General features: G+C 74.8%; 94 protein-coding genes (2 of these 94 running past the window's edge). 54 read left to right on the top strand and 40 right to left on the bottom strand.

Annotated features, from left to right (window positions below):
- The 3 genes in view from CLV70_RS06480 to CLV70_RS06470 are tightly spaced (each overlapping or abutting the next) and all read right to left on the bottom strand, a layout consistent with a single transcriptional unit that may run on beyond the window.
- Positions 1-256: the start of a DUF3618 domain-containing protein gene (locus tag CLV70_RS06480; RefSeq protein WP_106125424.1), read on the bottom strand. Its footprint begins 437 nt before the window's first position; the window shows 256 of its 693 coding nt (coding positions 1-256); it begins with the start codon at positions 254-256; its stop codon lies beyond the left edge, outside the window.
- Positions 232-654, bottom strand: a complete 423-nt coding sequence (locus tag CLV70_RS06475) for a phage holin family protein (RefSeq protein ID WP_106125423.1) — start codon at positions 652-654, stop codon at positions 232-234. Before CLV70_RS06475 ends, CLV70_RS06480 begins: the two co-directional genes overlap by 25 nt.
- Positions 651-1577 (bottom strand): hypothetical protein, encoded by a 927-nt coding sequence (locus tag CLV70_RS06470; protein WP_106125422.1) that lies wholly within the window; start codon positions 1575-1577, stop codon positions 651-653. The genes CLV70_RS06475 and CLV70_RS06470 overlap by 4 nt, the downstream gene beginning before the upstream one ends.
- 215 nt (positions 1578-1792) lie before the next feature.
- Between CLV70_RS06470 and CLV70_RS06465 the strand changes: the two genes are divergently transcribed.
- Positions 1793-3040 (top strand): sulfite oxidase, encoded by a 1248-nt coding sequence (locus CLV70_RS06465; protein WP_106125421.1) that lies wholly within the window; start codon positions 1793-1795, stop codon positions 3038-3040.
- On the opposite strand, the gene CLV70_RS06460 is transcribed toward CLV70_RS06465, so the two are convergent.
- Positions 2995-4779, bottom strand: coding sequence for an ABC transporter ATP-binding protein (locus CLV70_RS06460; RefSeq protein ID WP_106125420.1), 1785 nt, complete (start codon positions 4777-4779; stop codon positions 2995-2997). The two genes, CLV70_RS06465 and CLV70_RS06460, sit on opposite strands and share 46 nt — an antisense overlap.
- Positions 4776-6395 carry an ABC transporter transmembrane domain-containing protein gene (locus tag CLV70_RS06455; protein ID WP_211303672.1) on the bottom strand — a complete coding sequence of 540 codons (1620 nt, stop codon included), beginning with the start codon at positions 6393-6395 and terminating at the stop codon, positions 4776-4778. Before CLV70_RS06455 ends, CLV70_RS06460 begins: the two co-directional genes overlap by 4 nt.
- Positions 6396-6558: 163 nt before the next feature.
- Here CLV70_RS06455 and folP point away from each other — a divergent pair, with 163 nt between their 5' ends.
- Positions 6559-7452, top strand: coding sequence for a dihydropteroate synthase (folP, locus tag CLV70_RS06450; protein WP_245908063.1), 894 nt, complete (start codon positions 6559-6561; stop codon positions 7450-7452).
- Between the two features lie 9 nt (positions 7453-7461).
- On the opposite strand, the gene CLV70_RS06445 is transcribed toward folP, so the two are convergent.
- Positions 7462-8082: a TetR/AcrR family transcriptional regulator gene (locus CLV70_RS06445; RefSeq protein ID WP_106125419.1), complete on the bottom strand. Its 621-nt coding sequence runs from the start codon at positions 8080-8082 to the stop codon at positions 7462-7464.
- Between the two features lie 57 nt (positions 8083-8139).
- Here CLV70_RS06445 and CLV70_RS06440 point away from each other — a divergent pair, with 57 nt between their 5' ends.
- On the top strand, positions 8140-8622 hold the full coding sequence (locus CLV70_RS06440; protein ID WP_106125418.1) for an ester cyclase: 483 nt from the start codon (positions 8140-8142) through the stop codon (positions 8620-8622).
- On the opposite strand, the gene CLV70_RS41675 is transcribed toward CLV70_RS06440, so the two are convergent.
- Positions 8606-9232, bottom strand: a complete 627-nt coding sequence (locus CLV70_RS41675; RefSeq protein ID WP_211303654.1) for a TetR/AcrR family transcriptional regulator — start codon at positions 9230-9232, stop codon at positions 8606-8608. The two genes, CLV70_RS06440 and CLV70_RS41675, sit on opposite strands and share 17 nt — an antisense overlap.
- 50 nt (positions 9233-9282) lie before the next feature.
- Between CLV70_RS41675 and CLV70_RS06430 the strand changes: the two genes are divergently transcribed.
- A complete protein-coding gene (locus CLV70_RS06430) occupies positions 9283-10215 on the top strand; it encodes an NADP-dependent oxidoreductase (protein WP_106125416.1) in 933 nt (310 codons plus the stop codon).
- Between the two features lie 70 nt (positions 10216-10285).
- Here the strand turns inward: CLV70_RS06430 and CLV70_RS40075 are convergent, their stop codons facing one another.
- Positions 10286-10489 (bottom strand): hypothetical protein, encoded by a 204-nt coding sequence (locus CLV70_RS40075; protein WP_170148572.1) that lies wholly within the window; start codon positions 10487-10489, stop codon positions 10286-10288.
- 38 nt (positions 10490-10527) lie between these two features.
- On the opposite strand from CLV70_RS40075, the gene CLV70_RS06420 reads away from it, so the two are divergent.
- The 4 genes from CLV70_RS06420 to CLV70_RS06405 all read left to right on the top strand — a co-directional run bounded on the left by CLV70_RS06420 (position 10528) and on the right by CLV70_RS06405 (position 15003).
- Positions 10528-10872, top strand: a complete 345-nt coding sequence (locus CLV70_RS06420) for a TetR family transcriptional regulator C-terminal domain-containing protein (protein WP_245908062.1) — start codon at positions 10528-10530, stop codon at positions 10870-10872.
- A gap of 30 nt (positions 10873-10902) precedes the next feature.
- A complete protein-coding gene (locus CLV70_RS06415; RefSeq protein WP_106125413.1) occupies positions 10903-12870 on the top strand; it encodes a putative bifunctional diguanylate cyclase/phosphodiesterase in 1968 nt (655 codons plus the stop codon).
- Positions 12871-12882: 12 nt separating this feature from the next.
- Entirely contained in the window at positions 12883-13797 is a 915-nt protein-coding gene (locus tag CLV70_RS06410) for an ABC transporter substrate-binding protein (protein ID WP_106125412.1), read from the top strand.
- Between the two features lie 174 nt (positions 13798-13971).
- A complete protein-coding gene (locus CLV70_RS06405; protein WP_106125411.1) occupies positions 13972-15003 on the top strand; it encodes a 5'-3' exonuclease in 1032 nt (343 codons plus the stop codon).
- Here the strand turns inward: CLV70_RS06405 and CLV70_RS06400 are convergent.
- On the bottom strand, positions 15000-16076 hold the full coding sequence (locus CLV70_RS06400; protein ID WP_245908061.1) for a hypothetical protein: 1077 nt from the start codon (positions 16074-16076) through the stop codon (positions 15000-15002). The two genes, CLV70_RS06405 and CLV70_RS06400, sit on opposite strands and share 4 nt — an antisense overlap.
- Before the next feature lie 80 nt (positions 16077-16156).
- On the opposite strand from CLV70_RS06400, the gene CLV70_RS06395 reads away from it, so the two are divergent.
- From CLV70_RS06395 to CLV70_RS06355, 6 genes are all read left to right on the top strand, one after another.
- Entirely contained in the window at positions 16157-16639 is a 483-nt protein-coding gene (locus tag CLV70_RS06395) for a hypothetical protein (protein ID WP_106125409.1), read from the top strand.
- A gap of 186 nt (positions 16640-16825) precedes the next feature.
- Positions 16826-18445, top strand: coding sequence for a DUF4331 domain-containing protein (locus tag CLV70_RS06390; RefSeq protein WP_106125408.1), 1620 nt, complete (start codon positions 16826-16828; stop codon positions 18443-18445).
- Between the two features lie 15 nt (positions 18446-18460).
- Positions 18461-19966, top strand: a complete 1506-nt coding sequence (locus tag CLV70_RS06385; RefSeq protein WP_106125407.1) for a tetratricopeptide repeat protein — start codon at positions 18461-18463, stop codon at positions 19964-19966.
- Positions 19963-21822, top strand: coding sequence for a nickel/cobalt transporter (locus tag CLV70_RS40325; RefSeq protein WP_146163978.1), 1860 nt, complete (start codon positions 19963-19965; stop codon positions 21820-21822). The genes CLV70_RS06385 and CLV70_RS40325 overlap by 4 nt, the downstream gene beginning before the upstream one ends.
- 1178 nt (positions 21823-23000) lie before the next feature.
- Positions 23001-24020 (top strand): LLM class flavin-dependent oxidoreductase, encoded by a 1020-nt coding sequence (locus tag CLV70_RS06360; protein WP_106125625.1) that lies wholly within the window; start codon positions 23001-23003, stop codon positions 24018-24020.
- A gap of 479 nt (positions 24021-24499) precedes the next feature.
- Positions 24500-25519: an LLM class flavin-dependent oxidoreductase gene (locus tag CLV70_RS06355; RefSeq protein WP_106125403.1), complete on the top strand. Its 1020-nt coding sequence runs from the start codon at positions 24500-24502 to the stop codon at positions 25517-25519.
- A gap of 287 nt (positions 25520-25806) precedes the next feature.
- On the opposite strand, the gene CLV70_RS06350 is transcribed toward CLV70_RS06355, so the two are convergent.
- From CLV70_RS06350 to CLV70_RS06340, 3 genes are all read right to left on the bottom strand, one after another.
- Positions 25807-26754 carry a CU044_5270 family protein gene (locus CLV70_RS06350; protein WP_106125402.1) on the bottom strand — a complete coding sequence of 316 codons (948 nt, stop codon included), beginning with the start codon at positions 26752-26754 and terminating at the stop codon, positions 25807-25809.
- A 69-nt stretch (positions 26755-26823) separates the two neighbouring features.
- Positions 26824-28020: a sensor histidine kinase gene (locus CLV70_RS06345; RefSeq protein WP_106125401.1), complete on the bottom strand. Its 1197-nt coding sequence runs from the start codon at positions 28018-28020 to the stop codon at positions 26824-26826.
- Positions 28017-28673, bottom strand: a complete 657-nt coding sequence (locus CLV70_RS06340; protein ID WP_106125400.1) for a response regulator transcription factor — start codon at positions 28671-28673, stop codon at positions 28017-28019. The genes CLV70_RS06345 and CLV70_RS06340 overlap by 4 nt, the downstream gene beginning before the upstream one ends.
- Positions 28674-28778: 105 nt before the next feature.
- Between CLV70_RS06340 and CLV70_RS06335 the strand changes: the two genes are divergently transcribed.
- The 7 genes from CLV70_RS06335 (at position 28779) to CLV70_RS06305 (ending at position 34786) form a co-directional block, all read left to right on the top strand.
- The gene (locus CLV70_RS06335) at positions 28779-29315 is read left to right on the top strand and encodes a hypothetical protein (protein ID WP_106125399.1); all 537 of its coding nucleotides are present in this window, start codon (positions 28779-28781) and stop codon (positions 29313-29315) included.
- Entirely contained in the window at positions 29312-30346 is a 1035-nt protein-coding gene (locus CLV70_RS06330; protein WP_106125398.1) for a peptidoglycan-binding protein, read from the top strand. Before CLV70_RS06335 ends, CLV70_RS06330 begins: the two co-directional genes overlap by 4 nt.
- Complete coding sequence (locus CLV70_RS06325) at positions 30343-30996, top strand: ABC transporter ATP-binding protein (RefSeq protein WP_106125397.1); 654 nt, start codon at positions 30343-30345, stop codon at positions 30994-30996. Before CLV70_RS06330 ends, CLV70_RS06325 begins: the two co-directional genes overlap by 4 nt.
- The gene (locus CLV70_RS06320; RefSeq protein ID WP_106125396.1) at positions 30993-32294 is read left to right on the top strand and encodes an ABC transporter permease; all 1302 of its coding nucleotides are present in this window, start codon (positions 30993-30995) and stop codon (positions 32292-32294) included. The genes CLV70_RS06325 and CLV70_RS06320 overlap by 4 nt, the downstream gene beginning before the upstream one ends.
- A 65-nt stretch (positions 32295-32359) precedes the next feature.
- Entirely contained in the window at positions 32360-33007 is a 648-nt protein-coding gene (locus CLV70_RS06315) for a TetR/AcrR family transcriptional regulator (RefSeq protein ID WP_106125395.1), read from the top strand.
- A gap of 76 nt (positions 33008-33083) precedes the next feature.
- Positions 33084-34133, top strand: coding sequence for an LLM class flavin-dependent oxidoreductase (locus CLV70_RS06310; RefSeq protein WP_106125394.1), 1050 nt, complete (start codon positions 33084-33086; stop codon positions 34131-34133).
- Positions 34133-34786 (top strand): NADPH-dependent F420 reductase, encoded by a 654-nt coding sequence (locus CLV70_RS06305; RefSeq protein ID WP_106125393.1) that lies wholly within the window; start codon positions 34133-34135, stop codon positions 34784-34786. The genes CLV70_RS06310 and CLV70_RS06305 overlap by 1 nt, the downstream gene beginning before the upstream one ends.
- A 184-nt stretch (positions 34787-34970) precedes the next feature.
- On the opposite strand, the gene CLV70_RS06300 is transcribed toward CLV70_RS06305, so the two are convergent.
- The gene (locus CLV70_RS06300) at positions 34971-36572 is read right to left on the bottom strand and encodes a methyl-accepting chemotaxis protein (RefSeq protein WP_106125392.1); all 1602 of its coding nucleotides are present in this window, start codon (positions 36570-36572) and stop codon (positions 34971-34973) included.
- Between the two features lie 118 nt (positions 36573-36690).
- On the opposite strand from CLV70_RS06300, the gene CLV70_RS06295 reads away from it, so the two are divergent.
- Positions 36691-37890: an HD domain-containing phosphohydrolase gene (locus CLV70_RS06295; protein ID WP_146163976.1), complete on the top strand. Its 1200-nt coding sequence runs from the start codon at positions 36691-36693 to the stop codon at positions 37888-37890.
- On the opposite strand, the gene CLV70_RS06290 is transcribed toward CLV70_RS06295, so the two are convergent.
- Together CLV70_RS06290 and CLV70_RS06285 are read right to left on the bottom strand one after the other, a co-directional pair.
- Complete coding sequence (locus CLV70_RS06290; RefSeq protein ID WP_106125390.1) at positions 37856-39049, bottom strand: response regulator; 1194 nt, start codon at positions 39047-39049, stop codon at positions 37856-37858. The genes CLV70_RS06295 and CLV70_RS06290 overlap by 35 nt on opposite strands.
- On the bottom strand, positions 39046-41217 hold the full coding sequence (locus tag CLV70_RS06285; protein WP_158277722.1) for a two-component system sensor histidine kinase NtrB: 2172 nt from the start codon (positions 41215-41217) through the stop codon (positions 39046-39048). The genes CLV70_RS06290 and CLV70_RS06285 overlap by 4 nt, the downstream gene beginning before the upstream one ends.
- A 211-nt stretch (positions 41218-41428) precedes the next feature.
- Here CLV70_RS06285 and CLV70_RS06280 point away from each other — a divergent pair, with 211 nt between their 5' ends.
- From CLV70_RS06280 to CLV70_RS06245, 8 genes are all read left to right on the top strand, one after another.
- Positions 41429-42904 (top strand): ATP-binding protein, encoded by a 1476-nt coding sequence (locus CLV70_RS06280; protein ID WP_158277721.1) that lies wholly within the window; start codon positions 41429-41431, stop codon positions 42902-42904.
- The gene (locus CLV70_RS06275; protein WP_106125387.1) at positions 42901-44124 is read left to right on the top strand and encodes a response regulator; all 1224 of its coding nucleotides are present in this window, start codon (positions 42901-42903) and stop codon (positions 44122-44124) included. The genes CLV70_RS06280 and CLV70_RS06275 overlap by 4 nt, the downstream gene beginning before the upstream one ends.
- A 5-nt stretch (positions 44125-44129) precedes the next feature.
- A complete protein-coding gene (locus CLV70_RS39610) occupies positions 44130-44513 on the top strand; it encodes a response regulator transcription factor (RefSeq protein WP_158277720.1) in 384 nt (127 codons plus the stop codon).
- Positions 44514-44649: 136 nt separating this feature from the next.
- A complete protein-coding gene (locus CLV70_RS41670; protein ID WP_106125385.1) occupies positions 44650-46320 on the top strand; it encodes a S8 family peptidase in 1671 nt (556 codons plus the stop codon).
- Entirely contained in the window at positions 46281-48563 is a 2283-nt protein-coding gene (locus tag CLV70_RS41665; protein WP_106125384.1) for a sensor histidine kinase, read from the top strand. Before CLV70_RS41670 ends, CLV70_RS41665 begins: the two co-directional genes overlap by 40 nt.
- 129 nt (positions 48564-48692) lie before the next feature.
- A complete protein-coding gene (locus CLV70_RS06255) occupies positions 48693-49742 on the top strand; it encodes a hypothetical protein (RefSeq protein WP_106125383.1) in 1050 nt (349 codons plus the stop codon).
- Positions 49743-49761: 19 nt separating this feature from the next.
- Positions 49762-50100 carry an ArsR/SmtB family transcription factor gene (locus CLV70_RS06250; RefSeq protein WP_106125382.1) on the top strand — a complete coding sequence of 113 codons (339 nt, stop codon included), beginning with the start codon at positions 49762-49764 and terminating at the stop codon, positions 50098-50100.
- Complete coding sequence (locus CLV70_RS06245; protein ID WP_106125381.1) at positions 50097-51749, top strand: SulP family inorganic anion transporter; 1653 nt, start codon at positions 50097-50099, stop codon at positions 51747-51749. Before CLV70_RS06250 ends, CLV70_RS06245 begins: the two co-directional genes overlap by 4 nt.
- 3 nt (positions 51750-51752) lie before the next feature.
- Here CLV70_RS06245 and CLV70_RS06240 read toward each other — a convergent pair whose 3' ends face one another.
- On the bottom strand, positions 51753-52700 hold the full coding sequence (locus tag CLV70_RS06240; protein ID WP_245908060.1) for an AraC family transcriptional regulator: 948 nt from the start codon (positions 52698-52700) through the stop codon (positions 51753-51755).
- Positions 52701-52833: 133 nt separating this feature from the next.
- On the opposite strand from CLV70_RS06240, the gene CLV70_RS06235 reads away from it, so the two are divergent.
- The 4 genes from CLV70_RS06235 to CLV70_RS06220 all read left to right on the top strand — a co-directional run bounded on the left by CLV70_RS06235 (position 52834) and on the right by CLV70_RS06220 (position 55616).
- Positions 52834-53265, top strand: coding sequence for a glycosyltransferase (locus tag CLV70_RS06235; RefSeq protein WP_106125380.1), 432 nt, complete (start codon positions 52834-52836; stop codon positions 53263-53265).
- Between the two features lie 121 nt (positions 53266-53386).
- Positions 53387-54166 carry an EAL domain-containing protein gene (locus CLV70_RS06230; protein ID WP_245908059.1) on the top strand — a complete coding sequence of 260 codons (780 nt, stop codon included), beginning with the start codon at positions 53387-53389 and terminating at the stop codon, positions 54164-54166.
- 106 nt (positions 54167-54272) lie between these two features.
- On the top strand, positions 54273-54962 hold the full coding sequence (locus CLV70_RS06225; protein ID WP_106125379.1) for a response regulator transcription factor: 690 nt from the start codon (positions 54273-54275) through the stop codon (positions 54960-54962).
- Positions 54963-55049: 87 nt separating this feature from the next.
- The gene (locus CLV70_RS06220) at positions 55050-55616 is read left to right on the top strand and encodes an antibiotic biosynthesis monooxygenase (protein WP_106125378.1); all 567 of its coding nucleotides are present in this window, start codon (positions 55050-55052) and stop codon (positions 55614-55616) included.
- 27 nt (positions 55617-55643) lie between these two features.
- Here the strand turns inward: CLV70_RS06220 and CLV70_RS06215 are convergent, their stop codons facing one another.
- Positions 55644-56240 carry a hypothetical protein gene (locus CLV70_RS06215; RefSeq protein ID WP_146163974.1) on the bottom strand — a complete coding sequence of 199 codons (597 nt, stop codon included), beginning with the start codon at positions 56238-56240 and terminating at the stop codon, positions 55644-55646.
- Positions 56241-56337: 97 nt separating this feature from the next.
- Here CLV70_RS06215 and CLV70_RS06210 point away from each other — a divergent pair, with 97 nt between their 5' ends.
- The gene (locus CLV70_RS06210) at positions 56338-57210 is read left to right on the top strand and encodes a glycosyltransferase family 2 protein (RefSeq protein WP_106125376.1); all 873 of its coding nucleotides are present in this window, start codon (positions 56338-56340) and stop codon (positions 57208-57210) included.
- Here CLV70_RS06210 and CLV70_RS06205 read toward each other — a convergent pair.
- Both CLV70_RS06205 and CLV70_RS06200 read right to left on the bottom strand, forming a co-directional pair.
- A complete protein-coding gene (locus tag CLV70_RS06205) occupies positions 57110-59350 on the bottom strand; it encodes a hypothetical protein (RefSeq protein WP_211303653.1) in 2241 nt (746 codons plus the stop codon). The two genes, CLV70_RS06210 and CLV70_RS06205, sit on opposite strands and share 101 nt — an antisense overlap.
- Positions 59347-60804 carry a thymidylate kinase gene (locus CLV70_RS06200; RefSeq protein ID WP_245908058.1) on the bottom strand — a complete coding sequence of 486 codons (1458 nt, stop codon included), beginning with the start codon at positions 60802-60804 and terminating at the stop codon, positions 59347-59349. Before CLV70_RS06200 ends, CLV70_RS06205 begins: the two co-directional genes overlap by 4 nt.
- A 105-nt stretch (positions 60805-60909) precedes the next feature.
- Between CLV70_RS06200 and CLV70_RS06195 the strand changes: the two genes are divergently transcribed.
- The 6 genes from CLV70_RS06195 to CLV70_RS06170 are packed head-to-tail and all read left to right on the top strand — an operon-like array spanning position 60910 to position 68030.
- Complete coding sequence (locus CLV70_RS06195; protein ID WP_211303652.1) at positions 60910-62187, top strand: polysaccharide biosynthesis protein; 1278 nt, start codon at positions 60910-60912, stop codon at positions 62185-62187.
- 15 nt (positions 62188-62202) lie between these two features.
- On the top strand, positions 62203-63363 hold the full coding sequence (locus tag CLV70_RS06190) for a glycosyltransferase family 4 protein (protein WP_106125374.1): 1161 nt from the start codon (positions 62203-62205) through the stop codon (positions 63361-63363).
- Positions 63290-64105 (top strand): glycosyltransferase family 2 protein, encoded by an 816-nt coding sequence (locus CLV70_RS06185; protein WP_106125373.1) that lies wholly within the window; start codon positions 63290-63292, stop codon positions 64103-64105. The genes CLV70_RS06190 and CLV70_RS06185 overlap by 74 nt, the downstream gene beginning before the upstream one ends.
- Positions 64102-65253, top strand: a complete 1152-nt coding sequence (locus CLV70_RS06180) for a glycosyltransferase family 4 protein (protein WP_245908057.1) — start codon at positions 64102-64104, stop codon at positions 65251-65253. Before CLV70_RS06185 ends, CLV70_RS06180 begins: the two co-directional genes overlap by 4 nt.
- Positions 65254-65276: 23 nt before the next feature.
- On the top strand, positions 65277-66482 hold the full coding sequence (locus CLV70_RS06175; RefSeq protein ID WP_245908056.1) for an amidohydrolase family protein: 1206 nt from the start codon (positions 65277-65279) through the stop codon (positions 66480-66482).
- A 51-nt stretch (positions 66483-66533) separates the two neighbouring features.
- Positions 66534-68030 (top strand): hypothetical protein, encoded by a 1497-nt coding sequence (locus CLV70_RS06170; RefSeq protein WP_106125372.1) that lies wholly within the window; start codon positions 66534-66536, stop codon positions 68028-68030.
- Here CLV70_RS06170 and CLV70_RS06165 read toward each other — a convergent pair.
- Complete coding sequence (locus tag CLV70_RS06165) at positions 68020-68757, bottom strand: TetR/AcrR family transcriptional regulator (RefSeq protein ID WP_245908055.1); 738 nt, start codon at positions 68755-68757, stop codon at positions 68020-68022. The two genes, CLV70_RS06170 and CLV70_RS06165, sit on opposite strands and share 11 nt — an antisense overlap.
- A 29-nt stretch (positions 68758-68786) precedes the next feature.
- Between CLV70_RS06165 and CLV70_RS06160 the strand changes: the two genes are divergently transcribed.
- The gene (locus CLV70_RS06160) at positions 68787-69896 is read left to right on the top strand and encodes an FAD-dependent oxidoreductase (RefSeq protein WP_106125370.1); all 1110 of its coding nucleotides are present in this window, start codon (positions 68787-68789) and stop codon (positions 69894-69896) included.
- Here CLV70_RS06160 and CLV70_RS06155 read toward each other — a convergent pair.
- The 3 genes from CLV70_RS06155 to CLV70_RS06145 are packed head-to-tail and all read right to left on the bottom strand — an operon-like array spanning position 69865 to position 72783.
- A complete protein-coding gene (locus CLV70_RS06155; protein WP_158277719.1) occupies positions 69865-70455 on the bottom strand; it encodes a DUF4232 domain-containing protein in 591 nt (196 codons plus the stop codon). The genes CLV70_RS06160 and CLV70_RS06155 overlap by 32 nt on opposite strands.
- Before the next feature lie 37 nt (positions 70456-70492).
- Positions 70493-71536, bottom strand: coding sequence for a TolB-like translocation protein (locus CLV70_RS06150; protein WP_106125368.1), 1044 nt, complete (start codon positions 71534-71536; stop codon positions 70493-70495).
- Entirely contained in the window at positions 71533-72783 is a 1251-nt protein-coding gene (locus CLV70_RS06145) for an MFS transporter (protein ID WP_245908054.1), read from the bottom strand. The genes CLV70_RS06150 and CLV70_RS06145 overlap by 4 nt, the downstream gene beginning before the upstream one ends.
- A 93-nt stretch (positions 72784-72876) precedes the next feature.
- On the opposite strand from CLV70_RS06145, the gene CLV70_RS06140 reads away from it, so the two are divergent.
- Positions 72877-73962: a metallophosphoesterase family protein gene (locus CLV70_RS06140; RefSeq protein ID WP_106125367.1), complete on the top strand. Its 1086-nt coding sequence runs from the start codon at positions 72877-72879 to the stop codon at positions 73960-73962.
- Positions 73953-77960, top strand: coding sequence for a hypothetical protein (locus tag CLV70_RS06135; protein WP_106125366.1), 4008 nt, complete (start codon positions 73953-73955; stop codon positions 77958-77960). Before CLV70_RS06140 ends, CLV70_RS06135 begins: the two co-directional genes overlap by 10 nt.
- Here the strand turns inward: CLV70_RS06135 and CLV70_RS06130 are convergent, their stop codons facing one another.
- The gene (locus tag CLV70_RS06130) at positions 77961-78419 is read right to left on the bottom strand and encodes a hypothetical protein (protein ID WP_106125365.1); all 459 of its coding nucleotides are present in this window, start codon (positions 78417-78419) and stop codon (positions 77961-77963) included.
- Positions 78420-78421: 2 nt separating this feature from the next.
- Complete coding sequence (locus tag CLV70_RS06125; protein WP_106125619.1) at positions 78422-80752, bottom strand: molybdopterin oxidoreductase family protein; 2331 nt, start codon at positions 80750-80752, stop codon at positions 78422-78424.
- Between the two features lie 102 nt (positions 80753-80854).
- Here CLV70_RS06125 and CLV70_RS06120 point away from each other — a divergent pair, with 102 nt between their 5' ends.
- Entirely contained in the window at positions 80855-81460 is a 606-nt protein-coding gene (locus tag CLV70_RS06120) for a thiamine pyrophosphate-binding protein (RefSeq protein WP_245908053.1), read from the top strand.
- Here the strand turns inward: CLV70_RS06120 and CLV70_RS06115 are convergent.
- From CLV70_RS06115 to CLV70_RS40865, 4 genes are read right to left on the bottom strand one after another with little or no spacing between them, the layout of a single operon-like run.
- Positions 81388-82371 carry a hypothetical protein gene (locus CLV70_RS06115; protein ID WP_245908052.1) on the bottom strand — a complete coding sequence of 328 codons (984 nt, stop codon included), beginning with the start codon at positions 82369-82371 and terminating at the stop codon, positions 81388-81390. The two genes, CLV70_RS06120 and CLV70_RS06115, sit on opposite strands and share 73 nt — an antisense overlap.
- 49 nt (positions 82372-82420) lie before the next feature.
- On the bottom strand, positions 82421-83410 hold the full coding sequence (locus tag CLV70_RS06110) for a metallophosphoesterase family protein (protein ID WP_245908051.1): 990 nt from the start codon (positions 83408-83410) through the stop codon (positions 82421-82423).
- Positions 83407-87120 (bottom strand): hypothetical protein, encoded by a 3714-nt coding sequence (locus CLV70_RS06105; protein ID WP_245908050.1) that lies wholly within the window; start codon positions 87118-87120, stop codon positions 83407-83409. The genes CLV70_RS06110 and CLV70_RS06105 overlap by 4 nt, the downstream gene beginning before the upstream one ends.
- Positions 87113-87475 (bottom strand): hypothetical protein, encoded by a 363-nt coding sequence (locus tag CLV70_RS40865; RefSeq protein ID WP_158277718.1) that lies wholly within the window; start codon positions 87473-87475, stop codon positions 87113-87115. Before CLV70_RS40865 ends, CLV70_RS06105 begins: the two co-directional genes overlap by 8 nt.
- 155 nt (positions 87476-87630) lie before the next feature.
- Here CLV70_RS40865 and CLV70_RS06095 point away from each other — a divergent pair, with 155 nt between their 5' ends.
- The 6 genes from CLV70_RS06095 (at position 87631) to CLV70_RS06070 (ending at position 95875) form a co-directional block, all read left to right on the top strand.
- Positions 87631-88179, top strand: a complete 549-nt coding sequence (locus CLV70_RS06095; RefSeq protein ID WP_106125362.1) for a hypothetical protein — start codon at positions 87631-87633, stop codon at positions 88177-88179.
- 119 nt (positions 88180-88298) lie between these two features.
- Positions 88299-90527 (top strand): ATP-binding protein, encoded by a 2229-nt coding sequence (locus tag CLV70_RS06090; protein WP_106125361.1) that lies wholly within the window; start codon positions 88299-88301, stop codon positions 90525-90527.
- Between the two features lie 46 nt (positions 90528-90573).
- Positions 90574-91494, top strand: coding sequence for a sensor histidine kinase (locus tag CLV70_RS06085; RefSeq protein ID WP_106125360.1), 921 nt, complete (start codon positions 90574-90576; stop codon positions 91492-91494).
- A gap of 113 nt (positions 91495-91607) precedes the next feature.
- The gene (locus CLV70_RS06080; RefSeq protein WP_146163973.1) at positions 91608-94973 is read left to right on the top strand and encodes a fibronectin type III domain-containing protein; all 3366 of its coding nucleotides are present in this window, start codon (positions 91608-91610) and stop codon (positions 94971-94973) included.
- Positions 94974-95092: 119 nt separating this feature from the next.
- Positions 95093-95332 (top strand): hypothetical protein, encoded by a 240-nt coding sequence (locus CLV70_RS40860; RefSeq protein ID WP_245908049.1) that lies wholly within the window; start codon positions 95093-95095, stop codon positions 95330-95332.
- A gap of 63 nt (positions 95333-95395) precedes the next feature.
- Positions 95396-95875, top strand: coding sequence for a hypothetical protein (locus CLV70_RS06070; RefSeq protein ID WP_106125358.1), 480 nt, complete (start codon positions 95396-95398; stop codon positions 95873-95875).
- Positions 95876-96139: 264 nt separating this feature from the next.
- Here the strand turns inward: CLV70_RS06070 and CLV70_RS06065 are convergent, their stop codons facing one another.
- Together CLV70_RS06065 and CLV70_RS06060 are read right to left on the bottom strand one after the other, a co-directional pair.
- Complete coding sequence (locus tag CLV70_RS06065) at positions 96140-98119, bottom strand: hybrid sensor histidine kinase/response regulator (RefSeq protein WP_106125357.1); 1980 nt, start codon at positions 98117-98119, stop codon at positions 96140-96142.
- Positions 98120-98155: 36 nt separating this feature from the next.
- The gene (locus CLV70_RS06060; protein WP_106125356.1) at positions 98156-99139 is read right to left on the bottom strand and encodes a Ppx/GppA family phosphatase; all 984 of its coding nucleotides are present in this window, start codon (positions 99137-99139) and stop codon (positions 98156-98158) included.
- Between the two features lie 89 nt (positions 99140-99228).
- Between CLV70_RS06060 and CLV70_RS06055 the strand changes: the two genes are divergently transcribed.
- Both CLV70_RS06055 and CLV70_RS06050 read left to right on the top strand, forming a co-directional pair.
- Positions 99229-100647 (top strand): glycoside hydrolase family 5 protein, encoded by a 1419-nt coding sequence (locus tag CLV70_RS06055; RefSeq protein WP_106125355.1) that lies wholly within the window; start codon positions 99229-99231, stop codon positions 100645-100647.
- An 86-nt stretch (positions 100648-100733) separates the two neighbouring features.
- Entirely contained in the window at positions 100734-101891 is a 1158-nt protein-coding gene (locus tag CLV70_RS06050; protein ID WP_211303651.1) for an ROK family transcriptional regulator, read from the top strand.
- 27 nt (positions 101892-101918) lie between these two features.
- Here the strand turns inward: CLV70_RS06050 and CLV70_RS06045 are convergent, their stop codons facing one another.
- From CLV70_RS06045 to CLV70_RS06035, 3 genes are all read right to left on the bottom strand, one after another.
- Positions 101919-103409, bottom strand: a complete 1491-nt coding sequence (locus CLV70_RS06045; protein ID WP_106125353.1) for an FAD-dependent oxidoreductase — start codon at positions 103407-103409, stop codon at positions 101919-101921.
- 180 nt (positions 103410-103589) lie between these two features.
- Positions 103590-105959, bottom strand: coding sequence for a diguanylate cyclase domain-containing protein (locus tag CLV70_RS06040; RefSeq protein WP_106125352.1), 2370 nt, complete (start codon positions 105957-105959; stop codon positions 103590-103592).
- Positions 105956-106444, bottom strand: coding sequence for a hypothetical protein (locus CLV70_RS06035; RefSeq protein WP_106125351.1), 489 nt, complete (start codon positions 106442-106444; stop codon positions 105956-105958). The genes CLV70_RS06040 and CLV70_RS06035 overlap by 4 nt, the downstream gene beginning before the upstream one ends.
- A 116-nt stretch (positions 106445-106560) precedes the next feature.
- On the opposite strand from CLV70_RS06035, the gene CLV70_RS06030 reads away from it, so the two are divergent.
- Positions 106561-107301 carry an SDR family oxidoreductase gene (locus tag CLV70_RS06030; protein ID WP_106125350.1) on the top strand — a complete coding sequence of 247 codons (741 nt, stop codon included), beginning with the start codon at positions 106561-106563 and terminating at the stop codon, positions 107299-107301.
- Between the two features lie 6 nt (positions 107302-107307).
- On the opposite strand, the gene narI is transcribed toward CLV70_RS06030, so the two are convergent.
- From narI to CLV70_RS06000, 6 genes are all read right to left on the bottom strand, one after another.
- Positions 107308-108027, bottom strand: a complete 720-nt coding sequence (narI, locus tag CLV70_RS06025) for a respiratory nitrate reductase subunit gamma (RefSeq protein WP_106125349.1) — start codon at positions 108025-108027, stop codon at positions 107308-107310.
- Positions 108024-108653, bottom strand: a complete 630-nt coding sequence (narJ, locus tag CLV70_RS06020; protein WP_106125348.1) for a nitrate reductase molybdenum cofactor assembly chaperone — start codon at positions 108651-108653, stop codon at positions 108024-108026. The genes narI and narJ overlap by 4 nt, the downstream gene beginning before the upstream one ends.
- Positions 108650-110320 carry a nitrate reductase subunit beta gene (gene narH / locus CLV70_RS06015; RefSeq protein WP_106125347.1) on the bottom strand — a complete coding sequence of 557 codons (1671 nt, stop codon included), beginning with the start codon at positions 110318-110320 and terminating at the stop codon, positions 108650-108652. The genes narJ and narH overlap by 4 nt, the downstream gene beginning before the upstream one ends.
- Positions 110320-113958, bottom strand: coding sequence for a nitrate reductase subunit alpha (locus tag CLV70_RS06010; RefSeq protein WP_245908088.1), 3639 nt, complete (start codon positions 113956-113958; stop codon positions 110320-110322). Before CLV70_RS06010 ends, narH begins: the two co-directional genes overlap by 1 nt.
- Before the next feature lie 150 nt (positions 113959-114108).
- Complete coding sequence (locus CLV70_RS06005) at positions 114109-114573, bottom strand: hemerythrin domain-containing protein (protein ID WP_106125346.1); 465 nt, start codon at positions 114571-114573, stop codon at positions 114109-114111.
- A protein-coding gene (locus CLV70_RS06000) for an MFS transporter (RefSeq protein ID WP_106125345.1) crosses the window boundary here: on the bottom strand, positions 114566-115343 show its 3' portion. The gene runs 437 nt beyond the window's last position; only the last 778 of its 1215 coding nucleotides appear in the window; its start codon lies beyond the right edge, outside the window; the stop codon is at positions 114566-114568. The genes CLV70_RS06005 and CLV70_RS06000 overlap by 8 nt, the downstream gene beginning before the upstream one ends.

Here is a 115343-nt window from a genome sequence, read left to right as displayed (position 1 = left end):
TGTCCTGGACCGTGCCGGCGGCGGACTGCACCGAGCCGGCCGCGGAATGCATCGTGCCGGCCGCCGAGTGCGCGGCGCCCGAGGTGGCGTGCCGGGCGTGTTCGGAGGATCCCATGACCTTCTCCTTCACCGAGGTCCAGCGGCGCTTGGCCACCTGCCTCGGGCTCGTCTTCTCGGCGAGCAGGTCCACGTCCCGCGTGAGCGAGGCCCGCGTCTGCTCGATCTCCTGCCTCAGCCGGTCGGGTTCTTCAGCCATTGGGCGTCCTCCTTGAGCGTGTCGACGGTGCGGTGCGGCACGGGGTCGACGGTCTTGAGCTTCTTGCGCCCGTTGGCGAAGAGAACGGCGCCGGCGATGCCCCAGATGACCGCGACGATGAGCGCGGCCCAGCCGAGATCCATCACGTTGCCCAGCGCGAACACCAGGGCGAAACTGAGCAGCACGGTCGCCAGGTAGCCGGCGAAGGCGGCGACGCCGAGGAACCCGGCGGCCTTGCCGGCCTTCGTGGCCTCCTGCTTCATCTCGACCTTGGCCAGCTCCACCTCCTGGCGGAACAGCTGGGAGAGGTCGTTGCTGATGTTGCCGATCAGCTCGCCGACGGAGGTCGCCGACACCTCCTCGGCGTGGTCCGGACCGGCCCGGTACGGCGCGGTCACCGGATACCGCCCGGATACTCCTCTTCCACGACGAGGGGGGTGCCCGTACCGGTGGAGGCGTACTCGGTGCCGTTCGTGGTGTACCCGGTCGACGGCTCGGCGTAGGTGCCCCCGGTGGTGGTCGCCGCGGTGGTGTCGTAGCCGGCGGCATAGGTGCCGCCGGTGCCGTACGCGGCGCCGGAGTCGGCGCCCGAGACGAACGAGTCGGTCTGCGGCTTGCCGGCCGTGTCGTCGGCCTTCATCACGCCCTTGCCGAGGCGCCCGACGACGAAGCCGGCGGCCAGCGCGGTGGCGAGGAAGGCGCCGGGGCGGCGGCGGGCGAAGTCCTGCACCTCGCGCAGGACGCCGTCGGGGCCGTTGCGGTCGAGGTAGTCGGCCATCTGCCGGCCGCCGTCGGCGATCCGGGAGACGACGGCCGCGGCGGGCGAGTCCTGCCGGTCGCCGCGCATCTCGTCGAGCTGGTCCGCGACCTGGCGGATGTTGCCGACGAGCTTGTCGTTCTGGCTCCGGGCCTGGCCGCCGACCCTGTCGCGGACCTCGGAGGCGACGGTGCGCGCCTGGGCCTTCGCCTCGGCGCCGACCCGCTGGGCCTGCTCCTTGGCGGTGTCCTTCACCTCGCCGGCGGCCTGGCCGGCGGCGTGCGCGCTCTCCCCCGCGACCTGCTTGGCCTGCTCCTTGGCACCGGCCGCGGACGACGAGCCGCCCGGCGCGGACGACGTGCCGCCCGAAGCCGACGACGTGCCGCCCGAAGCGGACGAGCCGCCCGCAGCGATCGACGAGTCCGTCGTGCTGCCGAAGGCGCGGTCGTCCCCGGTGGTCACACCGGTCGGGGCCGGGTAGGTCTCCGTCACCGGCTGCACCGGCACCTCGCCGTATCCCGTCGTGCCGTCCGGTGCGCGGGCGCCCGTGTAGGGGTCACTCATCGCTACCTCCATCGTGGTTCGTCCGTTGGTGCGTCCCCCATCGCCTACCCGCTGGAGGGGGTGACCGAACACGATCCGGCCCGGACAAAAAATCGAATTCTCCCTGCATAGATCACCTTTCGCAGGGTACGCACGAGGGCCGGCACTTCTCCTACAGCGCCCATCGGTTTACCATATTGACCGCCGTCACCGAGCGGAACCGAGGAGCCTCGCCGATGGACGATCTGCTGCACGAGAGCACCTACGACGGCCTCCGGTTGCGCCAGTGGCTGGCCGGGAGGGCGCGCGGCTTCTCCCGGCGTGATCTCCTCAAGCTGACCGCGGCGGCGGGCATCGCCGCGGCACCCGCACCCGCGGCATCGGCATCGGCATCGGCCGCAGCCGCCGCGGCCGGGCCGATCCTCAAGCCGCTGCCGCCCGAGCTCTTCACCGTTCTCGGCACCAACGCCGAGATGCGCTGGCCGGCCATGGCGGGCCAGGACTACCTCGTGCCGGTCGACCGCTTCTTCGTCCGCAACCACACCCGCACCCCGGTCATCGACGCGGCCGCGTGGCGGCTGCACCTCACCGGCGCCGGCCTGCGGCACGGGCCGGTCGCACTCTCGTACGCGGAGCTGGTCGACCTGCCCTCGCACACCGTGACCACCCCCGTCGAGTGCGCGGGCAACGGCCGCAGCTTCTTCACCACGCAGCAGGGCCAGCCGGTGTCCGGCACCGCCTGGCAGCTCGGCGCGATCGGCGTGGCCCGCTGGCGCGGCGTCCGGCTGTCCACCGTCCTGCGCCGCGCCGGCCTCACCCGGCACGCCGTCGACGTGCTGCCCAGCGGCCTGGACGACCACTTCGTCAGCGGCGGCGCCGACCTCGGTCCGGTGCGCCGGCCCCTGCCCGTCCGCAAGGCCCTGCACGACGTGCTGCTCGCGTACGAGATGAACGGGGAACCGCTGCCGCCCGACCACGGCTTCCCGGTGCGGCTGATCGTGCCGCACTGGATCGGCATCGCCTCGATCAAGTGGGTGGGCAGCATCGAGGTGGCCGACGAGCCGCTGTTCTCGCCGTGGAACACGCAGTTCTACCGGCTCTTCGGGCCGGGCTACCCGGCGGACGGGCAGCCGTTCGACCGGCAGGTGATCAAGAGCGCGTTCGAGCTGGACCGCGAGGCGTCGCTGCCGGCCGGGCGGCCGGTGCGCCTGCGGGGGCGGTCGTGGTCGGCGGCGGGCCGGATCCGGCACGTCGAGGTCAGCACCGACGGCGGGGGTCACTGGCGGCGGGCGCGGCCGGTCGGCGGCAGCGAGGGCGGCGCCTGGCAGCGCTGGGAGCTCGACTGGCGGCCGGCGGCGGGGCGCCACGAGCTGCTGGCGCGGGCCACGGACGTGCACGGCAACACCCAGCCGGACGTGACCGCGCCGAACGACCTCGGCTACCTCTTCGACGCGGTGGTGCGCCACCCGGTGGTGGTCGCCTGACGGTCCTGGCCGTGCCAGGTCCGCCAGAGGGACGCGTACGCGCCCCCCGCGGCGACCAGTTCGTCGTGGGTGCCCAGCTCCACCAGCCGCCCCGCCTCCAGCACCGCGACCCGGTCGGCGTCGTGCGCGGTCTGCAGCCGGTGCGCGACGGCGATGACCGTACGGTCGTGCAGCACCGCCGCCAGCGCCCGTTCCGCGTTCCGGGCGGTCGCCGGGTCGAGAAGCGCCGTCGCCTCGTCCAGCACCACCGTGTGCGGGTCCGCCAGCACCACCCGGGCGAGGGCGAGCTGCTGGGCCCGGGCGCCGTCGAGGGCCACGCCCGCGCCGCCCAGCGGGGTGTCCAGGCCCAGCGGCAGCTCGTCCACCCAGTCCGCGCCGACCACCGCCAGCGCCGCCCGCAGCTGCTCGTCGGTCGCGTCCGGCGCGGCCAGGGTCAGGTTGTCGCGGACCGCGTCGCGGAAGACGTGGTGCTCCTGGCTCACCAGCACCACCTGGCGGCGCAGCAGGTCCGGGGGCAGGTCGGCGATCGGCACCCCGCCCACCGTCACCGTGCCGCCGCGCGGCCGGTCCACCCCGGCGAGCAACCGGCCCAGCGTCGACTTGCCCGCGCCGGAACGGCCGACCACGGCGAGCCGCTCCCCCGGGCGTACGGTCAGGTCCACGCCCCGCAGCACGTCGCGGCCGCCGTCGTAGGCGTACCGGACGCCCCGCACCTCGATCCGGTCGTTCGCCGGCGGCGGACCCGGCACGGTGACCGCCGCCGGGATCGCCGCCAGTCCCTCGACCCGGGCGAACGACGCGCCGCTGCTCTGCAGCTGCTCCAGCCAGATCAGGATGGCGTCCAGCGGCACCGCGAGCTGCCGCAGGTAGAGCGCCGACGCGGCGACCGCGCCGAGGCTCAGCCGCCCGTCGACGTAGAGGGCGCCGCCGATCAGCAGCACCGCCACCACCGGCACGACGTAGGAGACGTCGACCGCCGGGAAGAGCACGCTGCGCAGGAACAACGTCCGCAGGCGGGTGCGGCGGGCCCGGGTGGTCGCGTCCCGCACGACCGCCACGCGGCGTTCGCGCAACCCGAACGCCTCCACCGTACGGGCACCCGCGATCGTCGAGGCCAGCTCGTCGGCGAGGGCCGAGCCGGCGGCACCCTCCCGCAGGTACGCCTGGCGGGCCCGGCGCAGGTACCAGCGCGTCGCGACCGGGATGCCCGCGAGGCAGAGCACCGCCACCGCGCCCAGCAGCGGGTCCAGCACGAACACCGCGACCAGCACGAACAGGGCCTGACCGGCGGCGATCAGCACCTCCGGCACCGCGTCGCGCAGGGTGGTGGCGACCGTGCCGACGTCCGCCGTGCCCCGGGTGGCGAGGTCGCCGGCCGGCACCCGTTCCACCACGGCGGCCGGCAGGGCGAGGGTGCGGTCGAGGAACCGCTCCCGGACGCGGGCCGCCGTCCGCTCCCCGAACCGGTAGCCGACCGCGAGCGCCGTACGCGCCAGCACGATCTGCGCGACCGTGCACACCAGGATGCCGCCGGCGAGCCGGTCCACCGTGGCCGGCGAGGCGTCGCCCGCGGCGACCGTGTCGACGATCCGGCCCAGCAGCCACGGGCCGCCCAGTCCCGCGACCGCCGCGAGGGCGTTGAGCAGCACCATCGCCGCGACGGTCCGCTTCTCGGCGCGCAGCAGGCCGGCGGCGGCCCGGCGGACGTGCGCGGTCCCGGCGACCGGCAGCGTCGTCATCGCAGCGCTCCGGCCGGCGCGTCCTCGCCGACGGCGCGGGTGACCAGCGCCCGGTAGCCCGGCTGGGTGGCGAGCAGTTCCCGGTGCGTGCCGGTGGCCGCGACCCGGCCGCCGACCAGGTAGTGCACGACGTCGGCGCGTTCCAGCAGCGCGGGCGACGTGGTGGTGACGAGGGTGGCGCGGCCGGCCCGGGCGGCGCGGAGGCGCTGGGCGACGGCCGCCTCGGTGTGCGCGTCGACGGCCGACGTCGGCTCGACGGCGAGCAGGATCTCCGGGTCGGCGTGCAGCGCCCGGGCGAGGCGGATGCGCTGGCGCTGGCCGCCGGAGAGGTTGCCGCCCTGGGTGTCGAGGACCGCGGCGGTGCCGCCGGGCAGGCCGTCCACGATGTCGCCGGCCGCGGCGGCGGCCAGGGCGCGGGCCACGGCGGCGTCGTCGACCGCGGCCCGGCCCGCGACGATCTCCCCGAGGGTGCCCGTGAACAGGTACGCGTCGTTGTCGGCGACCAGGATGCGGTCCCGGACGGCGATCCCGGCGACCGGCGTGCCGCCCCAGACGGCGGCGGTCGGCCCGTAGCGGCCGAGCCGGTCGACCACGGCGGCCGCGTCGACGGGGCGGGCGGTGGCGAGCGCCGTGAACAGGCCGGGCGCGACGACCACACCGGACTCCGGATCGCACAGCGGCGCCGGCCCGTCCGGTCCCCGGCCGGGCGGCACCGGGTCGGCGGGCAGCCGCAGGAACTCGAGGATGCGCCGGCCGGCGACCAGGGCTCGGCCGACGTCGAAGCCGCCCTCGATGACGAACGCCACGGGCACGACGAGCATGGCCGCGTACCCCCAGACCGCGACCAGCTCGCCGACGGTGATCGTGCCCTGGGCGGCCATCCGGGCGGCCAGCCACGTGACGACCGCGAGGAACAGGGCGGGCAGTCCGACGCCGAGGGCCTGGATCCAGCTCGTCACCGCGCCGACCCGGTAGCCCTCGTCGACCACCAGGCGCGAGTCGCGGCGGTAGCGGCCGGCGTACGCCTGCTTGCCGCCGAGGCCGTTGAGGATGCGCAGCCCCGCGACGATGTCGACGAGCCGGTCGGCCAGGGCACCCTGATGCGCCCGGTACCGGGCCCCGGCGCGTTGCAGCCGGCGCAGCATCGGCCCGACGACCAGCGCCAGCACGGGCACGCCGGCCAGCACCACCACGGCCAGCAGCGGCGAGATCCGCAGCAGGAGGACGGCGACCACCCCGTACGCGACCGCGGCGCCCAGCCCGGGGCCGGTGACGGTGAGGGCCTGGGCGAGCACCCACACGTCGGCGACGCCGATGGTGACGACCTCACCCGCGCCGATCCGCCGGGGCAGGGCGGCGCCGAGCCGGGTGGCGTGGGCGATCACCGCGCGGATCGTGCGGAAGCCGCCGTCCAGCCGGATCTTGGTCATGGTGCGGTGCCGCAGGATCGCCAGCAACGCGTTGACCAGGCCCACCGCGAGCAGCGCGGCGACCCACCCGGCGAGCACGTCCAGGTCGCGGCGGCGCAGGCCCAGATCAACGGCCTGGGAGAGCAGGTACGGCGGGAGCGTCAGCCCGACCATCCACGACGACCCGAGCAGCGCCCCGGCCGCGATCCGGCGCTTCTGCCGGCACAGCAGCCACCACAGGTAGCGCAGCGGACCCCGCACGTCGTTGACCGCGAGTCCCGCTTCCGTCACCCCTTGCACCCTAGGGCTCCGCGATCATCTCCGGGAGCCCCTAATTCCCGCACCTCAGGTGCCGGGTTAGTCTCCGGGCGTGAACCACTACACGCCGCCGTTGATCAGCGCCGAACGGGTCGTCGGCGGTCGCCCGTACGACTTCTCGCGGCGGGTGGCGATCATGGCGATCGTGAACCGCACCCCCGACTCGTTCCACGACCGGGGCCGCACCTTCGCCCTCGACCGGGCCACCGAGGCGGTACGCGCGGCCGCCGACGCCGGCGCCGACTGGATCGACATCGGCGGCGTGCCGTTCGCCCCGGGGCCGGAGGTGACCGCCGCCGAGGAGCTCGACCGGGTGCTGCCGGTGGTCGAGGCGGCCCAGGGCCGGGCGGTGGTGTCGGTGGACACGTACCGGCCCGAGGTGGCGAGCGAGGTGATCAAGGCGGGCGCGGGTGTCATCAACGACACGTCGGGGCTGCGTGACCCGGCGATGGCCGACGTGGTGGCGGGCACGGACGCCGCCCTGGTGATCACGCACAGCCTGGCGGCGCCGCGGACGCCGTACCCGGCCCCCGCCTACGGCGACGTGACGGCGGAGGTGACGGACTTCCTGCGCCGGCGCGTGCGGCTCGCCCTGGACCGCGGCGTACGGCCGGAGCAGCTCATCATCGATCCCGGCCACGACCTGAACAAGAACACCCGGCACACCCTCGAGGTGACCCGGCGGCTGCGCGAGGTCGCGGAGCTCGGCCACCCGTTGCTGGCGGCGGTGAGCAACAAGGACTTCATCGGCGAGACCCTGGACGTGCCGCAGCGCGAGCGCCTGGCCGGCACCCTGGCGGCGGTGGTCTTCTGCGTCCTCCAGGGCGCCCGCATCGTCCGCGTGCACGACGTGCGGCCCGCCGTGGAGGCCGTCCGCATGACCGAGGCGATGCTGGGCTGGCGCGAGCCGGCGTACACCCGCCACAACATGCCGGCACCGGGCTAGCGGGCCCGGTCACGCCGGCGGGTGGTCGCCGGCGTCCGCCATCCGCTCGCCGTCGAGGGCGCGGAGCGAGTCGAGGGCGACCGCGGTGAGAACGCCGCGGCCGACACCGGCGCGGCCGAGCAGCTCCATCCCGCGGGTGACGGCGACGAAGTACATCGCCAGGGACTGCACGTTCGCGTCGTCCGGGAGGTCGCCGTTCTCCCGGGCATGCTCCAGGCATCCGGCGTAGACCTCGGCGAGCTGTTCGATGCCGGCCCTCGTGACCGTCGACAGGGGATCCTGCTCGCCGGTCGATTCGACCAGCGCCCGCGTGGTGAGCGAGACCCGCCGGTCGCTGCCGCTGAACTCGATCGCCAGCAGGAGCATGTGGCCCCGGATCCGCTCCAGCGGCGAGGCGTCGTCGTGCCCGAGCGCTTCCGAGACGGCACGCGTCGCCTCCTCCCGGTCCTCCGAGAGCGCCCGGAGGAACAACTCCCGCTTGCCGCCGAACGCGTTGTACAGGCTCTGTTTCCCCAGGCCGGTCGCCCGCACCAGGTCGTCCAGGGTCGCGGCGGCGAGACCGTGCACGGCGAACACCTCGCCGGCGCTGCTGACGACATCACTCTCGAGGAACTTCCGGGGACGGGCCACGTCAGTGAGAATACGTTATTGTCCATCCAGTCAATAACCGATCGGGAGGGGCACGACGTGAAGAGCAACGAAGAGATCGTCCGCGAGGCGTACCGGCTGGCGGAGGGATCGGTCCTGGACGGGCCCGGCTTCCGGGCCCTGTTCACCGAGGACGGATCGTTCCACGACATGCCGAACGCGCAGAGCTTCCGCGGCGACGAGATCCCCCTGGCGCTGACGGGCCTGGCCGGCGTCTTCCCCGACATCCACCGCGAGCTGCTCGAGCTGCACGCGATCGGTGAGGTCGTCGCCGTCGAGCTGCGCATTCAGGGAACGCATCTCGGCGCGTTCCCGACCCCGATCGGCGCCATCCCGCCGACCGGCAACCGGATCGACGTACCGACGGCGGATCTCTGGTACCTGCGGGACGGGAAGATCGAGCGGTTCCACTGCTACAACTCGGCGAACGTGCTGCTGGCCCAGATCGGGGCCGGCCCCGACTTCAGGTCCGCCATCGAGGCCGCGGCGGGCGGGCCAGCGGCCCCTACCGGACGGGGATGAGCGGCAGCCGGACGGCGGGAGGCAGGGGCGTCACGTCGCCGCTCGCGCGGAAGCCCTCGATGGCCAGCGCGGCGAAGCGCCGGGCCGCCGCCACCGCGCCCGCCTCGGAGGGGGCCCGGATGCCGTTGACCGCCATGAGGACGAGGACGAGGTCCTCCAGGACGAAGTCGCGGCGCAGGGCCCCGGCCTCCCGGGCGCGGCGGGCGAGGCCGCCGAGGGCGGTCAGGGCCCGCTCCCGGGTCGCGGTGAAGTCGATGGCGCCCGGGTAGGCCGTCAGGAACGCCACGGTGAAGCCGCGGTCGCGGACGTGCAGGTCGCAGAGGCGCTCGACCACCGTGCGGAAGCCCCGCCACGGGTCCGGGTCCGCCGCGCCCTCCGCGACGATCGCGCCGCAGGTGCCCATCTGCTCGGCGAAGGCGGCGACGACCAGCGACTCCTTGGTCGGGAACCGCCGGTACAGGGTCGCCGGGCCGACGCCGGCCCGGCGGGCGATCTCCCGCAGGGGCACGTCGAGCCCCTCGGCGGCGAACACCGCCCGGGCCACCGCGAGGATGCGGTCGCGGTTGTCGCGGGCGTCGGAGCGCAGCGGCTGAGGCAAAGGGGCGGTCACCGCTCTCACTTTAGCCAAGTGGACGGGGGCGTCCCGTTAGCGTCCGGGGCATGAGAGCACTGCAATTCTCCGAGTACGGCCCCAGCGACGTGCTGCGGGTCGCGGACGCGCCGGAACCGCACGCCGGACCGGGACAGATCCGCGTGAAGGTCCTCGCCTCGGGCGTCACGCCCGGCGACTGGTACCTGCGCTCCGGCCGGTTCCGCGACCGGCTCCCGATCCCCCTGCCGCACATCCCGGGGGTCGACGCCGCGGGCGTGGTGGACGAGGCCGGTGCGGGCGTGACCGGCGTACGGCCGGGCGACGAGGTCTTCGGGATGACCGACCTCGCCCGCCTCGGCGGCGCCAACGCCGGCTACGCCGTGCTGACCCTGTGGGCACCGAAGCCGGCCGCGTGGTCCTGGACGACGGCCGGGGGCGCGGCCGCGAACATCGAGACCGCCACCCGGGTCCTGGACCTGCTCGGCGTGCGGGAGGGCACCACGCTGCTGCTCGAGGGCGCGGCCGGCGGCGTGGGCACGATGGCGGTCCAGCTCGCGGCGGCCCGCGGGGCGACGGTGATCGGCACGGCGAGCACCCGCAACCACGACTTCCTGGCCGGGCTGGGCGCCACGCCGACCACGTACGGCCCGGGCCTGGCCGGGCGGGTCGCGGACCTGGCGCCCGGCGGGGTGGACGCCGTGTTCGACTGCGCCGGCTCGGGCTCCCTGCCGGACCTGGTGGCGCTGGCCGGCGGCCCCGCCCGGGTGGTCACCATCGCCGACCTGGACGCCGCGGCGCACGGAGTGCACCAGTCCCGTACCGGCGGCGGGCAGGGCGCCGATCCGCAGTCGGCCGGGGCCCTCGACGCGGCCGTGCGACTCGCCGGGCAGGGGCGGCTCACCGTCCCGGTCGCGGCGGTGTTCCCGCTGGCCGAGGCGGCGGCCGCGCACGAGCTCAGCGAGTCGGGCCACGCCCGCGGCAAGATCGTCCTCACTCCGTAGAGGCCGGCCCCTCCCCGTGGCAGCGTCGCGTCCTCGTCGAGCAGCGAGGTTTTACGTTGCAGTCGCATTGTCAAACGGTACGGTCGCGGCTCGGCGAGCTGCGCGAGGTGGGCGAGCGGCTGCAGGAGCACTTCGGCCCGCGGGCGCAGGCGGCCATGGAGTACGTGCTGGCCGACCCGCGGTTCGCGCCGGTCGCCGGATCGTCGCGCACCGGGGCGGCGAATGCGGCGGCGCTGCGGACCGCCGCCCGGGCCGCCACGCTGCTGCGGGGCATCGCCGGGCAGGACGAGATCCACGCGGGCCGCGGCGGCGGTGGCCCGGCTCGGCGACACCCCCGCGCCGCGCGACCTGCTGCGGACGATCATCACCGCCGTCCTGCCGCTGGACGCGGAGAGCCGCGACGACGGGCGGGTGGCGCTGGCGTTCCTCGCGTACACCGCGGTGCGGCCGGAGGCGGGGGCGTTGCGGGCGGACACCGCGGAGCTGAGCGGGTTCTTCGCGGGGCTGCTGCCCGTACGCGATCCGGAAGCCGCCGCCGCGGGCCTGCTGGCGCTGATGGAGGGTCTCGGGGTCTACCTGCTCGGTGGGCAGTACACCCCCGAGCGGGCGCCGGCCGCCCTCGACGCCCACCTCGACCTGCTGTTCAGTTCTCCTTGAGCGGAGCACCCGCGCGCCGATAGACCCGGCGTGCGGCTGCGGAGCAGGGGTGCCAGGGGCGGGTCACGGCTGTTCGTGGCGTATGCCGCCGCGAGCCTCGTGCCGGTCGCCGTGCTGGGCGTGGTGCTGGTCAACGGCTACCGCGACGACGCCGCGCGACAGGGCGAGGAGCAGGGCCGCGCGCAGGCCGTCGTCATCGAGGAGATGGCCGTCGCGCCCGCGCTGGAGGACGCCGACCTGACCTCCGGGCTGACCGTGGCGCAGCGCGACCGGCTCCAGGCCGCGACCGACTTCGCCATCTTCCACGGCTCGGTGCTGCGGATGCGGCTGCGCAGCTTCACCGGCCAGGTGGTCTTCTCCGACGACGGCTCCACGGCCGGCGGCATCCCCGTCTCCGATCCCGCGTTCACCACCGCCGCGGTGGGCCGCACCGACGTCGCCGTGGTCGCCGACCCCGAGCGCGGGCCCGGCGAGGTCATCCGGGTGCTCCAGCCCGTCGTCGCCAGCGCGTCCGGGCGCGCGATCGGGGTGCTGGAGCTCTACCTGCCGTACGAGAGCATCGCCGCGCGGCTCCGGGAGCAGCTGCGGATCACGTACTGGCGGCTCGGTGCCGGCCTGGTCGGCCTCTACCTGGTGCTGGCGCTGATCTCCTGGTCCACCACCCGGTCGCTGCGCCGCTACGCGGCCCGGCAGGAGTACGAGGCGATGCACGACGGGCTCACCGGGCTGCCGAACCGGGCGGCGTTCCGGGCCCGGGCGAAGGCGGCGCTGGAGACGGCTCCGCGCCGGGGCGCGGTGACCCTCGTCGACCTCAACCACTTCAAGGAGGTCAACGACACCCTCGGCCACCACGCCGGCGACGAGCTGCTGCGGGTGGTCGCGCACCGGCTGGTGTCCGCGCTGCGCCCCGAGGACACCGTCACCCGCCTCGGCGGCGACGAGTTCGGCCTGATCCTGCCCGGCGTCACCCCCGCCGAGGCGCCGGCGCTGCTCGCCCGTGCCCGGGACCGGCTCACCGAGGAGGTCGTGCTCGACGGCATCCCGCTGACCATCGAGGCCAGCTTCGGCGTCGCCGCGTACCCCGAGCACGGCACCGGCGTCGAGGAGCTGCTCCAGCGCGCCGACGCCGCCATGTACCAGGGCAAACGCGGCACCTCGGGGATCGTCGTGTACGCCGGCGGCGCCGTCGCGCACCCCACCCAGTGGCTGGTCGTGCAGGCCGAGCTGCGGCACGCCCTGGAACGCGACGAGCTGGTGCTGCACTACCAGCCGAAGATCCGCCTCTCCGACGGCGAGATCTGCGGCGTGGAGGCCCTGGTCCGCTGGCACCATCCCGTACGCGGGCTGCTGCCGCCGGCCGACTTCCTGCCCGCCGCCGAGCAGTCCGGGCTGATCCAGCCGCTGACCGCCTGGGTGCTGCGCCGGGCCCTGGCCGACCAGCGGGACTGGACCACGGCCGGGCGGAGCTGGCCGGTGGCGGTCAACGTCTCCGCCCGCAACCTGGACGAGCCGGACTTCGCGGGCTTCGTCGCCGGGGCGCTCGCCGAGACCGGCACCCCCGCCGACCAGCTCATGCTCGAGGTGACCGAGACCGCGCTGGCCGGCGACACCGCGATCGCCACCCGGACCGTGGTCGACCTCGTCGCGCTCGGCGCGGGGGTGGCCGTCGACGACTTCGGCGTCGGCTACACCAGCCTCTCGCAGCTGCGGAACATCCCGGTCTCCGAGATCAAGATCGACCGGGTCTTCGTCAGCAGCCTCGGCCGCGACCCGCAGAGCGAGGCCATCGTGCGCTCGGTGATCGAACTCGCGCACGGACTGGGCTGCTGGGTGACCGCGGAGGGGGTGGAGAGCCCCGAGGTCCGGCGCTGGCTCGAGGACGCCGGCTGCGACGCGGCCCAGGGCTCGCTGCTCGCACCGCCCCTGACCTGGAACGACCTGATCGAGAGCACGACCGGCGACGTCCGGCGGGACCTGCCCGCCGTCGCGCGATCCTAAGGAGGCACCGCCATGAGGAAGCTGACCAGGACCGGGCTCGCGCTGACCGGCGTCGTGCTGGCGGTCGTCTCCGGCGGCTGCGGCACCGGCGAGGCCGGCGGCGGCACGACCGGCGCCGGCACGGTCGCGCTGGACCGGGCGCTGCACGACGCGCTGCCCCAGGAGATCCGCGACAGCGGCGTGATCCGGCTCGCCACCGACCCCAGCTACGCGCCGATGGAGTCGTACGGCACCGACGGGCGTACCGTCATCGGGTTCGATCCCGACCTGGCCGCCGCCCTCGGCGCGGTGCTCGGCGTCAAGGTGGAGATGGTCCCCGCGGACTTCGACACCGCGCTCGGCGAGGCCAAGAACGGCGCCTACGACGGGGTGCTCTCGGCGATGACCGACACGGCCGAGCGGGAGAAGAAGGCCGACTTCATCAACTACTTCGCCGCCGGTACGTCGATCGTCGTGCAACGCGGCAACCCGCGCGGCGTCATCGACCTCAAGGACCTGTGCGGGCAGGTCGTCGCCGTCGAGAAGGGCACCATCCAGGTCGACCTGCTGCAACGCTCGCAGCCCGGGTGCGGCGCGCGGCCGATCACCATCCGCACGTACAAGACGAACTCGGACGCGGTGCTCCAGCTGCGGACCGGCCGGGCGGTCGCGAGCCTCACCGACTACCCGCCGGCGGTGCACCTGACCACCGACGCGCGGACCCGGGCGTACTTCCAGCTCGCCTCGACCGTGCAGTACGAGCCCGGCCTCTACGGCCTCGCCGTGCCCAAGGGCCGCACCGGCCTGCGGGACAGCCTGCGCGACGCGCTCGACCGGCTGATCCGCTCCGGCGCGTACGCGGAGCTGCTCGAACGCTGGGGGCTGGGCAGCGGCGCGCTGACCGCGTCGTCGATCAACGCGGGCGGCGGGGAGTCCGGCACGGACTGAGCCCGGCGCGGGCGGCGGGGAGTCCGGCACGGACTGAGCCCGGCGCGGGCGGCGGGGAGTCCGGCACGGACTGAGCCCGGCGCGGGCGGCGGGGAGTCCGGCACGGACTGAGCCCGGCGCGGGCGGCGGGGAGTCCGGCACGGACTGAGCCCGGCGCGGGCCTACACTCGCGGGGTGCCGCCCCCGGTCCCCCTGCTGCTCGTGCTCGACGGGAACAGTCTGGTGCATCGCGCGTACCACGCGGGTGCGGCGGACGGGTTCCTCGACGGCGACGGCCGGCCGGTGTGGGCGCTGCGGGGGCTCGTCGGGTACATCGCGCGGGCCGCGGCGTACCTGCGGCCGGACGCGCTGATCGTCGGCTTCGACTGCCCCGAGGACTCCGCCCGGCGCGCCGACTACCCGGCGTACAAGGCGCACCGGCCGGAGAAGCCCGCCGACCTCAGCGAGCAGATCGCCGGGGCGCCCGGGCTGCTGGCCGCCGCCGGGGTGCGCACGGTGGTGCCGCGCGCGTACGAGGCCGACGACGTGCTGGCCAGCTCCGCGGCCCACGCCCGGCGGCACGGCTGGCGCTCGGTGCTGATGACCAGCGACCGGGACGCGTTCGCCCTCATCGACGAGACCACCTCGGTGCTGCGGGTGCGCAACGGCGGCTTCGACGAGGCGGTCCTGGTCGACGCGGCCGGGCTGCCCGAGCTGTGCGGCGTCGAGCCGTGGCAGTACAGGGACTTCGCGGCCCTGCGTGGCGACCCGTCCGACAACCTGCCCGGGGTCCGCGGCTTCGGCGCGGCCACCGCCGCCAAGCTGCTCGCGGCCTTCGGCACGGTCGACGGCGCGTGGGCCGCCCTGGACGCGGGCGAGGAGCACCTGGTGCGCGAGGCGGTGGGCGACAAGGCCGCGGCACAGCTCGCCGCCGACGGCGTACGGGACCTGATCGACCGCAACCGGCGGCTCATGCGGATGCGCACCGACCTGGACCTGCCCGACCTGGAGTCCACCCGGCTGCCGCTGAGCCTGGCCGGCTTCCGCCGGGCGCTGCGCCCGCGCGGGATCAACCTGGGGCCGTCGCTGTGGGCGCTCACCGGCGGCGTGCCGCCGCAGCGCGAACCCCGCGACGAGGACCCGATCCCCGAGCTGCGGCCCTGGGTGATCCGCGGCGGGCTGAGCGGGCGCCGCGATCCCACCCCGGGCCAGCTGTCGCTTTTCTAACGCACCGTACGCAGGTCCAGCGTGTGCCGGACGAAGCTCTCCTGGCTGCCGGTCGACCACCACAGCACGCCGTTGCGGTACGTCACGCTGCCCGCGTCGGGGCTGACCTGCACGGTGCGCCGGGTGCCGGTCTCGTGCACCAGCAGCTCGGCGTTGCCGGTCAGCTCCGCCGTACGCCCGATCGTGACGAAGACCTCGAACCGGTCCAGCGGCGCCACGTCGACGATCTCGGTCGCCGCCGTGCCGCCGGCCACCTCCCGGCGGTCGCCGCCGCCGGGGCGCATCAGCTCGATCCGGCTGTAGCCCTCGTCGTCCAGCGACACGATGCGGCACCAGACCGGGCTGCAGCCCACCGTGCCCCTCCGCGGCCGGGCCACCGCCACGTCCGCACCGGTCGCGAGGTTGCGCAGGGTCGTGGCGCCCCGCGTGTCGGCGATCCCGTCGACCAGCCAGGGCCAGCTCAGCAGGCGCCACGTCCCGGGCACCACGCGGACGTCGACCGGGCCGCCCGCGAGCGCCACCGCACGCACCTCGGTCGCCCCGCCCGGCCCCGCCGCGACCCAGTGCAGCCGCCCGTCCGCGAACACCAGGTCGTCGTCCGACCGGTAGAACCGCGCCTGCCCGGCGTCCGCGGTGATCCGGCGCGCGGGGCCGCCCGCCACCGCGGCGCCCCACACCTCGAGGACACCCCCGTCCGTACGCTCGAACCAGACGAACCGGCCACCGGCGACCGTGAGGGTCTGGAACGACGGGTTCCTCGCCGACGGCAGCGCCCGCAGCAGCCGCACCGAGCCGTCCGCGGCGCGCACGACGAGCCGCAACGTCCGGCCGTCCCGGCTGCGGGCGGTGCCGGCCGACGTCCGCGCGTCGACGAACACCCCCGGCTCGTACGCGGTGCCGTCCGCCAAATCCGCCGGGAGGCTCGCCCGTTGCACCCCCGGCCAGGCCACGGCCGCCGGCGCGGGAGGCGTGCGGCGCCCGTACGCGGCCGGCGGCACCGCGAGCAGCAGGGCCCCGGCGGCGAGCGCGGCGAGCAGCCCCACACCGGGCCGCGGGCGGCGGTCTCGCGGCACGGCACACCTCCGGTCAGGGTCCGCCGATAGTACTGCGCGCTGTGGTGTGACCGGCCCGCGCACGTGGGTAGTGTGAGGTCGTGAGCGGGGCGGACGCGGACGACGACGGGGACGGGCGGAGGGCGGCGGACTTGAGCGAGCGGGAACGCCGGATTGCCGCACGGGAACACGCCGCCGACGCCCGCGACCGCCTCGCCGACGCCCGCGACCACCATGCCGCCGCTCGCGACCACCGTGCCGACGCCCGCGACCAGCTCGCCGACGCCCGCGAGCGGCTCGCCGATCGTCGTGAGCTCGAGGCCGACGCCCGGGAGGCCGCCGCCAACCAGCGCGAACGGCTGCTCGACGAGGACGCCGGCCGGCAGGACAGCCGCGTCGTCGACCCGATCGAACGCTTCCGCGGCGCCATCGAGCGCACCTCGGCGAAGACCGGCCGCAGCAACGAGTTCCTGCACCGCTCCCGCGAGGCCGTCCAGCGCGGCGCCGACCGCATGGACCGGCTGCGCGACGGCGCCGGCCGCACCGCCCCCGGCGACGACAGCGACGCCGACGCCGACGATTAGGCCGGTTCGGAGCCGCTGACGGCGGCGATTTACGCCGGTTCGGAGCCGCTGGTGGCGGTGGCGATTAGGCCGGTTCGGAGCCGCTGGTGGCGGTGGATGGGTCGGTGACAGGAATCCGACTGCCACCCGTCCGGGCGCACCCGGGAACCGAAGTCCTCCCGCAGGCACCCCTACGGGAGGACAGTGATGACCCCACTTCTCCGCCGACGGCGCCGGGCTCTGCCCGGTCTCGCCGCCGGCCTCGTGCTCGCCGCGTCCGTCGCGGCCCTCGGACCGCAGTCCTCCGTGGCCTCCAGCCACCGCGAGGCACCGCTGACGGCCGCGGATCCCGCCGCCGACACCACCGACCTGTACGCCTTCGTCAGCCCCGAACGCCCCGGCTACGTCACGTTCATCGCCAACTGGATCCCGTTCGAGGACCCCGACGGCGGCCCCAACTTCTACCCGTTCGCCACCGACGCCGCGTACCTGATCAATGTGGACAGCGACGGCGACGCCAAGGCGGATGCCGTCTTCCGCTGGACCTTCTCCACCGAGGACCGCCGCGGCAACCGGACCTTCCTCTACAACGACGGGCCGGTCACCTCGCTCAACGACAAGAACCTGCTCTTCCGGCAGACGTACAAGCTCGAGTCGTCGTTCGGCGGCGCGCCGTTCAAGACCCGGGTGACCGGCGCGCCGGTGGCACCGTCGCGGATCGGCGCGGCGTCGATGCCGGACTACGGCAAGCTGCGCGACCAGGCCACGATCCAGCTCGACGGCGGGTGGAAACTGTTCGCCGGGCAGGCCGACGACCCGTTCTTCCTCGACCTGCGCGTCTTCGACCTGCTCTACGGCGGCGACCTGAGCGAGACGGGCCGCGACACCCTCGCCGGCTACAACGTCAACAGCGTCGCCATCCAGGTGCCGTTCAAGGACGTGGCCCTCGGCGGCGACGCGAAACGCAACCCGGTCATCGGGATCTGGACCACGACCGAACGCAACCGGGTACGCCTCACCGGCTCCCCCGCGAAGGTCGGCGACGACCGGGTGCAGGTCTCCCGCCTGGGCAACCCGCTGGTCAACGAGGTGGTGGTGCCGGCCGGGCTCAAGGACGCCTTCAACGCCCTGCCCCCGCACCGCGACGCCGGCGTGCCCGCCGTGGTCGACCGGGTCCGCCGCCCCGAACTGCCGAAACTCATCGAAGGCGTGTACGGGATCCCCGCCCCGAAGACCCCCCGCAACGACCTCGTCGAGATCTTCCTGACCGGCGTCACGACCAAGGCCGGCGGCCCGATCAAGGCGGACCTGAACTCGCAGCTCAACAACCGTGACGTCGACCCCGGCCGGTTCCGCCCCTCGGAGATGCTGCGGCTGAACCTGGGCGTACCGGTGGCGGACCGGCCCGACCGTCTCGGCGTCCTCAAGGGCGACCTCCAGGGCTTCCCCAACGGCCGCCGGCTCACCGACGACGCCGTGGACATCTCGGTGCAGGCCGTCGAGGGCGCCGCCCAGTCGGGCAAACTCGTCGCCGCGCTGGCCGCCGGCGACGGCGTCGACGCCAACGACGCCGAGTTCGGCACGGACTTCCCGTACCTCGCCCTGCCCAACCAGACCCGGGGCACGGCCGCGATCGAGAAGCCCGCATCCCGCTCCGCCCTGCGCCCGGCCTCCGCCTCCACCCAGGACTCCCCCGGCACGGGAACGCGAGCCCGGTACGTCCTGGTGGCGGCCACCGCCGGCTCGGGCCTGCTCCTGGTGGTGGGCACCTGGTACTGGCTGGTCCGGCGCCGCCGCATCCTGCCCGACGACACCGCCCGGTTCTGAGGAGGGCAGGTCCCGATGCACCGGCTCGCACGCACCTCTGCCCTGGTCGTCACCGCGGCGGCCCTGGTCTTCACCGCCGGGGCCGTCCTCGGCCCACCCGAACCCACCACCCCGGCCCCGGCCCTCGCCGACGCCCAAGCCATTGCTTCGGACCGCCGAACCGGTCCGGCTTCGGAGGTCCGGCACGGCACGGCTTCGGCCGGGCGGCCCGATCCGGCTCCGGGCGCGGGTCAGGGTGGGCGGCCCGGCGCCGGCTCGCACGGGCCGGCCGCCGGTTCCGACGGGCGCGCCGCGGGCGGATCGAATGCCGGGCCCGGCGCGGGACCTGACGCGCCGATCGGTCCCGATCGGGCGGGCGAGACCATCGCGCGGGCTCAGCGGCGTCTTCGGGACCTGCCCAAGGATTACCGCACCTGGGCGGAGCTCGGGCTCGCCTACGTCGAGCGGGCCCGGGTCACCGCCGACCCCGCGCTGTACCCCAAGGCGGAGGGGGCGTTGCGGCGCTCGCTGGCCGTACGCCCCCGCGGCAACCCGGAGGCTCTCACCGGCCTCGGCGCCCTGGCCAACGCCCGGCACGACTTCGCCGCGGCACGCGACCGGGCGCGGGCCGCGCTGCGCGACAACCCGTGGAGCGCCGACGCGTACGGGGTCCTCGCCGACGCCCACACCCAGCTCGGCGACGCGGCCGCCGCCACCCGCGCCGTGCAGCGGATGCTCGACCTGCGCCCGGGGCTGGCCGCGTACGCCCGGGCCTCGTACGACCTGGAGCAACGCGGCGACCTCGCCGGCGCCACCGCGCTGATGCGGCGGGCCCTGGACGCCGCGACCGACCCGGCCGACGTCGCGTTCTGCCGCAACCAGCTCGGCGACCTCGCCTGGGCGTCCGGCGACCCCCGGGCGGCGGGCGCCGAGTACGCCGCCGGCCTCGCCGCCGCGCCGTCCTATCAACCGCTGCTGCGCGGCCGCTCCCGGGTCGCCGCCGCCACCGGCAACCTCACGGCCGCACTCACCGACGCCGCGACGGTGGCCGCCCGCACGCCGACCCCGGACAGCCTGATGGAGTACGCCACCCTGCTGCGCCTGGCCGGCCGCACCGACGAGGCGGAGCGGCAGCTCACCCTGGCCGACGCCGCACACCGCCTGTTCGAGGCCGGCGGCGGCCGCGACGACCTGACCGGCGCCCTCCTCGCCCTCGCCCGCGGTGACGCCCCCGCGGCGGTCCGCCTTGCCCGCGCCGAGTACGCCCGCCGCCCCTTCGCCGACGTCGCCGACACCCTCGGCCTGGCACTCCACACCGCGGGCCAGGACCGTCAGGCCCTCCCGTACGCCCGCCGAGCCGTGACCGCGGGCCCCCGCAACGCCGCGTACGCCTATCACCTCGCCCTGATCTCCCTCGGCACCGGCGACCTGCCCACCGCCCGCGAACAACTCCGCCGCGTCCGCGCCCTCAACCCGTACTTCTCGCCCGTGGACGGCCCGACCGCCGCCCGCGCCCTCGCGGCCACGGAGGCCCAGCCATGAAACGCCTGCTCGTCGTGGCCGCACTGGCCGTGCCCGCATTCGCCACCCTCCCGTCCGCCCCGGCATCGGCCCACCCCCTCGGCAACTTCTCGGTCAACCGCTACGCGGCCCTGACCCTCCACCCCGACCACATCGAAGCCACCGTCGCCGCCGACCTGGCCGAACTCCCCACCCTCCAGGCCCCACCCGCGACCTGCGAGGAGGCATCCACAGCCCTGAAGGTCACCGCCGGCACAACCCCCCTGACCTGGACGATCACGACCACCTCCTTCACGTACGCCCAGGGCGCCGGAGGCCTCCGCACCAGCCGCCTCACCTGCACCCTGACCGCCCCGGCCCCCCTGAACACCCCGACGCGAATATCGATAACCAACACCTTCCGCGACACCCACATCGGCTGGCGCGAACTGGTCGCCTCAGGAGCCGGCCTCCGCCTGGAAAACTCACCCCTACCGACAACGGGAGTCAGCGACGAACTCCGCCACTACCCCACCGACCTCCTGACCTCACCCCCCGACACCCGCGAAGCAACCTTCCGCACCCTCCCGTACGCCCCGGCCCTCTCCACCACCGGCAACCCGGACACCACCACAGCCCCTGCCGCCGGCGGCCCGGACACCACCGCACCCCTTGCCAGCGGCGGCCCGGACACCACGGCGGCCTCTCCCGCTGGCAGCTCGGACACCCCGCCCCCCGCCTCCGGCAGCTCGGACACCCTGCCCCCCAACTCGGACACCCCGCCCCCTGCCGCTGGCGGCTCGGACACCACCGTGCCCTCTGCCGCCGGCGGCACGGACTCCACCGCGGCTCCGGCACCCGGCGGGCACGACTCTCGTCCGGCGGAGACGACCGCAACGTCCGCCTTCCTGCCAGGACCGCTGGCAAGCGCCGAACGGTGGCTCACCGACGCAGCCGCCGGGCGGGCCACGACCCCACTGGTGGGAATCCTCGCGGTCCTCCTGGCCCTCGTCCTCGGCGCGGCCCACGCCGCCCTCCCGGGCCACGGAAAGACCGTGATGGCCGCCTACCTCGCCGGCAGCCAGGGCAGACCCCGAGATGCGATCGCGGTAGGCGCCACAGTGACGGCGACCCACACCGGCGGCGTCCTGGCCCTCGGCCTCCTCCTGACCACCACAGCCGGAATCGCCGGAGAAGCAGTCCTGAGCTGGCTCGGCGTGGCCTCCGGCACCCTGGTGACAGCAATCGGCGCAGCCACCCTCCTCACAACACTCCGCCGACGCCACCGCGAGCACAGGCGCCACCTCCCCGACAACGCGCAACAGGACCACGACCACGGGCCCCACAACCACCCCGACAACGCGCAGCACGACCACGCGCACGGCCCTCAGCGCCACAACAACGAGCCGCACGACCACGACCACGGGCCCCACAACCACCCCGACAACGCGCAGCACGACCACGCGCACGGCCCTCAGCGCCACAACAATGGGCCACACGACCACGACCACGGGCCTCAGCACCACCACGACAGTCCCCTCCACGGAAATGGACGACACCACCACGGACATGGGCACCACGGGCCGGGCCGGTGGGGTCTCGCCGGGATGGGGATTGCCGGGGGGCTGGTGCCCAGTCCCACCGCGCTCGTCGTGTTGCTCGGTGCGGCTGCGCTGGGGCATACCGTCTTCGGGGTCCTGCTGGTGCTCGCCTACGGTCTGGGCATGGCCGCAACGCTGACCGCCGCGGGTCTGCTCCTCGTGCGGGTACGCGACCGCCTCGGCGACCGGTTCCGCCTGGCGGCCCGCTGGCGCACGGCGGGTCCCACGGCAACCGCCGCCTTCATCGTGGTGGTCGGTCTTGGCCTGGCCGGCCGCGCGCTCGCCGGACTCGCGTGAGGACACGGCAGGGCCACTCCCGATAGTCGACGGTGCAGGCGCAGGCCGGCCGACGCCGTCGCGACGCCGCACGAAGGCCCCGGCAGAGCACGTAGATGCCGTGGGCGGACCGGCGACCATCGGCAACGGCGAAGGCGGCGTGGCCGGCGGCGTCGGCGTGGCCGTCGGCGTCGGCGGCGTCGAGGGCGTCGACGGCGTCGACGGCGTCGAGGGTGGGACCGTTGCCGGGAATGGAACTGGCCGACGGGCGCTCTGGGGAGGTGCCGTTGCCAGCCGTCCGGTCAGCGAGCCGTGCGGTGATCTGGCCGGCGAGCCGTGCGGTGGACCAGCCTGCGAGCCGTGCGGTGGTCCGGGCAGCGAGCCGTGCGGTGGTCCGGCCGGCCTTCCAGGTGAGAGGCCGGGTCGGATCGGGTTGGCGGGGCGGGCCCGGTGGAGGCGCTCGGCGTGGCGGCGTTTCAGGCCCCAGTCGCGGTGGCGCTCGTGGGTGCGGCGGAACTCGTCGCGGGTGGGCGAAAAGGCGCGCGACCTCGTCCGGTCCCGCATTCGGGCCAGTTCCGAGGTGGTGAACAACTGTAGCTGCCGCACCGGCCAATCATCCCGGATCCCTGGCGGCATCGGCACGTTCGGAGCGCTCTTGATCATGCCAAAATCGCGGGGCCTGCCGAGTTGACAAGACTCCAGATTCGCACTAATGCACCTCCATTCCCGCATTGCATCCGTCACTGGAATGCGATCCGATTGGCTTCTTATATGCGGCGAGGGCTATGGTCGAGGCAGCTCCGATCCGGCAATGCGGTGGATCCGCGGGTCGCCGCTCTCGAGCGGGCGGGGCTGGCAGTGGAGACGACGTCAGGAGCGGGCCGGGTGGTGGCCGGCGGCCATGACGGGCTCTCAGGTGAGCGGTCGGAGCAAGGAGGATCTCGAGTGAGCTGTCTGCACTCGTCGAAGATCACGCCGCCCCTGGAGTCGTGCCGGGGATTGGCACGTAGTGGTCGTGATGCTGTCCGAGGCTGGAGGACGGAGTGGCGGATCAGACCACCCGGCGTCAGCCGCCTCTCCGCCGTGGGGCTTCCGGTTCGCTCCTCGCCCGGAGCCCGTCACGTCCAGGCGGCGGACCAGTCTCCGGCGGCTCGGGGGCGGGCGGGAATCAGGTGGTGGGGTCGTCGGTTGGGGCGAGGGTGAAGAAGAAGATCGGGTTTTTGTCCTTCGGGCATTGGCGAAACGCGGCGGGGTCGCAGACACGTACTGCTGCCGATGCACTCATTCAAACTATTGAGTTGGCTCAGGCCGCCGAGGAGGTGGGGATCGACGGGGCTTTCGTGCGGGTGCATCATTTCGAGCGGCAGTTGGCGTCGCCATTTCCTCTGCTCTCCGCTATTGCCGCCCGGACGTCGCGGATCGAGATGGGAACCGGCGTTATTGATATGCGGTACGAGAATCCGCTGTACATGGCCGAGGAGGCCGCTGCCACCGATCTCATCAGCGGTGGGCGGCTTCAGCTCGGGGTGAGCCGTGGATCGCCGGAGACCGTTCTTCGGGGGGCCGAGGCGTTCGGGTATGTGCCGCCCGACGGGGAAGACGCCGCCGATATGGCTCGGCGGAAGACCGAAGTGTTTCTCGCCGCGATCGACGGGACCGCCGTGGCCCGGACCGATCCGGCGCGCACCGGGATCAGCGGTGGGCTGGCGATCCAGCCGCAGGCGCCCGGGTTGCGGCAGCGGATCTGGTGGGGTGCGGGGACCCGGGCCACCGCGCAGTGGGCGGCCGGGCTGGGCGTGAACCTGCAGAGTTCCACGCTGCTGACCGAGGACACCGGCGTACCGTTCGACCGGCTTCAGGCCGAACAGATCGAGCTGTTCCGGCAGGCTTGGAAGGAGCACGGGCACGAGCACGAGCCGCTGGTCTCCGTCTCGCGCAGCGTGCTGCCCATCACCGAGGACATCGACCGGATCTACTTCGGCGATCAGGCCCAGGAAGACCAGGTGGGGTTGCTGGAGGGGGTGCGGTCACGGTTCGGGCGGACGTACGCGGGAGAGCCCGACAAGATCGCCGCCGAGCTGGCCGCGGACGAGGCCGTGCGGGCCGCCGACACGGTTCTGTTCACCGTGCCGAACCAGCTGGGGGTGGAATACAACGCGCGGATCCTCGCCACGATCGCGGAACACATCGCGCCGGCCTTCGGGTGGGCACGGGCATGAACGGGAAGCCTGAGCGGCGCGCCGCCGGCCTCCGCGCGCTCAGCACAGGCGGGGGCGGAGGCACGCGGGCATGGGCGCAGGCACGGGTGCAGGTGCGGGCGTAGACACGGGCGCGGGCGGGCACGGGCGAGAGCCGCGCACGGGCGAGGGCGGGCCCGGGCACGGGCGAGGGCGAGGGCGGGCCCGGGCACGGGCACGGGCGAGGGCGGGGGCCGGGCACGGGCACGGGCGAGGGCCGGGCACGGGCGGAGGCCGCGCGGGGGCCGGCGGCCCAGACACAGGCACGGACCCACGGGCGCAGGCACAGGCGCGAGAACGGGCGCAGGCAGGCGCGGGAAGGGGCGTAGGCGCGGCAACGGGCGGGTCGTGGGCGCAGGAGGTGTGGGCGTGGGCTCGGTCGGGCGGGATCGGTGGTGGGGTGCCGGCTTTCCTGGGCTGGTCTTCGGGTGGGTGGGGGCGTGATCGGGCAGAATCGGTGGGTGCCGTCTTCTTCCGTACCGTTGCGCAAGCTGGGTTTTCTGACTATCGGGTTGTTCGACCGGGGCGATCCGCGGGCCGGGCACGAGTCCACGCTGGACGTGATCCGGCTCGGTGAGGAGTTGGGTTTCGACAGCGCCTGGGTTCGTCATCGTCATCTGCAGTACGGGATCTCGTCGCCCGTCGCGGTGCTCGCCGCCGCGTCGCAGCGCACCAGCCGGATCGAGTTGGGTACCGCGGTCATTCCGTTGGGGTGGGAGAATCCGCTGCGGCTGGCGGAGGATCTGGCCACCGTGGATGTGCTCAGCGGGGGGCGGCTCAATCCGGGCGTGAGTGTGGGGCCGCCGATGCACTACGGCACCGTCAAGGGGGCGCTCTACCCGGACAGCGGCGATGCCGAGGATTTCAGTTACCGGCGGGTGGAGCGGCTGCTCGACTTCGTTGCCGGGGCGCCGGCCAGTGACTTCAGCGGGGTCGAGGGCTTCGAGGTGTTCTCCGAGCGGGTCGAGCCGCACTCGGCCGGGTTGCGGGCTCGCATGTGGTACGGCGGGGCGAGCCTGCGGTCGGCGCAGTGGGCCGGCGAGCACGGCATGAACTTCCTGACCAGCAGCGTGGTCAAGGCCGAGGAGTCGGAGGACTTCGCCAGTGTCCAGCTGTCCCATGTGCGTGCGTTCCGGGCACATCACCCCGACGGCGACCGGGCGCGGGTCTCGCAGGGGCTGGTCGTCATCCCCACCGACACGGCGACGCCCGCCCAGCGGGCCAGGTATGAGGCGTACGCGGAGAAGCGCCTGCCGCGGACGAGCGCGCCGCAGGGACCGGGACGGCTGATGTTCGCGCCGGATCTGGTGGGGACGTCGGACGAGATCGCGGAGAGGCTGTGGGCGCACGCCGCGTTCCGCGAGATCGACGAGGTGGCGTTCGCGCTGCCGTTCAGCTTCGAGCACGACGACTACGTGCAGATCCTGACGGACATGGCGACGAGACTCGGACCGGCGCTGGGCTGGCGGCCCAGCAGCTGAGGCGGCTGACACCGCGAGGACAGCCGAGGCAGCAGGACACCCGAAGTGGAGTGGGCAGCTGAAGCGGGGCGGCCGAAGCGGCGCGGCCGAAGCGGCGCGGCCGAAGCGGCGCGGCCGAAGCGGCGCGGCCGAAGCGGCGCGGCCGAAGCGGCGCGGCCGAAGCGGGTTGGACTGGCGAGCAGCGGGGACGCCGAGGCAGAGAGGGCAGCGAGGCACGGAACACGGAAACGCAGGGCAGCGAGGCGGGCGACGTGTGGGGCGCGCGCTGAGGGGCGGCGGAGGGATCGCTAGGAGCGGTCGGAGCGGCGGAGCTGCCGTGGGGGCTCGCCGAGGCCGGGGGCGATGCCCGTGGTCAGGGCGGCGGCGTCGGTGACCGTGCCGGCGCTGAGGCCGTCGTGGGGGGCCGTGAGGGAGCGGGTGCGGCCCAGGTAGACGCCGTTGGCCGGGTCGATGACGAGTTCCGCCCGGGTGCCGGCGTGGTCGAGGCCGAGGGCGGTGCCCGGGCGGCCGTGCGGGACCGCTCGGCGGCCGGTGACGGTGAGGCCCGGGAGCAGGGCCAGTGCCCGGTAGATGCGGGCGCGTACCGGTGGGGGCAGGAGGTCCCGTTCGAGGGCCTGGGCGGCGCCGAGCAGGGCCTCCTGGTCGCGGAAGCCGCCGTCGGGGGCGCTCGCGCGGAGGCGGGCCAGCAGCTCTGCCGGGTCGGCGGGCAGGGTCGCGATGAACTGCGGGGTGGGGTCCTGCCACAGGCCGGGGCGCCGGCACGGGTCCTGGGTCCTCCTCGCGAAGTACGAGCCGCATCGGCCGCGCCATTCGGTGACCGGGGCCGGGTCGTCGTCGACGAAGGTGCGGGAGCGGTCGTCCCAGATCTGCGGCGGGGCGGCGTCGCGGACGCGTTGCAGCCATTCGTCGTGGCGGTCGGCGGGGATCCATTCCTCGGTGAGGGTGTCGTTGCGGACGGCCAGGGTGCGGCCGCGGCCCGCCGGCACCGATTCCAGAGTGGACCGGTGGACGGCGACGTAGCGGGTCTCCCCCGGCCGCAGCACCGGCGGGGCCGACCGTTCCGCGGCCTCGGCGGCGGCGTGCAGCACGGCGACGGGTCCGGGCTGGGCGGCGGCTCCGGGTGCGGGCGGCTCCCGGCGGGCGAGGACGCCGAGCGGCACCAGGAGCGCGACGACGAGGGTCGCGCCGGCCGTGCCGCTCAGGCGCCGGCGGGCCGGGGTGGGGACGGCGGGCACCGCGGCATGTCATCACGACGGGCTGCTCACCCGGAAGATCACAAAGTGCTCAGACCGGGCGGGAAAGGCTCACGGAGCGCCGGGGCCGGGCGGGACGGTGACGGTCACGGTGAGGCCGCCGTGCGGGCCGGGCTGCGCGGTCACCTCGCCGCCGTGGGCCCGGCTCACCGACCGGACGATGGACAGGCCGAGGCCGGTGCCGCGGGCCGAGCCGACCCGGTCGGTGAGCCGCTGGAAGGGTTCGAAGAGGCGTGGCACCTCGTACGCCGCGATCACCGGCCCCGTATTGGTCACCGTCAGGGTCCCGGGCTCGCAGACGACGTCGACGCGGCCGGGGCGCCGGTTGTACGCCACCGCGTTCTGCACCAGATTCTGGACCATGCGTTCGAGCAGGACCGGGTCGCCGCGTACGGGCGACGGGCGGGTGCTCACCGCCAGCTCCACCCCGGGTTCCGTGACGCCCGCGACCACCCGGGTGGTGATGTCGGCCAGGTCCACCGGCACCGGGTCGAGGACCGCGCCGTCCGAGCGGGCCAGCAGGAGCAGGCCGTCGATGAGCTTCTCGTGGCGGGCGTTGACCGCCAGCATCGTCTCGCCGAGCTGGCGGATCTCGGCGGACGGGTGGGGGCGACTGAGCGCCACCTCGATGAGGGTGCGGTTGATCGCCAGCGGCGTGCGGAGCTCGTGCGAGGCGTTGGCGGCGAAGCGGCGCTGGGCGGCGAACGCGCCGTCGAGGCGGGCCAGCATGTCGTCGAAGGTGTCCGCCAGGCGGCGCAGTTCGTCGTGCGGGCCGGTCAGCCCGATGCGCTCGTGCAGGTTGCGGTCGGCGACGCGGCGGGCGGTCGCCGTGATCTGCTGCAGCGGACGCAGCGTACGGCGGGCGGCCAGCCAGCTCAGCCACACGCCGACGAGGCCCACCCCCGCCAGGGCGATGCCGCCGCGCTGGAGCAGCGAGGTCAGGGTCCGGGAGCGGAAGTCCTCCTGGAGCTTCTCGGCGAGCTTCCAGCGTTCCTCGATCTCGGTCTGCTGGGCGGCGGTCAACCCGTCGGGCAGGGTGACCTCCGGGTCGTCCGCGCTCGCGGCGCGCGCCGGCACCGCCGGGCGCAGGCCGGGGACCGTCAGGACGGTGGTCTGGTCGACCCCCTGGTTGCGCAGCGACTGGGCGAGCAGGAAGTAGGTGATCGTCAGCAGGGCCGTCCCGGCCAGCAGGAACAGGGTGCCGTAGAGGACGGTGAGCTTCGCGCGTACGGTCCATCGGTTCGTCACGGGATCTGGTACCCCACTCCGGTGACCGTCCGGACGACGGCGGGCGGGCCGAGCTTGCGGCGCAGCGTCATCACCGTCGTGCGGACCACGTTGGTGAACGGGTCGGTGTGCTCGTCCCAGGCCCGTTCCAGCAGTTCCTCGGTGCTGACCACCGCGCCGCCCGCCCGCAGCAGCTCCTCCAGGACGGCGAACTCCTTGCGGGACACGGCCACGTAGTGCCCGTCGCGGAAGACCTCACGCCGGGAGGTGTCCAGCCGGATGCCCGCGCGTTCCAGCACCGGCGGCGCGGCCGGGCGGGCGCGCCGGCCCAGCGCCCGGACCCGCGCGACCAGTTCGGCGAAGGCGAACGGCTTCGGGAGGTAGTCGTCGGCGCCGAGGGCCAGGCCGCGGACCCGGTCGTCCAGCTCGCCGGCGGCGGTCAGCATCAGGACGCGTACGGTGCCGCCCTCCGCGACCACCGCGCGGCAGACGTCGTCGCCGTGCACCACGGGCAGGTCCCGGTCGAGGATCAGCACGTCGTAGTCGTTCACCGCCAGCCGTTGCAGCGCCGCGTACCCGTCGTGGACCGTGTCCACCGCCAGCGACTGGAGCCGCAGGCCCTCCGCTATGGCGTCCGCCATCACGACCTCGTCCTCCGCGATCAATACCCGCACCCGGACATGGTGACCGGCCCGCCCATAAAAATCCTGTGAGCGCCGGCGCTGATGCCGCTCCTACGGGCGCCGCGGTCTGCTGTGCGCCGACCGGAAGGAGCCGTGATGAGACACGGAAAAAGGTTCGTACCGCCGCTGCTCGTGCTGCTGGCCCTGGGCGGATGCGGGGGCGGCGCCGACGAGACGCCGGTGGCCTCGGCCGGCGGCGGCCACGCCAGTTCGGCGGCGAAGGCGGACGAGGCCGGGCAGCGGCGGGAGTTCGCCGGCTGCATGCGGGCCGAGGGCGTCGACGTCCCCGACCCGAACGCCGACGGGATGATCGCGATCCCCGCCCAGCGGGCCGGTGCCGCGGACACCCCGGAGTCCCGCAAGATGCAGGCGGCCATGGAGAAGTGCCGCACCCTGCTGCCCAACGGGGGCGAGCCGCCCAAGATGACGCCGGAGGACATCGCGAAGCTGCGGGACCTGGCCAAGTGCATGCGCGAGAACGGCGTGCCGGACTTCCCGGATCCGGACCCGGCGACCGGCGGCCTGACGTTCACCGAGGGGTCCGGCGATCACGAGGCGATGCGCAAGGCCACCGAGAAGTGCAAGGGTGTCGGCCCGGACGGCATCAGCGGCGTGACCCGGGTGGGCGGATGAGCCGCAGGCGCACGGTGGCCGTGGTCGCCACCGCCGCGGCGGTCCTGGGCGGCGCCGGCGCGGCGGCCGTGGGCCTGGACGGCCGGTCCGGCCCGGCGGCGGCGCCGGACCGGCCGGCGGCCACGGCCGAGGTACGCCGCGAGACCCTGGCGTCCTCGGTGAAGATCGACGGCGAGCTCGGGTACGGCGACCCGGTGCCGATCACCTCCACGGCCACCGGCACGATCACCTGGCTGCCCCCGGCCGGCCGGGTGGTCAAGCGCGGCGGCACGGTGCTGCGCGCCGACAACAGACCGATGGTGCTGCTGTACGGCGTCCTGCCCGTCTACCGTCCCCTGGCCCCCGGCGCGGAGGGACCGGACGTCGCCCAGCTGGAACGCAACCTGGAGGCCCTGGGCTACGACGGCTTCACGGTGGACGACGAGTACACCTCCGCCACGGCGCGGGTGGTGCGGCGCTGGCAGGATCGGCTCGGGCTGCCGGAGACCGGGACCGTCGACGCCACGTGGGCAGTCGTGGCGAACGGTGCCATGCGGATCGCGGAACTGCGGGCCAGGGTCGGCGCGCCGGCCACGGGCGAGGTGCTCGCGTACACGCCGGCGGCCACCGTCGTCACCGCCGGCGTGGACGCGGACGCGGCCGGCTGGGCAGCCGCCGGCGTCAAGGTGCGGGTCACCCTGCCGGACGGCAGGGAGGTGCCGGGCACCGTACGGCACGTGGGCGCGAAGGCCGAGCCGAAGCAGGACGGCGGCAAGCCGACGGTGCCGGTCACCATCGCCCTGGGCCGCTCCCCCGGCCGGCTCCGGGAGGGCCCGGTGGAGGTGACCTACCGGGGTGAGGAGCGCCGGAACGTGCTCACCGTCCCGGTCGCCGCCCTGGTCGCGCTCGCCGAGGGCGGGTACGGCCTCGAGGTCGTCGACGCGGCCGGGACGCGCTACCTGCCGGTGCGGGTCGGCCTGTTCGCCGGCGGCCGGGTGGAGGTCAGCGGCGAGGGCCTGACCGAGGGCCTGACCGTGGGGATGCCGGCATGATCGAGATGACCGCCGTCCGCAAGGAGTATCCCGGGGTGACCGCCCTCGACGGCGTGTCGCTGACCGTCGGCGCGGGCGAGTTCGTCGCCGTGGCGGGCCCGTCGGGCTCCGGCAAGTCGACGATGCTGCACCTGCTCGGCGCCCTGGACCGGCCGTCGGCGGGGACCGTACGCATCGCCGGGTACGACGTCGCGACCCTCGCCGACCGGCACCTGGCGGCGCTGCGGGCCCGGACGATCGGCTTCGTGTTCCAGCAGTTCCACCTGGCGCCCGGGGTGAGCGCGCTCGGCAACGTCGCGGACGGGCTGCTCTACAGCGGTGTCCGGCGGCGCGAACGACTGCGGCGGGCCGCCCGCGCGCTGGAACGGGTCGGCCTGGGGCACCGGACGCACCACCGGCCGCACGAGCTCTCGGGCGGCGAGCGGCAGCGCGTCGCTATCGCGCGCGCCGTGGTCGCCGAGCCGGAGCTGCTGCTCGCCGACGAACCCACCGGCAATCTCGACTCGGCCGCCGGGGCCGGCGTCATGGCGCTGCTGCACGACCTGCACGCGGCGGGCACCACCCTGGTGGTGATCACGCACGACCGGGACATCGCGGCGGCCCTGCCGCGCCGGGTCGGGCTGCGCGACGGCAGGCTGGTGGAGTCATGAGCGCACGAAGGCCGGACGGTGGCGCCGCGGGCGGGCCATCGCAGGACGGCGCAGCCGTGAACGCGCCGGGGGCGGACGGCAGGGCCGCGGGCGGGCCGGACGGCAGGGCCGGGGGCCCGCCGCGGCCGGCCCGGCTGGCCGCCGCGGACGTGGTCCGGCTCGGCGCGGCCGGGCTGCGGGCCCGGCCGCTGCGCATGGTGCTGTCGGCGGCCGGCATCGCGATCGGCATCGCCGCCATGCTCGCCGTGGTGGGCATCTCCGCGTCGAGCCGGGCGGGCCTGGACCGTACCCTGGCCGCCCTGGGCACCAACCTGCTCACCGCCGCGCCGGGACGGACGTTCTCCGGTGCGGACGCGGCCCTGCCGCCGGAGTCGCTGGCCATGGTCCGCCGCATCGGCCCGGTCCGCGCGGTCAGCGCCACCGGGACGGTGGACGCGAAGGTCTACCGCAACGACCACGTACCGGCGGCGGAGAGCGGCAGCATCGCGGTGCTCGCCGCCCGCGACGACCTGCCGGAGACGCTGCGCGCGACGCCGGCCCGGGGCCGGTGGCTGACCGGTACGTCCCCGGACGCGCCGGTCGTCGTGCTCGGCGCCACCGCTGCCGAGCGCCTCGGGATCCGCGGGCCGGGTCCCCGGGTGTGGCTGGGCGGGCAGTGGTTCGCGGTGGTCGGGATCCTGGCGCCGGTGCCGCTGGCCCGCGAGCTCGACTCGGCGGCCCTGATCGGCTGGTCGGCGGCGCGGCGGCTGCTCGGCTTCGACGGCTCGCCCACCACCGTGTACACGCGGTCGCTGGACGCGGCGGTCGAGCAGGTCCGCGCCGTGCTCGCCGCCACCGTGAACCCGCAGGCGCCGAACGAGGTGCTGGTGTCCCGGCCGTCGGACGCGCTCGCCGCGGCCCGGGCCACCGACGTCGCGTTGCAGGGGCTGATGCTGGGCCTGGGCGCGGTGGCGCTGCTCGTCGGCGGCGTGGGCGTCGCGAACACCATGCTGATCTCGGTGCTGGAACGCCGTGCCGAGATCGGCCTGCGCCGGGCGCTGGGGGCCACCCGCGCGCAGGTGTGCGGGCAGTTCCTCATGGAGTCGCTGCTGCTCGCGGCCACCGGCGGGGCGGCCGGGGTCGCCGCCGGCAGCGCCGTCACCGCCGGATGGTCGTGGTGGCGGTCGTGGCCGGTGGCCGTACCGTGGTGGGCTCTTGCCGGTGGGCTGGCGGCGACGCTCCTGGTCGGTGCGGCGGCGGGGTTCTATCCGGCGCTGCGGGCGGCGCGGCTGACGCCGACGGAGGCGCTGACCGGATAGCGGCGCCGTCCCGCCGCCGGCCGGGACCCGGTTCGCGGCGGCGGGTGGTGTCGTAGCCTGCGTCCATGGTGCAGCGCAGGGACGGCCGGTTGCGGGCGGACGCCGCCCGCAACCGGGAGCGCCTGGTGGCCGCGGCCCGGGAGGTGTTCTCGGAGCACGGGCTGGACGTGTCGATGCGGCAGATCGCCCGGCACGCCGGGGTCAGCGAGCCGACGCTGCGGCGCCGGTTCGCCGGCCGCGACGAGCTGCTCGCGGCGGTCTTCGAGGACAAGCTCGTGCTGTACGCCGAGATCGCCGAGGCGGCCCTGAAGCAGGACGACGCCTGGGCCGGCTTCACCGGGTACGTGCGCTGGGTGGCCCGGGCGCAGCTCGCCGACCGGGGCTTCGCCGACGTGCTGACCAGGACGTTCCCCGCCTCCCTGGGGTACGAGCAGTACCGGCGGCGGGCGTGGGCCGCCGTCGAGGAGCTGATCACCCGGGCGAAGGCCGCCGGCGGGCTGCGGGCGGACTTCTCGGCCGAGGACATCCCGCTGCTGCTGCTGGCGCACGCCGGCGTGCTGGCCGGCGCCGGCCGGGTCGCGGAGCGGATGTCGGACCGGCTGCTGGCCTACTTCCTGCAGGCGTTCGCCGCGCCGGGCGGCGGGCCGCTGCCCCCGGCCCCGTCGGCCGCCGAGACCTATCACGCCTTGATGAAAGCGAATCGCGAGAAGTAACCACCGTCACGGAGGGCGATCGGCCCACCCGGGGTTATAAATGACGCAGTTGCGTCACTTAACCCGAGGAGCAGTCATGGAGATCGGCGCCTTCACCTTCGCCGACGTGTCCGTCAGGGGCGGCGTCGCCGCCCCGCAGCGGATCCCGGAGCTGATCGAGGAGATCGTCCTGGCCGACGAGGTCGGCCTCGACGTCTTCGGCCTGGGCGAGCACCACCACCCGGCGTTCGGGGCCCCGGCGCCGCCGGTCACCCTCGCCGCGGCCGCGGCGCGGACCTCCCGGATCCGGCTGACCAGCGCGGTCACGGTCCTCAGCACCGCCGATCCGGTGCGCGTCCTGGAGGAGTTCCACGCGCTCGACCTGGTCTCGGGGGGACGCGCCGAGCTGATGGTCGGCCGCGGCGCCCTGCTCGACTCGTTCCGGCTGTTCGGCCACGACCTGCAGGACTACGAGCAGCTCTTCGACGAGAAGCTGCGGCTGCTCCTGCGCCTGCGGGAGGGCGGGCCGGTCACCTGGTCGGGCCGCTTCCGTCCGCCGCTGCACGGCGAGACCGTCCTGCCCCGCCCGGTCCAGGACCCGCTGCCGGTGTCGGTGGCCGTCGGGGGCAGCCCGCAGTCGGCGGTACGGGCCGCCGCCGTGGGCCTGCCGCTGATGATCGGGACGCTGGGCGGGCAGGCGCACCAGCTCGCGCCCATCGCCGAGCTCTACCGGGAGGCGCTCGGCCACTACGGCAAGGAGCGCCTGCCGATCGGGATGAGCCTGCACGGATTCGTGGCCGACACCTCGCAGAGGGCCGGCGAGATCTACTTCCCGGCCGACGCCGAGCTGCGCAACGTCGTGGGGGCCAGGCTCGGTGTCCGCGAGGTGACCGCCGAGCACATGGCCGCCCAGAACGGGCCCGGGAGCACGTACGCGGTGGGCTCCCCGCAACAGGTGATCGAGAAGATCCTGCACTACCACGAGGTGCTCGGGCACCAGCGGACCATGCTGCAACTGGCCGTCGGCCCCGTGCCCCACCGGGACCTCATGCGCGCCATCGAGCTGCTCGGCACCGAGGTGGCACCGGTGGTGCGCGCCGAGGTCGCCCGCCGCGAGGCCGTCGCGCCGGTCGGGGAGGCGGCGTGATGGGCGTACGGACGATCGGCATCTTCGGCGCCGGCAAGTCGGGCACGGCCATCGCGCGGGTGGCGATCAGGGCCGGTTACGACGTACGCATCGCCACCTCCGGGCCCGCCGAGCGCAGCGGGCTCATCACCAGGGTGATGATCCCCGAGGCGACGACGGTGGACGCCGCCGGACTCGCGGCCGGCTCGGACCTCGTCGTCATCGCGGTGCCGCTGCGCCGCTACCGGAACCTGCCGCTGGCGGGGCTCGCCGGTCGCACGGTCATCGACGTGATGAACTACTGGCGGCCCATCGACGGGCTCCTGCCCGAGTTCGAGGCGGCGGACCGGCCCTCGAGCGAGGTGGTCCGGAGTCATCTGCCGAGCACCGCGCGCCTGGTCAAGACGCTGAACCACATCGGATACCACGAGATCGAGGACCTGGCCCGCCCCGCCGGAGCACCCGGGCGGATCGCGCTCGGCGTGGCCGGCGACGACCCGCCGGCGGTCGCGGACGTCGCGGCGTTCGTCGACCGGATCGGCTTCACCCCGGCCATCGTCGGCGGGCTGGCCGACAGCGCCGTCCTGCAGCCCGGCTCACCCCTGTTCGGCGCGGACCTGACCGAGCCGGGCCTGCGCCGCGAGCTCTGCGCCGCACGGTCGGCCGTCCCCTGAGCCGCGGTCCGTGCGGGAGGGCGCGGCCGGTCGGGCGGGCGTCCAGCCCTGGTTCGGGCGGGCGGGCGCGGCTGGCCGGGCGGGCGGGCGGCCGTCCAGCCGCGGTCCGCGCGGGCGCGGCCGGTCGGGCAGCCGTCCACCCCGCGGTCCGGGCGGGCGCGGCCGGGCGGGCGGCTGACGCCCGTCACACCCGGAAGGTGCCGACCAGGGCCTGGAGCTCGCCGGACATGCGGGCGAGCTCCGCCGCGGCGCGCCGCGAGTCCGCCACGCTCTCGGTGGTGACGGCCGCGGCGGTCGCCAGGGTGTCGATGCCGCCGGCGATGTCGCCGACGCCGGACGCCGCCTCGGTGACGCCGCGGTTCATCTCGCCGGTGGTCGCCGTCTGCTCCTCCACGGCCGCCGCGATCGTGGTCTGGTAGTCGCTGATCCGGGCGATGACGTCGGCGATCTCCCCGATCGCGGTGATCGCCGTGCCGGCGTCGGCCTGGATGGCGGTGACCCGGCCGCTGATGTCCTCGGTCGCCTTCGCGGTCTCCTGGGCGAGATCCTTGACCTCGGACGCGACCACCGCGAACCCCTTGCCCATCTCGCCGGCCCGGGCCGCCTCGATGGTGGCGTTCAGGGCGAGCAGGTTCGTCTGCTCGGCGATCGCCGTGATCAGCTTGACGACGTTGCCGATCTCCGCCGACGACTCGCCGAGCTTGGTCACGGTGTCGTTGGTGCTCCGCGCCCGGGTGACGGCCTCCGCGGCCACCTCCGCCGCCTGGTTGGCGTTCTGCGCGATCTCCCGGATGGAGGCGCCCATCTCCTCGGAGCCCGCCGAGACCGTGTCGACGTTGCGGCGGATCTGCTCGGCGGCGGCGGAGACCGCGATCGCCTGCCCGCTGACCTTCTCCGCGCTGCCGGCGATCTGCGTGCTGGTGGTCGAGAGCTGCTCGGCGGCGGCCAGCGACTGCGAGGCCGTGCCGAGGGCCTGGACGGTCGAGCGCATGCTGCCGGACGCGCGGTTGAGCGAGCCGGCCATCCTGCCCACCTCGTCGCCGGAGCGGACGGGCACCGTGCCGGTGAGGTCTCCGTCGGCGACCCGGGCGAGGGTGTCGTTCACCTCGCCGAGCGGGCCGGTGATCCGGCGTACGGTCAGCCAGCCCAGCAGGCCCGCGATCACACACCCGGCGGCGAGGCTGCCGAGCATGACGGCCCGGCTCATCCGGTAGATGTCGCCGCTCTGCTCGGCGGCGTGGGCGGCGGTCGAGCCCTCGAACGAGCTCAGGGTGTCGAACGCCTTGTTGATCCGTGCGATCAGCGGCTCGGCGTCGGACGTGTACGCCTCGTCGAAGGCGGCCCCGTCGTTGGCGACGGCGGCGGGCAGCAGCCGGTCGTCACGGACCCGGGTGAAGGCGCTCAGCGCCTGGTTGAGCTCGTCGACCGCGGTCCGCTGGGCGGGTTCGAGGCCGGCGTCCGCGTACTCCCTGAGGCCCTTGACCACGAGGGCACCGGCGTCCAGCGCCGCCTGCCGGTACTGCGCCGTCCTGCTGCCCGCATCGGAGACCTCGGCGAGCGCCAGGGCCAGCAGCTGGTCGTCGAAGGCGCCCTGGAGCCGGGCCAGGGAGGCCGTGGGCCGCAGGTTCTCCTCGTAGATCTCGACCGCGTTCTCGTTCGCCTCGCGCAGGCCGATCATGCCGCCGACCGCCACGGAGACCCCGCCGAGCACGGCGACCAGCAACGCCAGACTTATCTTGACGCCGATCCGCAGGTTACCGAACCAGCGACTCACCGGATGTGCCATGCCCGCCCCTCAGCCAAAGACCGAATCGTTCTCACTATCGGACATGGCGGCCGTCGAATGAGCCGCTTTGCGCGTCTACGGGTGGAACTGCCCGATAGGCTCCGGGCGGAGGGTGACGATGACGGTGCCGGGACAACGCCCGCGGATCCTGCTCGTGGACGACGAAGCGAGTCTCCTCGACGGGATGCGGCGCCAGCTACGCCGCGAGTTCGACGTGGAGACCGCGGTGGGCGCGGCGAAGGGCCTGTTCGCGCTGCGCCGGCCGGAGCCGTTCGAGGTGATCGTCTCCGACTTCCTGATGCCCGGGATCAACGGCGCCGAGTTCCTGGCCGCCGCCCGCAAGGTCGCGCCGGACAGCACGCGCATGCTGCTGACCGGGCACACCGACCTGGAGGACGCCGCGGCGACCGTCAACCGGGGCCAGGTCTTCCGGATGCTGCTCAAGCCGGTCGACACCGAGACGATGAGCGCCGCGCTGCGCGACTGCGTGGCCCAGCACCGGCTCGTCCGGGCGGAGCGCGAACTGCTCGAGCGCACCCTCAACGGCAGCGTCAAGGCGCTGACCGACGTGCTCTCCCTGGCCAGCCCCGACGCGTTCGGGCGGGCCAACCGCATGTCCCGGCTCGCCTCGCGGATCCTCGACGGGCTGAGCGAACCGGTCGAGGACCGGTGGGCCGTCGAGCTGGCGGTCCTGATGTCCCAGCTGGGGGTCGTCTCGCTGCCGCCGGCGGTGGCCACGAAGCTGACCGAGGGCGCCGAGCTGAGCACGGCCGAGCAGGCCATGGTGGACGACCTGCCCACCGTCTCGGTCCAGCTGGTCTCCGCGATCCCCCGGCTGGCCGAGGTGGCCGAGGCGATCCGGTACTCGCTGAAGAACTTCGACGGCTCCGGGCGGCCCGAGGACGACGTCCGGGAGGAGCGGATCCCGCTCGGCGGGCGCCTGATCCACCTGCTGCGCGACTACGACGACCTGATCACCCGGGGGTCGAGCCACCCGGTCGCCGCCGCCACGCTGGGCGCGCTGGCCGGCCGGTACGACCCCGACCTGGTGGCCGCGCTGGGCGAGGCCGCGACGGACACCGGCGACGAGACCGTACGCGCCGTCGCCCTCAATGAGCTGCGCCCCGGCATGGTGCTGGCCGTACCGGTGACGAGCAGGTCGCACGTGCGGCTGGTCAGCGCGGGGCAGGAGGTCACCGTCGGCCTGATCACCCGGCTGCGCAACTTCGCCGCGCTGGAGGACGGCGTCGCCGAGCCGCTGGTGGTCATCGGCGCGCCCGACGTCAGCGTGGCGAGCGTTCCCGTCGCCACCGGCTGATCGCCTCCCGGACCGGCGGGGCCAGGGCCTCCTCGTCGAACGGCTCGGGTTCGGCGTACGGCCCGCACACCGTCTCGTGCTCCGCCTCCACGAGATGGTGGGCCAGGGCGACGGCGGACGTGGGATCGGTGACGTCCGTGGGCGCCGGCGGGCCCTGGTGCGCCGAGGCGGCCTCGATCACCGGTTCCGGCAGCGACCACAGCCGCAGCAGGCGCGAGCCGATCTCGCGGTGGTCGACGCCGAACGCGCCCGACTCGAGCTCGCAGAGGGGCGTGCCGGGGGTGTCGCGCCAGGCGGCGAGCACGCCGGCGAACTCCGCGGGCCGGGAGGAGGCGAGCACGAGCTGGCCCACCTCGTGCAGGAGCCCGGCGGTGAACGCGTGCCCCTCCCACTCGCGCCCGGCGGCGAGCCGGCCGGCCAGCCGGGACGTCCCGACCGCGTGCACCGTGAGCGTCTCGATCCAGGCGGCCGGCAGGACACCCCCGGGGTCGAAGGTGCGCACCAGGTCGTGCATGAGCACGAGGCCGCGTACGGTGGCCACCCCCAGCAGCGCCGTCGCCTGCACCACGCCGTTGACCTTGCGGCCCATCGTGTACGCCGACGAGTTCACCAGGTGCAGCACCTTCGCGGCGACCGCCGGGTCCCGCTCCAGGATCTGGCCGACCGACTGCGCGGAGGCGTCCTCGGCGCCGAGGGCGGCGGTCAGCTCGATGAGGGTGTGCGGCGGGCTGGGCAGCGATTCGATGACCGCGACGTCGCGGCGTACCGCCTCGTCGGACGCGGTGGGGCTGAACGAGATGAGCCGCTCGACCGCCGCGATGATCTGGTCCGGCGAGCTCGGCTTGTTGATGAACTCGTGGGCCAGCACCATGATCTTGAGCAGGTTGTCCTCGTTGGTCTGCCCGGACAGGATGACGCGGGCCATCGCCGGGAATTCCGTGCGTACCCGTTCGAGCAGCTCGGCGCCGTCCATCCCGGGCATCCGGTAGTCGGTGACGATCACGTCGCAGTGCCGGCTGTGCAGGGTTTCCAGGGCCGCCTGGCCGCCCTCGACGAAGGACATGTCCCACTGGTCGCGGTGGGTGCGCAGCATCCGCCGCAGCCCGCTCAGGATCCGCGGCTCGTCGTCGACGAACACGACGTGCGGGCGCCGGGTCACGCGCCGACCTCGGCCAGGCTGTTGCCCTCCGCCAGGTCGACGGGGAGCCGGACGGTGAACACCGTCCCCACGCCCGGTTCGCTGGTGAAGTCGACCGCGCCGCCGTGCCGGTCCACCACGAGCGTACGGACGAGCGCGAGCCCCTGGCCGGTGCCGGTGCCGACCTCCTTGGTGGTGAAGAACGGGTCGAAGAGCTTGTCGGCGATCTCGGGCGGTACGCCGGTCCCGGTGTCGGCGACCTCGATGACCACCTGCGAGTCCTCCAGCCGGGTCCGCACCGTGATCGTGCCCCGGCCCCGGCCCGCGGCGCCGATCGCGTGCGCCGCGTTGACCACCAGGTTCAGCACGACCTGGTTGATGTCGCCGAGGTGGCAGTGCACCGGCGGCAGGTCGGCGAAGTCGGTCTCCACGTCCGCGACGTACTTGATCTCGTTGTTCGCCACGATCAGCGTGTTGGCGATGGCGTCGCTGAGGTTCGCCTGGGTCTTCTCCTCGCTGCCCGGGTGGCCGAAGGCCTTCATGGCGCGCACGATGCCCGCCACCCGGCTGATCCCCTCCAGGCTCTGTTGCAGCGCCATCGGGACCTCCTCCAGGAGGAACTCGATGTCGATCTCCTCGGCGATCCGGTTGACCTCCTCGACCACCGCGCCGCATTCGCCGCCCTCGGCGGCCAGGACCAGCAGGTCCCGGTACGCGTCCTGCAACCGGTTGAGGTCGGCGAAGGCGGTCTCGAGGAACCGGGCGTTGTCGCCGACGAACTGGATCGGGGTGTTGATCTCGTGCGCGATGCCCGCGGCCAGCCGGCCCACCGATTCGAGCTTCTGCGCGTGCCGCAGCTCCAGCTCGAGGCGCTGCCGCTCGGAGACGTCCCGGGCGTTGAAGACGATGCTGCGCGAGCCGTCGTGCTCGTTGACGTAGTCGAGGACCGCCTCCACGTTGATCCACGGGGCGTCGTCGCGGGCGCGGATGCGGCAGGGGCGGGCCACCGGGGTGCCGGGGGCGGCCGCGGCCCGCAGGATCTCCTTCAGGTCGTCCGGGTGCAGCAGGGACCAGAGGTGCCGGCCGGTCAGCTCCGAGCTCGGCTCCCCCAGCAGCAGCGCGGTGCCGGGGTTGGCGAAGCGGATGATCCCGGCCTCGCCGGCCAGCACCAGCGCGTCCGGCGAGTGGTCGACCACCGCGCTCAGCCGGGAGCGGTTGAGCAGCTGGTCGAGGGTGAGCGCCGCCTCGTCGGCGAGCGTCTTCACCGGGGACGACAGGTCGTCGGTGGAGCGCCCGTTCATGGCGAGCACGAGCAGGCCGAAGCAGGAGCCGTAGACGGCCAGCGGCGCCACCAGCACGACCGGGAAGTCGCGCAGCCGCAGGACCGCGGCGGCCTCCCGGGCCGCCGTGCCGATCAGCGCCTCGAAACCGCCCGGCACGAGGGCGGCGCGGGCCCGCTCCGGCAGCGCGGCCCGCTCGGCGACCCAGCCCGCGGCCTCGGTGCCGACCTCGCCGGCCGCGGCCACCACGTGCAGGGCCGGTCCGGCCAGGGTGACCACGAGGGCGGCGCCGACCTGCTCGTCCATGCTGAGCGCCGAGCCCAGGGTGACGTCCATGGCCTCCTCCCGGCTGGTGGCGGCGACCAGGCCGGCACCGGCGGAGGCCGCGGCGCGTTCGCGGGCGGCGGCGCGGTCCCGGGCGGCGCCGGCCCGCGCCAGCATGTGCATCACCACGAGCGACAGGTAGGCCGTCAGCAGCAGCGAGACGACGGAGTCGATCCGCGCGCCGAAGACCGCGACACCGGCCACCATGACCGCGGTCAGGGTCGCGACGGCGACGGCCTTCTCCCGCAGCGAGCCGTAGAGCGCGCGGAAGTTGACCCACATGAAGCAGACGGCGACGGTGCTGCCGTAGTTCGAGGCGCCCGCCACCAGGCTGACGAGCAGGCCTTCGGCCACCCAGCTCCAGGCGGGGAAGCGCTGCCGGCGGTATCCGGCGCAGAGCCAGGCGAGCAGGCCGAGCGCCGCCGCCACGGCCACCACCCGCAGGGACGGCGGGGCCTGGCGTACGCCCCACAGCCCGAAGAACGGCCAGATCAACAGAATGATCAGGAAAAGGGTACGGACCTGCCCGAGCATGGTCGCCGTACCGCGGGTCCACCGTTGCACCCCTGCGGGCATACCGTCCATCACGTGCTCCCCGGCCTCCGGAGGTCTGCGCTTCCCCCTTCTCTATCGGCGTACGCGGCCGGGCATACAGCCTTCCGGTAAGTGGAGCATCCACCGTTTAACCGCCCGGCCCGGGACAGGGGGCTCAGTTGTGCCGCCGGGATGCCGAAGAGGAGCACGGGACAGGGCCGGCATCGAGGCCGCGAAAGGGAGAGCCGTGGGGGAAGACCGGATGACCGACGTCTCGGCGATTCTCGAGGCGGTCGAGGCGACGGTGCCGGCCGGGGTAGCGCTCCTCGACGACCGGTTGCGGCCGGTACGCCACAACGCGGCGTACGCGGCCCTGACCGGCTCCTTCCCCGAGCTTCCGGCGCCGCTGCTCGACGCCCTGGAGACGGTCGTCCGGACCGGGGAACCGGTCGCCGGGCTGAGGGTCGCCAACGGTTCGGGTCAGCGGGGCACCTGGCGCGCCGACTGCCGGCCCGTGCCGGGCGGGGTGTGCCTGGTGCTGACGGACGTCACCGATCTGGTCACGGCCGAGGCCTTCCGCACCGCCCTGATGGAGGACACCGCCGAGGGGCTCTACACCGTGGACAGCGAGGGCCGGCTGACGTCGGTCAACCGCGCGGCCTGCGAGATGCTCGGCCGCTCCGCGCAGGACCTGCTGGGGCGTCCGGCGCACGAGCTCACGCACCGGCCCGCCGGGGGCGGCACCCACCCGCCCGGCGGCGCGCCGCCCGGGCCCGCGGCGATGGTCGACGAGGTCCTCGTCCGCGCGGACGGCTCGACGTTCCAGGTGGTCTGCTCGGTCGTCCCGCTGCAGGCCGGCGCCGGCAGCCCGGGGACCCTGGTGACCTTCCGCGACGTCACCGAGGCGCGGCAGGCCGACATCGAGGCACACCACGACCAGAAGCTCGAGTCGCTCGGCCGGCTCTCGGCGGGCCTCGCGCACGAGATCAACACCCCCATCCAGTTCGTCGGCGACAACACCCGGTTCCTGGCCGACGCCTACCGCGACATGTGGCAGCTGCTCGTGGTCTACCGCGAGTGCATGGCGCACGAGCTCGGCGAGCTCGCCTGGGACGAGCGCACCGCCCGGGCCCGCAAGGCCGAGGAGGTGGCGGACGTCGAGTACCTCGTCGCCGAGATCCCGGTGGCGGTGCAGCAGACCCTCGAGGGCGTCGAGCGGGTGGCGTCGCTGGTCCGCGCGATGAAGTCGTTCACCTACAAGGACACCGCGGAGCAGTCGTACGCCGACCTCAACGAGGCGATCCGCACCACCCTCACGGTCGCCCGCAACGAGGTGAAGTACGTCGCCGACGTCCACCTCGACCTGGCCGAGCTGCCCGAGGTGATGTGCCACCGCGGCGACCTCAACCAGGTCTTCCTCAACCTGCTGGTCAACGCCGCCGACGCGCTGGAGGGCCGGGCGGAGCGGGGCGAGATCCGGATCAGCTCCCGGCTGGCCGGCGACACCGTGGTCATCCGCTTCGCCGACAACGGCAGCGGCATCCCGGCGCACCTCCAGCAGTCCATCTTCGACCCGTTCTTCACCACCAAGGGCGTGGGCAAGGGCTCCGGGCAGGGCCTGGCCCTGGCCCGTGCGGTGCTCGACCGGCACGGCGGCTCCATCGCGGTCGAGTCGGTGCCGGGCGAGGGCACCACGTTCACGCTGCGCCTGCCGGTCAACGGGCGCCGGGAGCCATGAGCGGCCGGCCCCGGGTGCTGTTCGTCGACGACGAGCCGCGCATCCTCGACGGGCTCCGCCGGTCGCTGCGCGGCCGGCGGGCCGAGTGGGACATGGAGTTCGCCACCTCCGGCGCCCTGGCGCTCGAACTCCTCGCCCGGACGCCGTTCGACGTGGTGGTCTCGGACATGCGGATGCCCGGCATGGACGGCGCGGAACTGCTCGCCGAGACGTCCCGGGCGCACCCGCACGCGGCCCGGGTGGTGCTGTCGGGCCACATCGAGCCGGAGGCGATCGTCGAGGTCGCCATGGCCGGGCACCGCTTCCTCATCAAACCCTCCGACGCCGAGAGCGTCACCGCGGTCATCGAGCAGCTCCTGGTGCACACGTCGGCCTCGCACGCGCGGGCCGCCCGCCGCCTGGCCGGCGCCGTGCAGTCGGTCCCGGTGCTGCCCGGGCACGCCGAGCACGTCGCCGGGCTCCGGGCGCCCGACACCGGCCTGGAGACCGCCGTACGCGCCGCGACCGGCGACATCGGGCTCGCCGCCAAGCTGCTCCAGCTGTCCACGTCGCGGTTCTTCGGCGGCCGTCCGCGCAACTCCTCGGTCGAGTCGATCGTGCACGCCATGGGCGCGCCGATGGTCCAGGCCGTGGCGGCGGCCGGCGAGCGCCTGGCGCCGGCCGGCTGGCACCCGGGCGCCGGCCCGCTCCTGGAGGCCGCGTGGCGGCACGCGATGGCGACCGCCCGGCTGGTCGAACGGGTGGCCTCCCCCGCGAACCGGCCGCACGCGCAGGCGGCGGCGCTGCTGCAGGACATCGGCCGGCTGGTCTGCCTGGCCGGTACGGACGCCACCCCCGCGACCGTCGACCTCGCGGCCGGTACGCGCGACGGCGTCCCGTTCCGCGACGTGGCGGTGGAGCTGCTGCACCTGTGGGGCGTACCGGCGCCGGTCGTGGCCGCGGTCGCCCACCGCGACACCCCGCACCGCCCGGAACCCGCCGGGCTGGGCGTCGCCGGCGCCCTGCGCACCGCCCACCTGCTCGTCGAACAGGCCCGGTCCGGGCCCGCGGCGGGCGACCACGAGCAGGAGCTGGCCCTGCTGCTCGACCATCCGCAGCTGCGGGCGCAGGCCACCGACTGGCGGCGGGCGGCCGGGGAGGCACTCCGGCAGGCCGAGCCGCCGGCCTGCGCGGCGCATTCCTGCACCGTGCCCGCCGGCCGGTGGGAGACGAAAGGGTGACATCCGTGGCACGCATTCTGGTGGTGGACGACGATCCGGGCATCCGCAGCCTGCTCACCGACGTCCTCGAGATGGACGGCTACGACGTCAGCGTCGCGGTGGACGGCCTGGCCGCCGTGCGGGCCGTGGACAGCGTGGCGCCGGACTTCGTGATCCTCGACGTGATGATGCCCGGCCTGGACGGCTTCGGCGTGCTCGCCGCGATCCGGGCGCTGCCGGGCGAGCCCGTGCCGGTGCTGATGCTCACCGCGGCGGCCGAGCCGGACACCAACTCCCGCGCGTGGGCCGACGGGGTCGACTACTACCTGGCCAAGCCGTTCACCGCCGACGCCGTCCTCGACCTCGTCGAGGGCGTGCTCAGCCGGCAGGTACGGGCGAGCGACCTGTGAGGCGACCGTATCGAACCTCAATTTCAGCTCAAGTCGGCCGCGACCCCGCCGATGTTCCCCCACGCGACGGCACCGGTTCCCCTCCGCGTGCCGCCGCGGACAGGGACTTCCTCCCGACCAGTGAGGTGCGAACGCCATGAGATCTAATCGCCGCCGGGGAGTCGCGCTGGCCGCGGCCGCCGTCGTCACGCTGACCGCCGCGCCGGTGGCGGCGGCCGCCCAGCCCGCCGCCGCGCCCCTGCGCGAGGTCGTGGTGACCGGGGCGGGGGCCGAGGCCGCCGCCCGTGCCGTCGAGAACGCCGGCGGCCGGGTGCTGGCGCACCTGCCCGTCGCCGGCGGCGTCGCGGCGCTGCTGCCCCAGGGCACGTCCCTGGACCCGGCCTGGACGGTCGCACCCCAGCGGGAGCTGACCGTCGCGGACGCCGGCGCGAACCCGGACGGCGGCGCCACCACCGTCCGCCAGATGGTCGGCCTGCCCGCGCGCGGCAACGAGGGCGACGGGGTGACCGTCGCGGTCGTGGACACCGGCATCGCGGACGTGCCGGACCTGGCCGGCCGGGTCACCGCCCGCGTCGACCTCACGGGTACGGGCGCCGGCGACGGCTACGGCCACGGCACGTTCATGGCCGGCCTGATCGCCGCCTCCGGCAGGGCCTCGGGCGGGGCGTACCGCGGGGTCGCGCCCGCCGCCGACCTCGTCGACGTGAAGGTGGCCGACGCCGAGGGCCGCACCGACCTCATCACCGTCCTGCGCGGCCTCCAGTGGGTCAGCGACCACCGGCGCGGCGTCGAGGTGCTCAACCTGTCGCTGTCCTCCGACAGCCCGCTGCCGTACCAGGTGGACCCGCTGAACCAGGCGCTCGAGTCGCTGTGGCGCCAGGGCGTGACGGTGGTCGTACCGTCGGGCAACGACGGGCCCGGCACCGGCTCGGTGACTGCCCCCGGCAACGACCCGCTGCTGCTCACCACGGGCGGGCTGGACGTCTCCGGCACCGCGGAGCGCGGCGACGACGTCGTCGGCGCCTGGTCGGGCCGCGGCCCGACCAGGCAGGGCGACGCGAAGCCGGACCTGGTGGCCGCCGGCGGTCACGTGATCAGCCTGCGCTCGCCCGGCAGCGTGGTCGACCGGGGCAACCCGGGCGCCCGGGTCGGCGACGGCTACTTCCGCGGCTCCGGCACGTCGATGGCCGCCGCGGTGACGTCCGGCGCGATCGCCGGCGCGATCGCCGTGCAGCCCCGGCTGGGCCCCGACGCGGTCAAGAACCTGCTGGTGTCGACCGCGTACGCGAGCCCCGGCCTGACGACGGCCGCCGGCGGCGGCGCGGGCGGGCTCGACGTGCCCCGGGTGCTCGCCGCCGCGCCGAAATGGCGCACCAGCAAGGCGCAGAGCCGCTACGACGAGGACACCGCCGCGGTCGGCCGCGACGCGAAGCGCTGGGCCGAGTTCACCCAGGCCGTGGTGGCCGGCGACGGCAGGGCCGCCGAGCGGGCGTGGGACCGGCTGACCCCGGCGTCGCGCGACTGGGCCGCGCGGGCCTGGGCGCAGCTCGACCCGGCCGCCCGCGCCTGGGCCGCCCGGGCCTGGGCGGCGCGGGCCTGGGCCGGCGCCGACGACAGCTGGACCGCGCGGGCCTGGGCGGCCCGGGCCTGGGCGGCGCGCGCCTGGGCGTCCGACGACTGGGCCGCGCGGGCCTGGGCGGACGCCGAATGGAGCGCCCGCGCCTGGGCCGGTGAGGACTGGGCCGCGCGGGCCTGGGCCGCCGAGCGGTGGAGCGCCTCGTCCTGGGCCTGGTTGCCCCGGTCGTGACCGCCTCGCCGCACGGCGCCGGCCGCCCGCTCCCGCAGCGGGTGGCCGGCGCCGTGCGCGCGTACGCGGGAGACCCGATCCTGCGCAGCGTCCTGGCGGTCGGCACGCTCGGCGCGGCCCTCGGCGCCACCGTGACCCTGGCCCTGCCCGACCGCGGGAGCGTGCTCGGCGGCGCCGGCGTGCCGATGGCCTGGCTGGTGCCCGGCCTGATCGTGCTGACCTGCCTCGCCGAGATCACGGTCGTGCGGCTGCGCCACGGCGACGCCGTCGAGGAGCTGAGCCTCTACGAGGCGGCGCTGATCATCGACGTCCTGCTGCTGCCGCCCGGCCCGGCGCTGCTCGCCGCGGTGGCGGGCCTCGTGCTGGCCAGCGCCGTCCAGCGCCGCCCGGTGGTCAAGGCGGCGTTCAACCTGGGTACGTACACCGCGGCCGTGTCCGTGCTGATCCTGCTGGTGCAGCTGATCGGCGGCGAGGGCGGCGAGACGATGACGGCCCGGGTGCTCGCCGGGGTGCTGGTCGGCACGCTGGCGTTCACCATGGTGAACCTGTGCCTGCTGGCCCAGATCCTCGCCGTCATCAACGAGGTCTCGCCGTGGGCGATCGTGCGCGACGAGACCCGGCTCTCCGTCTACATGGCCGTCGGCACGGTGGCCACCGGGCTGACGACGACGGTCATCGCGCTGAACGCGCCGCTGCTGCTGCCGTTCTCCGCCATGCCGGCCCTGGCTGTCACGTACGCGTACCGTGCCGCCGCCCGCGAGGCCGACGAACGCGCCCGCTCGTCGAGCCTGCTGCAGCTCTCGCACGCGCTGGCCGGGCGCGAGGACGTGGTACGCCGGTTCCTCGTCCTGGTGCGGGAGGCCTTCGACACCGACGTGGCCGCCATCGACCTGTACGAGGACGGCTCGGCGCTGCTGGTGGACGCCGCCGAGCCGGCCGCCGTACGGGAGGTGCCGCTGCCGCCGTTCCTCGCCGCGCACCGCGACACCGACGCTCCGGTGCAGCTCAGCGAGAACCTGCCGCCCGGCCTGCGGCACGTGGTGGTCGTGCCGGTGGAGGGCGGCGGCAGCCGGCTGGGCACGGCCGCGTTCGGCAGCCGCAGCCGCCGGCGGATGTCGACCGGCGACGTGACCCTGCTGGCCTCGCTCGGCAACGCGCTGGCGGTGGCGATCCGCGGCGCCGAGCACCTCGAACGGCTCACCGAGGAGCGCAGCAAGCTGCAGGCCGTGGTCGAGCAGTCCGCCGAGGGCATCATGGTGATCGACGGCGCCGGGCTGGTCCAGGTCTGGAACCGCGCGCTGGCGGACCTGGCCGGCACGCCGGCCGCCGAGGCGCTGGGCCGGCCGGTCGCCGGCCTGCTGGACGTGCCGGCCGAGGAGGAGGCGGCGCAGCTCCTGCCGGTGTCGGTGGAGGAACCGCGAGTGGCCACCGAGCTGACCGTCCGCCGGCCGGACGGCGAGGAGCGCCGGCTGCGGCTCGCCCACTCGGCCATCTTCGCCGCGGGCGAGCTCGTCCGCGACGTCGTGGTCATCAGCGACCTGACCCGCGAGTACCGCACCGAGCGGCTGAAGAGCGACTTCATCGCCATGGTGTCGCACGAGCTGCGCACCCCGCTCACGCCGATCATGGGGTACGTCGACCTGCTGCGTACGCGCGGCGAGCGGATGACGCCGCAGAAGCGTGCCGACGCGCTGGCCCTGATCGGCGACCGCGCGGCGCACCTGTCGCGGCTGGTCGAGGACCTGCTGCTGGCCTCGCGCTTCGGCGACAGCCCAGAGGAGGCCTCGCTGCAGGTCAGCACCGGCGTCCACGACCTCGTCGCGATCGTGCGGCAGACCGTGGAGGACCTCGGCTCGCCGCGGATCGTGCTGCACGCGCCGTCCGGGGAGTGGCCGGCCCGGTGCGACAACGGCCGTACGGTGCAGGTCCTGACGAACCTGATCGGCAACGGCCTCAAGTACTCGGCGGAGGACCGTACGGTCGAGGTGAGCCTGCGCCGCGACGGCCGTTTCCTGCACGTCGACGTCCGCGACCACGGGCGCGGCATCCCCGCCGACTCGGTGGAGAAGGTCTTCGAGAAGTTCCACCGGGTCGAGGACCCGATGACCATGAGCACCAGCGGCACCGGGCTCGGCCTGTTCATCGCCCGCCGGCTGGCCCGGGCCATGGGCGGCGACGTGACGCTGGATTCCACGCTGAACGCCGGCTCGCTGTTCACCCTCTCCCTGCCGCCGGCCCCGTGAAACTCCGGCCGGCCGCCCGGCGAGGGTCCCGAATGCCCGGGACCTTGGTCCTGACCCGGGCCGCAACCCTCGATCTCCGGCCCGCGGGTCCGTAGGAATGGTGCGGACGTACGACGAAGGAGAGAAGCGATGAGGGGCACCTGGGGACGCTGCGCGGCAGCCATCGGAGCGGCGGCGGCCGTGCTGGCGGTGCCGAGCCCCGCGTCGGCGCACGAGAAGTGGTTCGTCCCGGACCCGGACGGTTACCCGGGCGACTGGTCGTTCGTGTGGCGACCGCTGACCCTGGCGCTGATCCTCGGCGTCGTGCTGGTCACCGTCGTGTGGCGGTACGTGGCGGTGCACTGGCTGCCGCTGCCGGAGCTGCGGGCGCTGAGCTTCGCCGGGCGGCTGGTGCCGTACGTGCCGCGGCTGCTCGCCATCCACCTGGGCGTGTCGCTGCTGGCGGCCGGGGTGTCGGGGCACTTCCTCACCCACGACCTCGAGGTCGGGCACCTGTCCGGGGGCGCGGCGCTGCTGCTGCTCGAGGGCGCGCTCGGCGTCTGGTTCATCACCGGCATCCGGCTGCGCCCGGCCGCCGTCGGGCTGGCCCTGGCCGGCCCGCTGGCCCTGCTGGTGACCGGGCCCGTCGGGCTGCTGTCGGCGCTGGACCTGCTGGGGGTCGCGGTCTTCCTCGCCTTCGTGCCGCCGTCGGACGCCACCTTCGGCCGGGTCGAGCCGGACGCCGTGACGCTGCGCCGGGCGCTGCTCGCGCTGCGGCTGGGCGCGGGCGGCGCGCTGATCACGCTGGCGTTCGCCGAGAAGCTCGCCAACCCGGCGCTGGCCCGCGAGACCCTGCGGATGTTCCCGCAGCTCGACGTGTTCGCGGCGGTCGGGATCCACCTGCCGCCGGACACCTTCGTCGCCGTCGCGGGCGCCACCGAGCTCCTCTTCGGCCTGCTGGTCATCTCGGGCGCGCTGCCGCAGGTCGCGGTGCTCGTGGCCGGCATCCCGTTCAACGCGACGCTGCTGCTGTTCGGCGGCACGGAGCTGCTCGGCCACCTGCCGGTGTACGGGGTCTTCCTGACGCTGCTGGCGTACGGGTCGAACGCGCGGACCGCCGGCCAGGTGCGCTGGCTGCCCCGCAACCTGGCGGCGATCGAATTGAAGAATTCTTCAACTGCTAAAGTCGTCAACAGCTGAGAACGACCGAGGAGGGCGCGTGGCGGTCCCGCTGCACCAGGTGAAGGCCGAGCTGTTCCGCACCCTCGGGCACCCCGTCCGGATCAGGGCCCTCGAGCTGCTGCTCGAAGGCCCTCGCCCGGTGCGCGACCTGCTGCGCGAGATCGACGTCGAGGCGTCCAACCTCTCCCAGCAGCTCGCCGTGCTGCGCCGGGCCGGGCTGGTCACCTCCGCACGCGACGGCGCCGCGGTGACGTACGCCCTCAGCACCCCCGACGTCGCGGAGCTGCTGGCCGCGGCCCGCCGGATCCTCGGCACGGTCCTCAGCGACCGCGACGGCCTGCTCGAGCAGCTCCGCGCCGACGGCCTCGAGCGATGAGCCCCACCCGGTTGCTCCCCCAGCCCTCGGACTGGGCGGCGGTGCGCCGCAACCCCCGCGCCGACCTGGTCGCGGGCCTCACGGTGGCGGTGGTCGCCCTGCCCCTGGCGCTCGCGTTCGGCGTGACGTCCGGCCTCGGCGCCCAGGCCGGCCTGATCACCGCGGTCGTGGCCGGCGCCGTCGCGGCCGTCTTCGGCGGCTCGAACCTCCAGGTGTCCGGCCCGACCGGCGCGATGACCGTGGTGCTGGTCCCGGTGGTGGCCCGGTTCGGCCCCGAGGGCGTGCTCCTGGTCGGCCTGCTCGCCGGCCTCATGCTCGTCGCCCTGGCCCTCGCCCGGCTGGGCCGCCTGGTGCAGTACCTGCCGACGCCCGTCATCGAGGGCTTCACCGCCGGCATCGCCGTGGTGATCGCCCTGCAACAGGTGCCGGCGGCGCTGGGCGTGGCGGCGGGCCACGGCGACAGGGTGTGGGCGGTCGCCGCCGACGCGGTGACCCGGTTCGCCGCCCAGCCGCATCCCGCCCCGGTCGCGGTGGCCCTCGGGGTGGCGGCGCTCATGCTGCTCGGCGCCCGCCGGTGGCCGGTCGTGCCGTTCTCGCTGCTCGCGGTCGCCGCGGCGACCGTACTGGCCGAGGTGACCGGCCTGGACCTGCCGCGCATCGGGACCCTGCCGGCCGGGCTGCCGTCGCCGTCGCTGGACTTCGTGGACCCCGGCGCGATCGCGGCGCTGCTGCCCTCCGCGCTGGCCGTCGCGGCGCTGGCCGCGCTGGAGAGCCTGCTGTCCGCGACGGTCGCGGACGGGATGAGCGTCAACGAGCGCCACGACCCCGACCGCGAACTGTTCGGGCAGGGGCTGGCGAACCTGGCCGTGCCCGTGTTCGGCGGCATCCCGGCGACCGCGGCGATCGCGCGCACGGCGGTGAACGTCCGGGCCGGTGCCGGGTCCAAGCTGGCCGCGCTGACCCACGCGGTGGCGCTGGCGGTGATCGTCCTGGCCGCGGCGCCGCTGGTCGGGCGGATCCCGCTGGCCGCCCTGGCCGGGGTGCTGCTGGCCACCACCGTACGGATGGTGGAGGTCGGCTCGTTGTGGGCGCTGGCCCGCTCGACCCGCGGCGACGCGCTGGTGCTGGCCCTCACGTTCGTGGTCACCGTCGCCCTCGACCTGGTCACCGCGGTCGCGGTGGGGATCGGCGTGGCGGTGCTGCTGGCCCTGCGGGCGGTGGCGCGGACGGCCCGGCTGGACCGGGTGCCGCTGGAGCCCGGCGACCACAGCGCGGAGGAGCACGCGCTGCTGGCCGAGCACATCGTGGCGTACCGGCTGGACGGCCCGCTGTTCTTCGCCGCCGCGCACACGTTCCTGCTGGAGCTGTCCGCCGTCGCCGACGTGCGGGTGGTGATCCTGCGCATGTCGCGCGTGTCCACGATGGACGCGACGGGGGCGCACGTGCTCGGCGACGCCGTCGAGCGGCTGCGCCGCCGCGGCATCCTGGTGCTGCTGTCCGGCATCCGGCCCGGGCACGACCAGGTGCTGAGCACCCTCGGGGTGGCCGACCGGCTGCGCCGCGAGGGTCACATCTTCCCGGACACCCCCGCCGCCATCGCGTACGCCCGCAGCCACGTCCTGCCCGCCCTCGGCGCGGAGCGGCCCTGAGCCTCAGCCACGCAGGGTGTGCGAGGGCGGTACGCCGTACTCGGCCCGGTACGCGGCGGCGAACCGGCCCAGGTGCACGAACCCGTTGCGGTACGCGATCTCGGTGACCGTGGCACCGGACGCGCCGGAGGCCCGCAGCTCCTCGTGCACCAGGCGCAGCCGCACCTTGCGCAGGTACGCCATCGGCGTCACCCCGACGTAGCGGCGGAACCCGTACTGCAGCGAGCGCTCGCCCACCCCGCCGATGTCCGCCAGGTCGGACAGGGTGAACGGGCGCGCCGGGTCGTCGCGCATGGCCTCGACCGCCCGGCGCACGGCCCGGGGCGCGGCCAGCACCGGCCGCCGGTCGTCCAGCCGGTCCCGGTACGGGTGGTCCGCGGCGAGCAGCAACCCGGTGAGCACGCTCTCCCGCAGGCTCCGGCCGAGCAGCGGGTGCCGGATCAGCCCGGCCTGCTGGCCCGCGTCGGTGGCGAGCAGCCGGATGAGCCGCGCCCACGTGCTTCCCGGCCCGGACCCGACGTCGAAGCCCGGCCCGAAGCGCAGCGGCCTCGGCACCGGCGCGTCGAGCATCCGGGACAGCTGATCCTCCAGCGCCACCCGATCGATCTTGACCGCGAGCAGCCGGCAGTCGGCGTTCCACCGCTCGAGCACCGTCGCGCCCTCGGGCTGGAAGACCGCCGCGCTGCCGCGGCCGGTCGTCCGGAGCCCGCCGTCGCCCTGCCGCCAGAGCAGCTCCCCGGACAGCGGCACGTCGACGTGGTACGCCCCCAGGTCCCCGAACGCGATCCGCACGTCCCGGCCGAAGCGCAGGTCGCCGATGACCACCGACTCGGCCGGCGTGACGTCGAACCTCGCCTCCCACCGGCCCGCGGGCGCCAGCGGGTCGATGTCGTTGGCGTAGAAGTGCCGACCCAGGATGGCCCCCGCCTGGTCCAGGTCAGATGTCGTCATCTTCAGCGCGCGCACAGCGCCCATTATCGCCCCGCCTCCGGACCATCCCGCTGTGCCACATTCGCCGTGAGCTTTGCGGACGGCTTGAGAGCGGTTTGAGGCGGCGTTGAGGTGGGCGGCCGAAACATCGGGCATGACTGTCGCTCACCTCATCGCCGTCCCTCCCTTCGTCGTCGCCGGCCCCGCCGCGCGCGCCCCCCGGCCGGCGGGCCCGGCCGCGGAGTTCACCGTCGTCATCCCGTTCCACAACCCGGGCGCGAAGTTGCGCAGCACGGTCGAGCACGTGGCCGAGACCCTGTTCGCGCAGAACATCTCCTTCGAGATGATCGCCGTGCGGGGCGGCTCCACCGACGGGTCCGAGCGCAGCCTGGCCGGGCTGCCCTGGATCCGGGTCATCGCCGACCCCGAGCTGCAGGACAAGGGCGCGGCCCTGCACCGCGGCCTCGCCGCCGCCGGTGGCACCTACGTCGGCGTGGTCGACGTCGACGCGGACGTCGAGGTGGACCCGTACGAGCTCATCGAGTGCCTGCACCGGGCGCGCGAACGCGATGCCGTGCTCGTCTGAGCCCTCCCCCGATGCACCGCAGACCCCGGTCGCGCCTGGCGTGCCGGGGTCAGGTCATGTCCGGGGCCCGGCGCACCGGCCGGCAGACTTGCCGATTCCTTGAAAGCCGAATGAGACTGCCTTGAGGGTCGGTACCGATCCGTACGGCATGACTCGCACCCCGGCCGGCCCGCCCGCCATGACGAACCTCCGGGAAGTAATCCACTCCCAGGCGATCCAGCCGACCTTCCAGCCCGTGGTGCGGCTCGAGGACGGCGTGGTGCAGGCGTACGAGGCGCTGGCCCGGTTCGACAAGGCGCACTTCCCGAACCCGGCGGACGCGTTCGCCGCGGCCACCGAGGCCGGCGTGGGGGTGGAGCTGGAGCTGGTCGCGCTGGAGCGGGCGTTCGCGTACCTGGACGAGATGCCGTCCGGGGCGTGGCTGAGCGCGAACCTGTCGGTGGAGGCGCTGCTCACCCCGGAGGTCTGCGCCACGCTGCTGGCCCACGCGTCCCGGGGCATCGCCGTCGAGCTGACCGAGCACACCCAGGTGCACGACTATCCCGCGCTGGTCCGGGTCACCGAGCGGCTGCGCGCCGCGGGCGTGCTGATCGCCGTGGACGACGCCGGTGCCGGGTTCGCCAGCCTGAGCCACATCCTCCAGCTGCGCCCGGACATCATCAAGCTGGACATCACCCTGACCCGGGGCATCGACCAGGATCCGGTACGGATGGCGCTGGCCCGCTCGCTGGTCGGCTTCGCCGAGGACATCGGCGCGATGCTGATCGCCGAGGGCATCGAGACGGTCTCCGAGCACCGCAAACTCCGGTCCCTCGGGGTGAAGCTCGGCCAGGGCTTCTTCATGGCGCGCCCCGGCCCGCTGCCGGACCGGGCCGACGCCGGGCTGCTGCGCGACGTGTGACGGCCGTTCGGAACCTTTGATTCGCCCGTGATCGACCGATAGGACCGTCAAGCCGCGCCGCACCCCCGCGCGGCCGTCCGCCGTCCCGCAGGAAACTGGAGGTCCCGTGGCCAGGCCGCGCGCGCTCGTCGTCGAGGACTCACCCGAGTTCATGCTGCTCTGCCAACACCTGCTGGAGAAGGAGGGCTTCGACGTCGTCGTCGCCACCGACGGCCGCGGCGCGGTCGAGCAGGCCCAGAAGGAGCGCCCGGACCTCGCCATCCTCGATCTCGGGCTGCCCGACGTCGACGGGATCGAGGTGTGCCGGCAGATCCGCCAGTTCACCGACGCGTACATCGTCATGGTCACCGGCCGCACCGACGAGCTCGACAAGATCGTGGGCCTGTCCGTCGGCGCCGACGACTACGTCACCAAGCCGTTCTCCCCGCGCGAGCTCGCCGCCCGGATCCAGGCCATGCGGCGCCGGCCGCGCAGCTCCGCCGCCGGGCAGGGCACCACGATCCGCGAGTACGGCGGGCTGCGCATCGACCCCGACGTGCGCGAGGTGACCCTGGACGGCCAGGTGCTGGAGCTGACGAAGATCGAGTTCGGCATCCTGGACCTGCTCTCCTCCGCGCCGCGCCGCACGTTCACCCGCGGCCAGCTCCTCGAGGACGTCTGGGGCGACAACTGGTACGGCGACGACCACATCATCGACGTGCACGTCGGCAACCTGCGCAAGAAGCTGGGCGAGTCCGCCTCGTCCCCACGGCACATCCGTACGCTGCGCGGCGTCGGCTACCGCTTCGAGCCCTGACCCGCCCCGGGCGGCGCCCGCGTGGGGCACGACACTGATCAGCGGGACGACGCACGCCGGAAATACCGGCTTACCACAATGTGAGACATGAAGAGGTCGTCGCAGCTAGCCGTTACCGTCGCGATCACCCGGCGGGTCGCTCCGTCGCGGGACGCGGAGATGGCCGCGTGGGTCCGGGCCGGGGTCTCGCTGGCCGAGACCTTCCCGGGATTCCTCGGCGCCGGTTGGGTACGGCCGCAACCACGCTCGCCGGAGTGGCACATGCTCTACCGCTTCGCGGACGCCGGCGCGCTGGGCAGCTGGGAGCAGTCGCCGCAGCGGCAGTGGTGGCTCTCCTCGGCCGAGGGTTTCGTCGAACACACCCGGACGGAGAAGCGCACCGGAATCGAGGGCTGGTTCGACCCGCCGCGGGAGTCGCAGGTCGATCAGCCGGCGCCCGCCGCTCCGGCCCGGTGGAAGCAGGCGACCACCATCTGGCTGGGCTTCTTCCCGGTCAGCCTGCTCTCCGCCTGGCTGCTGGCACCTCACCTGGCCACCCTTGACGTGGTGCTGCGCACCCTGATCAGCACGCTGGTGCTGACCCCGATCATGACCTATCTCGTGCTCCCGTGGATCACCCGGATCCTGCAGCCCTGGTTGCGCCGCGGACGGTGAGTTCGCCTGCCCGATGCGAGCTCCTGGTCAGGCCCGGTGCCGCGCGGGGTGGCGGTAGCGCAGGGTGGCCCGGGAGAGGGCGGCGCCCCCGCGGCGGCGGGTCCAGATCGCGGCCGCGGCGAGCACCGCGGCGGCGCCCGCCCACGGGGCCACGTCGGGCAGGCCGCGGCCGGCCTCGGGCGGCGGCACCGAACCGACCAGGGTGCGCAGCGCGCCGGCCGGGGTCTGGCCGACCGCGAGGACGCTCGTGCCGGGCGAGAGCCGCCCGGCCGCACCGGGGTCGGTGACCGGCAGCACGGTGGTGTCCGGGGTCGCCGCCGGCGTCGCGGCCGCCGCGGCGCTCACCACGATCACCCGCAGGGCACCGGCCGCGTCGGCGACCACCGGGCGCTCGGCGGCGGCGCCCACCCGCAGCTTCACCGGGGATCCGCTCTTGAAGCCGACTGCGTAGACGGCCAGCCCTTCGGCGGTGGTGCCGGCGGGCAGCCGCCACTGGACGGTCAGGGAGTCCGCGGTGCCGCCGTAGCCGGGGCCGTCGGCGAGCGCCACGCCCGGGGCCAGCACGGACCCCAGCACCGAGGCGGCGAGCACCAGGGCGGAGCGGCGGAGGCGGGAGGGGGTCATATCCGCATGATGCCACTCAAAAGTTGCAGGCCAAGCTTGCCGTTGCCTTGAAGACGGCCAGAGGTTGCGTTGAGGTTGCGGTCCGAACACCAGGGGCATGACCGCGACGCTGCTCCCCACCACCGCCACCGCCTCCGCCTCGGCCCGCCCGGCGCAGCTGTTCAACGCCGCGCGGCTGTGGGCGCCGGCCGACCCGGCCGTGGAGCTGACCGTGGTGGTGCCGTTCTACAACCCGGGGGCCGCGCTGCGCCGCACGGTGCTGAGCCTGGTCGAGTGCCTGGCCGCCGAGCAGGTCGCGTACGAGGTCATCGCGGTCTCGGACGGGTCGACCGACGACTCGGAGCGCACCCTCGCCGGCATCCCCGGCGTCCGTGTCATCACCAGCCCGGTCAACCAGGGCAAGGGCGGCGCGCTGCACCTGGGCTTCGCCGCCGCCCGCGGCTCCTGGATCGGCTTCGTCGACGCCGACGGCGACATCGACCCGCGGCACCTGATCGACTACCTGCGCATGGCCCGCGAGGGCGGCCACGCCGGCGTGTACGCCGACAAGCGCCACGCCCGCTCCGCCAGCGCCTCCTCGCCGTTCCGCAAGCTCGTCTCGATCTTCTACTCGACGCTGGTCACGCTGCTGTTCCTGCTGGGCATGCGGGACACCCAGACCGGCTGCAAGGTGCTGCGCCGCGACGTGCTCGCCGACCTGCTGCCCCGGCTGCGCGAGCGCCGCTTCGCCTTCGACCTCGAGTTCTTCGTCGCCGCCAAGGCCGCGGGCATCCGCAACTTCCTCGGCGCGCCGGTCCACCTCGAGGAGCGCGTCGCCGGTTCGACGGTCGGCGCCACGGCGATCCTGCGGACCATCCGCGACACCCTGGTCATCTTCGGCCGGCTGCACCTGACCCGTCAGTACCGCCCGGTGCCGGCCCCGGCCGCCGCTCCCGCCGCCGCGCCGTGGCAGCACGCCGAGGCCGCCTAACCCGAGGTTCGTGCGGCGGGCCCGGCGCGGCCCACCAGCGGGACAGGTCCCGGCGGTGCTCGACCAGGCCCGCCACCAGCAGGACCACCAGCGACACCAGGGACGCGAGCAGCCCCAGCCGCAGCGCCCGCCACGGCTCGTACCGCACCGTCACCGCCCCCGGGCCGGCCTCGACCGCCACGGTCCCGGCCACCGTCCGCCGGGTGGGCAGCTCCCCCGCCCTCCACCCGGGTGACCACTCCTCGGGGATCACCACCCAGCCCGGCGTACCGGGCGCGACCTGCCAGCTCGTGGAGCTCCGGCGGTGCGCACCGCCCGACGCGGCCGACGGCGGCCGCCCGGTGGCGGGACCGTCCTCCAGCATCGCCTCGCTGCCCAGCGCCCCGCGCGCGGCCAGCGCCACCGCGTCGTCGTAGCCGCCGGCCCGCGAGGCGACCACCCGGCCGGTGCCCGACGCCTCGACCCGGTAGACGTCCAGCTGACGGGTCCGCAGCACGCGCCGCAGGTCCTTCTGGGCGGCGAGCCAGTCGTACTCCTCCGCCTCGCGGTCCCGGGCGAGCACGACGTACCGGACCCCGAGCGGCGCGATCAGGCGGCCGAAGCCGCCGGCGCCGCCCGCGGCCACGAGGCGCTGGACGTACGCCGTGCGCCGCGACACCGAGTTGGTGCGCACCGGCCCGAGCTCGACGGCGTCGCTGGCCAGCACGGGCCGGCGGAAGAAGGCTCCGGCGGGGGTGGCCACGGTCCGCGACCCGGTGAACCCGAACGGCTGGTACTCGTGCCAGGGCAGGAAGAGCACCGCCTCGGAGCCGGCGCCCATGATGTCGTCGGCGGCGTACCACGACTCGGGGTACTGGCTCACCTTCACGCTGCCGCCGAGGCCCCAGGCCAGGGACGGGGCGAGGACGGCGTACACGCCCGCGACCGCGACCAGGGCGCCGGCGGCGGTGAGGCGGATCCCGGCGGGGCGCGCGGCGCGGCAGGCGGCGGCGAGCAGCTCGACGGTCACGCCGATGCCCACCGCGTACGCGAGCATGGTCAGCGCGACCCACTTCTGCTGCTCGCGCATCGCGACGAAGAGCGGAACCACGTCGAAGGCCGCCCGGTACGCCCCCGCCAGCGGCCCGTGGATCCCGGCGCCGAGCAGCAGTCCCGCCACGGCGAGCACGGCCAGCGGCAGCCCGGTGACGGGCTCCCGGCGGCACAGGCGGGCCAGCCCGGCGAGCGCCGCCGCCAGCATCACGGCGGCCGGGACGAGGCCGAGCCCGACCTGGGGGCTGCTGTCCGCGCCGCCGCGCCAGAAGCCGCGCAGCGAGACCAGGGTGGCGAACATCCCGCCGGGGCCGGCGTGCGGGGCGTACACCTCGAGGTCGCTGCCGCCGACGCGGACGGTGAGGATCGCGCTCAGCACGACCGCGAGCGCGTACGCGTAGATGCAGCCGGCGGCGGCGATCACCACCGCGGTCCGGCCCAGGTCCTTGAGCCGCGGGCGCGGCAGCAGCGCGACCGCCAGCAGCCCGGCGCCGCCCAGCCAGGCCGCGTGCGGGCCGACGGCCATCGCCATGGCGTACCAGCCGGCCGGGCGCGCGGCGAACCACCGGTCGCGGCGGCGGGCCCGCACGGCGGAGGCGAGCAGCCAGCTCAGCAGCGCCACGGAGAGCAGGAAGGCGACGTGTCCCGCCTGGATGCGTTCCACCACGAAGGGGTTGCAGCAGGCGAACAGGGCCGCGCTGTGCCGGCGCCACCGCCCGCCGCCGGCCAGCGCGGACACCCCGGACGCCGCGACCGGGAAGTAGCAGAGGATGACCAGCCAGCTGGTGGCGCCCGCCCCCACGACCCGGCGCACCGCGTGGGTGACCAGCCGGTACGGCAACGCGTCCAGCGCCGCAGGGTCGAGCCCGTAGAGGCCCGGGGTGATCGCCTGGTGCGGGCCGGCCACCCAGTCGAGCAGCAGCAGGTAGCCCTCCCGCGTCCAGGGCGCCACCACGATCACCCCGGCCACCAGCCCGAGCAGCCCCGACTCGAAGGTCAGCCGGGCCGTACGCGGGTCGACGCCGGGCAGCCGCCGGTGCCGCGGCACCCGCCGCACGGGATCGTCGCGGTGCCGGGCGCCCGGCCGGGGGCGGGCGGCGAGGGTCACCGCGGGCGGCGCCGCGGGCGGTGCGCGGCTTGCACGACCGCCGCCACGAGCGGCGCGAGCGGGTCCGCCGTCGCGCCCGAGGTGTCCACGACGAGCTCGGCGTGCCGGGCCGGGTGCTCGGCCAGCAGCTCGCGGAACCGCTGCTGCTGGGCGGCCTGCTCGGCGAGGCCGCGCTCCGGCTTGCGGTCGTGGATCAGCTCCGCCGGGGCGTCGGGCAGCACCAGGACGTCCGGGGCGGGCACCAGCAGCTCGGCCACCCGGGCGGCACGCGAACCGGGCCACGGGGACTCGCGCAGGTCGTACACCCAGCGGTCGGCGATGACCACCCGGCGGCGGGCCACGGCCGGGGCGACCACGCGCAGGTAGCGCCACACGTACTCGCCCGCGTAGAACCAGGCGGCGACCCGGCGCAGCGGGGCGTGGTCCAGGGGCGCGGGCGTCGCGGCCGGGACGGGTGAGCCCGGCGGGGCGGGAAGCGCGGGCCGGGCCGGCTCGGTGGAGCCGACCCCGAGCAGGCGGCGGGCCAGCGCCACGCCGGGCAGGTTGCCGCGGGCCATGCCGAAGTAGGCGGAGCTGGTCGGCAGGCCGTACCGGTGCAGGCGGTCGTGGAGGCCGCCGGCGACCGTGGACTTGCCCGAGCCGTCCGTGCCGACCAGGGCCACCACCACGCCCCGGACACGCAGCCCCAGCGGCCCCGCCGACCGGCCGGCCGGCAGCACCGCGCGGCGCTGGGCCCAGGTGGCCGGCAACGCCGCGGGGGTCAGGCTGCGGGCGGCCAGCCGTACGCGCGCCCGCAGCGGCAACCGCGCGCCGGGCGCCGCCCCGCCCGCGACCGCGATCAGGTCGGCCGCGACCCCCGCCCCCAGCTGGGCCGTGAGCCGGCGGGCCAGGTCCTGCCGGTGCCCCGGTTCCGCGGCCGCCCACGCGGCGCGGGCCTCGGCGAGGCGGTCCGGCCCGGGCAGCCGACCGCGCAGCACCGGGCGTACGAGCAGGTCGGCGACCGCCGCCGCGCCGGTCAGGCGGTGGGTCAGCGGGTCGGTCGTGGCCCGGCCGGCGGGCACCAGCAGCACCGGGCCGACGCACAGGTCGCCCCGGGTCACGTCGACGACGGCCGGGCCGGTGGCGGTCTCCACCGCGAGGCTCACGTGACGCAGCCGGCGCGGGTCGTGCGCCTCGGCCACCCGGGCGGCGGCGTACGCACGGGCCAGCACGCCGACCGGGTCGCCGGGGGACGGCGGGGCGGCGTACCAGACGTCCAGGTCCTTGGGGCCGGTCGCGGCGAGCCAGCGCTCGGGTGCCCCGGCCTCGCCCTGCCAGGCCCAGCGCTCCCCGGTCGCGTCGAGGGCGGCGACCACGGCGGCCAGCAGCTCGGCCCGCGCCGGCGCCGCCGGGGCGCGACGAGGCACCGGCGAGGTACCCGCCGGGACGTCACGAGGGGGCCGATAATCGGTCATTTCACCCCGATTATGGCCCTCGGGGCACGAGCCGGTCCCGGGTTTCGTGACGGAGCAGGCCGAAAAATCGGACAGGTCGGCGGCCGAGCCGTCGATAGAGACGGTGTGACCGACCTTGCCCGCCGCTTCGCGCGCCTCGCCGCCCGGGGTGCCGCGCCGATCGCCGTGGCCGTGGCCGTGCAGAGCGCGGGCAACCTGGCCTTCCACTCGGTCGTCGGGCGGATGCTCGACCCCGGATCGTACGGGGCCCTGGGTGCGGTGCTCAGCGCGATGGTCATGCTCGGGGTGCCGCTGGGCGCGTTGCAGACCGCCGCGTCCGCCCTGGTGGCCGAGCACGGGCTGACCCGCGACACGGCCCGCCGTACGCTGCGCTCGGTCGCCCTCTGGTCCACGCCCCCGGCCCTGCTCGTGCTGCTCGGCGCGCCGCTGCTGCGCGACTACTTCCACCTGGCGTCCCTGGCCGAGGCCGCGCAGCTGGCGCCGTACCTGCTGGTCGCCGCCGTGGTGGCCGCCGCGCGCGGGCTGCTGCTCGGCGACCGGCAGGTGGGCACCGTCGCCATGACCTACCTGGTCGGTACGGTCGCCCGGCTGGCGCTGGGGCTCGCGCTGGTCGTGCCGTTCGGCGTCTCCGGCGCGCTGGCCGGCACCGTCGCCGCGGAGGTGGCCGCGCTGCTCGTCGCCGCCGGCCGGCTGCGCGGGCCGGCCGGCCGGTACGGCACCACGGGCCTGCGGCTGGGCGCGGTCGCGCACGCCGGGTTCGCGGTGACCGGCCTGTTCCTGTTCTCCACCGCCGACCTGCTGCTCGCCCGGCACCACCTGGGCGACGCCGCGTCCGGGTCCTACGTCGCGGCGGCCACCGTGGCCAAGACCGTCCTCGCCCTGCCCGCCGGGATCATGGCGGCCGTCTTCCCCCGCCTGCTCGCCGCCTGGCCCACCGCCGGCCGCGGCCGGGCCCTGCTCGGCGGCGGCGCCGCGGTGACCGGCCCGGCCCTGCTCGGCGGGCTGGTCGTCGTCGCGGTGCCGGGCCTGGTGCTCACCGTGCTCTACGGCGACGGGTACGCCGACGCGGCCGGCCTGGTCCGGGCGCTGGCGGGCGTGGCGGCGCTGACCTCGTTCGTCACCGTGCTGACCCACGCGGCGCTGGCCCGGCGCTCCCGCCTGATCGCCGTCCCGTGGTGCGGCGCGGTGCTCGAGGTGGCGCTCATCGAGACCTGGCACGGCTCGGCGACCCAGATCGCGGCCTGCTCGGCCGCCGCCCTGGCCCCGACGCTGCTGGTCATGGCGTTGCTCGAGGGTCGCCGGTGGGCCCGCGCCCCGCGGCCGAACGCTCAAGTGACCGGCGGCGGTGCCGATCCTTCCCGTACCGCCGCGACCGCGGCCTGACCCGCGGAGGTCCCCGTGCGCATCCTCGTGCTCAACTGGCGCGACCTGTCCCATCCGGCCGCCGGCGGCGCGGAGGTCTACACCGAGCAGGTGCTGCGCCGGTGGGCCCGGGCCGGGCACGAGGTGACGCTGTTCGCCTCCTCGGTCGACGGCAAGCCCGCCGCCGAGATCGTCGACGGCTACCGCGTCGTCCGCGCCGGTAACCGCTTCACCGTCTACCGCGAGGCCCGCCGCTGGTGGGACCGCTACGGCCGGGGCCGCTTCGACGTGGTGGTGGACGAGACCAACACCGTGCCCTTCCTGGCGCACGAGTGGGTCGACGACGGCGCCCGCACGATCGCGCTGGTGCACCAGACGTGCGAGGAGATCTGGCACCACAACGCCCCGCCGCTGGCCGCCCACCTCGGGCGGTACCGGCTGGAGCCGGAGTGGCTGCGCCGGCTGGGCGGCGCGCCGATCCTGGCCGTCTCCGACTCCACCCGCGACGCGCTGGCCCGCTTCGGCGCCCGCGACGTGACCGTGGTGCCGGAGGGTTACGAGCCCCCCGCCGACCTGCCCGCCGTCGCCAAGGAGGACCGGCCCACCGCCGTGTTCTGCGGCCGGATGGTCAGCTACAAGCGCCCGTGGGACGTCCTGCGGGCGGTGGAGCTGGCCCGGCGCGAGATCCCCGGCCTGCGGCTCTGGATGATCGGCGGCGGCCCGCTGCTGGACAAGCTGCGCGCCGCGGCGCCGCCCGGCGTCGAGTTCCTCGGCCGGGTGAGCGAGCGGGTCAAGCACGACCGGATGGCGCGGGCCCACGTGCACCTGTCGACCAGCGTCCGCGAGGGCTGGGGGCTGGTGGTCACCGAGGCCGCCGCGCTGGGCACGCCGACGATCGCGTACGACGTACCGGGGCTGCGCGACTCCACCCGGGCGGCCGGCGGGGTCGTGGTGCCGCCCGAGCCGCAGGCGCTGGCCCGCTGGCTGTGCGAGCTGCTGCCCGCCCGCATGGCCGAGCCCTTCGCCCCGGTGCCGTACGGCGGCGCCCACGGCTGGGACGACGTCGCCGCCACCCTGCTGACCGCCGTGGAACTGCACGCCCGAACCCCCGACAGGAGAAGTCATGAGGATCAGCTTCGTGGTGCCGACGTACCACTCGGCCCGGACGCTGGACGCGTGCCTGGCGTCGCTGCGTAACCAGAACCACCCCGACGTCGAGGTGGTCGTGGTCGACAACGGGTCCGCGGACGCCACCACGGAGATCGCCCGCCGGCACGCCGACCAGGTGCTCCAGTGGGGCCCCGAGCGCAGCGCCCAGCGCAACCACGGCACCGCGCGCAGCAGCGGCGACGTGGTGGTCTTCATCGACTCCGACATGGTGCTGGAGCCGCACATCGCGGCCCAGATCGAGGCCGAGTTCACCGCCCACCCGGGCGTCGGCGCGCTCGTCATCCCCGAGCGCTCGTTCGGCGACGGCTTCCTGGCCCGCTGCCGGCAGCTCGAGAAGCACCTGTACGTCGGCGACCCGGCGGTCGAGTCGCCCCGGGCCTTCCGGCGCGCGGTGATCGAGGAGCTGGGCGGCTGGGACGAGCAGTTGACCGCGGCGGAGGACTGGGACCTGGCCGACCGCACCCGCCGGATCACCGCCGTCGGCCGGGTCACGGCGTGGATCTGGCACGACGAGGGCCGGATCCGGCTGCGGGCCACCTTCGCGAAGAAGCGCTACTACGGCCGCTGGATCGACCAGTATGTACGCATGCATGCTGATTCCAGCGGGAGCAAGTTCGCGCGTACCGCCCTGCTGCGCAAGCCCGGGAGCCTTCTGCGCCACCCGGTGCTCACCGCCGGGCTCGCCACGCTCAAGGCCACCGAGGCGGCGGGGCTGGTGCTCGGCATCCGCGACAGCCGCGCGGCGTCCTCCCCGGGCGGCGCCCGGTGACCGAGCCCCGGGTCGCCCACCTCATCGCCGAGTTCTCCGCGCACGAGGCGATGGGGCGTACGGTCACCGAGACCGCGCGCCGGGTGCCGGGCGAGCACCACCTGGTGACCACCCGCGCCCACGACGGCCGGGACGCCTTCGCCGGGGTGCACGAGCTGGGCGGCGGCGTGGCGACGTTCCCGCTGCGGCGCACGGCGGCGCTGGCCGGGGTGCTGGCCCGGATCCGGCCCGACGTGGTGCACCTGCACGCGGGGGCGCTCGGGCCGGTGCAGGCGGCGATGCCGGTGCTGCGGCCGTACCCGGTGGTGCTCACCGCGTACGCCTGGCCGACCGTGCCCGGACCGGCGGCCTGGCGCCGGGCGACGGTGGCCGAGATGCGGGCCTCGAACGTCCTGCAGCCGCGGGTGGCGCTGACCACGCTGCTGCCGCCGGCGCTGGCCGCGGCAGCGCTGCGCCGCGCCGGCGTGACCACCGTCCTGACGCCCGACCCGAGGGTCGCCGGCCGGCTGGGCGGCCGGCCCGGCCTGACCGTGACCCGCCTGCCCTCGGGCGCGCCCGCCGACGACCGCCGGGCCCGCTTCACCGCCGACCGCCCCACGATCGTGTTCGCCGGGCGCGCCGAGAGCGTGCGCGGCCTGGACACCCTGCTCGCCGCGTTCCCCGCGGTGCGCGCCCGGGTTCCCGGCGCCCGGCTGCGGCTGCTGCTCATCCCCCGCCCGGAGCTGCCGGCCATCCTGGCCCGCGCGGGCTCCGCCGAGGGCGTCGAGGTGGTCACCGAGACCGTGCCCGACCTGCTGGCCGAGCTCGCCGCCGCGCAGGTCGGCACCTGGCCGTTCAAGTTCGACTACACCACCTCGCCGCCGGCGATGGCGGTCGCCGAGGCGATGAGCGTCGGGCTCCCGGTGGTGGCGACGGACGTGGCCTGCGTACGCGCGGTGCTCGAACCGGGCGTCAACGGCGTGGCGGTGCCCCCGGCGAACCCGGCGGCGCTGGCCGCGGCCCTCGCCGAACTGCTCACCGACGAGCTCGCGTGGCGCCGGTACGCCCAGGCCGGCGTCCGCTCGGTGCGCGACCGCCTCGGCTGGGACCGCGCCGCGGCGGTGACCGCGCGGGCCTACGGGACCACCGCCGCCCTGCCGGTCGGATAGCCGCGCGGCACTACCGTGTCCCCGTGATCACTTCACGGGTGACCGGGCGGCCCGCTCCGCTGGCGGTCCGGGCCGCGGCCCTCTTCGACGGCGTCACGGGCACCCTCCGGCCCGACCCGCTGGTCATGGTGGACGGTGCGACCATCACCGCCGTCGACAGTGGCGCAGCCCCGCCGCCGTACGCGCGGGTGGTGGAGCTGCCGGGAGCGACCCTGCTGCCGGGCCTGATCGACACCCACCTGCACCTCGCTCTCGACGCGGGCGCCGACCCGGTCGCCGCCCTGGCCGCCCGGGACGGCGACGACGACGCCGTCGTCGCGGCCATGACCGGGGCCGCCCGCACCGCCCTGCGCGCCGGCATCACCACCGTCCGGGATCTCGGCGACCTGCGCCATCTCTCGCTGCGGCTGCGCGGCCGCGACGACCTGCCCACGATCGTCGCCGCCGGGCCGCCGGTCACCACCCCGGCCGGGCACTGCCACTTCCTCGGCGGTGGGGTCGAGCCGTCGCCGGACGCGGTACGGGCCGCCGTGGCCGACCGCGCCGCACGCGGCGCCGACGTCGTCAAGGTGATGGCCAGCGGCGGCCGGCTGACCCCGGGCACCCGCCAGGAGGTGTCCCAGTTCCCGCCGGACGTGCTGCGGGCCGCGGTGGACGAGGCGCACCGGCTCGGCCTGCCGGTCGTCGCGCACGCCCACGGCACCGCGGCCATCCGGGAGTCGCTGGACGCCGGGGTGGACGGCCTGGAGCACGTGACGTTCTGGAGCGCCGACGGCGTCGACGAGCCGGGCGAGCTCCTCGGCCGCATCGCGCGCAGCGGGGTCGCCGTGGGGATCACCGTCGGCAACGTGCCGGTCCCCGGAGCGGCGCCCTCGGCCGCGGTCCGGGCGCGCACGCCGGGGATCGTCGCGAACTTCCGCGGCCTGCACGCGGCCGGCGCACGGATGCTCGTGGGCACGGACGCGGGCATCGAGAACACCAAGCCGCACGACGTGCTGCCGTTCGCGGTCGCCCTGGCCGCCGACGTGCTGCTGGGCCCGGCCGGGGCGCTGCGCGCGGTCACCTCCGTCGCGGCCACGGCCTGCGGGCTCGGGTCGCGCAAGGGGCGCGTCGCCGCGGGCTTCGACGCCGATCTGGTGGCGGTGGACGGTGATCCGCTCGCCGACCCGGCCGCGCTGCGCACCGTCCGGTGGGTCCTCGCCCGCGGCCGGGAGGTCGCTGTCGGATAGCAGCACCCGTACGGGGTGGACGGCCACCACTGTGGAGGCTTCCATGGAGGAATGACCCCGTACTGGCTCGCGGCCGGCGCACTGTGGGTCCTCGTGCGGTGGTGCCGGCGGTACACCCGCCGCGTCCCGCCCGAGGGCCTGCGCTACCACCTGGCCGCGTACGGGGTGCTGTACCTGATCCCGATCGGCGCCGCCACCACGGCGTACTGCCTGCTCGACGCGGTGGTGCGGGTGGCCGGCGACGACCTCTCCGCGGGCACCCTCCTCGCCTGGCAGCGCCGCTTCGAGGCGGTGTCGGGGTTCTTCGCCGACCATCTCAAGCTGACCGAGCCCGAGGTGCTGCTCCTGCTGCTCGCGGTGCACGTGCTGACCTGCCTGCTGATCACCCGGCGGGAGCGGGCCGCGGCGGCCCTGCACCGCGGCGCGGACGCGTACACCCGCTACACCGGGCCGATCGCCGCCGGGCTGGCCACGCTGGCCGCGTTCACCCTGTTCGGGATGCAGCTCGGCACGCCCGCGACGGACCTGCGGCTGCGCCTGAAGGTGGCCCAGCAGGGGTACGCGGAGGTCAGCCGCGACCTCGACACGGCGTTGAACCGGGAGGTGGCCGGCCGCCTCTTCGACAAGATCCGGACCGGGCTGGGTCCGGCGTACGCCGATGCCCTCTCCCGCGAGACGACGATCAGCGACCTGCTCGACCGCCTCCAGGCGCGGTCCGCCCAGGCCCGCACCGAGTACGGGGTCCGCAACGCCGCGCTGGAACGGACCCTGGCCGCGGAGGCGGCCCGCCGGGCCCGCGCCGGCGCGCTGCCCGCCGAGCTCCGGGTCGACGGCACCGCCCGCGCCGGCCTGCCCGACCGGGTGAGCCCCGCGGAGGTGGCCGCCGGTCGCACGCCGGCCGCCGCGCTGCCCGAGCCCGGCGTCGACCTCGTCGCGGACGGCCGCAAGAAGGTCACCCTCCAGCTGGAGAAGCTGGTCAGCGAGCGCCTGTTGCAGGTGGCCAAGCCGCTGTTCGAGGCGGCGCCGATCACCGAGCCGCTCGTCCAGGCGTTCGCCGAGGCGATCGACCGGACGCTCCAGGACCGGCTGGCGCGGGCGTACGACCGGCTGCTCGCCCGGGCGCTCAGCGGCGCGCGGAACCTGCCCGCCGCGGTCGTCCGGGAGGCCACGGACATCGTCGCCCGCACCGACGTCGGCGAGCCGGTGGCGCGGCATGCCGCGGACGCGAACCGGCAGGTGGAGCTCCGGCGTCTGCTGATGACGAACCTGCAAGCGGGCAGCATCGAGATCGACCGGTCGGTGACGCGGGTGCGCGCGGCCCGGGAGGCGGCGGCCCGCAGGGCGGCGCCGCCGCGGCTCGGCGGGGTGCCGAAGGTCCCCGACCTGCGGCTGCCGCCCATCCGACCCTACGTGCCACCGCCCGAGTACTACCGCCCGCCGGGCTTCAGCGATCCGTATTTCCGGCCGCCGCCGGTGCGTCCCCCGGTCCGGCCTCCGGTCCGGCCGCCGCCGGTGCGACCCCCGGTCCGGCCGCCGATCATCTTCTGACGCGCCGCGTCGACCCACCGGCGAGGCCGTCCACCACGGTGGTCAGGTTGTGGGCGAAGCTCTCCGCCGGGTCGAGGTGGGCGCCCTCGATGACGAGCCGGGCGACCGTGGGATAGCGGCCGGTCTCCAGCATGCGGCTCAGGTAGGGGCCGAGCCCGGTCTGGAAGGCGGCCTCGTCGGTGCCGGTCGCGCGGACGGTGCGCCGCTCGGTGACCTCCCGGCGGACGGCGCCGACGAGGAAGGCGTTGAGGGCGCCGAGGGCCCGCTGAAGATCGTCGATGCCACGCACGGCGGGGGCCCGGCTCAGCGCCGCCGCCATCGCCTCGGCCACCGCGAGCCCGTGCGGCCCCAGGTGGGGCCGCCCGCCGAGCAGGTCGGCGAACCACTCGTGCTCGAGGGCGGCCGCGCGGGTGGCCTGCGCGACGGCCAGCACCGTCTCGCGCCAGCCGGACTGCCGGCCGGCCTCGGCGATCGGGGCGTACACCACGTCGACCATCAGGTCCAGCAGCTCGGACCGGCCGCGCACGTAGTCGTAGAGCCGCATCGGGCCGACGCCGAGCTCCTTCGCGAGCTTGCGGACCGACAGGCCGTCGAGGCCGTGCTCGTCGGCGAGCCGGATCGCCACGGTGGCGATCAGGTCGCGGCTCAACGGCACCGGCGCCGCCCGCGGCCGGGGCTCGGGGCGTTCCCAGACGGGCACGACTTCGCTACCGTACGGTGTATCCATGAGGTACATCGTACGGTAAGGGAGCGGGAATGAGAATCGCGATCGCCGGCGGCGGGCTCGGCGGCCTGACCCTGGCCAGGATCCTGCACCGGCACGGCATCGAGGCGGTCGTGTACGAGCGGGAGCCGCACCGGTCCGCGCGCCCGCAGGGCGGCATGCTCGACCTGCACCCGGAATCGGGCCAGCGGGCCCTGGCCGAGGCCGGCCTCACCGACGGGTTCCGCTCCTGGGCCCGGCCCGGGGGCGAGGAGCATCGCATCCTCGACCCGGCCGGCCGCACCCTCGTGCACCACACGCCGGAACCCGGCTCGTTCGCCGGCCGGCCCGAGATCGACCGGACCGTGCTGCGCGACCTGCTGCTCGACTCCCTCCCCGGCGGCACGGTCGCCTGGGGGCACCGGCTCACCGCGGCGGCCCCGCGGCCCGGCGGCGGCTGGGCGCTGACGTTCGACGGCGGCCACCGGGCCGACTGCGACCTCCTCGTCGGCGCGGACGGCGCCCGCTCGGCCGTCCGGCCGCTGCTGATGGAGGCCGACCTGATCCCCGTGGCCACCCTCGTGGAGCTGACCGTCCGGGACGCCGACCGGCGCCACCCCGGCCTGGCCGCGCTGGTCGGCCCCGGCAACCTGTGGTGCGTCGGGGTGAACCGGGTCCTGGCGGCGCAACGCACCGGCGACGGCAGCCTGCGCGTCGGCATCACCCTGCGCCCGGACGGCACCCCGATCGGGACCTACCGCAGCAGGGACGCCCTGCTGGACCTGTTCGCCGGCTGGGACCCGCGCCTCACGGCCCTCATCGAGGCCGCCGACACCCCGCCGGCGCCGCGCCCGATCCAGGCGATGCCCGCCGGCACCCGCTGGGCCGGCCGCCCGGACCTCACCCTCCTCGGCGATGCCGCGCACCTCATGCCGCCGGTCGGCGAGGGCGCCAACCAGGCCATGCTCGACGCCGCCGAACTCGCCGCGCGGCTGGCCGCCGACCCCGGCACTGCGATCCCGGCGTACGAGGAGGCGATGTTCGCCAGGATCGGGCCGATCGCCGAGATGTCCGCCCGCGTCCAGGCGATGATGCTGTCCCCCACCGCCGCCGGGGACATCACCCGCTTCTTCACCCGGCCGGCCGCGGACTCCACGCGCTGACCGCGATCCGCCCGGTGCTGCCCAGATCCAGCCCGTGCTCCGGCTCGACGACCTGAACGGGCCGGCCGGCCACCGGAGCGACCTCGAGGAACCGCACGGTCACCGGCGGCTCCCGGAGGTCGTCGTACGTGTTGCGCCACGCCAGGGTCGCGCCGGCCCGCTCCCTCGGCTCCAGCACCACCGGCCCGGGCGGCCCGTCCCCCGGCAGACCGCTCCCGGCGATCGTCGCGGCCCCGTGCAGGACCCGCACCCCGAGCGCGTTGCGGTCCGCGCCGAGCGCGCGCAGGCCCGGATAACCCTTCACCCGGTACGCCCGGGACCCACAGTTCACCAGCGAGAGCCCGAGCACCCGCAGCCCCGACGCGGCATCCCCCTGCCCCACCTCGACCCGCACGCCCTCCTCCGGACACCCCCGGCCCGCCGGCGCCGACGGCGCGGGCGCCGGGGAGACGGGCGCGGGCGGCTGCGTGCCGGCCGAGACCGGCGGCGGGCCGCAGCCGGCCAGGAGCACCCCGAGCGCGAGCGGCACGGCGAGTCGAGGGGCCCGGGGTCCGATCACCGGCACATTCTGCCCGCCCCCGGCAACCCGCGGCGGGTCAGCGGATGACGGAGGGGGACCAGCCCTGGGGGATGAAGATGCGGGGGGTGCCGCCGCCCGAGGCGTCGACCGTCCAGATGTCGGTGGTGCCGGACTTCACCGGGCCGGTGCGCAGGCCGTACAGGAGGTGGGTGTCGTCGAGCCATTCGGCCTGGTCGTCGACGCTGCGGGTTTCGGCGGTGAGGGTTTCTCGGGTGGTGCGGAGGTCGTAGACGGCGAGGCGCCATTCGCCGTCGGCGAGGGTGCCGTGCTTCTTGAAGGCGATGCGGGTGCCGTCCGGGGAGAGGGAGGGGCATTCCACGTCCCGGCGCAGGGCGGTCAGGGTGCGGGCCCGGACGCTGCCGCGGACGAGGTACGTGTGCCGGCCGGTGGCGGCCGTCGCGTAGAAGGTCTCGTCGTCGGCGAAGGTGACGCCCCAGAAGTTGCGGTCGGGGTTGCGGGTCACCCGGCCGTCGATGGTCAGGGTGTAGTTCTCGAGGTCGGTGCCGGCGCGGGTGTCGCCGACCGGCGTGATCGTCGTGCGGGTGGAGAACTTGCCGGGGCTGTTGTACGAGTCGCCGTAGACGAACGCCGTCGTGGCGACCAGGGCGCCGCTCGGCGAGAGGCGGGTGCGGCTCGACAGCCCCGGCGTCCGGAACAGGTCGTGGCCGGAGGTCCAGCCGGGGTCGAGCACGCGTACCCGGTAGGTGCGGGCGTTCAAGGTGGCCTCGGCGGCGAGGCAGACGGCGTGCGCGCGGGTCGCGTACACGCGGTCGCAGACGGCCGGGGTGACGGCCCGGGGCCCGCCCGCCGCGTCCACCGGCACCGCCGCGACGTGGCCCTCGGCCGGTCCCGGGGCGGTGCTGCGGAACACCACGTGCGGCCTCGCCGTGACGGCGGCCAGGTCGGCCGCGGTGTCGGCCCGGTCCGGCCCGGACGAGGCGCGGACGCGGTCGCCGTACGCCCGGGCCACGTACGCCACCGAACCGCCGACGGCGAGCAGCATGACCGCGAGGAACACGAAGGCGCGCACCCGGCGGCTGCGGGCCGGGTCGGCGGTCATCTCCCGGCCTCCGCGCTCCGCAGCAGCCAGGCGGCGGCGGGCAGCACGACGCCGAGCAGCGCCGCGAAGACGACGAGCCCGGTGCCGGGGCCGCTGACCGCCCACAGCGCGCCGAAGGCCACCGACGACGCGAAGCGGGCCACCACCACGGCCGTCTGCGCGGCGGCGATCCCGCTGGCCCGGGCCTCGTCGGCGACCAGCGGGCTGACCAGCGCGGGCAGGACCCCGTCCGTGGCGGCGTAGAAGCCACCCAGCAGCACCAGCGTCGCGACGACCGCGGCCACGCCGGGCACCGGACCGCCCGCGACGAGGTACGCGGCGAGCAGCGCCACGTGCCCGCCGACGAGCACCCGGGCCCGGCCGAGGCGGTCCGCGAGATGGCCCAGGGGCACCGCCAGCAGCAGGTAGACGGTGTTCGTGCCGACGTACAGGAGCGGGAAGAAGGTGGCGTCGAGGTCGGTGCGCTGTTGCAGCGACAGGTAGAGGAAGCCGTCGCCGACGGTCACGGCGCCGAGCAGGGCGCAGGCGACGACCGGGCGGCGCAGCCGGCGGCCGGTCAGTTCCCGCAGGATCCCGCGGGCGCGCAGCCGCGCCGCCGGCAGGGCCCGGCGGGCGGGCACGAACAGCACGAGAAGGGCGACGCCGATCGCCGCGACCGCGAAGGACACCACGAAGACCGAGTCGTAGCCGCCCGGGACCGCGGCGAGCAGGCCGAACGCGACCAGCGGCCCGAGTGCCGCCCCGACGGTGTCCAGCGCCCGGTGCACGCCGAAGGCGCGGCCCAGGTCCTCCCGGCGGGACGCGGCGGCGATCATGGCGTCGCGGGGCGCGGTGCGCAGGCCCTTGCCGAGCCGGTCCGCGGTCACCACGGCGGTGATCGCGAGGAAGGCGTGTGCGGGGAGCATCGCCAGCCGGCTCACCGCCGAGACGCCGTACCCGAGGACTGCGATCCACTTGGCGGCGCCGGTGCGGTCGCTGGCGTAGCCGCCGAGCATCCGTACCAGCGCGCTGACGCCCTGGTAGGCGCCGTCGAGGAAGCCGTACGCCACGTAGCCGAGGCCCAGCTCGGCGGTCAGGTACAGCGGGAGGACGGCGGCGACCATCTCCGAGGAGACGTCGGTGAACATGCTGACGAGGCCGAGCAGCACCACGGTCGAGGCGACCCGGCGGCGGACGGCGCCGGGGCCGGGGGTGTCACCGGCGTCTCCGGCGGGCCGGTCCCGCAGCGACACGTACACTCTGCCCACTGTCGCAGCTCGGCGGCGCCGGAACGGCCGGAACTCCCGGTTCGCAACCGTGGGGCACCGCGCCGGGCGCCCCGGGACCGGCACTGTGGTCCGGTGAAGTCCGGACCCGTCTCCCGTCCCCGCGGCCGCACGAGCTTCCTGCTCGGGCTGCTGGTCGTCGTGCTGCTCCCGGCCGGCGCCTTCGCCGCGGCCGGTGGCATGGCCGGCGCCGGCCGTCCCGCCCGTACGGCCGCGCCGCAGCAGCTCGCCGACGGCGAGGGCGAGCTCATCGCCGCCGTCGGGGACATCGCGTGCGCGCCGACGAACCCCGTGTACCGCGGCGGCGAGGGCAGCACGGCCGGCTGCAAGGAGAACAACGTCGCGGACCTGCTCGCCGGGCAGCGCCTGGCCGCGTTCCTGCCGCTGGGCGACCTGCAGTACGAGAACGGCACGCACGACGAGTTCGCCAACGTGTACGACCAGTTCTTCGGCGGCTACAAGGCGATCACCAGGCCGGTGCCGGGCAACCACGAGTACAAGACGGCGAACGGCGCGGGCTACTACGACTACTTCGGGGTCGTGGCGCAGGAGAAGAACTCGTACCAGGTGCCGGGGACGTACAGCTACAACGTCGGCAAGTGGCACCTGATCGCCATCAACTCGGTCCTGTGCAGCCCCGGGACGCCCTGCGACGACAACAGCGCGCTGCTGCGGTGGCTGAAGGCCGACCTCGCCGCGAATCCGGCCTCGTGCACGCTCGCGTACTGGCACCACCCGCTGTGGTCGGCCGGCGCGCACGGCGCGTACGCGCCCATGACCCCGGTCTGGAACACCCTGCTCGACGCGGGCGCCGACGTGATCCTCACCAGCCACGACCACAACTACCAGCGGTTCGCGCCGCTGGGGCGGGCCACCGCCACCAGCTCCACCACGATGGCCCCGCCGGTCGTGGTCCCCGAGGCGGAGGGCATGCGCACGTTCATCGTCGGCACCGGCGGCGCCAACAACTACTCGGTGGCCACCGACGCCCAGCGTCCCGACCTCGCGGGTTCGGTCGAGACCAGCTACGCCGGCAGCGCGATCGCGCTCTTCGGCATGCTGTTCCTGCGCCTCGGCGACGGCCGGTACGAGTGGAGCTTCAGCCAGGCCGCCCCCGCCCCGATCAGCTACTCCGACGCCGGTGTGGGCACATGTCACTGATCACGTACGCGCTCCGGCGCCCGCTGTCCCTGCTCGCCGTCCTCCTCGTCGCCCTGGGGCTCGGGGTCGTGGGCGCGACCACGGCCGCGGCGGCCACCCGCGTCGCGCCGCCGTCGGCGTTCAAGGCCGTCGCCGGCAACGGCAAGGTCAGCCTGTCCTGGACGGCGGCCCGCGGCTCGACCGGCGTCGACGTCCTGCGCAACGGCGTCGTCGTCGCGCAGAAGGTCCGCGGCACCCGCTGGTCCTCGGCCGTGGTGCGCAACGGCCTCACGTACAAGTACGTCCTGCGCAGCGTCGACGCGAAGGGGCGCCGGTCGAAGAACAGCGCCGTCCGCACCGTCACGCCGCTGGCGGCACCGCCGGGGCTGACCGGGGTCGCGATCCGCCACCAGAACCGCCAGGTCACCGTCACGTGGAACCGGCCGGCGAACACGCTGGCCGCGACCGTACGGGCGGTGGTCAACGGTTCCCGCAAGGCCGCCGTACCGGCCGCCGACGGGCTGCTGGTGGTCACCGGGCTCACCAACGACCGCTCGTACGCGCTCAACGTCGAGGCCGTCAACCGCAACGGCACCGCCTCCGTGCCGGCTCGCCTCACCGCCGTGCCCACCGCCGCCGAGCAGCGCAGCGCCTTCGGCCTCACCGCCGTGGCGAGCGACGCGCGGGTCGCCCTGACCTGGCTTCCGGTCGCCGGCGCCCAGCGCTACCTGCTCTTCCGCAACGCGAAGCAGATCAAGACCGTCGAGGCGCCGGCGACCGCGTACACCGACGCCGGCCTGCCGAACGCCGCCGCGTACCGCTACCAGGTGAAGGTCGTCGTCTCCGGGCAGGTGTCCGCCTTCTCCCCGGCCAAGGCCGCCACGCCCTACGCCGTGCCGTCCGTTCCCGGGCCGGTGAGCGCGCGCGCCGGCGACGGCGCGGTGGAGCTGTCCTGGCCGGCGCCGGTGAACCCGGTGGCCGCCTACGAGCTGTTCCGCGACGGCCTCAAGATCGCCGACGTGCCCGGTGCCGCGGTGACGTACGTGGACTCGGGGCTGGTCAACGGCACCCGGTACGCGTACAGCCTGCGGCCGTACAACGCCAATCAGGTCGCCGGGCCGGGCAGCGTCGCGGTGGCCGCGGTCCCCTCCCCGGATCCGCTGCCGCCGGCCGCCCCGACCGCCGCCGCGGGCGACGACAAGGTGACCCTGACGTGGCCCGCCGGCGGCACCGGCCGGTGGCTGCTGCGGCGCGACGGGGTCGTCCTCGGCGGCCTGCTGACCCGGACCGGCTTCGTCGACACGTCGGCCGCGAACGGCATCACCTACCGGTACGCCCTCATCGCCGTCGGCGCCGACGGCCGGCAGTCGCCGCCGTCCGCCGAGGCGACCGCGACGCCGCGGGTCGTCCCCCCGTCCGCCCCGACCGGCCTGCAGGCGGTCGCCGGCAACACCGAGGTCACGCTGACCTGGACGGTGCCCGCGCAGGCGCCGGCCCGCTACCGCGTGTTCCGCGACGGGACCCGGTTCACCGAGGTGGACGGCCCGCCGGTCCGCGACGGCGCCCTCGACAACGGCACCACCTACCGCTACACGGTCACCGCGCTCGACTCGCGGGGCAACGAGTCCGGACCCTCGGGCGCCGTCACCGCGACCCCGGCCGCGCCGCCCGTGCAGGCTCCCGCGGTCACCGCCGAGGAGCGGCACGAGGAGGCCCTGCTGCACTTCACGCCGGCGCCGGGCAAGGTCGCCGCGAGCTGGCGGGTGCTGCGCGACGGGGTGGAGATCGCCACGACCGTACGCCCGGAGCTGACCGCCCGCGAGCTGACCGACGGGACGCCGTACCGCTTCCAGGTGCAGTCCGTGTACGCCGACGGCACGACGTCCCCCCTGTCGCCCATCGCCGTGGTGGTGCCGCGGGCCCCGTGGCGCGCGATCGCCGTCGGCGGCGCGTTCGCCTGCGGCGTGCACATCGACGGCACCGCCCGCTGCTGGGGCGGCAACGACAGCCGCCAGCTCGGTGACGGCTCGACCGTCGCCGCGGCGAGCGGTCCCGTCGTCGTGGCCGGCCCGGCCGGCGTCACCCGGGTGGCCGCGGGCTCCCGGCACGCCTGCGCCGTCGACGGCACCGGCGACCTGTGGTGCTGGGGCGCGGTCCTCGGCGACCCGGGCAGCACCGCCCGCGCGGAGCGGGTCGGCGGCCTGGCCGGCGTCACCGCCGTCGGCGCGGGCGGCGCGACCACCTGCGCCGTCACCGCCGGCGAGGTGTGGTGCCTCGGCGACGGCACCGACGGCCAGCTCGGCGGCGCCCCGACCGGCGGCGTGCCGGTCCGGGTGACGCTGCCCGCCGCCGCCACCGACGTCGCCGTCGGCGGTCACCACGCGTGCGCCCTGCTCGCCGACGCCACGGTCGCCTGCTGGGGCGCCGACGACGCCGGCCAGCGCTCCGGCTCGCCCTCGGCGGAGCGGGCGCCGGCCCGGGTCGACGGCCTCACCGGCGTCACCGCGGTCTCCGCCGGCACCGACCACACCTGCGTCCTGCTCGGCGCCGCGGTGTCCTGCTTCGGCGCCGGCGACGCCGGTCAGCTCGGGCACGCCGGCACCGGCCCGGGGACCGTGGACGTGCCCGCGGCCACCGGGGTCAGCGCGGGGCACCGCTACACCTGCGTGAGCCTGCTGTCCGGCGAGGCCCGCTGCTTCGGCGCGGGCGGCGCGGGCCAGCTCGGGGACGGCGCGGGCGTGGACCGTACGGAACCGGTCGCGGTGCTGAATCTCGACGACGCCACCGCGGTCGCCGCCGGGGCCGGAGCCACGACCTGCGCCCTGACCCGCGACGGCTCGCTGTGGTGCTTCGGCGACGACGGCGCCGGCCAGCACGGCACCGGCGACGACGGCCGGATGTCGCAGCCCAGCGCCCCGATCGTCGGCCTCGCCGGCACCACGAAGATCGCCATGGGTACGGACGCGAGCTGCGTCGTCCGCGACAACGCCGTGTGGTGCTGGGGCCGCAACCGCCTCGGCGCCGCCGGCGGGCAGCCGGGCGTGCCCAGGCCGGGCCCGGTGCAGGTGGAGCTGCCCGCGGGCGTCGTGCCCCGGACGGTGGCCGTCGGCGCCGCGACCGCCTGCGCCGCGACCACCACCAACGAGCTGTACTGCTGGGGCGCCAACGACGCGGGCCAGGCCGGTCAGCCGGCCGCGGAGTCCGTGGGCGTGTCCAAGGTGGCGATCGCCGGTGCCAGCGAGATCGCGGTCGGCGACAAGGTGACCTGCGCACGCCGCGGCAACGGCACGCTGTGGTGCTTCGGCCGCTCGGACCTGCTCGGCGCGGACCTGACCGGCGCGGACCCGCACCCGGCGCCGGCCCAGGTGCTCGGCGACGACGGCACGCCGCTGGGCGGCCTGTCCCAGATCGCCGTCGGCTACCGGCACGCGTGCACCGCGGAGAACTACGCGACCAGCAATCCGGCCTCCGGTGCCGTCTGGTGCTTCGGCGAGAACGGCGACAACCAGCTCGGGGTGGCCGGCACCAGCCCGCGCGCCCGCAAGATCCCGGATCTGGCCGGCGTGATCAACCTGGCCGGTGGCCGGGCGCACACGTGCGCGGTCGCGCTGCTGCCGAGCCGGGCCCTGTGGTGCTTCGGCGCCAACAACGCCGGCCAGCTGGGCCTCGGCGACCGTACGGACCGCGCCGTGCCGACCGCGGTGCCGCAGATGTCGGCCTCCCGGGCCGTGGCGTGGGGCGACGTCACCTGCGTCAAGAGCCCCAACGCGCAGGGCTGGTGCTTCGGCGCCGGGTCGAGCGGGCAGGTCGGCAACGGCCTGCTGCGCGAGGCGGAACCGGTGGCGCAGGTGGTCTACGACAACAACGGCATCCTGCCGGCGGCGTCGTTCGCCACCAACGGCACGGCGAGCTGCGCGGCGACGACCTCGGGCGCGGTGTCCTGCTGGGGCCTGCGGACGCTGACCTCGTTCGGCGAGGGACCGGTGCTCGGCTACCCCGGCAAGCACGTGCTCGACTGATCAGCCGGCGACCACCAGCGCCTGGGGCGCCGCCTGCTTGATCCGGGTACGCAGCCACGTGAGCTGCACCGCCGTCTCGCCCTCGCAGCGCCCGACGACCCGCTGGAGCTCCCGGTCGCGGGCGCCGCGGGCGGCCTGGCCGACCACGGTCCAGCAGATGTCGCACTCCGCGGCCATCAGGTAGAGGTCCTGCAGGTCGCGCAGCAGGCCGATTCCCCCGGTACGGGTGCCGCCGAACAGCTCGGAGTGCAGCCGGTCCGGCTCGTCGGGCGCCTCCTCGGCGTACCGCCGGGCGAAGGGTTCGAGCAGTTCCGCGTGGGTGTCGCAGACCTGGGCCTGCCGGTGGCACAGGTGAAAGACGTCGGGCTCGGCCGCGTGCGCCCCGGCGACCTCGCGGAAGGCGCCGGCCAGGGTGGACTGCGCGCGGTGCAGCAGGCCGAGGTAGTGGGCGAGGTGCATCGTCAGTCTCCGTTGCGGGACAGCCGGGCCACGCGGACGGCGGCGGTCTTGAACAGGGGTTGCTTGGAGACCGGGTCCCAGGCGGTGACGGTCAGCTCGTTGGCCGCCCGCGGGGTCCGCCCGGCCGGGTCGACGTCGAAGTAGCCGTAGTGGAACGGCACGAACACCACGCCGGGCCGCACCCGGCCGATGCGGGCCGTCACCTCGATCGCGCCGCGCGGCGAGGCGACGCCGACGAGGTCGCCGTCCGCGATGCCGTACCGGGCCGCGTCGTCCGCGTGCAGTTCGATCCAGGCGTCCGGGGCGGCGTCGTTGAGCTGCGGCGCCCGGCCCGTCTTCGTACGCGTGTGGAACTGGTACACCGTGCGTCCCGTGGTCAGCAGCAGCGGATATTCGTCGCTGGTGACCTCGGCGGACGGCTGGTACGCGGCGGCGTGCAGGAACGCGCGCCCGCCGGGCTCCCGCGCCCGGTACTCCCGCTCGGTGAACTCGGCGCCGGTGGCGAGGTCGTGGCCGTACGTCTCGCAGTAGTCCGGGTCGGTGGAGAAGACGCCGTCGGTGTAGAGCCGCTCGGTGCCCTCCGGACGCCGCTCGTCGCACGGCCACTGGATGCCGCTGCCGCCGCGCAGCCTGTCGTACGTGATGCCGGTGTAGTCGCACGGCCGCCCGCGCGAGCACTCCTTCCACGCCTCGAACACGTCCTCGGGGGTCCGCCACGTGATCAGCGGGTTGCCGTCGCGGTCGCGGAAGTCCATCCGCCGGGCGTAGTCGAGGAAGATGTCGAGGTCGGGCCGCGCCTCGCCGGGCGGCTCCACGGCCTTCTCGCTGAGGTGGACCGTACGGTCGACGCTGGTGAACGTCCCCCGCTTCTCGCCCCAGGTGGCGGCGGGCAGCACCACGTCGGCGAGTTCCGCCGTCTCGGTGAGGAACAGGTCCTGCACGACGACGAACAGCTCCGGCGCCGCCAGGATGCGGCGGATCCGGGCCAGCTCCGGCAGGGACACCGCCGGGTTGGTGGCGCTGATCCACAGCAGCTTGATCGAGCCCTGCTCGGCGTAGCGGAAGATCTGCATGGCGTGCGTCGGCGGCGCCCAGTGCGGGATCGTGTCCGGCTCGACGTTCCACAGCTCGGCGAGCTGCCGGATGTGCCGCTCGTTGTCCCAGTTGCGCAGCCCGGGCAGGTCGCCGTCGGCGCCGCACTCGCGGGCGTTCTGGGCCGTCGGCTGGCCGTTCATCTGGTAGATGCCCGCGCCGGGCCGGCCGATCATGCCCCGCAGCAGGTGCAGGTTGTTGACGGCGCAGGCCGCGGCGGTGGCCTGATTGGACTGGTAGAAGCCCTGGAGCACGGTCGACAGCAGCCGCCCGGAGGTGCCCACCAGCTCGGCCGCGCGTTCCACGTCGGCGGCGGGGACGTCGCAGATCTCCGCCACCCGCGCGGGCGGGTAGCCGTCGGTGACCCGGCAGAGCTCGTCGAAGCCGATCGTGTGCGCGGCGACGTACCGCTCGTCGTACCAGCCGCGCCGGACGATCTCGCGCAGCAGCCCGTTGAGCAGGGCCAGGTTGGTGCCGGCGCGCACCGCCAGATGCAGGTCGGCCTCGCGCGCCACCGGCGTCAGCCGCGGGTCGACGGCCAGCATCGCGGGCGGGTTCGGCCCCCGCCGGCGGTCGAGCATGCGCATCCACAGGACGGTCTGGGTCTCGGCGACGTTGTGTCCCCACAGGGCGATCGCGTCGCAGTGGTCCACGTCGGTGTACGAGCCCGGCTGCCCGTCGGTGCCGAAGCTCGCCTTCATCGACGCGGCGGCCGTCGCCGTGCAGAGCCGGGTGTTGCCGTCCATGTGCGGGGTGCCGATACCGGCCTTGCCGATCACGCCGAGGGTGTAGTACTCCTCCAGGAACAGCTGGCCGCTGGTGTAGAAGCCGAAGTGCCCCCAGCCGCCCGGCCCGTCGAGCAGCTCCCGCGAGCGGGCGGTGATCCGGCCCATCGCGGTGTCCCAGTCGCTCTCCACCAGCCGGCCGCCCTCGCGGACCAGCGGGCGGGTGAGCCGGTCGGGGCTGTTGTTCGCCTGCCAGCCGTACAGGTCCTTGGGGTCGAGGCGGCCGCGGTTGATCCGGTCGGCGGCGCGGCCGCGCACCCCGGCGATGCGCCCGTCCTTCACGGCGATGTCCATCGCGTCGCCGTTGGAGTGCAGGATCGAGGCGGACTGGTACCACCCGTCCACGTCGTCCTCGGCGAGGCCGCCGCCGAGGAACAGGTCGACGCGCTCCGGCCAGGGCTCCCCCGGCCCGTACGGTGTGCGCGGCCCCCACGGGTCGGCGATGCGGTCCACCACGACGCCCTCCTCACGATCGGGTCCCGGGCCCAGTCCACCACGGCCGGCGGCGGCGTGCAGGACTGAACACGCCACCCGCGGGTACGCCGGCACCCGGAGGTGGTGCGGCATGGCGAAGCGAACGGTGTCCGACGTCCTGGTGGAGCGCCTGACGGCCTCTACGACGCCAAGCTCGACTCCCAGCCGGTCGTGGCGATCGTCGGCCAGCAGACCTCGACCGTGCTGGGCAGCGCGTACCAGCAGGAGATCGACCTGGTCCGGCTCTTCGGCGACGTCTGCGCCCAGTTCGTACAGGCGGCCCACACGAGCGAGCAGGTGCCGATGCTCATCGACAAGGCGTTCCGCACCGCGCTGGCGACCCGCGGCCCCACCTGCGTCGTCCTGCCGCACGACGTGCAGAGCGCCGCCCCGCCGGACCCGGCCGCGAAGGAGCACGGCGTCCTGGTGACCAGCCCGGGCCTGCGCCCGGCCCACGTCCTGCCGCACGACGACGACGTCCGGGCTGCCGCCGGGGCAGCCCACGGAGAAGATCCGGCCGATGTACGAAGGTCTTGCCGCCGAGGACACCGCCGTCGCCCGGCGCGCGGAGGCGTACCTGCGGCGGGAGCGCGCCGGCGAGGGCTACGACGACGGGCCTATGCCACCGCCGCGGTGAAGGCGGCGGTGCGGACCCGGCCGGCCACCTGGAAGTCGAAGAACATGCGGTAGCGGCCCGGTCCCGGCGCGGCGAGCCAGAACTTCACCGCGCCGGCGACCGGCTGCGGTTCCGGGTGCACGTGGACGTAGCCGAGGTCGCCCTCGCGGAAGACGACGAGGTGGCCGTACGCGCCGAGGTAGGGCTCCAGCGCGGCCGGCTTCCCGTCCGGCCCGGTGACGCTCATCAGCAGCGGCTGGGTCGTGTCCGTCCGCGGCGTACCGGTGAACCGGGCCGTGAAGCCGTCGACCGTCGCCGTGGTCGCCGGGGCCGGGAGGGCGACCGGCCGGTAGGCGCCCGGCACGGTCAGGTCGGTGCCCAGCACGGCGGCGATCTGCTGACCGCCGAGGATCGCGGTGAAGTCGGCGACCGCCCGGTAGCTGCCCGGCCCGGCCAGCGTGAGGTCGATGCTCCAGGTGCCGTCGGGGGCCATGACCGGGTGCACGTGCCGGTAGCCGGTCAGGTCGCGCCGGATCACGGCCAGGTGCAGAAGCTTGTCGTGCACCGGCGTGTACGTCGTGACCGGCGCCCCGCCCGCCGCGGTGATCCGGAACGCGAAGGCCTGCCGCCGCCCGGCCGCGAACGTGGTGGCCCGCGGCGCCAGGGTGAGGCCGGAGGCGGTACGGGCGAACCCGCCGACCGCCGGACCGGTGACGGCCGCCGCGCCGCTGCCGGCGTGCACGTGCGCCGCCGTGGCGCCGCCCGGCGCGGGTGAACCCGCCATGTACTGCACGTAGCCCGCGCTCGGCGCCGGGGCCGGCTGCGCCCCACCGGTGCCCGTGACGCGGCCGAGGCCGAAGCCGGCGAGCAGGGCCAGGCCGACCGCCGCGCCGGACACGAAGCCGGAGCGGCCGGCGGCGGGGGCGGGTGCGCCCTCCCCCACCGGCGCGGCCCACTCGGCCACCTCCCGGCCCGTCGTCGTCATGGTCGCCAGCGTATCTCCGGTATGTGGCAATTGGCCGAGTATGGGACGGTCAGTGGCACGAGGCACGGCCCTCGTCGGTGACCGGGCGGCCCGCCTCGAGCGGGTGGAAGCGCCACGTCCACGAGTCCGGCGCCAGCACCAGCTCCAGCACGCCGTGGTGGTCGAAGTCGGCGTACTCGCTGGACGGGCCGTCCGTGCGGATCAGCGGGTCGCCCCGCTCGTCGCGGGTGGCGTCGGACTTGCCCGGGAGGTAGTGCGCCTGGCCGCCGGTGCCGATCACGTACTGGCGTACCCCGTGGGTGTCGGGCCTGCCCTGGGGGTTGAGCGGGCCGAAGCGTTCGTAGTCGGCCTCGTGCCCGGAGAGCACCAGCTCGACCTCGTGGTCGTAGAGGGTGTCGAACAGGTCGGCGGTCCGCACGTCCGAGCCCGCGATGCCGGTGGACCAGCGCGGATGGTGCCAGGCCGCGATCACGCAGCGCCGGTCGTTCTCCGCGAGGTCCTGGGCGAGCCACGTCTGCTGCGGGGACCCGGCGCCGCAGCCGCCCGCCACCGCCGCGCAGTTGGAGTTCAGCACCACCAGGTGCCACTTACCGAGGTCCTGCGACCAGTAGCCGCGGGGGTCGCCGATCCGGTCGCCGAAGTACGCGGTGAACGTGTTGGCGTCCTGCACCTTGTACTCCTGGTTGCCGAAGACCGGCACCGTGCGGTCCAGCAGCCGGCCGAACGACGGCCCGTACACGGTGCGGTACGCCTCCGCGGCCGGCAGCTCGTACTGGAAGTCGCCGAGCCCGAGCAGCACGTCCGGGTCCATCGCCACCGCCAGGTCCGACACCGCCTGGTGCCGGCAGAGGTCACCCCGCTCCTTCGTGGTCCGGTCGAAGTCGGGGTCGTCGGGGTCGCACGCCATGTCGCCGACCGCCGCCATCCGGATCGTCGTCGGCTCGGCCGAGCAGCGGCTCAGCAGCCACACCAGCACCAGGACGAGCACGAGCAGCACGGCCAGGCCGTAACGGGCGGCGGCACGACGACGGCTGATCACGTCCGCCTCCGGAGGAACGGGAGGCGACGGCGGTGCCGGTGGCGTGCGGCCCAGTCGCCCGGGCGGCCGCGCGGCAGGCGTACGGCGTACATGAAGACCAGCGAGGCGGCCACCATCACCGGCAGCAGGTAGAGCGCGTAGCGGGCGGTCCGGGCCGGGGCGTACCGCACGTGGAACTCGCCGCCCGCGGGCACCACCCAGCCGTTCATCCAGCCCTGAAGGGTCACCTTGCGGGCGCCCTCGACGCCGGTCAGCATCCAGCCGGGCGCGGCGTTCTCGGCGAGCGCCACGGTGGTGTGGCCGGAGGTGGTGAGGGTGCCGGTGAACTGGGCCGGGTTCTGCCGCTTCCAGTCCACCGTGGACGTTGCCGCCGGGGTCTCCTGGCGCACCAGCACGACCGAGGACGGGGACGCCACCGGGCGCAGGCGCACCCCGCGGTACTCGACCTGGGACTGCTGCTGCTCGCGGAGGTCGCGCAGGCCGTACAGGTAGAGCCGGGTCTCGACCGCGTTGGGGTCGGGCGGCACCAGCGCCTCGTAGGACGTCCATCCCTTGTAGAGGCCCACCGTGGGCAGGCTCCGGCAGAGGTCGGGGCCGCGCAGATACAGGCAGAACTTCGGATTCCGTACGGCCACACTGCGCGCCTGCATCGACAGCTCGTACAGCGACGCCGCCCCCACGTCGCTCGCCGTAGCGCCGATGCACGCGAGGTGGCGTACCGCCTTGAGGGTGTACGTGGTCTCCCCGTCCGCACCGATCTGCGACTCGGCGCTCAGCCCGGCCTCCTCGGCGGTCTGGTCGTCGTAGCGGAAGCAGTCCTCGAGCGGCTCGAACGGCGCCAGCACCGACCCGGACGGGCCGCCGTCGACGCGCAGCTCGTGCCGGCCGGCGCTGAGGTCGACCGTGACGTCCGGGACGGCCGGGGGCCAGACGGTCGGCGTCGCCACCGGCTCCAGCGCGGTGACCTGCATGCCGCGGTACTCGACCACGGTCTTCGGGCGCAGCCGCTCCCCCACGTCGGCGTGCAGGATGATCTGGAGCTGGTCGGCGAGCGAGTCGATGGTCACCGTCCGCTCGAAGGTGGCCCAGTCCTGGTCCAGCACCGGGCGCGCGGCGAGTTCGCACCCGGCGGCGCCGGCCTGCCAGAGGCAGATCTGCGGGCGCGCGCCGGTGATGTGGCGGTACTGCACCCGGACCCGGTAGAGCTGACCCGGCTGGGCGTCGCTGACCACCACCTTCGTGCAGGCGGCGTGGTCGCCGGCGCTCAGCCGTACGGTGGGGCCCTGCGGGGTGTCCCGGACGGTGCTGCTGAGCCCGAGCTGGCTCCACGGCCGCGGCTCGTAGTTGTTGCAGTCGAACACCGGCGTGTAGTCGCTGACCTTGCCGGGCCGCTCCGCGGCGGCGAGCAGGGTGAGCTTCGTGGCCGACCCGACCGGCACGGAGGCCGGGGTGCCGGCGCCGTCCAGCGAGACGGTCCGGTTGCCGATCTGCAGCGCCCGGACCCGCCGGCCGGCGGGGAGCGGCACGGACAGGGCGGGACGCGCCGACACCGCCCTGCCGTCGACCTTCACCACCGTCGGGTCCTCGAGCAGCAGGCGGTTGTTCGCGGCGTCCAGCCGCGGCACCAGCACCGCGGCGGCCCGGGCCCGCTGGGCCAGCGTGTAGCGGCCGGCGGCGACGTCGACCGTGGTGGTGGGCGATCCGCTGTCCACGGCCGGCACCGGCCAGTGCACGACGTCCGGCGTCACCGTGACGGTGTCGTCGACCTGGGGGCTGAGGACGGCGGCCGTCGCCTCCTTGCGCGCGGCGATCGCGGTGCGGGTGCCGACCGTGCCCAGCACCGCCGCGCCCGCGTCGGCCCGCGCCGGGGCGTCCAGCACCCGGTCGTACGTCCGCACGGTCGGGCTGGTGCCGCCGCCGAACTTCCACATCTGCAGCATGCCGTCGAAGTCCAGCTCGGCGCCGGGCACCCGGGCCATCGCGGCGCCGAGGATCCGGTCGTCGGCGAAGTAGCGGTTCGGCAGGCCGCGGACCAGGTCGTGCCGGACGATGACGCGGCTGACCCCGATCGCGTCCAGCAGCTTCGGCACCGGGGTCAGGTCCCCGGCCAGCAGCGCCGCCTCGACCGCCTTCACGTCGGCGCTGAACCCGGCGCCGTCGCCGAAGTAGCCGTCCGGCTTCGGCTGCACCACCGGGTGCTGGATGAGCAGGTTGGCGATGCTGTCCACGCCGAAGAAGCCCCACGTCGTGGGCATCTGGTAGTAGTCGTCGAGGGGCAGCACCAGCACCTTGCCGGAGCGGGTGTCGGCGTCGATGTGCTCGGCGATGTCCCACCACTCCTGCGCCACCCGCACGTGCGTGGACGGCTGGGTGGGCCGCTCGTCGGGCATCACCTCGCCGGTGTAGAGCGGGTACGGGTACGCGAGCACGAGCAGCAGCGGGGTGACCGATCCGGCGTACGCGAACCGCCGCGACCAGCCGGGCACCCGCAGCCGCGGTATCGACCGCAGCTTCATCAGCATGCCCTCGACGCCGATGGCGAGCATGACGCCGAAGAACGAGACCAGCAGCTGCCCCAGCTTGCTCATCGGCTCCCGGAACAGCCAGAAGCCCGGCGCGTGCAGGTACAGGAACATGTTGATCTGGTTCAGCGGCGGGCGCAGGCCCTTGGCCAGGAACACGAACAGCAGAATCAGCGCGATCAGCCCGAACGCCACCCGCCGCAGCCGGGGCGGGCACAGCAGCGGCGCCAGGAAGACCAGGGCGGGCAGCAGGTACCGGATCCAGATCCACCACGGCCGGTCCAGGTCGGCGGCGAACGGCAGGTACTGCGGGCGGAACCAGGCCCAGTTGGCGACCATCGTGAGGATGTTCGGCGGCAGGTTGTTCACCTGCGACCAGGACCAGTTCGTCGGGTCGGTGAAGGTGGCGTTCGCGGTCGCGCCGCCGCCCCCGACGTAGCTCTGCGCCAGCGGGACCAGCCACCACGCGTTCAGCCCGAGCGCCCACGGCGTGGCCCGGACGAACCACTTCAGCAGCCGTACGGCGTGAGCCCGGCCCAGCACCAGCCAGGCCAGCAACGGGGTGCCGCCGATCGCCCACGCGTACGCCACCACGAGCATCGGCGGGTTGAACGACAGGAAGGACGTGGGCATCAGCGCGAAGCCGGCGATCGGTACGGGCACCCGCCGGCCCTGCGCCACCCGGATCGCGATGCCGGTGATCAGCGCCACCGACCCCACCGAGATGATGTTGAGCGGGTTCGGCAGCCGGGTCAGGAAGAAGCCGTTGAGCAGCCCGAACGCGCCGGCCGCCACGATGGCGGGCTCGCTGCGCACGAACGCGCCGGCCAGGTACGCGATCCCGAAGCCGACCAGCCCGTAGATGCAGATGTAGAACAGCCACTGCGCGCTGTACTCGGTCAGCCCGACGCTCTTGCACGCCCAGATGAGCACGAACTCGAAGCCGCGGGCCATGGTGTAGCCGGCGGAGCCCGTACCGGTGGTCTGGTGGTTCCAGGCCCAGGTGGCCTCGGGCGCCCACCCGCGCCGGATGAACGCGCCCATGTCCCCGGCGGCGATGAACGTGCCGGTGCGGAACCACTGGCTGACCACGAGGGCGTTGAGCGCGAGGACGATCAGGTACGGCCGCGCGACCACCCTCGGGGACCGGTCCGTCCAGCGCCGCAGGACACCCTGGTTCTCAGGCATCGGGGACGTGGCGCAGGGCGAGCAGCCCCAGGGGGACGGAGACGGAGCTGAGCACCAGGGCGACGAGGACGGCGTTGAACACGAGATCGGGGTGGCCCAGCGCGTGCGCCGGCCCGCAGGCGGCGAAGATCGCGACGGCCAGGGCCAGCGGCGGGCGCCACAGCCGCTCGGCGAGCTCGGGCAGGCCCCCGCGGCGGCGGTGCCGGGCGGCCGGACGCGACGGCGGATCGGCGGCGCCGGGCGCGGCCGGGGCGGCGTGGGCCGGGGCGGCATGGGCGGGGGCGGCATGAGCCGGGGCGGCATGAGCCGGGGCGGTAGGCGGCGCCGGCGGCGCGGCGGTGAGGTCGAGCGACACGGTCCTCCCTCCCGGCGGCGGCGCAAGCGGATCAGTGACCTCCCCATCGGCAGCGCCCCGCGGGTGCTGAGCCCGGCTCAAGGTTGGGTCAGGCGACGGGCAAGGTTGGGTCGACTCCGTTCCCAACGGCGCGGCGGCGGGCCAACCTGGAGAACATGAACCTCTCCACGTCCGCCCGCCGCGTCCTCACCGTCGTCCTGGCCGCGCTGACGCTCGGCGGCGCGCTGCTGCTGAGCCCCGCCTCCCCGGCCGCCGCGGCCGCCGGGACCGGCACGGACAAGCTCGCCCTGACGTGGATCGAGGACGGCCAGCAGCTGCGGGTGGACGGGTACGCGTACCGGCCGCGGGCGATGGTGACGGTGCGGCTCGGCAGCGAGCCCATCCAGCAGGCGCGCAGCGACGAGAACGGCCGCGTCCGGGTCACCGTGCCGCAGTCGCTCATCGCCGCCGGGCAGTCCGGGGCCAGCATCGTGGTCGCCGGCCGCTCCGCCTCCGGTTCGTCGCGGGTGCTCATCTCCGCGGTCCCGCCGCGGGCCGCCGTGCGCGGTCCGGTGGACGTGCTGCCCTGGTCGATCGGCGGCGTGGCGATCCTCGGCCTGGCGCTGGGCGCCCTGCACCGCCGCCGCTCCCGGGGCCGGGCCCGCCGGGCGCCCCTCGCGTTCGTGGCCGCCCCGGTCGGCTACCACTGCCGGCACGCCGCCTGAGCCGCGCCCGGCCGAGCGAAACCGAGCTGCAACCGAACGCTTCCCGCACCGCCCCCAGGTCCCGGCAGCCTGGGTGAACGGACTCGACCCCCCGCGTCCGGCACCCGAAAGGTCAGCGCATGGGATTTGCGGCGCGCACGCTGGTCGAGGCCCTCCCCGGTCCGGCGGCGATCGTGGATCCGGACGGCCTCGTCCTGGTCGCCAACGGGCGATGGGCCGGGCCGGACGGTGGCGGCCACCCCGCCGAGGGCACCGTGCTGGGCGCCGGGACGGACCCCTGCCCGGGACATGAGGGGCTGCTCACCGCCGTACGGGAGACGACTCCCGGCTCCGCGCCCACCGTGCTGCCGTGCCGGTGCGCGGCCGGCCCGGGAACCCTGCGGGTCACCCACCTGGAGACGGACTGCGGCTCGCGCCGGCGCCTGGTGACCCTCGAGCCGCTCACCGCCGCCGACGACGACTCCGTGGCCCAGGCCAAGTCGCAGTTCCTGGCGCTGCTCGGGCACGAGATCCGGACCCCGGTCACCACCGTCGTCGCCACCGTCGACCTGCTGCGCGCCCAGCCGTTGCAGCAGGACGTCCGCGAGGTGGTCGACAGCGTGCACCGGTCCGTGCACGCCCTCAAGAGCCTCACCGACGACCTGCTCGACCTGGCCCGCCTGGAGACCGGCAGCCTGCACGTGGAGCGCCGGCCGGTGGCGCTGCGCCCGGTCCTGGAGGGCATCGTCGAGCCGCTGCAGCAGCAGGCCCGCCGCAAGGGCATCCTGCTGCTGGCCGCGCCCGCCCCGGATCTGCCCGCCGCCGTGGTCGGCGACATCGGCCGGCTGCGCCAGGTGCTCACCTGCGTCGTCGGCAACGCCGTGAAGTTCACCGAGGCCGGCGAGGTCATCGTCACGGCCGCGCGGGACGGCGGGGACGCGTACGTGATCACCGTCTCGGACACCGGGCCCGGCATCGCCGACCCGGACCGGGAGCGGATCTTCGCGCCCTTCGTGCAGGCCGACTCGTCGGCCGCGCGCCGGCACGAGGGCGCCGGCCTCGGCCTGGCCCTCGCCGCGCGGCTGGTGCGCTGCATGGGCGGCACGATCGAGGTACGGTCCGAGCCCGGCGAGGGCTCCCAGTTCCTCATCCGGCTGCCCCTCGAGACCGCGCCGGAGCAGCCGGCCGGCCCCGCGCCGCTGCCGCTCACCCGGCGCCGGGTCGCGGTCGTCGCCCCGTCGCCCCGCTCCGAGCTGGCGCTCTCCTGGCTGCTCACCAGCGCCGGCGCCGAGCCGGTGCCGGCCCGGTTCGAGGACCTGAGCCGGCGGCTGCCCGAGGTGGACACCGTGCTGTGGTGCGACGACTCGCACGACCCGGAGGCGGTCCGCCGCGCCGACGCCGTCATCGAGGTGCTCGGGCCCAAGGGCCGCGCGCTGATGATCAGCACCACCGACCCGCGGACCGGCATCGTGCGCAAGCCCGGCGTGCTCACCGCGCCGCTCGTGCTCGGCCGGCTGGTCGCCGCGCTGAACCTCGAGCGTACGGGCGTGCGCGGCGCCCCGGTCACGGTGCCGCCGCTGGCCGGGGGGCGGGTGCTGCTCGCCGAGGACAACGACGTCAACCGGACCGTGTTCCGCCGGATGATCGAGCTGCTCGGCGTCGCCTGCGACACCGTGGCCGACGGGTCCGCCGCGGTGGACGCGATGCTCGGCGGCACGGCGTACGACGTGGTGCTGATGGACCTGCAGATGCCGCGCACCGACGGGCTGGAGGCGACCCGGCGGGTCCGCGCGGCCGGGTGCGGCACCCCGATCCTGGCGCTGACCGCGACCGCCCTGCACGGCGACCGCGAGCGCTGCCTGGCGGCCGGGATGGACGGGCACCTCAGCAAGCCGATCACGCTGCCGGAGCTGCGGGCGGCGCTGGAGCCGTACCTCTCGGAACCGGCCGGGGAGCCCCAGGAGGCGCCGGAGGAGCCGGAGCCGCGGGACGGCGACGTGCCGGACCTCAGCAAGCTGCTCGACCTGGAGGAGCAGCTCGAGGACCGGGCGCTGGTCGTGACCACGGTCAACACCTTCCTGTCCCAGCTCGACGGGCGGCGTACGGCCCTCGCCGAGGCGCTGCGCAAGCAGGACCGCGACGCCCTGCGCGCCACCGCCCACACGCTCAAGTCGTCCAGCGCCCTGCTCGGCGCCGGCCCGCTCGCCGAGGCGTGCGCCCGGGTGGAGCGCAACGCCGTGCCCGGCACCAGCGAGCGGGACCTGAACGCGCTGGTCGCCGACGTCGAGGGCGCCGTGCCCGGCGCCGTCCGGGTGATGGCCGGCTACCTGGCCGCCGACGAGAGGCAGGACAGTGCCGGAATCCGCTGAGCCCGTCCTCGCCCCCGCCTTCCCGACCCCCCGGAGCGGTGCACCCATGCCAGTCGTGACCTCCCGCGCCCAACGGTGGTCGCAGCGCCGGAAGCGGATCGGCCGGCTCTCCCGCCGGTACGTCGTCGCCCCGGTGCCGCGCCCCGCCGCGGACGTGTACGCCGAACTCGACCGCGAACGCCGCCGCAACGCCGAGCTCGAGCGCCGGGTCGCCGAGCTGAGCCGCTCGGTGCAGGACCTCGAGGCGTTCTCCCGCGAGATCAGCCACGACCTCAAGGCGCCGCTCGCCGGCATCTGCGGGTACGCCCAGCTGCTCACCCACCTCGACGTCGGCTACCCGCGCCCGGTGGACTACGACGACTTCGTGGCCGAGATCAACCGGGGCACCGACCGGATGCGCCGGCTGATCGACGACGTGCTGGCGTACTCGACCGTGCGCGGCGCCGGCCTGCACCTGACCACGATCGACCTGTCCGCCCTGGTCGACGACGTGGTCGCGGACCGGGCGGTGGAGCTGCCCCGCCCCGGCGCCGGCCCGCGTCCCGCCCCGCACATCACGTGGGAGACCCTGCCCGCGGTCCGCGGCGACCACGGGATGCTGCGGCGGCTGCTGGAGAACCTGCTCGGCAACGCGCTGAAGTACGTCCGGCCGGGCGAGGCTGCGCGGGTGCACATCTCCGCGCGCACGAGCGGCGGCGTGGTCCGGGTGGAGGTGACCGACCAGGGCATCGGCATCCCCGACGGGCAGCACGAGGCGATCTTCGGCGAGCTGCACCGGGCGCACCCGGACGCGTACCCGGGCACCGGTCTCGGCCTGTCGATCTGCCGCCGCATCGTGCACCGGCTGGGCGGTGCCATCGGCGCCGACCCGCGGTTCCGCGGCGGCGCGCGGATCTGGTTCACCCTGCCCGCCGCCGTCAGCACCGGTGCCGGGCAGGTCTCCGTCGCGGCCGACCTGGCCCACTGAAGCCCCCTCGCGGTCCCCGCCGCGAACTTGTCCCCAACGAGAGCAGTCCTTGAGGCCGGCTTGAGATCCCCCGCCGATCCGACATCCGACTGTTCGAACCGAGAAGAGGTCTGATGGACGTGAGGCGAGTGCTCACCGCGGTGGGCGCCGGGGTGCTGGGAGTGGCGGTGACCCTCGTCGGCACACCGACCGTGGCCAGTGCCGCTCCCGCGGCCCCCAAGGGGTTGACGGTGGCCCGCGCGGCCGACGACGTACGCAAGATCCAGATGAGCTGGAAGAGCGCCACCGACGTGGACCACTACGTCGTGGACGTCATCGCCGGCGACGTGGAGACCGTGGTCAGCGTGCCCGCGACGACCACGACGTACACGGTCGACGCCTCCGGACCCTGCACCCCGTTCAAGATGCGCGTCGGTGCGGCCGACGCGTCCGGCGGCATCTCCAACACCGGCTACACGACCGTACGGTCGCTGGCGCCGAGCGCGGTCCTCGGCCAGGTCACCGGCCGCGAGGAGAACGGCACGGTCGCCGTGGCCACGTGGAAGGCGCCGGCCTGGCCGGGCTACACGCCGCTGACCGGCTACCGCGTCGTGCTGACCGCCGACAACGGCAAGGTGCTGGCCGACCGTACGGTCACCGACACCTTCTTCCGCTACCCGGGCGCCGACCCGGCCCGGACCTACAACATCGCCGTCACCACGGTCAACGAGTTCGGCGCCTGCCTCACGGCGAGGTCGCTGATGGACCGTTACCGCCCGGCCGACCCGACCGCCCTGGTCGTGCAGCGCCGCGCCGACGCACCCGGCACCGCCGAGGTCGTCTGGCAGGCTCCGGCGGGCGACCCTGCGGCGACGTTCTACGTCCTCGGCTGGGGAGAGTCCAAGATCACCCGGGAGATCCGGGTCGAGGCGCCGGCCACCTCCGCCACGCTCACCCTGGACACCGCGAAGAGCTGGAACGTCGAGGTGCGGGCGTACAACGTCAACGGCGGCAGCGGCGCGGCCAGCGGATCCGTGCCGGTGTGGGAGCAGCCCACGCCCCCGCCCGCCCCGCCGGTGACCACGCCGAGCGCCGAGCCCACCCCGTCGGCGAGCGCGAGCAGCCCGGCCCCGGCCCCCAGCTCCTCGCCGTCGGCCGAGCCGACCCCGTCCGCGCCGGTCGTCGACCCCGTCACCGGGGCCACCACGACCACCACGACGGTCGGCAGCGGCTCGGACCGGACGCCGCCCACGATCACCGCGTCCCTGAACCAGACGGCGACGCACGGCTGGTTCCGTACGCCGGTCACCATCCACTTCACCTGCACCGACGCCGGCACGGTCGCGACCTGCCCGGCCGACGTCACGGCGGACCGGGACGGCGCGGGCCAGCGCTTCTCCGGCACGGCCGTGGACGCCGCGGGCAACACCGCGACGATCAGCCTCCCGCTCGACATCGACCGGACCGCTCCGGTGGTCACGGCCTCCGTCGACGCCACGAGGAGCGCCGACGGCTGGTTCAACGCGCCGGTCACCATCCACTACACCTGCTCGGACGAGCTCTCCACCGTCACGACCTGCCCGGCCGACACGCGGATCCTCTCCGACGGCACCGACCAGCGGATCACCGGCATCGCGACGGACAAGGCCGGCAACACCGGCACCGCCACCGTCGTGGTCAACCTCGACCAGGTCGCGCCGTCGGTCAGCGCCACCGTCGTGGGTGACGCCAACGCCGACGGCTGGTACACGACCACGCCGACCATCCACTACACCTGCGCCGACGAGGGCTCCGGCATCGCCGAGTGCCCGGCCGACCGCAAGGTCACCACCGACGGCGTCGGCCAGCGGATCACCGGCACGGCCGTCGACCGGGCCGGCTCGACCGCGACCGCCACGGTCACCCTCAACGTCGACCGGACCGCCCCGGCGATCACCGCCACCGTGCTCGGCGACGTGAACGCCGACGGCTGGTACCGCACGTCGCCGACCGTGCACTTCACCTGCGCCGACGAGGACGCCGGAGTGCGTACCTGCCCGGCGGACGTGACCGTGGACGGCGAGGGCGCCGGTCTCGAGGTCACCGGCACCGCGGTGGACCGGGCCGGCAACACCAGCACCACCGTGGTCGCCGTGAACGTCGACCGGACCGCCCCGCAGATCACCGCCTCGGTGATCGGTGAGCCGGACGCCGGCGGCTGGTACCGCACCGCCCCGAAGGTCCACTTCACCTGCACCGACGGCGGCGCCGGCGTCGCGAACTGCCCCGACGACACCGAGGTGACCACGGACGGCGGCGGCCAGGTCGTCATCGGCACCGCGACGGACCGGGCCGGCAACACCGCCTCCGCGCTGGTGACCGTCAGCGTCGACCTGACCGCCCCGGAGATCACCGCGACGGTGATCGGCGAGGCGAACGCCGACGGCTGGTACCGCACCACCCCGACCGTCCACTTCACCTGCGACGACCAGGTCTCCGGCCTGGCCTCCTGCCCCGCCGACGCGGCGGTGGCCGACGGCACCGGCAAGATCGTGATGGGTACGGCCGCGGACAAGGCCGGTAACACCACCACCACGTCGGTGACCCTGAACGTCGACCGGACCCCGCCCGTCATCACGGCGGCCGTGGTGGACGCGCCGAACGCCGGCGGCTGGTACAACACCGCCCCGACCGTCCACTTCACCTGCGAGGACGAGGGCTCGGGCCTGGTCTCCTGCCCCGAGGACACGACGGTGACCACGAACGGCGCCGGGCAGGCGATCTCGGGCACCGCGACCGACCGGGCCGGCAACACCACCACCGCGTCGGTCAAGGTCGACGTCGACCTGGTGGGCCCGGAGCTGACCGCGAAGGTCGACGGCGTGAAGAACGCCGACGGCTGGTACCGCACCGTCCCCACCGTGCGGTACGCCTGCACCGACACGGGATCCGGCGTGGACTTCTGCCCCGCCGCCACCCCGGTCACCACCGAGGGCGCCGGGGTCAGCGTGCCGGGCACCGCCGCCGACCGGGCCGGCAACACCACCACCGGCACGGTCAGCCTCAACATCGACCGGACCGCCCCCACGGTCACGGTGGCCGGCGCGACCAACGGCGGCCGGTACGGCGCCGAGGCCGTCCCCGCGGTCACCTGCCGCACGACGGACCAGGGTTCGGGCGTGGCCACCGCGGCCAAGCCGGCGCTGACCAGCAACGACCGAGGGGTCTACACGGCGGCGTGCACCGGCGCCGTGGACCGGGCGGGCAACACCGCCGCCGCGGTCACCCTGAGCTTCACCGTCGAGCCGACCATCCCGTGGCTCAAGGCGCTGACCCGTCAGTACCTCGACCCGTCCGCCGCGTCGGCGCTGAAGGACTTCGACGCCTCCCTCGACCGCAAGCACTTCATGCTCTACATGGCCAAGGTGGTCGTCCAGTCGGTCGGCAGGAAGCCGGCGCTCACCTCCCAGGAGGCGGCGACGCTGATCTACTGGGCCTTCGTTCTCGACTGGCGGAACTGACCGGGATCGACGGCGCGGGGCCGGGGCTCACGACGAGCCCCGGCCCCGCTCGCGTGCTGGCACACTGCTGACGTGACAGAGAGTCCCTCGCGCTGGCCGCCGCCGCCCCGGTCGCCGCGGTGGCCGGGCTGGGGATCAAGGTCGCCTGGACGGACGACGAGCTGGACCGGGCCCGGGGCCTGGCCGGCCGCCCGGTGGCCTGGTACGGATCGCGGGACGAGGCGGCCGCGCGGCACCTGCGGCTGTCCGGGCTGGCCGGTCTGGCCGAGGAGGGCGGCCGCTGGCGTCCCGCCATGGCAGCGCTGGACCGTACCCGCCTGGGTTTTCAGGTGGCGCTGCGCCGGGGCACAGGTTCCTGACAGGTCCGTGGCCGACGGTGGAAGCGACACACCGTCATCCGGAGGTTCGACGTGAAGCGTTCCATGAAACTGACCACCGCCATCGCCGGGTTGACCGCGACCGGCGCGATCGGCGTCCTCGGCATCGCGCTCGCCGGGCCCGCGCTGGCCGACCCGAGTCCGTCGCCGTCGTCGTCGGCTTCCGCCGCCGCGCCGGGGAAGACCGACGCGGACCGGGACGCCCTGCGGACCCAGCGGCAGGACGAGCTGGCCGGGGCGCTCGCCACCGAGCTGGGCATCGACAAGGCCAAGGTCGCCGCGGCGCTGGAGAAGGTGCGGACCGAGCAGCAGGAGAAGTTCAAGGCCGACCGTACGGCCGAGCTGAAGAAGCGTCTCGACGAGGCGGTGGCGGCCGGCACGCTGACCGCCGACCAGGCCGCCGCGATCCTCAAGGCGTCCGAGTCCGGCGTCTTCCAGGGCGGGCCGGGCGGGTTCGGCGGACCCGGCGGGTTCGGCGGGCCGGGCGGCTTCGGCGGCCGCGGGCACGGCGGCTTCGGCCGCTGACGGACCGCTCCCCCGCCCGGACGTCACCCCGGGGCGGAAAACCGGGCGGGACCCGGGCGGGAGCCGCGCGAGACCCCGGACGAGACCCCGGGCGGAAGCCGCGCGAGACCCCGGGCGGGACCCGCGCGAGACCCCGGGCGGGACCCGCGCGAGACCCCGGGCGGGACCCGCGCGAGACCCCGCGCAAGACCCCGGGCGAGACCCGCGCAAGACCCCGGGCGGCATCCCGGACAGTGCGCCGGGCGAGACCCCGGGCGGGCGGCGCTATCCCCTGTGGCGGGGGAGCCGGACCGTCACGGTCGTGCCGCCCGGAGGGTGCGCGCTGAGCGTGATCGTGCCGTGGTGGCGCTCCACCACGGCACGGCACAGCGCCAGCCCGAGCCCGTTGCCCGGGATGCCGGTGTGCCGCGCGTTGTCGCCCCGGTACAGCCGGCGGAACAGCGCGGCGCGGTCGTCGCCCGGCAGCCCGATCCCGGTGTCGCTGACGGTGAGCACCACCGCCTCGGGGTCGCCGGTCAGGCGTACGGTGACGGCCGAGTCGTCCCGGCTGAACTTGACCGCGTTGTCGAGCAGGCCGTCCGCGACCTGCCGGAGCCGGTCGGCGTCGCCCACGAGCTGCACCCCGGGGCTCAGGTCCGCCTCCACCGCGATGCGACGCCCGGCGGCCGGTTCGCGGACGGCATCGACGGCGGCAGTCACGACGCTCGTCAGGTCCACCTCGCCCAGGTTGAGGCCGAGGTGGCCGGCGTCGAGCGCCGCGAGGTCCAGCAGTTGCTCGACGAGGTAGCGCAGCCGGCGGCTGTTGCGGTCGACCACCTCGGCCATCTCGCGCAGCTCGCCGGTGAGCTCCGGCGCCTCCGCCAGCAGCTGGGTGTACGCGCTGATCGACGTGAGCGGCGTCCGCAGCTCGTGCCCGACCAGGGCGATGTACTCGTCGGTGGCCGCGGCCAGGTGCTGCGCCAGGTCGTCCGCGCGGTGCTGTTCCAGGTGCGCGCCGACGCTGCCCGCGATGCCGCTGAGCAGCAGGGCGAGCGCGGGTTCGGGCTCCTGCGGGTCGTACGAGAAGAAGGTCATGACGCCGGTGACGTGCTCTCCGCTGAGCACCGGCACCGCGCCGGCGGCCCGGCAGTCGGTCGCCGACACGACCTCCGGCAGGATCGGCGCGCCGTCGGCGTGGATGTCCGGCACCCAGATCAGCTCGCCGCGCTGCCAGCACAGGCCGGCCAGGCCGCGGCCCCGGGCCATGCTCGCGGGTACGGGCAGCGGCCGCTCGTCCGGGCCCGCGTACGTCGCCTCGGGGCGCAGGCGGTCGGTGACCGGGTCGACCAGCCACAGCCGCACGTACCGCCAGCCGAGGGTGGCGCCGACCGTGCGCACGACCTTGCCGCGGGCCTCCGCGGCGCTGCGGCTCTCGGCCAGCGCCTTGAGCACCTCGTTCTTGCACGCCTGGTAGATGCGGGACCGGTATTCCGCGGTGACGTCGTGCACGGCGGCCACCGCACCCGCCACGGCGCCGTGGTGGTCGCGGACCGGGCGGGCGTTGATGGTGAGCCACCGCGGGCGGCCCTCCCGGTCGGTGGCCAGCAGCCCGGCATGCTCGACCACCTCCCCGGCCAGCGCGCGCAGCAGCGGCAGATCGTCGGCGTGCAGCTCGCTGCCGTCGTGGTGGCGCAGCGAGAACCGCTCGGCCCACTCCTTCAGCGGCACGGCGGCGCTGTCCTCGCCGAAGAAGCCGCGCAGCACCGGGTTCAGCAGGATGATCCGGCCGGCGGCATCGCAGACCGCCACCCCGCTGTCGATGCTCCGGAGCAGCGCGGACACGAACTCCGGGTCCAGCCCGGCCTGCTCCGCCGGCGCGTCGGGCCCGTCGGCGGCGGCGGACGCCGCGGCGAGGTGCGGGGCCAGGGCGCCGGACAACTCGTGCAGCGTGAACGGCTTGCGGATCACCGCGGCGGCCCCGGAGTCGCGCTGGAGCCGGTCGTCGGGCAGCGCCATCGCGGTGACCAGGACGACCGGCACGGCGCCGAGCACGGGATCCTCGCGCAGGGCCCGGCACAGCTGCAGCCCGTCGAGCTCCGGCATGTCCACGTCGGCGACGACCAGGTCCGGCACCCGGTGGGCCGCCGACAACAGCGCCGCCCGCCCGTCCCCGGCCACCGTGACGTGGTGGCCGAGGCGGCTGATCACCCCGGCGATCAGCCGCTGGTGGTCCGGATCGTCCTCCGCAACGAGTACCGTCGCCATTCCTCCAGCGTACCCACCCAAATCCTCCCTAAACGGTCAACTTGCTTTCCGCGGGAAAGGCGGGGGCCAGGGCGTCCAGGCGGCGTTGCCGAGCTCCGGGTGCCGGGTCTCGAGACGGCGCAGCAGGATGCCCTCGCGCAACCCCCACGGGCAGATGCGCAGCGACGGGACGCCGAGGCCGCGCATCACCTCGTAGCCCACGATGGCGCCGGCGAGGATCTGGCCCGCCCGGTGGGCGGACACCCCGGGCAGCCGCTGGCGTTTCGCGGCCGGCAGCGCGGCGAGCCGGTCGATCCACGGCCGCAGGGCCTGCCGGCTCAGCTCCCGGGTGACGAACGGGCCGAGGTGCAGCGGCGCCGAGCCGGTGAGCCGGGCCAGCTGCTGGAACGTCTTGGAGGCGGCCACCGCCGTACGCGGCGACTCCCAGGAGCCGTGCGCGGCGATCCGGCGCACCTGGTCGCGTACGTGCTTGCGGAGGTTGCGCACCGCCCGGGCCGGCGGCGGGTCGCCGTCGCGCAGGAACTCCCGGGTCAGCCGCCCGGCGCCCAGCGGCAGCGACAGCGCATTGTCCGGCAGCCGGTCCCGCCCGAAGGCCACCTCGAGCGTGCCGCCGCCGATGTCCAGCAGCAGCATCGGCCCGGCGCTCCAGCCGAGCCAGCGCCGGGCCGCGAAGAACGTCAGCTGCGCCTCCTCCAGCCCGGACAGCGTGCCGAGCCGGATCCCGGTGGCGTCCTCGACGTCCGCCAGGACCCGGTCGCGGTTGGGTGCGTCGCGCACCGAGGCTGTCGCGTACGCGAAGAGGTGGTCCACCCCCGCCCGCTGGATCTCCTCCGCGGCCTGCGCGACCACCGCGACCAGCCGGCGCCGGCCGCCCGGCGCGATGGTCCCGTCCGGGCCGAGCCGCTCGGCGAGCCGGGTGTACGCCTTCCACGTGTGCGCCGGCAGCGGCAGGCCACCCTCGGCGCTCGCGGCGACCAGGTTGATCGTGTTGGAGCCGATGTCGAGCACTGCGAGCCGCATAGTCGCCGCCTACCCCCGAATCGCGTGTCCCACCCGTCGTGGAACGGTACGGGATCCGTTATTTTCAGTCGGAACCTAAGGGAGGCCCCATGGCGTACGTGCACCGCCGCGGACCGGAGATCGTCGACGCCGCCGGCCGGCCGCTGCTGCTGCGCGGGGTCGGCCTCGGCAACTGGCTGCTGCCCGAGGGCTACATGTGGCGCTTCGGCGACGGGCTCGCGTCCCCGCGGCAGATCGAGGCCCGCATCGAGCGGCTGATCGGCGCCGCCGCCGCGGCCGACTTCTGGAAGCGGTTCCGCGACGTGTTCATCGCCGAGGAGGACATCGCCCGCATCGCCGCGCTCGGCTTCGACCACGTGCGGCTGCCGATCAACTCGCGGGTGCTGCTCACCGGTGACGGCGACCTGCGCGCCGACGGCTTCGCGCTCGTCGACCGGCTGATCGACCGGTGCGCCCGGCACGGCCTGTGGGTGCTGCTCGACCTGCACGGCGCCCCCGGCGGCCAGACCGGCACCACCATCGACGACTCCCCGCGCGGCCTGCCGGAACTCTTCATGGAACCGCGCTACCGGCGGCTCACCGTCGACCTGTGGCGCGAGATCGCCCGCCGTTACCGCGGCAACCCCACCGTGCTCGGCTACGACCTGCTCAACGAGCCGCTGCCCGAGCAGTGGCAGCACGTCTACCCGCGGGAGCTGCTGGCCCTCTACGCCGACCTCACCGCGGCGATCCGCGAGGTCGACCCGGACCACCTCATCATGTACGAGGGCCCGCAGTGGGCCACCGACGTCTCGATCTTCACCGAGGTGCTCGACCCCAACTCGGCCTTGCAGTTCCACCGCTACTGGTGCGCCCCGGAACGCGCGAGCATCGACGACTACCTGCGCGCCCGCGACCGGCTCGGCCTGCCGATCTACATGGGCGAGGGCGGCGAGAACACCCCGGAGTGGATCTACACCGCCACCCGCCTGTACGAGCACCACGGCATCGGGTGGAACTTCTGGCCGTGGAAGAAGCTGGACACCCGCACCTCGCCGGTCTCCGCGCCGGCGCCGCCGGGCTGGGAGCGCATCGCCGACCCGGCCGGCGACGTGGACGAGGCGACCGCCCGGCGGCTGCTCGACGCCATGCTCGACAACGTGGCGCTGGCCCGCTGCGAGCCGCAGGACGCCGTGGTCGGCGCGCTCTTCGGCCGGCCCCCGCTGCACCTGCCCGCCTGGGGCTACACCACGCCGGACGCCGGGACCCGCTTCGCCGGGCACGACGCGGACGCGCTCGACGCGCTCTGGCACCACACCGCCGGTGAGCCGTACGCCGAACCCCTCGCGCAGGTCGTGGAGCCCGGCCGGGAGCTCCGCTTCCCGCTGGCCGCCCGCCCCGGGGCCTGGACCGTCCGCGCGGACGACCCGGCGGCGTTCGGCGTGCGCTGGACCGGCGACGCGCTGGTGGTCCGCGCGGCGACCCGCGCCACGTTGCGGGGACTGGACCTCACCGGCCCGACCGGGTAGACATGGGCCCAGGTCGCGGCTGTCGGAGGCATATGGGCGTCAGTTACACCTCGGGGCGGCGCCTGGTCGTGCCCGAGGCATCCACCGTGACATCGTTGCGCCACCGCAACCGCTCGCAGATCCTGCGGCACATCATCCTGGCCCGCGAGACCACCCGGGCCAAGCTCGGCCGGCTGTGCGACCTCTCCCCCGCGTCGGTCACCAAGCTGGTCGGCGAGCTGATCGCCGAGGGACTGGTCCGCGAGAACGGCTCGGTGGCGTCCCGCGGCGGCCGGCCCATCGCGCTGATCGGCCCCCGTCCCGAGGCCGCGTACGCGATCGGTGCCGACGTCGGCGAACGCGGCGTCGCGGTCGAGCTGTTCGACCTCACCCTGCGCCGCGTCGACCGCGAGTTCCGCGGCGGGCGCGAGGAGGAATCGGCCGCCACCATCGCGCAGGACCTCCGCGAGGCCCTGGCGGCGCTGCGCGACCGCAACCCCCAGGCGTGGACCCGCCTGCTCGGCGTCGGCGTCGGCCTGCCCGGCCTGGTCGAGACCGATCCCGGCGGCGAGCAGATCCTGTACGCGCAGACGCTCGGCTGGCCGCCCGTGCCGATCGACCAGCTCGTCTCCGCCGACGTCCCGGTCTTCGCCGAGAACGGGGCGAAGACCCAGGCCAAGGCGGAGCTCTGGTTCGGCGCCGCGCACGAGGTCGGCCACTGCCTGGTCGCCCTCCTCGGCCGCGGCGTCGGCCTCGGCGTCATCGCGGACGGCCGGCTCACCCACGGGTACGCCGGCAGCGCCGCAGAATGGGGCCACACCAAGATCGAACGCGGCGGCCGTCCCTGCCGCTGCGGCGGCCACGGCTGCATCGAGGCGTACGCGGGCTCCGACGCCATCCTGAAAGCCTGGCGCGACCGGGGCGGGGTCTTCGACGGCACCGGCTGGCGGGCGATCGGCGCCTTCCTGGAGGCCGCGGAATCGGACCCGGCGGCGTCCCGGCTCCGCGACGACCTGGTCGACACGATCGGCCTCGGCCTGGCCAACATGGTCAACCTCACCAACCCCCGGCGCATCATCATCGGCGGCTGGGTCGGCCTGCGCCTGATGGAACGCCTGGCGGAACCCCTCGAGCGGGCGATCCGCGCGCACAGCCTCCCCCGCCCGGCCGCCCAGTTCGACCTCCGCCCCTCCACCTTCGGCGGCGACGCGGTGGCCCTGGGCGCGGCCATCATGCCGGTCGAGGCCATGATCGCGGCGTCCTGACTGCGCCGGCACCTGCGGGGGCGTCCGTCACGGCCGTTCCCGGAGGTGCGGTTCGCGGGCGTCGCGTCCTGCGCGGACCGGCGCGGCGGGTCTGCCGAACCAGCGGGCGAGGTGGTCGTCCAGGTCCCGCTGGTCGTCGCCGAGCCAGGCGACGTGGCCGTCGGGGCGCAGCAGCACGGCCGGGGCGTCGAGGGCCGCGCCGGAATCCGCGAGGTGATCGACGCGGCCGGACCAGCCGCCGGGGGTCAGCCGGCCGGTGCGGTCCAGCAGCACGCCGCGGCCGTGGTGCAGGCGGTCGTAGAGCCGGCCCCGGGAGAGGTCGAGGTCGCTCTGGCGGCGGCCCACCGGGCCGGGGCCGGGGCCGAAGTCGTAGCGGATGCCGATCCCGGTGATCTTCTCCATCAGGTGGCGGTTCACCACGTCGAAGTCCATCAGCTCGGTGAGCAGCCGGCGTACGGCCCGCGGGCCCGGCCCGGTCTCCAGCAGCTCCGTCTGCGCGCGGGTGTTGTCCAGCACGTCCCCGGCGACCGGACGGCGCTCGGCCTCGTACGTGTCCAGCAGCGCCTCCGGCGCCCAGCCCCGCACCTGCGCGGCCAGCTTCCAGCCCAGGTTGAACGCGTCCTGGACGCCCAGGTTGAGGCCCTGACCGCCGATGGGCGGGTGGATGTGGGCCGCGTCGCCGGCCAGCAGCACCCGCCCGGACCGGTACCGGTCGGCGAGCCGGGTGGCGTCGCCGAAGCGCGACAGCCAGCGCGGGGAATGCACGCCGAAATCCGTGCCGGCGACGGCGCGCAACTGCCGGCGGAAGTCCTCGAGGACGGGCGGTTCCGCGCGGTCGCCGACTCCCGCGGCGGGGACCACGACGCTGTAGAACCCCCCGCCCATCGGCCGGAGCCAGAACCGGTGGTGCGTGCCGCGGGCCGCGGCTGTCGCGGCGGCGATCTCCTCCGGCGGCGCGGCCACCGCCATCTCCCCCATCAGCGTCTCCGTCCGGGCGGGCTCGCCGGGGAAGCCGACGCCGAGGAGGCGGCGCACCGTGCTGCGCGCGCCGTCGCAGCCGACGACGTAGCGGGAACGCAGCTGTTCCCCGCCGGCCAGCTCGACGGTCACGCCCTCGTCGTCCTGCCGGAGTCCGGTCACCGCGACGCCGTGCCGGACCCGGGCGCCGAGGGCGACCGCGTGCTCCTCGAGCAGCTGGACGATGACCGGCTGCGGGATGCCGAGCAGGTAGGCGTACGCGGAGTCCAGGCCGGGTGGCACGGGCTTGTCGATGGCGGCGAAGAAACCCGCGGCGGGGCGTCGCCGGCCGCGGGCGAGGACGCGGTCCAGGAGGCCGCGCATCGCCATCAGCTCGATGCTGCGGATGTGCAGCCCGACGATGCGGGCGAACGACGCGGGCCCGGTCTCCCTGTCCAGGACGAGCACGCGTACGCCGTGCAGCCGCAGCTCGGCGGCCAGCATCGCGCCGGCCGGCCCGCACCCGGCGATGATCACGTCGGTGGGTCGGGAAGAGTTCATGAGTGGTGCCTCTCGGGAGTGCCTGCTGGCGGGGCGCTCCCGGCGACACCTACGGCTGTCGCCCGGCCGTGACGGCGGGGAGGAGCACCCACATCGGTACTGCGGTCATGGGTGTCACCTCCTCGGGCGGGTCACGTCACCGGCAAGCTACAAACCCGGCGTCCGTGGCGTCCAGTCCTTTTACCCCGACCCGGCGACGCGGTAGACGGCGCCGGCGAGGTCGTCGCTGACGTACAGGGCGCGGTCCGGGCCCTGCACGGCCATGACGGGCCGCCCCCAGCGCGTACCGTCGGGCGCCTGGAAGCCGGTCAGCAGGGTCTGCTGCGGCCCGAGCGTGCCGTCCCGCCAGGCGAAGAAGGACACCTCCGGCGGCCGGGGCGGGGTGCGGTTCCACGAGCCGTGGATGCCGACCAGCGCGCCCGGACCGTACCCGCCGGGCAGCCCGGGCGCGACGGCGAAGCTCAGCCCCAGCGGCGCGGAGTGCGCCCCCATGCCCTGCTCGACCGGGGGCAGCGCCGCGCAGTCGAGCTTCTCGCCACCGGGGTTGGTCTGGACGTCGCGCACGAACGGCCGCCCGGTGTAGCTCAGCGGGGAGTCCTCCTCGCCCGGCCGCAGGTCGGGGTCCGGGTTGCAGAACGGCCACCCGAGGTCGCGCCCCTGCTCCAGCCGGGCGAGCGGTTCCAGCGGATGATCGTTCACGTACGCCCGCAGCACCTTCCCGCGGTCGCTGCCGTCGTACGGATAACCGATGTTGTCCCGGTTGTTGACCGCGGTCCACACCCCGCCGTCGGGGTCGACGGCCAGCCCGGTGCCGTTGCGGACGCCGCGCGCGAAGACGGCCGGCGGCCCGCCACCCGGCGGCACCCGCAGGATCGAGGCCCGTTCGGGGCGGGCGTCCCGGTCCTCGGCCGACACGTTGCCGGTCGAGCCGACCGAGACGTAGAGGGCGCCGTCCCTGCCGACGGCCACGCTCTTGAGGGCGTGGGCGTACGCACCACCCAGCTCGGGACTCTTGTCGTCGGGCAGCCCGCCGGCCACGATCCGCCGCCCGGACACCGCGCCGGCGTCGTACGCGAACGCGTCGACCTGGCTGCTCTCGGCGACGTGCAGCGTGCTGCCGGCGAAGGCCAGCCCGTGCGGCTGGTTCAGCCCGCCGACGAGCGTGCCCTGTGCCGGCGCTTCACCGTCCCGCCCCGGAACCAGCCGCACCACGTCCCCGAACTTCGGCCGCGACACCAGCAGCCGCCCGTCCGGCGTCCACGCCAGCAGCCGGGCGCCGGGCACCCGCGCCCACACGCTGACCGTCCACCCGGGCGGCGCCTGCACCCGCCGCTCCCGATCGAACGGCGCTCCCCCGTTCCCGGCGAGCGGCCGCACGACCGTGTCGGCCAGCGCCGGCACCTCGACGGCCCCGGAAGCGGACACCGTCACCCGCGGCGCGACCGCCTCCCCGGACGAACAGGCACCCAGGGCAACCACCAGACCCCCGGCGACGACGGCCCGCACAATCGGCTTCACGGCAGCATCTCTACCCGTTCCACCCGCCGGCGACAAATCTCCCCGGCCTGTCAGGCGGGTACGGGTGAGGTTTGCTTGCGGGCGCGTTTGCGGCCGTACATGGCGCGGTCCGCCGCGGCGAAGAGTTCGTCCGGGTCCGGTGTAGCGGCCGTCGTCGCAGGCGGTGCCGACGCTGACCGAGACGCGGAGTTCGTGGCCCCGCCAGGGGATCGGGGCGCGGAGGGCCTCCTCGACCCGGCCGCGCAGGAGTTCGGCGGTGGCCTCGTCGGCGCCGGGGCAGTAGGCGAGGAACTCGTCGCCGCCGATGCGGGCCACCACGTCCTGGTCGCGGAGGGTGGAGACCAGGCGCTGGGCGGCGCGGCGCAGCACCTCGTCGCCGGCCTCGTGGCCGTAGCGGTCGTTCACCGGCTTGAAGTCGTCGAGGTCGCAGTAGAGGACCACGTCCGGCGACGGCGGGCCGCCCCGGCGCGCGGCGCGGGCCTGCGCGACCACGGCGAACAGGTGGCGCCGGTTCACCAGCCCGGTCAGGTCGTCGTGGGTCGCCTGGTAGGCAAGGTCCTGTTCGGCGCGGGTGCGCTGGCCGATGAGCTGGCCGATCCGGGTGAGCACCAGCGGCACCATGATCAGCGGGCCGAGAGTCTGCAGCAGGCCGTCGGCGGACCGGCCGAACAGCTGCGGGATGCCGCCGACCACCGGGATCAGCGCCATGGAGCCGCCGAGGAGGCCGAGGCGCAGGCGGGTGGTGCCGTTGCGGCGGGCGCCGGCGGGATGCATCAGGGCCTCGGCGCTGGGGTGCAGCGCGGCGCCGCCCAGGCTCAGGTAGCCGACGATGTAGCAGGCCACCGAGATGGAGAACGGTTCGGAGCCGGTCCCGAAGTCGGACGCGAGGACCCCGGTGACCGTGGCGACCAGCGACACGTACAGCAGCAGGAGTGAGCCGAGGCGCCGGCCCGAGGTGCGCGACACCCGTTGCAGCGCACCGAGGATGCCGAGCAGCACCATCAGCTGGACGAGCACCACCACCTGGGTCACACCGTGGAATGGCCGGCGGCGAGCAGGCGCGGGCGCATCACGAACTCCCACAGCGGGGCGGCCACGGCGACGCCGACCACCGCGGCGTCGATGACGCCGCCGCCGTCGTGCGGCGCGTGCCGGACCACGACGAGCAGGATCGCGCTGAGCATCGCCAGGTAGCCGGCGATCTGGAGGAGGTCGGTCAGGCCGCCGGTCGACCAGCCGGAGACCCGGTCGCTCAGGTACCACCAGGCGTTCACGACGGTCAGCAGGGCGAGCCCCACCGCCGCCAGCGTCCACGGGCGCCGGTCGGTGAGCCGGTTGAGCCGCACTCCGGCGCCGAGGGCCAGGATCGCGACGGTGCTCGACACGAGCAGCATCGCGGCCCGCAGCGGGGCGGGACCGGCGAGGTAGGCGGCGAGGACGAGGGCGGACGCGACGCCGAGCGTGACGGTGGCCGGGCGCCCGGCGAGAGCGCGCGACGGACCGGCGCGACTGCTCACAGGTTCCCCTTCCACCCCCTTCTCCATCGGCAGCCCCGGGCCGGAGTTGACCGCATTCGACAAGCGGACACGTGTCCACTACCGTTTATGCGGACACGTGTCCGGAAGGGGTCGTCATGCATGAACAGCTCGAGGGAACGGTCGTCGCGATCACCGGGGCCAGCAGCGGCATCGGTGCCGCGACGGCGGAGCACCTGGCCGCGCACGGCGCCAGGGTGGTGCTCGGCGCGCGCCGCGGGGACCGGCTCGAGGAGGTGGTGGGCCGCATCGCCGCGAGCGGCGGCGACGCCATCGGGGTGGTCGTGGACGTGACCCGCCGGGAGGATCTGGCCCGGCTCGTCGGCGCTGCCGTCGAGCGGCACGGCCGGCTCGACGTCCTGGTCTCCAACGCCGGCACGATGGCGATCTCGCCGTTCGACGACCTGCGGCAGGACGACTGGGACGCGATGGTGGCGACGAACCTCACCGGCGTGCTGAACGGGATCGGCGCGGCGCTGCCGGTGTTCCGGCGGCAGCGCTCCGGCCAGTTCGTCCACGTCGCGTCGACCGCGGCGTACGTGGTGAAGGTGCCCCAGGGGGTCTACGCGGCGACGAAGACGGCGGTCAAGGTCCTCACCGAGGGGCTGCGGCAGGAGTCGGGCCCGGACCTGCGGGTCACCCTGGTGTCGCCGGGCTTCACCGACACCGAGGGCGTCGGGAAGGGCGCGAGCCCGGCGGCTGCCGCGGCGCTGGACCGGCAGCGCCGGGAGGTCGCCATGCCGCCGTCCGCCGTGGCCTCCGCCGTCGGCTACGCCATCGCGCAGCCGGCCGGCGTCGACATCAGCGAGGTGGTCGTGCGGCCCACCGCTCAGGGCTGAGCGGGCTCACTGCACCCGCTCCCAGCCGCGGCGGGTGGCGCGGCTGCCCATCTGCTCGTCCCGGCTGCGGTAGACGATGTACGGCCGCGTCAGGTAGCCCAGCGGCGCCGAGAACACGTGCACGAGCCGGCTGAACGGCCAGAAGGCGAACAGCAGCCACGCGGACAGCGCGTGCAGGCGGAAGCCGATCGGGGCCTGCAGGATCAGGTCCGTACGCGGGTCCAGGGTGAAGATCGAGCGGAACCACGGCGAGACGGTGAGCCGGTAGTCGTGCGGGTGATCGGTGAGGTTGCCCAGCACGGTGGTGCCCAGGCCGAGCAGGATGGTGCCGATCAGCAGCACGTACATGATCTTGTCGTTGCGGGTCGTGGCCGAGAAGACCGGTCCGACGGTACGGCGGCGGTAGACGAGGATCGCCGCGCCGGCGAGCGTGCAGAAGCCGGCCAGGGTGCCCAGCCCCACCGCCACCACGTGGTACGCGTCCTCGCTGACCCCGGCCGCGTCCGTCCACGACTCCGGCACCAGCAGCCCGCCGACGTGCCCGAGCGCCACCAGCAGGATGCCGAAGTGGAACAGCGGGCTGCCGATGCGCAGCAGCCGGCGCTCGTACAGCTGGGACGAGCGGGTGGTCCAGCCGAACTTGTCGTAGCGGTAGCGCCAGACGTGGCCGGCGACGAAGACGGTCAGCGCGACGTACGGCACGACGACGAACAGCAGCACGTTCATCGGAGCGCTCCTTGGGGCTGGGGCATGTATTCCGGCGGGGCGAACGGGGCGAGGCCGACCTGTTCCTCGGGCGGCCCCTCGGCGGCGAGCCGCGCGACGGCCGCGCGCTCGTCCCCGCCGAGCGGCGGCAGGGTGGCCGAGATCGAGTCGAGCACGGCGGCCCACGGCGAGCCGGCGTCGCGCAGGGCCAGGCGCAGCAGTTCGAGGCCGGCCCGGTGCCGCTGGAGCAGGGCCCGGCCGCTGTCCGGCCGGGACGCGGCGAACTCGAGCACGACGGCCAGGTGGTCCGGCAGCTCGTCGTCGCCGAGGTGCAGCCCCTCGGCGGCGTACGTCTGCTTGAGCGAGAGCAGGGCCATGCCGCGCTTGCGGGTGTCGCCGTGGGCGTAGTACGTCAGGAAGAGGCAGCACCGCTTGCGATGGTCGAACGTGGCGACGTAGTCGGTGGCCAGCTCGCCCGGCGGCGTCGCCCGTACGTGGTCGAGGAAGCGCAGCAGCGGGGCGCCCACCGCGGGCTCCAGCGCGGCGGCCACCTCGGTCAGCAGGTCCAGCCGCCCGTACAGCTGGTCGCCGGGGTAGTCCAGCAGCAGCGACTGCGCCTGCCAGGCGCGGGGGTCGGCGACGGTCACGGCTTGTCCTCCCCGTCCTCGCGGCGCGGCGGGAACAGGCCCTCGGGGCGGCCCTTGCCGTCCCAGTTGAGCAGGTTCACCCGCCGGGCCTTGTCGCCCGGATCGACGATGGTGTCGGTGGTCTGCCGGTCGCGCAGCATGTGGAAGTTCTCCACGGCGATCGGCGTGGGCGTGCCGGACATCTCGCCGAACGGCCCGGAGCCGCCCATGCCGGGGCCGCCCTCGTAGTCGAGGCTGCACTCGGTGGCCAGTTCCTCGAGGCTGTGCGCCTGCTCGGCGTGCGCCGGCGGGATGACGTAGCGCTCGTCGTACTTGGCCAGGGCCAGCAGCCGGTACATGTCGTAGATCTGCTCACCGGACATGCCGACCGCCGCCGGGATGGTCTCGTCGGCGTCGCGGCCCATGTTCAGGTCCCGCATGTACGAGCGCATCGCCGCGAGCCGCCGCAGCACCGCGTCGACCGGGGCCGGATCGCCGGCGGTGAACAGCTGGGCGAGATAGTCGACCGGGATGCGCAGGGCCTCGATCGCCGCGAACAGGTTGCCCCGGTCCTCGGCGTCGTAGCCGGTGTCGCGGACCACGTCGACGACCGGCGACAGCGGCGGGATGTACCAGACCATCGGCATGGTGCGGTACTCCGGGTGCAGCGGCAGCGCGACCTTGAACGTGTTGATCAGGGCGTACACCGGGGAGCGCTGGGCGGCCTCGATCCAGTCGCGCGGGATGCCGGCCTGCTCCGCCGCGGCGATGACCGCGGGATCGTTCGGGTCGAGGAACACCTGGCGCTGTGCCTCGTACAGGTCGTGGTCGTCCTTCGTGGACGCCGCGTCGAGGACCTTGTCGGCGTCGTACAGCATCAGGCCGATGTAGCGCAGCCGGCCGACGCAGGTCTCCGAGCAGACGGTCGGGATGCCCACCTCGATCCGGGGGAAGCAGAACGTGCACTTCTCGGCCTTGCCGGTGCGGTGGTTGAAGTAGACCTTCTTGTACGGGCACCCGGAGACGCACATCCGCCAGCCCCGGCACCGGTCCTGGTCGACCAGCACGATGCCGTCCTCGGCGCGCTTGTAGATCGCCCCGGACGGGCACGACGCGGCGCAGGACGGGTTGAGGCAGTGCTCGCAGATCCGCGGCAGGTAGAACATGAAGGTCTGCTCGAACTCGAACTTCACCTTGTCGGCGATGCCCTTGAGCAGCACGTCCTTGTCGCCGTGGTCGGGCGACCCACCGAGGTTGTCGTCCCAGTTCGCCGACCAGGTGACCGCCATGTCCTTGCCGGAGAGCAGGGACTTCGGCCGCGCCACGGGCGTGTGCTCCTGCAGCGGCGCGTTGGTCAGCGTCTCGTAGTCGTACGTCCAGGGCTCGTAGTAGTCCTGGATCGCCGGCAGCTTCGGGTTGGAGAAGATGGTCAGCAGCTTGCGGAAGCGGCCGCCGCCCTTGAGCGTCAGCCGGCCGCGGCGGTTCAGCGTCCAGCCGCCGCGCCACGTCTCCTGGTCCTCGTAGCGGCGCGGGTAGCCCTGGCCGGGCCGGGTCTCGACGTTGTTGAACCACACGTACTCGACGCCGGTGCGGTTGGTCCACGCCTGCTTGCAGGTGACCGAGCAGGTGTGGCACCCGATGCACTTGTCGAGGTTCATCACCATCGCCATCTGGGCCATGACGCGCATCAGTACTGCACCTCCTGGGAGCGGCGGCGGATGACGGTGACCTCGTCGCGCTGGTTGCCGGTGGGGCCTAGGTAGTTGAAGGCGAAGGAGAGCTGGGCGTATCCGCCGATGAGGTGCGTCGGCTTGACGAGCAGCCGGGTCAGCGAGTTGTGGATGCCGCCGCGCCGGCCGTTGGTCTCCGTACGCGGCACGTCGATCAGCCGGTCCTGCGCGTGGTGCATGTAGACGGTGCCCTCGGGCATGCGGTGCGACACGATCGCGCGGGCCACGACGACGCCGTTGCGGTTGACCGCCTCGATCCAGTCGTTGTCGTGGACGCCGATCTTCGCCGCGTCCTCCTTGGACATCCAGATGTTCTGCCCGCCGCGGGACAGCGAGAGCATGAACAGGTTGTCCTGGTACTCGGAGTGGATCGACCATTTGTTGTGCGGCGTCAGGTACCGCACGGTGATCCCGAGCTCCCCCTGCTCCCCCACCCGCGGCTCGCCGAAGAGGGCGTGCATGTTCAGCGGCGGCCGGTACACCGGCATCCACTCGCCCAGCTCGGCCATCCAGTCGTGGTCGAGGTAGAAGCTCTGCCGCCCGGTCAGCGTGTGCCACGGCTTGAGCCGCTCGACGTTGATGACGAACGGCGAGTAGCGGCGCCCGCCGGACTCCGAACCGGACCACTCCGGCGAGGTGATCACCGGCGTCGGCCGGGACTGGGTGTCGGCGAACGTGATCTGCTTGCCCTCGTGCTCGGCGGACAGGTCGGCCAGGCGTACCCCGGTGCGCTTCTCCATGGTCCTGAAGCCCTGGGTGGCCAGGTGACCGTTGGTGGTGCCGGAGAGCGCGAGGATCGCCTCGCAGGCCTGCACGTCGCGGGCGATCGACGGCCGGCCGTCGGCGGCGCCGCCGCGGACGGTGCCGTTCTTGTGCCGCAGGTATTCCAGCTCGCGGCCGACCTCGAAGGTGACGCCCTTGGTGGTGGCGCCGAGGGTGTCCAGCAGCGGCCCGAGCGCGCCCATCTTGTCGGCGATCGCCGCGTAGTCGCGTTCCACCGTCACCAGCTTCGGCATGGTCCGGCCCGGCTCCGGCGCGCACTCGCCGGCCTTCCAGTCCAGGACGCGCCCGTGCGGGTTGGCCAGCTCGTCCGGGGTGTCGTGCAGCAGCGGCGCCGCCACCACGTCCGTGCGCGTGCCGAGGTGGGTGGCGGCGAGCGCGCTGAACGTCTTGGCGATGCTCATGAACGCGTCCCAGTCCGTGCGGGTCTGCCACGGCGGGGCGATGGCCGGGTTGAACGAGTGCACGAACGGGTGCATGTCGGTGGTGTTGAGGTCGTGCTTCTCGTACCAGGTGGCGGCCGGCAGCACCACGTCGGAGTAGATCGTGGTGGAGGTCATCCGGAAGTCGAGGGTGAGCAGCAGGTCGAGCTTGCCGGTGGGGGCCTCGTCGCGCCACACCACGTCCTTCGGGCGCGCCTCCGGCGGTGCCTCCTCGGCGCGGACGGCGTGGTCGGTGCCGAGCAGGTGCCGCAGGAAATACTCGTTGCCCTTGGCGGACGAGCCGAGCAGGTTGGCCCGCCACACGGTCAGCACGCGCGGGAAGTTCTCCGGCGCGTCCGGATCCTCGCAGGCGAAGCGGAGGTCGCCGCCGGTGAGCCGCTCGACGATGTGCTCGGCCACCGGCCGGCCCGCCGCGCCGGCCTCGTCGGCCAGGTCGAGCGGGTTGCGGTTGAACGTGGGGAACGACGGCATCCAGCCCATCCGGGCCGACGCGGCGATCAGGTCCGCGGTGCTGCGCCCGGCGAACGTACCGCCCTCCTTGCCGGCGGCCAGCGTGGCGGCCGAGAACGGGTCGTAGCGGTACTGGTCGGTGTGCAGGTACCAGTACGCGGTCTGGATCATCTGCCGGCCGGGGCGGGACCAGTCCGACGCCGTGCCCAGCACCGAGTAGCCGGTGATCGGGCGGACCTTCTCCTGGCCGACGTAGTGCGCCCAGCCGCCGCCGTTGACGCCCTGGCAGCCGGTGATCGTGGTCAGGGTCAGGAACGACCGGTAGATCGTGTCGGAGTGGAACCAGTGGTTGGTGCCGGCGCCCATCAGGATCATGGACCGGCCCTTCGACTCCTCCGCGTTCGCGGCGAACTCGCGGGCGATGCGGGCGGCGGCCGGCCCCGGCACGCCGGTGATCGTCTCCTGCCATGCCGGGGTGTACGGCTGGGTGGCGTCGTCGTAGCCGGTCGGCCAGTCGCCGGGCAGGCCCGGGCGGCCCACGCCGTACTGGGCGAGCAGCAGGTCGTGGACGGTCGTGACGAGGCGGCCGGCGACGCGGCGCACGGGCACCCCGCGGCGCATCGGCTCGGCGGCACCGGAGGCGGTGTCGAAGCGGGGCAGCACCACGGTCACCGCGGGCTCGTCCCCGCCGGCCGCGGACAGCAGCGGGTCCACGTCGCCGAGGTCGAGGTTCCACTTGCCGACGCCGCTGTCGCCGTACCGGAAGCCCAGGGAGCCGTTGGGCACGACCGGCGTGCCGGCCGCATCCAGCAGGACCGTCTTGAAGGCCGCGTGCTCCTCCTCGCGCCCGAGGTCGGCGGCGGTGAGCAGCTTGCCCGGCCGGTACCCGCCCTCGCCGTCCTCCTCGAGCCCGACCAGGAACGGCAGGTCGGTGAAGCGCTTGACGTAGCCGGTGAAGTACGGCACCGGCCGGTCGACGAAGAACTCCTTGAGCACGACGTGCCCCATGGCCATGGCCAGCGCGCCGTCGGTGCCCGGCGCGGGGGCGAGCCACTCGTCGGCGAACTTGACGTTGTCGGCGTAGTCCGGGGCCACCGCGATGACCTTCTGTCCGCGGTAGCGCGCCTCGGCCATCCAGTGCGCGTCCGGGGTACGGGTGACCGGCAGGTTGGAGCCCCACATGATCAGGTAGCCGGCGTCCCACCAGTCCCCCGACTCGGGCACGTCGGTCTGGTCGCCGAACACCTGCGGGGAGGCGACGGGCAGGTCGGCGTACCAGTCGTAGAACGACAGCATCGCCCCGCCGACGAGGTTGTAGAAGCGGGCGCCGGCCGCGTGCGAGACCATCGACATCGCGGGGATCGGCGAGAAGCCGGCCAGCCGGTCGGGGCCGAACTCCTTGATGGTGTGCACGTGCGCGGCGGCGATCAGCTCGGTCGCCTCGTCCCAGGTGGCGCGCACCAGGCCGCCCTTGCCGCGTACGGACTTGTAGCGGCGCGCCTTCTCCGGGTCCGACACGATGTCGGCCCAGGCGGCGACGGGATCGCCGAGGCGCTTCTTCGCCTCCCGGTACATCTCCAGCAGCACGCCGCGCACGTACGGGTACCGCACGCGGGTCGGCGAGTACGTGTACCAGGAGAAGGCCGCGCCGCGGGGACAGCCGCGGGGCTCGTACTCCGGGCGGTCGGGGCCGACGCTGGGGTAGTCGGTCTGCTGCGCCTCCCAGGTGATGATGCCGTCCTTGACGTACACCTTCCACGAGCAGGAGCCGGTGCAGTTCACCCCGTGCGTCGAGCGGACCACCTTGTCGTGCGACCAGCGGTCCCGGTAGAACGTGTCGGCCTGCCGCCCGCCGATCTGATGCAGGGTGCGGTGGTCGGCCGATACCTCCCCGCGGGTGAAGAAGCGCCGCGTCCCGACCAGCGCATCGCTCAGCGGGTCGTCCAGTCTGCTCACGGAAGGTCCCTTCCTCGCCGTACCGGCAGCGGGCCGAGGGGTGGCCCGGAGATCATCACATTAGCCATGACGATGCGAAATCCAAGCGTTTGCACCGTGCAATCTTTCGCGTCGGCCTCACATCGGGACGCGGACGCCGACCCGGGCCCGGACCGCGTCCACGACGTCCCAGTCCGCCCCGCCCAGGGTGGTCAGGGCGGCCGGGAAGACGCCGTCCTGCTCCTTGAGGATGTGCTCGCGCAGCAGTTCCATCGCGTCCATCAGCGCGGCGGGCCAGCCGGGGTCGGCGGGGGTCCCGTCCTGCGCCGCGGCCAGCACGGCCTCGACCCTGCGGTGCTCGTCGCGCAGCACCGCCACGTGATCCGGGAAGTCGTCGGTGAGCAGGGGGAACAGGCCCTCCTCCTCCACCGCCGTGTGCGGCTCGAGGACCGTGGCGATCCGCCGGGCGAGGCCGGCCAGCGCCGGGGCGTCGCCGGCGGCAAAGGCCGTGCGCACCTCGGCGATCAGGGCCACCACGGCGTCGTGCTCGCGGGTGAGGTCGGCGATGGCGGTGACGTCCTGGCAGCCGCAGTACTCACACATGGGCGGCCGTGCCGGTGCGGGCGGTGGTGCGGGCGACGGAGAGCAGGTCCAGCGCGAGGGCGGCGGCGGCGACGACCGCGAGCAGGATCAGGCCCAGCGCGTACGAGTCCAGCGCGCCGTAGATGGCGCCCATGACCAGGGGCGGGACGAAGCCGCCCAGCCCGCCGGCCGCGCCGACCACCCCGGTGACCGAGCCGACCTGGTTCGCCGGTGCGCCGAGCGCGACCAGGGCGAACGTCGCGCCGCTGCCGGCGCCGAGCGCCGCCGCCATGGACAGGAAGGCGATCGTGCCCAGCGGCATGAGGCCGGGCGTCAGGGACTGGAGCAGCGCGCCGGCGACGACCACCAGCAGCGACACGGCCAGGACGCGGGCCGGGGAGAAGCGGTCGGACAGCCAGCCGCCCACCGGCCGCATCACGACCGCGAGCAGGACGAAACCGGCCATCCGGTTGGCGGCGTCGGCCTGGGTGAGCCCGTACGCCGTCTTCAGGTACGCCGGCAGGTACACCGAGAACGCCACGTAACCGCCGAACGCGACGGCGTAGAGGGCCGACGCCTGCCAGGTGATGCGCAGCCGCAGGGTGGCGGCGAGCCGGGTGGACAGCGGCGCCGAGGGCACCTGGCGGCCCGGGGCGTCGCGCAGCACCAGGGCGGCGACGGCGGCGTATACGGCGAGCACCACGGCGGTGAGCACGAAGGGGGCGGCCGTACCGTTGGCGTTGACGAGCTTGACGGTGGTCAGCGCGCTGATCGCGGTGCCGCCCATGCCG

The organism is Pseudosporangium ferrugineum, from assembly GCF_003002065.1.
Taxonomy (GTDB): Bacteria; Actinomycetota; Actinomycetes; order Mycobacteriales; family Micromonosporaceae; genus Actinoplanes; species Actinoplanes ferrugineus_A.
Note: the sequence above shows the minus strand (reverse complement) of the source record. Positions and strands in the feature narration are given on the sequence as shown.

What these genes read in the sequence shown, in the direction of transcription:
- CLV70_RS06095 (WP_106125362.1), top strand. Translation starts at nt 87,631, where the DNA reads ATGAACCTCTCCACGTCCGCCCGCCGCGTCCTCACCGTCGTCCTGGCC.
- CLV70_RS06030 (WP_106125350.1), top strand. Translation starts at nt 106,561, where the DNA reads ATGCATGAACAGCTCGAGGGAACGGTCGTCGCGATCACCGGGGCCAGC.
- CLV70_RS06185 (WP_106125373.1), top strand. Translation starts at nt 63,290, where the DNA reads ATGAGGATCAGCTTCGTGGTGCCGACGTACCACTCGGCCCGGACGCTG.
- CLV70_RS06335 (WP_106125399.1), top strand. Translation starts at nt 28,779, where the DNA reads ATGAGACACGGAAAAAGGTTCGTACCGCCGCTGCTCGTGCTGCTGGCC.
- CLV70_RS06065 (WP_106125357.1), bottom strand. Translation starts at nt 98,119, where the DNA reads ATGGCGACGGTACTCGTTGCGGAGGACGATCCGGACCACCAGCGGCTG.
- CLV70_RS40325 (WP_146163978.1), top strand. Translation starts at nt 19,963, where the DNA reads ATGAAACGCCTGCTCGTCGTGGCCGCACTGGCCGTGCCCGCATTCGCC.
- CLV70_RS06460 (WP_106125420.1), bottom strand. Translation starts at nt 4,779, where the DNA reads ATGACGACGCTGCCGGTCGCCGGGACCGCGCACGTCCGCCGGGCCGCC.
- CLV70_RS06390 (WP_106125408.1), top strand. Translation starts at nt 16,826, where the DNA reads ATGACCCCACTTCTCCGCCGACGGCGCCGGGCTCTGCCCGGTCTCGCC.
- CLV70_RS06240 (WP_245908060.1), bottom strand. Translation starts at nt 52,700, where the DNA reads ATGACGACATCTGACCTGGACCAGGCGGGGGCCATCCTGGGTCGGCAC.
- CLV70_RS06085 (WP_106125360.1), top strand. Translation starts at nt 90,574, where the DNA reads ATGCCAGTCGTGACCTCCCGCGCCCAACGGTGGTCGCAGCGCCGGAAG.
- CLV70_RS06090 (WP_106125361.1), top strand. Translation starts at nt 88,299, where the DNA reads ATGGGATTTGCGGCGCGCACGCTGGTCGAGGCCCTCCCCGGTCCGGCG.
- CLV70_RS06005 (WP_106125346.1), bottom strand. Translation starts at nt 114,573, where the DNA reads ATGTGTGAGTACTGCGGCTGCCAGGACGTCACCGCCATCGCCGACCTC.
- CLV70_RS06150 (WP_106125368.1), bottom strand. Translation starts at nt 71,536, where the DNA reads ATGACCGCCGACCCGGCCCGCAGCCGCCGGGTGCGCGCCTTCGTGTTC.
- CLV70_RS06135 (WP_106125366.1), top strand. Translation starts at nt 73,953, where the DNA reads ATGTCACTGATCACGTACGCGCTCCGGCGCCCGCTGTCCCTGCTCGCC.
- CLV70_RS06470 (WP_106125422.1), bottom strand. Translation starts at nt 1,577, where the DNA reads ATGAGTGACCCCTACACGGGCGCCCGCGCACCGGACGGCACGACGGGA.
- CLV70_RS06055 (WP_106125355.1), top strand. Translation starts at nt 99,229, where the DNA reads ATGGCGTACGTGCACCGCCGCGGACCGGAGATCGTCGACGCCGCCGGC.
- CLV70_RS06215 (WP_146163974.1), bottom strand. Translation starts at nt 56,240, where the DNA reads ATGACCCCCTCCCGCCTCCGCCGCTCCGCCCTGGTGCTCGCCGCCTCG.
- CLV70_RS06310 (WP_106125394.1), top strand. Translation starts at nt 33,084, where the DNA reads ATGGAGATCGGCGCCTTCACCTTCGCCGACGTGTCCGTCAGGGGCGGC.
- CLV70_RS06295 (WP_146163976.1), top strand. Translation starts at nt 36,691, where the DNA reads ATGACGGTGCCGGGACAACGCCCGCGGATCCTGCTCGTGGACGACGAA.
- CLV70_RS06385 (WP_106125407.1), top strand. Translation starts at nt 18,461, where the DNA reads ATGCACCGGCTCGCACGCACCTCTGCCCTGGTCGTCACCGCGGCGGCC.
- CLV70_RS06070 (WP_106125358.1), top strand. Translation starts at nt 95,396, where the DNA reads ATGAAACTGACCACCGCCATCGCCGGGTTGACCGCGACCGGCGCGATC.
- CLV70_RS06200 (WP_245908058.1), bottom strand. Translation starts at nt 60,804, where the DNA reads ATGACCGATTATCGGCCCCCTCGTGACGTCCCGGCGGGTACCTCGCCG.
- CLV70_RS06160 (WP_106125370.1), top strand. Translation starts at nt 68,787, where the DNA reads ATGAGAATCGCGATCGCCGGCGGCGGGCTCGGCGGCCTGACCCTGGCC.
- CLV70_RS06410 (WP_106125412.1), top strand. Translation starts at nt 12,883, where the DNA reads ATGAGGAAGCTGACCAGGACCGGGCTCGCGCTGACCGGCGTCGTGCTG.
- CLV70_RS06465 (WP_106125421.1), top strand. Translation starts at nt 1,793, where the DNA reads ATGGACGATCTGCTGCACGAGAGCACCTACGACGGCCTCCGGTTGCGC.
- CLV70_RS06300 (WP_106125392.1), bottom strand. Translation starts at nt 36,572, where the DNA reads ATGGCACATCCGGTGAGTCGCTGGTTCGGTAACCTGCGGATCGGCGTC.
- CLV70_RS41670 (WP_106125385.1), top strand. Translation starts at nt 44,650, where the DNA reads ATGAGATCTAATCGCCGCCGGGGAGTCGCGCTGGCCGCGGCCGCCGTC.
- CLV70_RS40075 (WP_170148572.1), bottom strand. Translation starts at nt 10,489, where the DNA reads ATGCCCCGCAGCAGCGTGGCGGCCCGGGCGGCGGTCCGCAGCGCCGCC.
- CLV70_RS06275 (WP_106125387.1), top strand. Translation starts at nt 42,901, where the DNA reads ATGAGCGGCCGGCCCCGGGTGCTGTTCGTCGACGACGAGCCGCGCATC.
- CLV70_RS06165 (WP_245908055.1), bottom strand. Translation starts at nt 68,757, where the DNA reads ATGGATACACCGTACGGTAGCGAAGTCGTGCCCGTCTGGGAACGCCCC.
- narI (WP_106125349.1), bottom strand. Translation starts at nt 108,027, where the DNA reads ATGAACGTGCTGCTGTTCGTCGTCGTGCCGTACGTCGCGCTGACCGTC.
- CLV70_RS06105 (WP_245908050.1), bottom strand. Translation starts at nt 87,120, where the DNA reads ATGCCTGAGAACCAGGGTGTCCTGCGGCGCTGGACGGACCGGTCCCCG.
- CLV70_RS06315 (WP_106125395.1), top strand. Translation starts at nt 32,360, where the DNA reads ATGGTGCAGCGCAGGGACGGCCGGTTGCGGGCGGACGCCGCCCGCAAC.
- CLV70_RS06330 (WP_106125398.1), top strand. Translation starts at nt 29,312, where the DNA reads ATGAGCCGCAGGCGCACGGTGGCCGTGGTCGCCACCGCCGCGGCGGTC.
- CLV70_RS06285 (WP_158277722.1), bottom strand. Translation starts at nt 41,217, where the DNA reads ATGGACGGTATGCCCGCAGGGGTGCAACGGTGGACCCGCGGTACGGCG.
- CLV70_RS06320 (WP_106125396.1), top strand. Translation starts at nt 30,993, where the DNA reads ATGAGCGCACGAAGGCCGGACGGTGGCGCCGCGGGCGGGCCATCGCAG.
- CLV70_RS06280 (WP_158277721.1), top strand. Translation starts at nt 41,429, where the DNA reads ATGACCGACGTCTCGGCGATTCTCGAGGCGGTCGAGGCGACGGTGCCG.
- CLV70_RS06430 (WP_106125416.1), top strand. Translation starts at nt 9,283, where the DNA reads ATGAGAGCACTGCAATTCTCCGAGTACGGCCCCAGCGACGTGCTGCGG.
- CLV70_RS06130 (WP_106125365.1), bottom strand. Translation starts at nt 78,419, where the DNA reads ATGCACCTCGCCCACTACCTCGGCCTGCTGCACCGCGCGCAGTCCACC.
- CLV70_RS06235 (WP_106125380.1), top strand. Translation starts at nt 52,834, where the DNA reads ATGACTGTCGCTCACCTCATCGCCGTCCCTCCCTTCGTCGTCGCCGGC.
- CLV70_RS06255 (WP_106125383.1), top strand. Translation starts at nt 48,693, where the DNA reads ATGAGGGGCACCTGGGGACGCTGCGCGGCAGCCATCGGAGCGGCGGCG.
- CLV70_RS06080 (WP_146163973.1), top strand. Translation starts at nt 91,608, where the DNA reads ATGGACGTGAGGCGAGTGCTCACCGCGGTGGGCGCCGGGGTGCTGGGA.
- CLV70_RS06220 (WP_106125378.1), top strand. Translation starts at nt 55,050, where the DNA reads ATGAAGAGGTCGTCGCAGCTAGCCGTTACCGTCGCGATCACCCGGCGG.
- CLV70_RS06060 (WP_106125356.1), bottom strand. Translation starts at nt 99,139, where the DNA reads ATGCGGCTCGCAGTGCTCGACATCGGCTCCAACACGATCAACCTGGTC.
- CLV70_RS06115 (WP_245908052.1), bottom strand. Translation starts at nt 82,371, where the DNA reads ATGACGACGACGGGCCGGGAGGTGGCCGAGTGGGCCGCGCCGGTGGGG.
- CLV70_RS06245 (WP_106125381.1), top strand. Translation starts at nt 50,097, where the DNA reads ATGAGCCCCACCCGGTTGCTCCCCCAGCCCTCGGACTGGGCGGCGGTG.
- CLV70_RS06325 (WP_106125397.1), top strand. Translation starts at nt 30,343, where the DNA reads ATGATCGAGATGACCGCCGTCCGCAAGGAGTATCCCGGGGTGACCGCC.
- CLV70_RS06210 (WP_106125376.1), top strand. Translation starts at nt 56,338, where the DNA reads ATGACCGCGACGCTGCTCCCCACCACCGCCACCGCCTCCGCCTCGGCC.
- CLV70_RS06305 (WP_106125393.1), top strand. Translation starts at nt 34,133, where the DNA reads ATGGGCGTACGGACGATCGGCATCTTCGGCGCCGGCAAGTCGGGCACG.
- narH (WP_106125347.1), bottom strand. Translation starts at nt 110,320, where the DNA reads ATGCGCGTCATGGCCCAGATGGCGATGGTGATGAACCTCGACAAGTGC.
- CLV70_RS06045 (WP_106125353.1), bottom strand. Translation starts at nt 103,409, where the DNA reads ATGAACTCTTCCCGACCCACCGACGTGATCATCGCCGGGTGCGGGCCG.
- CLV70_RS06170 (WP_106125372.1), top strand. Translation starts at nt 66,534, where the DNA reads ATGACCCCGTACTGGCTCGCGGCCGGCGCACTGTGGGTCCTCGTGCGG.